This is a genomic window from Nocardia cyriacigeorgica (genome assembly GCF_010868145.1).
In the GTDB taxonomy this organism is placed as follows: domain Bacteria; phylum Actinomycetota; class Actinomycetes; order Mycobacteriales; family Mycobacteriaceae; genus Nocardia; species Nocardia cyriacigeorgica_D.
The window spans coordinates 1-113,800 of the sequence record NZ_JAAGUY010000009.1 but is presented as its reverse complement, the minus strand read 5'-3'; the positions used below and the strand labels follow the sequence as shown (position 1 = coordinate 113,800).

The 113,800-nt window shown below is 66.4% G+C and carries 113 protein-coding genes, 5 tRNA genes and 2 pseudogenes (1 of these 120 cut by a window edge); 46 read left to right on the top strand and 74 right to left on the bottom strand.

Annotated features, from left to right (window positions below):
• A protein-coding gene (locus tag GV792_RS13615; protein ID WP_163824455.1) for a transglycosylase SLT domain-containing protein crosses the window boundary here: on the top strand, positions 1-957 show its 3' portion. The gene continues 15 nt to the left of window position 1, outside the view; the window shows 957 of its 972 coding nt (coding positions 16-972); its start codon lies beyond the left edge, outside the window; it ends in the stop codon at positions 955-957.
• A gap of 15 nt (positions 958-972) precedes the next feature.
• Here the strand turns inward: GV792_RS13615 and GV792_RS13610 are convergent, their stop codons facing one another.
• The 3 genes from GV792_RS13610 to GV792_RS13600 all read right to left on the bottom strand — a co-directional run bounded on the left by GV792_RS13610 (position 973) and on the right by GV792_RS13600 (position 6,874).
• On the bottom strand, positions 973-1,662 hold the full coding sequence (locus GV792_RS13610; protein WP_163824454.1) for a hypothetical protein: 690 nt from the start codon (positions 1,660-1,662) through the stop codon (positions 973-975).
• A gap of 248 nt (positions 1,663-1,910) precedes the next feature.
• Positions 1,911-4,352 (bottom strand): hypothetical protein, encoded by a 2,442-nt coding sequence (locus GV792_RS13605; RefSeq protein WP_163824453.1) that lies wholly within the window; start codon positions 4,350-4,352, stop codon positions 1,911-1,913.
• Entirely contained in the window at positions 4,349-6,874 is a 2,526-nt protein-coding gene (locus GV792_RS13600) for an ATP-binding protein (protein ID WP_175582933.1), read from the bottom strand. The genes GV792_RS13605 and GV792_RS13600 overlap by 4 nt, the downstream gene beginning before the upstream one ends.
• A gap of 186 nt (positions 6,875-7,060) precedes the next feature.
• Here GV792_RS13600 and GV792_RS13595 point away from each other — a divergent pair, with 186 nt between their 5' ends.
• Complete coding sequence (locus GV792_RS13595; RefSeq protein ID WP_163824452.1) at positions 7,061-7,378, top strand: hypothetical protein; 318 nt, start codon at positions 7,061-7,063, stop codon at positions 7,376-7,378.
• A 4-nt stretch (positions 7,379-7,382) separates the two neighbouring features.
• Here the strand turns inward: GV792_RS13595 and GV792_RS13590 are convergent, their stop codons facing one another.
• From GV792_RS13590 to GV792_RS13570, 5 genes are all read right to left on the bottom strand, one after another.
• Complete coding sequence (locus tag GV792_RS13590; RefSeq protein WP_163814790.1) at positions 7,383-7,643, bottom strand: hypothetical protein; 261 nt, start codon at positions 7,641-7,643, stop codon at positions 7,383-7,385.
• A gap of 19 nt (positions 7,644-7,662) precedes the next feature.
• A complete protein-coding gene (locus tag GV792_RS13585; RefSeq protein WP_309138466.1) occupies positions 7,663-8,661 on the bottom strand; it encodes a conjugal transfer protein in 999 nt (332 codons plus the stop codon).
• Positions 8,662-8,727: 66 nt separating this feature from the next.
• Positions 8,728-9,852, bottom strand: coding sequence for a GAF domain-containing protein (locus GV792_RS13580; RefSeq protein ID WP_309139107.1), 1,125 nt, complete (start codon positions 9,850-9,852; stop codon positions 8,728-8,730).
• Positions 9,853-10,191: 339 nt separating this feature from the next.
• On the bottom strand, positions 10,192-11,082 hold the full coding sequence (locus tag GV792_RS13575; protein WP_163824450.1) for an ROK family protein: 891 nt from the start codon (positions 11,080-11,082) through the stop codon (positions 10,192-10,194).
• A 50-nt stretch (positions 11,083-11,132) separates the two neighbouring features.
• On the bottom strand, positions 11,133-11,585 hold the full coding sequence (locus GV792_RS13570) for a hypothetical protein (RefSeq protein ID WP_163824449.1): 453 nt from the start codon (positions 11,583-11,585) through the stop codon (positions 11,133-11,135).
• Positions 11,586-11,859: 274 nt separating this feature from the next.
• On the opposite strand from GV792_RS13570, the gene GV792_RS13565 reads away from it, so the two are divergent.
• Positions 11,860-12,579 carry a MerR family transcriptional regulator gene (locus tag GV792_RS13565; protein WP_163824448.1) on the top strand — a complete coding sequence of 240 codons (720 nt, stop codon included), beginning with the start codon at positions 11,860-11,862 and terminating at the stop codon, positions 12,577-12,579.
• 53 nt (positions 12,580-12,632) lie between these two features.
• On the opposite strand, the gene GV792_RS13560 is transcribed toward GV792_RS13565, so the two are convergent.
• Positions 12,633-12,706, bottom strand: a tRNA-Pro gene (locus GV792_RS13560).
• Positions 12,707-12,739: 33 nt separating this feature from the next.
• Positions 12,740-12,810 (bottom strand) — tRNA-Gly (locus GV792_RS13555).
• Positions 12,811-13,236: 426 nt separating this feature from the next.
• Here GV792_RS13555 and GV792_RS13550 point away from each other — a divergent pair.
• On the top strand, positions 13,237-14,193 hold the full coding sequence (locus tag GV792_RS13550; protein WP_163824447.1) for a GGDEF domain-containing protein: 957 nt from the start codon (positions 13,237-13,239) through the stop codon (positions 14,191-14,193).
• Between the two features lie 87 nt (positions 14,194-14,280).
• Here GV792_RS13550 and GV792_RS13545 read toward each other — a convergent pair whose 3' ends face one another.
• Both GV792_RS13545 and GV792_RS13540 read right to left on the bottom strand, forming a co-directional pair.
• Entirely contained in the window at positions 14,281-15,078 is a 798-nt protein-coding gene (locus GV792_RS13545) for an Fpg/Nei family DNA glycosylase (RefSeq protein ID WP_163824446.1), read from the bottom strand.
• A 17-nt stretch (positions 15,079-15,095) separates the two neighbouring features.
• The gene (locus tag GV792_RS13540) at positions 15,096-15,569 is read right to left on the bottom strand and encodes a ribose-5-phosphate isomerase (RefSeq protein WP_163824445.1); all 474 of its coding nucleotides are present in this window, start codon (positions 15,567-15,569) and stop codon (positions 15,096-15,098) included.
• A 345-nt stretch (positions 15,570-15,914) separates the two neighbouring features.
• Here GV792_RS13540 and GV792_RS13535 point away from each other — a divergent pair, with 345 nt between their 5' ends.
• Entirely contained in the window at positions 15,915-16,886 is a 972-nt protein-coding gene (locus GV792_RS13535; protein WP_375154289.1) for a M48 family metallopeptidase, read from the top strand.
• On the opposite strand, the gene GV792_RS13530 is transcribed toward GV792_RS13535, so the two are convergent.
• A complete protein-coding gene (locus GV792_RS13530) occupies positions 16,887-17,543 on the bottom strand; it encodes a mycothiol-dependent nitroreductase Rv2466c family protein (RefSeq protein WP_163824443.1) in 657 nt (218 codons plus the stop codon).
• A gap of 164 nt (positions 17,544-17,707) precedes the next feature.
• Between GV792_RS13530 and GV792_RS13525 the strand changes: the two genes are divergently transcribed.
• From GV792_RS13525 to GV792_RS13515, 3 genes are all read left to right on the top strand, one after another.
• Positions 17,708-18,928: an NAD(P)/FAD-dependent oxidoreductase gene (locus tag GV792_RS13525; protein ID WP_163824442.1), complete on the top strand. Its 1,221-nt coding sequence runs from the start codon at positions 17,708-17,710 to the stop codon at positions 18,926-18,928.
• A gap of 115 nt (positions 18,929-19,043) precedes the next feature.
• Entirely contained in the window at positions 19,044-19,445 is a 402-nt protein-coding gene (locus GV792_RS13520; protein ID WP_163824441.1) for a YciI family protein, read from the top strand.
• Positions 19,446-19,447: 2 nt separating this feature from the next.
• Positions 19,448-20,662, top strand: a complete 1,215-nt coding sequence (locus GV792_RS13515) for an RNA polymerase sigma factor (protein WP_175584347.1) — start codon at positions 19,448-19,450, stop codon at positions 20,660-20,662.
• 95 nt (positions 20,663-20,757) lie between these two features.
• Here the strand turns inward: GV792_RS13515 and GV792_RS13510 are convergent, their stop codons facing one another.
• On the bottom strand, positions 20,758-21,594 hold the full coding sequence (locus tag GV792_RS13510; RefSeq protein WP_163824439.1) for a phosphoribosylaminoimidazolesuccinocarboxamide synthase: 837 nt from the start codon (positions 21,592-21,594) through the stop codon (positions 20,758-20,760).
• Positions 21,595-21,718: 124 nt separating this feature from the next.
• Between GV792_RS13510 and pepN the strand changes: the two genes are divergently transcribed.
• The 3 genes from pepN (at position 21,719) to GV792_RS13495 (ending at position 25,642) form a co-directional block, all read left to right on the top strand.
• A complete protein-coding gene (gene pepN / locus GV792_RS13505; RefSeq protein WP_163824438.1) occupies positions 21,719-24,301 on the top strand; it encodes an aminopeptidase N in 2,583 nt (860 codons plus the stop codon).
• A 151-nt stretch (positions 24,302-24,452) separates the two neighbouring features.
• On the top strand, positions 24,453-25,058 hold the full coding sequence (locus GV792_RS13500; RefSeq protein ID WP_163824437.1) for a ClpP family protease: 606 nt from the start codon (positions 24,453-24,455) through the stop codon (positions 25,056-25,058).
• Complete coding sequence (locus tag GV792_RS13495; protein ID WP_163824436.1) at positions 25,055-25,642, top strand: ClpP family protease; 588 nt, start codon at positions 25,055-25,057, stop codon at positions 25,640-25,642. The genes GV792_RS13500 and GV792_RS13495 overlap by 4 nt, the downstream gene beginning before the upstream one ends.
• Before the next feature lie 192 nt (positions 25,643-25,834).
• On the opposite strand, the gene GV792_RS13490 is transcribed toward GV792_RS13495, so the two are convergent.
• From GV792_RS13490 to GV792_RS13470, 5 genes are all read right to left on the bottom strand, one after another.
• On the bottom strand, positions 25,835-26,257 hold the full coding sequence (locus tag GV792_RS13490) for a helix-turn-helix domain-containing protein (protein WP_163824435.1): 423 nt from the start codon (positions 26,255-26,257) through the stop codon (positions 25,835-25,837).
• Between the two features lie 166 nt (positions 26,258-26,423).
• Entirely contained in the window at positions 26,424-26,888 is a 465-nt protein-coding gene (locus GV792_RS13485; RefSeq protein ID WP_163824434.1) for a DUF5130 domain-containing protein, read from the bottom strand.
• Positions 26,875-27,150, bottom strand: a complete 276-nt coding sequence (gene ctaJ / locus GV792_RS13480) for an aa3-type cytochrome oxidase subunit CtaJ (RefSeq protein ID WP_048833062.1) — start codon at positions 27,148-27,150, stop codon at positions 26,875-26,877. Before ctaJ ends, GV792_RS13485 begins: the two co-directional genes overlap by 14 nt.
• A gap of 97 nt (positions 27,151-27,247) precedes the next feature.
• The gene (locus tag GV792_RS13475; RefSeq protein WP_309138467.1) at positions 27,248-28,834 is read right to left on the bottom strand and encodes a glycoside hydrolase family 13 protein; all 1,587 of its coding nucleotides are present in this window, start codon (positions 28,832-28,834) and stop codon (positions 27,248-27,250) included.
• Positions 28,835-28,850: 16 nt separating this feature from the next.
• A complete protein-coding gene (locus tag GV792_RS13470) occupies positions 28,851-29,255 on the bottom strand; it encodes a globin (protein WP_163824433.1) in 405 nt (134 codons plus the stop codon).
• A 207-nt stretch (positions 29,256-29,462) separates the two neighbouring features.
• On the opposite strand from GV792_RS13470, the gene GV792_RS13465 reads away from it, so the two are divergent.
• Positions 29,463-30,173: an HNH endonuclease gene (locus GV792_RS13465; protein ID WP_175584333.1), complete on the top strand. Its 711-nt coding sequence runs from the start codon at positions 29,463-29,465 to the stop codon at positions 30,171-30,173.
• 129 nt (positions 30,174-30,302) lie between these two features.
• On the opposite strand, the gene GV792_RS13460 is transcribed toward GV792_RS13465, so the two are convergent.
• Positions 30,303-30,869 carry a helix-turn-helix domain-containing protein gene (locus GV792_RS13460; RefSeq protein ID WP_163824432.1) on the bottom strand — a complete coding sequence of 189 codons (567 nt, stop codon included), beginning with the start codon at positions 30,867-30,869 and terminating at the stop codon, positions 30,303-30,305.
• Positions 30,870-31,019: 150 nt separating this feature from the next.
• On the opposite strand from GV792_RS13460, the gene GV792_RS13455 reads away from it, so the two are divergent.
• Entirely contained in the window at positions 31,020-31,685 is a 666-nt protein-coding gene (locus GV792_RS13455; RefSeq protein WP_163824431.1) for an AzlC family ABC transporter permease, read from the top strand.
• On the top strand, positions 31,682-32,002 hold the full coding sequence (locus GV792_RS13450) for an AzlD domain-containing protein (RefSeq protein WP_440137354.1): 321 nt from the start codon (positions 31,682-31,684) through the stop codon (positions 32,000-32,002). The genes GV792_RS13455 and GV792_RS13450 overlap by 4 nt, the downstream gene beginning before the upstream one ends.
• A gap of 62 nt (positions 32,003-32,064) precedes the next feature.
• Here GV792_RS13450 and GV792_RS13445 read toward each other — a convergent pair whose 3' ends face one another.
• The 7 genes from GV792_RS13445 to GV792_RS13415 form a co-directional block, all read right to left on the bottom strand.
• Complete coding sequence (locus GV792_RS13445; protein ID WP_163824525.1) at positions 32,065-32,730, bottom strand: hypothetical protein; 666 nt, start codon at positions 32,728-32,730, stop codon at positions 32,065-32,067.
• 27 nt (positions 32,731-32,757) lie between these two features.
• The gene (locus GV792_RS13440; RefSeq protein ID WP_375154290.1) at positions 32,758-33,213 is read right to left on the bottom strand and encodes an acyl-CoA thioesterase; all 456 of its coding nucleotides are present in this window, start codon (positions 33,211-33,213) and stop codon (positions 32,758-32,760) included.
• Positions 33,214-33,227: 14 nt separating this feature from the next.
• Positions 33,228-38,162, bottom strand: coding sequence for an NAD-glutamate dehydrogenase (locus GV792_RS13435; protein ID WP_163824430.1), 4,935 nt, complete (start codon positions 38,160-38,162; stop codon positions 33,228-33,230).
• Positions 38,163-38,259: 97 nt separating this feature from the next.
• The gene (gene ettA, locus GV792_RS13430; RefSeq protein ID WP_163824429.1) at positions 38,260-39,936 is read right to left on the bottom strand and encodes an energy-dependent translational throttle protein EttA; all 1,677 of its coding nucleotides are present in this window, start codon (positions 39,934-39,936) and stop codon (positions 38,260-38,262) included.
• 72 nt (positions 39,937-40,008) lie between these two features.
• Complete coding sequence (locus GV792_RS13425) at positions 40,009-40,620, bottom strand: single-stranded DNA-binding protein (protein ID WP_256668030.1); 612 nt, start codon at positions 40,618-40,620, stop codon at positions 40,009-40,011.
• Positions 40,621-40,835: 215 nt separating this feature from the next.
• Positions 40,836-41,804 (bottom strand): serine/threonine dehydratase, encoded by a 969-nt coding sequence (locus tag GV792_RS13420; RefSeq protein WP_163824428.1) that lies wholly within the window; start codon positions 41,802-41,804, stop codon positions 40,836-40,838.
• On the bottom strand, positions 41,801-43,840 hold the full coding sequence (locus GV792_RS13415; RefSeq protein ID WP_163824427.1) for a cytochrome c oxidase assembly protein: 2,040 nt from the start codon (positions 43,838-43,840) through the stop codon (positions 41,801-41,803). Before GV792_RS13415 ends, GV792_RS13420 begins: the two co-directional genes overlap by 4 nt.
• Positions 43,841-43,987: 147 nt before the next feature.
• Between GV792_RS13415 and GV792_RS13410 the strand changes: the two genes are divergently transcribed.
• Positions 43,988-44,064: transfer RNA gene (locus tag GV792_RS13410), tRNA-Arg, on the top strand.
• Positions 44,065-44,557: 493 nt separating this feature from the next.
• On the opposite strand, the gene GV792_RS13405 is transcribed toward GV792_RS13410, so the two are convergent.
• A complete protein-coding gene (locus tag GV792_RS13405; protein ID WP_163824426.1) occupies positions 44,558-45,208 on the bottom strand; it encodes a TetR/AcrR family transcriptional regulator in 651 nt (216 codons plus the stop codon).
• Positions 45,209-45,491: 283 nt separating this feature from the next.
• On the opposite strand from GV792_RS13405, the gene GV792_RS13400 reads away from it, so the two are divergent.
• Positions 45,492-46,115, top strand: coding sequence for a hypothetical protein (locus tag GV792_RS13400; protein WP_163824425.1), 624 nt, complete (start codon positions 45,492-45,494; stop codon positions 46,113-46,115).
• Between the two features lie 145 nt (positions 46,116-46,260).
• On the opposite strand, the gene GV792_RS13395 is transcribed toward GV792_RS13400, so the two are convergent.
• Together GV792_RS13395 and mmsB are read right to left on the bottom strand one after the other, a co-directional pair.
• Positions 46,261-47,745 (bottom strand): CoA-acylating methylmalonate-semialdehyde dehydrogenase, encoded by a 1,485-nt coding sequence (locus tag GV792_RS13395; RefSeq protein WP_163824424.1) that lies wholly within the window; start codon positions 47,743-47,745, stop codon positions 46,261-46,263.
• 28 nt (positions 47,746-47,773) lie between these two features.
• Positions 47,774-48,667 carry a 3-hydroxyisobutyrate dehydrogenase gene (gene mmsB / locus GV792_RS13390; protein ID WP_163824423.1) on the bottom strand — a complete coding sequence of 298 codons (894 nt, stop codon included), beginning with the start codon at positions 48,665-48,667 and terminating at the stop codon, positions 47,774-47,776.
• Between the two features lie 168 nt (positions 48,668-48,835).
• Between mmsB and GV792_RS13385 the strand changes: the two genes are divergently transcribed.
• From GV792_RS13385 to GV792_RS13345, 9 genes are all read left to right on the top strand, one after another.
• A complete protein-coding gene (locus tag GV792_RS13385) occupies positions 48,836-49,747 on the top strand; it encodes a LysR family transcriptional regulator (protein ID WP_163824522.1) in 912 nt (303 codons plus the stop codon).
• A 54-nt stretch (positions 49,748-49,801) separates the two neighbouring features.
• On the top strand, positions 49,802-50,284 hold the full coding sequence (locus GV792_RS13380; protein WP_256668029.1) for a hypothetical protein: 483 nt from the start codon (positions 49,802-49,804) through the stop codon (positions 50,282-50,284).
• A gap of 99 nt (positions 50,285-50,383) precedes the next feature.
• Positions 50,384-51,211, top strand: a complete 828-nt coding sequence (locus tag GV792_RS13375; protein ID WP_163824422.1) for an ABC transporter permease — start codon at positions 50,384-50,386, stop codon at positions 51,209-51,211.
• Entirely contained in the window at positions 51,204-52,025 is an 822-nt protein-coding gene (locus tag GV792_RS13370) for an ABC transporter permease (protein WP_163824421.1), read from the top strand. Before GV792_RS13375 ends, GV792_RS13370 begins: the two co-directional genes overlap by 8 nt.
• A complete protein-coding gene (locus GV792_RS13365) occupies positions 52,026-53,012 on the top strand; it encodes an ABC transporter ATP-binding protein (RefSeq protein WP_163824420.1) in 987 nt (328 codons plus the stop codon).
• A gap of 375 nt (positions 53,013-53,387) precedes the next feature.
• A complete protein-coding gene (locus GV792_RS13360; protein WP_163824419.1) occupies positions 53,388-53,702 on the top strand; it encodes an excalibur calcium-binding domain-containing protein in 315 nt (104 codons plus the stop codon).
• A gap of 45 nt (positions 53,703-53,747) precedes the next feature.
• Complete coding sequence (locus GV792_RS13355; RefSeq protein ID WP_163824418.1) at positions 53,748-54,173, top strand: hypothetical protein; 426 nt, start codon at positions 53,748-53,750, stop codon at positions 54,171-54,173.
• A gap of 264 nt (positions 54,174-54,437) precedes the next feature.
• Positions 54,438-55,550 carry a PLP-dependent cysteine synthase family protein gene (locus tag GV792_RS13350; RefSeq protein WP_256668033.1) on the top strand — a complete coding sequence of 371 codons (1,113 nt, stop codon included), beginning with the start codon at positions 54,438-54,440 and terminating at the stop codon, positions 55,548-55,550.
• A complete protein-coding gene (locus tag GV792_RS13345) occupies positions 55,547-56,788 on the top strand; it encodes an MFS transporter (protein WP_163824417.1) in 1,242 nt (413 codons plus the stop codon). The genes GV792_RS13350 and GV792_RS13345 overlap by 4 nt, the downstream gene beginning before the upstream one ends.
• A 50-nt stretch (positions 56,789-56,838) precedes the next feature.
• Here GV792_RS13345 and GV792_RS13340 read toward each other — a convergent pair whose 3' ends face one another.
• From GV792_RS13340 to GV792_RS13320, 5 genes are all read right to left on the bottom strand, one after another.
• Positions 56,839-57,567, bottom strand: coding sequence for a DUF4389 domain-containing protein (locus GV792_RS13340; RefSeq protein ID WP_163824416.1), 729 nt, complete (start codon positions 57,565-57,567; stop codon positions 56,839-56,841).
• A gap of 173 nt (positions 57,568-57,740) precedes the next feature.
• Positions 57,741-58,061, bottom strand: coding sequence for a hypothetical protein (locus tag GV792_RS13335; protein ID WP_163824415.1), 321 nt, complete (start codon positions 58,059-58,061; stop codon positions 57,741-57,743).
• A gap of 219 nt (positions 58,062-58,280) precedes the next feature.
• Positions 58,281-58,622, bottom strand: a complete 342-nt coding sequence (locus tag GV792_RS13330) for a hypothetical protein (protein WP_163824414.1) — start codon at positions 58,620-58,622, stop codon at positions 58,281-58,283.
• Positions 58,623-59,807, bottom strand: coding sequence for a fatty acid desaturase family protein (locus GV792_RS13325; protein ID WP_163824413.1), 1,185 nt, complete (start codon positions 59,805-59,807; stop codon positions 58,623-58,625).
• Between the two features lie 19 nt (positions 59,808-59,826).
• A complete protein-coding gene (locus GV792_RS13320; RefSeq protein WP_163824412.1) occupies positions 59,827-60,885 on the bottom strand; it encodes a ferredoxin reductase in 1,059 nt (352 codons plus the stop codon).
• Between the two features lie 180 nt (positions 60,886-61,065).
• On the opposite strand from GV792_RS13320, the gene GV792_RS13315 reads away from it, so the two are divergent.
• On the top strand, positions 61,066-61,674 hold the full coding sequence (locus GV792_RS13315) for a TetR family transcriptional regulator (protein WP_256668028.1): 609 nt from the start codon (positions 61,066-61,068) through the stop codon (positions 61,672-61,674).
• Positions 61,675-61,689: 15 nt separating this feature from the next.
• Here GV792_RS13315 and GV792_RS13310 read toward each other — a convergent pair whose 3' ends face one another.
• A complete protein-coding gene (locus tag GV792_RS13310) occupies positions 61,690-63,024 on the bottom strand; it encodes an MFS transporter (protein ID WP_163824410.1) in 1,335 nt (444 codons plus the stop codon).
• 230 nt (positions 63,025-63,254) lie between these two features.
• Here GV792_RS13310 and GV792_RS13305 point away from each other — a divergent pair, with 230 nt between their 5' ends.
• From GV792_RS13305 to cmrA, 3 genes are all read left to right on the top strand, one after another.
• Positions 63,255-63,833, top strand: coding sequence for a PadR family transcriptional regulator (locus GV792_RS13305; RefSeq protein ID WP_163824409.1), 579 nt, complete (start codon positions 63,255-63,257; stop codon positions 63,831-63,833).
• Between the two features lie 21 nt (positions 63,834-63,854).
• Positions 63,855-65,891, top strand: coding sequence for an NADPH-dependent 2,4-dienoyl-CoA reductase (locus tag GV792_RS13300; protein WP_163824408.1), 2,037 nt, complete (start codon positions 63,855-63,857; stop codon positions 65,889-65,891).
• Positions 65,892-66,060: 169 nt separating this feature from the next.
• Positions 66,061-66,864 carry a mycolate reductase gene (cmrA, locus tag GV792_RS13295; protein ID WP_163824407.1) on the top strand — a complete coding sequence of 268 codons (804 nt, stop codon included), beginning with the start codon at positions 66,061-66,063 and terminating at the stop codon, positions 66,862-66,864.
• A gap of 25 nt (positions 66,865-66,889) precedes the next feature.
• Here cmrA and GV792_RS13290 read toward each other — a convergent pair whose 3' ends face one another.
• Positions 66,890-67,864, bottom strand: coding sequence for a peptidase (locus GV792_RS13290; RefSeq protein ID WP_309138468.1), 975 nt, complete (start codon positions 67,862-67,864; stop codon positions 66,890-66,892).
• A gap of 400 nt (positions 67,865-68,264) precedes the next feature.
• On the opposite strand from GV792_RS13290, the pseudogene GV792_RS13285 reads away from it, so the two are divergent.
• A pseudogene (locus tag GV792_RS13285) lies at positions 68,265-68,717 on the top strand (diaminopimelate decarboxylase family protein); the annotation flags it as partial.
• Between the two features lie 88 nt (positions 68,718-68,805).
• On the opposite strand, the gene GV792_RS13280 reads toward GV792_RS13285, so the two are convergent.
• Positions 68,806-70,560 (bottom strand): helicase HerA-like domain-containing protein, encoded by a 1,755-nt coding sequence (locus GV792_RS13280; RefSeq protein WP_163824406.1) that lies wholly within the window; start codon positions 70,558-70,560, stop codon positions 68,806-68,808.
• A 280-nt stretch (positions 70,561-70,840) separates the two neighbouring features.
• Between GV792_RS13280 and orn the strand changes: the two genes are divergently transcribed.
• The 7 genes from orn to GV792_RS13245 all read left to right on the top strand — a co-directional run bounded on the left by orn (position 70,841) and on the right by GV792_RS13245 (position 79,213).
• On the top strand, positions 70,841-71,482 hold the full coding sequence (gene orn / locus GV792_RS13275; RefSeq protein WP_163824405.1) for an oligoribonuclease: 642 nt from the start codon (positions 70,841-70,843) through the stop codon (positions 71,480-71,482).
• Positions 71,483-71,537: 55 nt separating this feature from the next.
• A tRNA-His gene (locus GV792_RS13270) sits at positions 71,538-71,610 on the top strand.
• Between the two features lie 98 nt (positions 71,611-71,708).
• On the top strand, positions 71,709-72,194 hold the full coding sequence (locus GV792_RS13265; RefSeq protein WP_163824404.1) for an Lrp/AsnC family transcriptional regulator: 486 nt from the start codon (positions 71,709-71,711) through the stop codon (positions 72,192-72,194).
• 197 nt (positions 72,195-72,391) lie between these two features.
• A complete protein-coding gene (locus GV792_RS13260) occupies positions 72,392-75,874 on the top strand; it encodes an indolepyruvate ferredoxin oxidoreductase family protein (protein WP_163824403.1) in 3,483 nt (1,160 codons plus the stop codon).
• Between the two features lie 268 nt (positions 75,875-76,142).
• A complete protein-coding gene (locus tag GV792_RS13255) occupies positions 76,143-77,222 on the top strand; it encodes a Glu/Leu/Phe/Val dehydrogenase (RefSeq protein ID WP_163824402.1) in 1,080 nt (359 codons plus the stop codon).
• A 34-nt stretch (positions 77,223-77,256) separates the two neighbouring features.
• Positions 77,257-78,747 carry an amino acid permease gene (locus GV792_RS13250; RefSeq protein WP_163824401.1) on the top strand — a complete coding sequence of 497 codons (1,491 nt, stop codon included), beginning with the start codon at positions 77,257-77,259 and terminating at the stop codon, positions 78,745-78,747.
• 181 nt (positions 78,748-78,928) lie between these two features.
• Positions 78,929-79,213: a hypothetical protein gene (locus tag GV792_RS13245; protein ID WP_163824400.1), complete on the top strand. Its 285-nt coding sequence runs from the start codon at positions 78,929-78,931 to the stop codon at positions 79,211-79,213.
• Between the two features lie 96 nt (positions 79,214-79,309).
• Here the strand turns inward: GV792_RS13245 and GV792_RS13240 are convergent, their stop codons facing one another.
• Complete coding sequence (locus GV792_RS13240) at positions 79,310-80,521, bottom strand: L,D-transpeptidase (RefSeq protein ID WP_163824399.1); 1,212 nt, start codon at positions 80,519-80,521, stop codon at positions 79,310-79,312.
• 309 nt (positions 80,522-80,830) lie between these two features.
• Here GV792_RS13240 and GV792_RS13235 point away from each other — a divergent pair.
• From GV792_RS13235 to GV792_RS13220, 4 genes are all read left to right on the top strand, one after another.
• Positions 80,831-80,903, top strand: a tRNA-Lys gene (locus GV792_RS13235).
• A gap of 316 nt (positions 80,904-81,219) precedes the next feature.
• Positions 81,220-82,200 (top strand): alpha/beta hydrolase family protein, encoded by a 981-nt coding sequence (locus GV792_RS13230; protein ID WP_163824398.1) that lies wholly within the window; start codon positions 81,220-81,222, stop codon positions 82,198-82,200.
• A 442-nt stretch (positions 82,201-82,642) separates the two neighbouring features.
• Positions 82,643-83,254, top strand: coding sequence for a helix-turn-helix domain-containing protein (locus GV792_RS13225; protein ID WP_163824397.1), 612 nt, complete (start codon positions 82,643-82,645; stop codon positions 83,252-83,254).
• Entirely contained in the window at positions 83,245-83,667 is a 423-nt protein-coding gene (locus tag GV792_RS13220; RefSeq protein ID WP_375154288.1) for a DUF6941 family protein, read from the top strand. The genes GV792_RS13225 and GV792_RS13220 overlap by 10 nt, the downstream gene beginning before the upstream one ends.
• A 496-nt stretch (positions 83,668-84,163) precedes the next feature.
• Here the strand turns inward: GV792_RS13220 and GV792_RS13215 are convergent, their stop codons facing one another.
• Positions 84,164-84,499 carry a hypothetical protein gene (locus tag GV792_RS13215; protein ID WP_163824395.1) on the bottom strand — a complete coding sequence of 112 codons (336 nt, stop codon included), beginning with the start codon at positions 84,497-84,499 and terminating at the stop codon, positions 84,164-84,166.
• On the bottom strand, positions 84,496-85,728 hold the full coding sequence (locus GV792_RS13210; protein WP_163824394.1) for a helix-turn-helix domain-containing protein: 1,233 nt from the start codon (positions 85,726-85,728) through the stop codon (positions 84,496-84,498). The genes GV792_RS13215 and GV792_RS13210 overlap by 4 nt, the downstream gene beginning before the upstream one ends.
• A gap of 185 nt (positions 85,729-85,913) precedes the next feature.
• Between GV792_RS13210 and GV792_RS13205 the strand changes: the two genes are divergently transcribed.
• The 4 genes from GV792_RS13205 to GV792_RS13190 all read left to right on the top strand — a co-directional run bounded on the left by GV792_RS13205 (position 85,914) and on the right by GV792_RS13190 (position 88,234).
• On the top strand, positions 85,914-86,183 hold the full coding sequence (locus GV792_RS13205; RefSeq protein ID WP_163824393.1) for a helix-turn-helix domain-containing protein: 270 nt from the start codon (positions 85,914-85,916) through the stop codon (positions 86,181-86,183).
• Positions 86,180-86,497, top strand: coding sequence for a hypothetical protein (locus GV792_RS13200; protein WP_163824392.1), 318 nt, complete (start codon positions 86,180-86,182; stop codon positions 86,495-86,497). The genes GV792_RS13205 and GV792_RS13200 overlap by 4 nt, the downstream gene beginning before the upstream one ends.
• Positions 86,498-86,502: 5 nt before the next feature.
• Positions 86,503-87,375: an SAM-dependent methyltransferase gene (locus GV792_RS13195; RefSeq protein ID WP_163824391.1), complete on the top strand. Its 873-nt coding sequence runs from the start codon at positions 86,503-86,505 to the stop codon at positions 87,373-87,375.
• A 571-nt stretch (positions 87,376-87,946) separates the two neighbouring features.
• Positions 87,947-88,234: a hypothetical protein gene (locus GV792_RS13190; protein WP_163824390.1), complete on the top strand. Its 288-nt coding sequence runs from the start codon at positions 87,947-87,949 to the stop codon at positions 88,232-88,234.
• Between the two features lie 89 nt (positions 88,235-88,323).
• Here the strand turns inward: GV792_RS13190 and GV792_RS13185 are convergent, their stop codons facing one another.
• From GV792_RS13185 to GV792_RS13030, 33 genes and pseudogenes are all read right to left on the bottom strand, one after another.
• Positions 88,324-88,626 carry a hypothetical protein gene (locus GV792_RS13185; RefSeq protein WP_163824389.1) on the bottom strand — a complete coding sequence of 101 codons (303 nt, stop codon included), beginning with the start codon at positions 88,624-88,626 and terminating at the stop codon, positions 88,324-88,326.
• Positions 88,627-88,639: 13 nt separating this feature from the next.
• The gene (locus GV792_RS13180; protein ID WP_163824388.1) at positions 88,640-89,236 is read right to left on the bottom strand and encodes a DUF7257 domain-containing protein; all 597 of its coding nucleotides are present in this window, start codon (positions 89,234-89,236) and stop codon (positions 88,640-88,642) included.
• A gap of 558 nt (positions 89,237-89,794) precedes the next feature.
• Positions 89,795-90,235 carry a hypothetical protein gene (locus tag GV792_RS13175; RefSeq protein ID WP_163824387.1) on the bottom strand — a complete coding sequence of 147 codons (441 nt, stop codon included), beginning with the start codon at positions 90,233-90,235 and terminating at the stop codon, positions 89,795-89,797.
• Between the two features lie 12 nt (positions 90,236-90,247).
• On the bottom strand, positions 90,248-90,655 hold the full coding sequence (locus GV792_RS13170) for a hypothetical protein (RefSeq protein ID WP_163824386.1): 408 nt from the start codon (positions 90,653-90,655) through the stop codon (positions 90,248-90,250).
• A 9-nt stretch (positions 90,656-90,664) separates the two neighbouring features.
• A complete protein-coding gene (locus GV792_RS13165; protein WP_163824385.1) occupies positions 90,665-91,888 on the bottom strand; it encodes a hypothetical protein in 1,224 nt (407 codons plus the stop codon).
• Positions 91,885-92,217 (bottom strand): hypothetical protein, encoded by a 333-nt coding sequence (locus tag GV792_RS13160; protein WP_163824384.1) that lies wholly within the window; start codon positions 92,215-92,217, stop codon positions 91,885-91,887. The genes GV792_RS13165 and GV792_RS13160 overlap by 4 nt, the downstream gene beginning before the upstream one ends.
• Complete coding sequence (locus GV792_RS13155; RefSeq protein WP_163824383.1) at positions 92,217-92,891, bottom strand: hypothetical protein; 675 nt, start codon at positions 92,889-92,891, stop codon at positions 92,217-92,219. The genes GV792_RS13160 and GV792_RS13155 overlap by 1 nt, the downstream gene beginning before the upstream one ends.
• Positions 92,888-93,265 (bottom strand): putative phage holin, encoded by a 378-nt coding sequence (locus GV792_RS13150; RefSeq protein ID WP_163824382.1) that lies wholly within the window; start codon positions 93,263-93,265, stop codon positions 92,888-92,890. The genes GV792_RS13155 and GV792_RS13150 overlap by 4 nt, the downstream gene beginning before the upstream one ends.
• A complete protein-coding gene (locus GV792_RS30445; RefSeq protein ID WP_163837998.1) occupies positions 93,262-93,471 on the bottom strand; it encodes a DUF7620 family protein in 210 nt (69 codons plus the stop codon). The genes GV792_RS13150 and GV792_RS30445 overlap by 4 nt, the downstream gene beginning before the upstream one ends.
• Complete coding sequence (locus GV792_RS13145; protein ID WP_163824381.1) at positions 93,446-93,760, bottom strand: hypothetical protein; 315 nt, start codon at positions 93,758-93,760, stop codon at positions 93,446-93,448. Before GV792_RS13145 ends, GV792_RS30445 begins: the two co-directional genes overlap by 26 nt.
• Positions 93,760-94,035, bottom strand: a complete 276-nt coding sequence (locus GV792_RS13140) for a hypothetical protein (protein ID WP_163824380.1) — start codon at positions 94,033-94,035, stop codon at positions 93,760-93,762. Before GV792_RS13140 ends, GV792_RS13145 begins: the two co-directional genes overlap by 1 nt.
• Positions 94,035-95,270: a peptidoglycan DD-metalloendopeptidase family protein gene (locus GV792_RS13135; protein WP_256670533.1), complete on the bottom strand. Its 1,236-nt coding sequence runs from the start codon at positions 95,268-95,270 to the stop codon at positions 94,035-94,037. The genes GV792_RS13140 and GV792_RS13135 overlap by 1 nt, the downstream gene beginning before the upstream one ends.
• Positions 95,267-95,875 (bottom strand): phage gene 29 protein family protein, encoded by a 609-nt coding sequence (locus tag GV792_RS13130; RefSeq protein WP_163824379.1) that lies wholly within the window; start codon positions 95,873-95,875, stop codon positions 95,267-95,269. The genes GV792_RS13135 and GV792_RS13130 overlap by 4 nt, the downstream gene beginning before the upstream one ends.
• Positions 95,876-95,884: 9 nt before the next feature.
• Positions 95,885-97,591, bottom strand: a pseudogene (locus tag GV792_RS13125) (Gp37-like protein).
• Positions 97,588-98,532, bottom strand: a complete 945-nt coding sequence (locus GV792_RS13120; protein WP_163824378.1) for a phage tail protein — start codon at positions 98,530-98,532, stop codon at positions 97,588-97,590. Before GV792_RS13120 ends, GV792_RS13125 begins: the two are co-directional and overlap by 4 nt.
• Entirely contained in the window at positions 98,529-103,019 is a 4,491-nt protein-coding gene (locus GV792_RS29175; RefSeq protein WP_256670536.1) for a phage tail tape measure protein, read from the bottom strand. The genes GV792_RS13120 and GV792_RS29175 overlap by 4 nt, the downstream gene beginning before the upstream one ends.
• 3 nt (positions 103,020-103,022) lie before the next feature.
• Entirely contained in the window at positions 103,023-103,391 is a 369-nt protein-coding gene (locus GV792_RS13110; protein WP_163824377.1) for a hypothetical protein, read from the bottom strand.
• A gap of 23 nt (positions 103,392-103,414) precedes the next feature.
• The gene (locus GV792_RS13105; protein WP_163824376.1) at positions 103,415-103,840 is read right to left on the bottom strand and encodes a hypothetical protein; all 426 of its coding nucleotides are present in this window, start codon (positions 103,838-103,840) and stop codon (positions 103,415-103,417) included.
• Entirely contained in the window at positions 103,840-104,652 is an 813-nt protein-coding gene (locus tag GV792_RS13100) for a hypothetical protein (RefSeq protein ID WP_175582935.1), read from the bottom strand. The genes GV792_RS13105 and GV792_RS13100 overlap by 1 nt, the downstream gene beginning before the upstream one ends.
• 49 nt (positions 104,653-104,701) lie before the next feature.
• The gene (locus GV792_RS13095; protein WP_163824375.1) at positions 104,702-105,148 is read right to left on the bottom strand and encodes a hypothetical protein; all 447 of its coding nucleotides are present in this window, start codon (positions 105,146-105,148) and stop codon (positions 104,702-104,704) included.
• Entirely contained in the window at positions 105,145-105,450 is a 306-nt protein-coding gene (locus GV792_RS13090; protein WP_309138469.1) for an HK97 gp10 family phage protein, read from the bottom strand. The genes GV792_RS13095 and GV792_RS13090 overlap by 4 nt, the downstream gene beginning before the upstream one ends.
• Entirely contained in the window at positions 105,447-105,614 is a 168-nt protein-coding gene (locus GV792_RS13085; RefSeq protein WP_163824374.1) for a hypothetical protein, read from the bottom strand. Before GV792_RS13085 ends, GV792_RS13090 begins: the two co-directional genes overlap by 4 nt.
• The gene (locus GV792_RS13080) at positions 105,611-106,015 is read right to left on the bottom strand and encodes a hypothetical protein (protein WP_163824373.1); all 405 of its coding nucleotides are present in this window, start codon (positions 106,013-106,015) and stop codon (positions 105,611-105,613) included. The genes GV792_RS13085 and GV792_RS13080 overlap by 4 nt, the downstream gene beginning before the upstream one ends.
• The gene (locus GV792_RS13075) at positions 106,012-106,407 is read right to left on the bottom strand and encodes a hypothetical protein (RefSeq protein WP_163824372.1); all 396 of its coding nucleotides are present in this window, start codon (positions 106,405-106,407) and stop codon (positions 106,012-106,014) included. The genes GV792_RS13080 and GV792_RS13075 overlap by 4 nt, the downstream gene beginning before the upstream one ends.
• Positions 106,394-106,678: a hypothetical protein gene (locus GV792_RS13070; RefSeq protein ID WP_163824371.1), complete on the bottom strand. Its 285-nt coding sequence runs from the start codon at positions 106,676-106,678 to the stop codon at positions 106,394-106,396. The genes GV792_RS13075 and GV792_RS13070 overlap by 14 nt, the downstream gene beginning before the upstream one ends.
• The gene (locus tag GV792_RS13065) at positions 106,678-107,703 is read right to left on the bottom strand and encodes a major capsid protein (RefSeq protein ID WP_163824370.1); all 1,026 of its coding nucleotides are present in this window, start codon (positions 107,701-107,703) and stop codon (positions 106,678-106,680) included. Before GV792_RS13065 ends, GV792_RS13070 begins: the two co-directional genes overlap by 1 nt.
• A gap of 15 nt (positions 107,704-107,718) precedes the next feature.
• Positions 107,719-108,087, bottom strand: coding sequence for a head decoration protein (locus GV792_RS13060; RefSeq protein WP_163824369.1), 369 nt, complete (start codon positions 108,085-108,087; stop codon positions 107,719-107,721).
• A 28-nt stretch (positions 108,088-108,115) separates the two neighbouring features.
• The gene (locus tag GV792_RS13055) at positions 108,116-108,541 is read right to left on the bottom strand and encodes a hypothetical protein (RefSeq protein WP_163824368.1); all 426 of its coding nucleotides are present in this window, start codon (positions 108,539-108,541) and stop codon (positions 108,116-108,118) included.
• Between the two features lie 240 nt (positions 108,542-108,781).
• Positions 108,782-109,747, bottom strand: coding sequence for a VG15 protein (locus GV792_RS13050; RefSeq protein ID WP_163824367.1), 966 nt, complete (start codon positions 109,745-109,747; stop codon positions 108,782-108,784).
• Positions 109,725-111,146 carry a phage portal protein gene (locus tag GV792_RS13045; protein WP_309138470.1) on the bottom strand — a complete coding sequence of 474 codons (1,422 nt, stop codon included), beginning with the start codon at positions 111,144-111,146 and terminating at the stop codon, positions 109,725-109,727. Before GV792_RS13045 ends, GV792_RS13050 begins: the two co-directional genes overlap by 23 nt.
• A gap of 10 nt (positions 111,147-111,156) precedes the next feature.
• Positions 111,157-111,762, bottom strand: a complete 606-nt coding sequence (locus tag GV792_RS13040) for a terminase (protein WP_163824365.1) — start codon at positions 111,760-111,762, stop codon at positions 111,157-111,159.
• Complete coding sequence (locus GV792_RS13035; RefSeq protein WP_175582936.1) at positions 111,740-112,810, bottom strand: terminase; 1,071 nt, start codon at positions 112,808-112,810, stop codon at positions 111,740-111,742. Before GV792_RS13035 ends, GV792_RS13040 begins: the two co-directional genes overlap by 23 nt.
• Complete coding sequence (locus GV792_RS13030) at positions 112,797-113,207, bottom strand: hypothetical protein (protein WP_256670537.1); 411 nt, start codon at positions 113,205-113,207, stop codon at positions 112,797-112,799. Before GV792_RS13030 ends, GV792_RS13035 begins: the two co-directional genes overlap by 14 nt.
• Before the next feature lie 238 nt (positions 113,208-113,445).
• On the opposite strand from GV792_RS13030, the gene GV792_RS13025 reads away from it, so the two are divergent.
• Positions 113,446-113,724: a hypothetical protein gene (locus GV792_RS13025; protein ID WP_163824363.1), complete on the top strand. Its 279-nt coding sequence runs from the start codon at positions 113,446-113,448 to the stop codon at positions 113,722-113,724.
• Positions 113,725-113,800 lie beyond the last annotated feature (76 nt).

Genomic DNA, 113,800 nt, shown 5'->3' with positions numbered 1-113,800 from the left:
ATCGGTGCCACCTTGCCCGCGAGTCTGGCCGCTATGGCCGCGCCGGCGATGGCCGCCCTCGCCGCGATCTCCGGCCGCTACGGGGAGGGCGCTCCGTCCGCGAACACCGGCCAAGCGTACGCACCACCGGTCGTCGGTACCGGCGCGCCGACCGGCCCTTTGCACATGGGCGGCGACATGGGCGCGCAATATGGTATCCACCAAGGCAATACATCCCGCCAGGTCGAAGCACTCGGCAGCCTGAACGTGGAACTCGAGCGGATCCTCAACGACGCTGCCGGGTCGACCACACACGGCCGCGCAGCGATCGGCACTCTCATCGCCGAGGTCAACACGGCGTTGACCGCGCTAGGGCCGGTGGCCGATACCCCGGCGGGACAGCAAATGGTGATCGCCACTCTCGGCTCAGCCCTACAACGAGCCGGCAGCGTTCTCGGGCAGGGTCAGACCAGCGCCGCCATTTCCGCCGATCGAGTGGCGGCGCTCGCGGGCCGCTATCTGAATGAGTCGCGACCGCAGCCACCCGCTCCGCGGCGGCGACGCCGAACACGGCCGGGCCGTGGTGGAGCCGGCACAGGCCCGCCCCGGACACTGCCCCCCGGGCAGCAGAGCCAGTGGATCGAGGAGGCCATGCGGGTACTCGCCGCGGAAGGATACGACACCAGTCAGATCGATCGTTCCGCCATCGCGGCGATCATCCAGCACGAGTCCAGCGGAAATCCGAACGCGATCAATCTGTGGGACAGCAACGCGGCGGCAGGCATACCATCGAAGGGGCTGATGCAGACCATCGACCCCACCTTCAACGCGTATTCGCTGCCGGGGCACCGGGATATCTGGAACCCGGTCGACAACATCATCGCCGGCGTGCGCTATTCGATCGATCGGTACGGTTCGGTCAGCAATGTGCCGGGTATTGCGAGCATGCGCGAAGGCGGTGCGTACATGGGCTATTGAGTCATGGCGCGTCCGTCAGTTCTCCGCACCGGCGAGAACCCGTTTGGCGCGGGCATCGCTATCGGATGGAACATCGAGCACCGCGAACTCACCAGTGGCCGGATCAGCGGCGACAACACGCGTTTGGCCTGCCGCGAACTCACCGGTATCGGGGTCTGTGGCGACGACAACCGTATGCTCCACCGCGATCCCGACCCGCGTGGGTGCATTGTCGCGATAGTCCCAGAAGACCAGATCACCGGGCGACACGGCGTCGAGGCGTACGCGCTGACCACACATCCCCTGTCCGGCGATCGTATTGGGCAGGTAGACAACCGCCTGCCGAGTGGTCTGCGCACATGAACCGGTCGGTTCCGTGTACCCCGACGATGCCTGCGGCACGGCGGGGTCAGTCGAACCGTCGGTCGCCCCGCTGACCGGAACGAGACAACTGCCGGTCGATGCCGCTGCCGATGCTTCGTACATCACGTCCCGAACTATCTCTACCGGCGCCGAACTCGACACATCTGCCCGCCTGCCGACCTGCGCGTAGGCCAATTCGCGAGCGCATTCGACGGCGAAGCCAGTGTTGGGCCTCCGCAAGGCCGGGATCTGTAGCGGCGGGGCCATGGACGAAATCGCAGACATGCAGGCACGGTGGTAGTCCGAGATCTCGGTATTGTCCGGCGCAATGGTGATCGACACCAGCGGATTCGTGGTCGGCACCTCAGAGGGATCCCATTCCTCCTCGGAATCGCACGGTGTTGAACCTGGAGTAGTGGTGGCGGTGCTCGAAGGATCCGGTCCTATCGCACTGTCACATTGGCAGTTGAAGAACTGCTCGCCAGACGAATCACTGACCCCAGTGAATCCCGCGATCATGATGAGAAAGAAACCTATGAGGGCAACCGGCGCGCACGCCGCCCATGCTATGACCTTCATACGGTCACTCGACCACCTTCCTGCTACGGCATCTACCGCGGTGGTGCCAGATCCGCGCCGGTCGCGCCTTCTCCCTGAACTTGGCGTTCAAAGGTTCGAGCGTCACTGATGTGGCCGCGGAGAGCGCGAACGTTGGGGTGCACCGCCCGACTGTTGCCGGTCAAGCCCGTCGTCATTTGGGAAGCGGCTTGTATCTGGTCGAGCGGAGTTGTCAGGAGTGTATCGACCCCCTTGAGAATATCCATCGCGTGACCGTTGGCGATCCAATTCAATGTTCGGTCGGCGCCAATGCTGTCATCTTTGGTGTGCCACGGAATCGGGTTGCCGTCAGCGTCGACTCCGTCAACTTCCCGCTGCAGTCGCTTTACCTGCCAAATCGAAGGATTTCTGATGTAGTCTCTGGCGTCATCCAGCTCATCAGGCGTCAGCGAAACGCCGCCGATTCGCTGGGTGCGAAGGTCCACGGCAGCCATCTCCAAGGCATACAAATTGGCTTGGGTCGGATTGCTCTCGAAAGCCCGATGCAACGCCTCGACAGTGGCCAGCGGCTTGAATTTCGCTGGTTCTTCGGCGGACTTGTCCTGCCCATACTTATGAGCGCCGATGGCATCTTGGATGATCTGCTGATCGGTGAAACCGGCCATGGTCAGGGCACCCAACAGGTCGCTGTCCATGGCACCCTTGCTGGCAGCCCACCGGACGGCGATCGCGGCACCACGAGCGGTGTCGACTCCGCTGGGAATATCTACGCCAAGTGGTGTAGCGAGAGCCTCCGTCGAATTGAATCCCCGGATGCGAGAATTAGCGTGTAATGCGAGCCCTTCCCTCGCCGACTCGGCGAACTGAAGTCTATTCATATAGCTGGCGGGAAATGCCTCCATCATATGTGGCTGAGAATAGCCGTATCCCGTAACCCTTCGCTGAACCTCCGCCAATCTCGCCAGCGGGTTCAGCGGATTGACGCGCCTTGCCAACCAGGCAGTCGCCGGTGAGTTGTTTATCGTAGACAGCACACCCATGCCGGCGAGGATCGCGTGGGCGGGACTCATGGAATTGCTGACCCCTGCCGACCCCATTCCCGAACCGCCGGAGCCAGCACCGCCGCTGATTACCTGCCCTCCTCGCATCACAGTCGAGAAGCGGTTTGCGATCCACTCGTTGCCACGGGTCAGACTGTCATTCAGGCGACGAAGTTGGAGGATACCGACGATCTGAATCGTCGCTCCGATGCACAGAACCGAGATGACCTGGCCGCCGGCCTGCTCGAAAACCTTGCCGAGGACCATCAGGTACACGCTCAAAAAGACCGTATTGATCGCCATCCGAGCACCGGCGATCCCAGCGTCCGCAGCGTTGCGTGCCATTAAAGTTTGCGTCGGGCCGTAAATGAACCCACCCGCCGCCAGGCCGAATATCATCAGGAAGCCGTGATAGATCGCGTCGAGCCCTGCCCAGATGATCCGGACTGCCATTACTACCGCGAAGTACAGCATGATGATCGATGACAGCAGGATGAGAAGTCCGGCCCCGATCTGGCCGAAACTGGGCTCATCCGTCATCGCGTACGCGACGCCACCGTCACCGCAGTCCTTCAACTGGTCACGCAAATCGTCCCCATTGCCGGCGATCCCCGCCGACCATGCACTCCTGCACCCGGGATACTGATCGATCACGTGGCCGAAATTCCAGACCTGCAATGGTTTCCGAGCGAAATTGTCAACCATATCCGTTTGCAAGGTCGCCACCAATTGGTCCGGATTGATCGAACTATTTCCGTGTAAACCTGCTGCGACCGATAGTCCGACGTCTCGGCCCGTCACCAGCACACCGTGCGACGACAGGATTTCGGACAACGGGTTGGCGAGAAAGATGGGCCCCATCATCGCGACCCCGACCATCGTCACCACCTGAGCCGTCGCCTTCGCCGGCTGCTGGCGGACGACGAACACGGCCACGATCACACCGCCGATAGTCACAGCCGTGACCAGCATGATCGGGGTAGCAATCTGGTTGGTGAAACTACGTGCGACGGTGGTCATCACGCCACCGATCACGTCGAGCCAGACGAAGCTGAATACCCACCCGACCACCCAGATGGACCCGCCTACGATGACAATCCATCCGGCAAAGATCACACCGATCACAATGGCGAGCCCCGCATTGACCGGATTGAAGAGGGCTATCCCGACATGGACGATGAAGCCGTAGTCGGCTAGATTCACACCGTCCGAGTCTTGGACCTGCAACGCACTCAGCGCGGTGTTGGTGGACGAACCGGCCGCCAAATTGCCCGTTCCCGCCGTCGCCACAGCACCGACCACACCGGGAAATACGAACAAGACGAACAATGTTGCGAGCAGCCACGCTGTCCAGCGCCTGCGCCGGGTGGCACCGATCCACTGGCGACAGCGCGTGGCGACCACACGGGGGCGCCAACGGTCCGAATCCCAGTTCGTGAGGTCCCACCCGGTCATGGAGTGGCCTGATGTTCCAGCGCAATCATCGGTTTGGACCCTGATGCGACGGGAGTGCTGGTGATCGCCGCTGCCCGATCCGGACGCGCGGGTCCGAGAACCTTGCCTCGCCCGATGCGGTTCAGCGCATCCCGCATGAACATCTCACCGCGCCGTTCCTCTGGCACTTTTCGTCCTGGCCCGACCGGAGGCGAAGTTTCCTCGCGCAGCACCTGCAACATGAACGGCGCCTCTTTCAGATCCACACCCACCCACTCCAGACTGTTGCGCGCAAGGGTCTCGTCGCGCTGCCGGAAGACGAAGCGATTGGGAATGAGATTGTGCGCCGCGCCTTGGAAGTCGGTGGCAGGGTCATGGGAAGCGAGCCCGATAGCAGCCAGATGCTTTCGGCCATCACGGCTGAAGTCCGACGTGACGGCCGCGCCGACCTGGGTCTGGGTGAAATGGTGCGCCTCATCGCCGACGAGTAGCCCGAAACGCCCATTGTCGGAGAGAAAAGCCTCCCGAGCTGCGACGCCGACCAGCTCGTACAGCGCTGTCCCCAGCCGCTTCGTCAACGGCAAGCGATTGTAGAGGTGCGGAGTGGTGAGCTCCTCGGCTGTTGGCAGCGCGAGCTTGTGGCTGCGAACCACAGTCGCCGCCGCATCCAGTCGCAGGGGCGGAAGGTCCGGGTCGAACAGAACCGGCACACGATCCACAATGGTGCCCAGGCGCGCGGCCAGGTCGGCGTATTCGTCACCGAGGCCCGGATCGTCGCGGAGCTGGCGTGCCACCCGGACCAGGTCGAGCAGACTGCGAATTCCGTGCTCGGCAATTCCTTTCGGCGTGAGCAAGCTACTCACCGCGGCGCCCGCACCGCTTGTCGGCGACAGATCGAGCAGCGGCAGAATCGAATCCAAGGCCCGTTCCCCCGCTACGGCGGGCGCGAACAAGCGCAGTGGGTCCAGCGAAACCGTCGGGCTGGTCAGATCGACGATCACCGCATCATCGATGGTCGATGCGAAATGCTCCCATTCCCCGACCTGACTACGGTCCAGCGCCAAGAACTGACCACCCAGGTCATGGACGAGGACCGCCATGAGCTTCAGAAAATACGACTTACCCGAACCCAGTTCGCCGGTGACTGCGAACGATGCCGACAAGTCGTGAAGTGCTGCTTCCATGATGCCGAAGTGGATCGGCTCGAAGTTGCCCGAGAGCAGGTTGACACCGATCACCGGACCGCTGTCGTCGCCGATCTGGTTGGTGGTGAACGGCACGAAACCCGCCCACATATCCGAGGGAACGATATGAGCGAAATCGTCGTACGCACGCCGCGTCGGACTGCCGGGGATCATCATCGACCACAGGTCGACCTGTGCGCCCACAGGTGCGGTCAGATCGACCTGAAACCGCTTGTAGCGGCGTTTGATCTGGTTGACGGTATCGAGCGTGGTATCGCGCGAACCACTGCCGACCGCGATGACCGTGGTGAAGGAAACCTCTGATTCGCCGCCGTTCACCTCGAAATGATTATTGTATTCACTGAGTAGTTGAGCCTTGGCCATCAGCGTGTTCTGCGCGAACGAGACCTCCTGGTCACGCTGATCCATCTGCTCACCCAGCCGCCGCAGACTCAGCTCATTGCTTTTCAGCACCTGATCCGCCGGCCTGGTCGACACCCGGATCCCCCAGTCGACCGTGACGCCGTCGAATCCTTCGAGAAGGTTGAGGAACTCGCTTCCTCCAGGGAATGTCATGCCGCCGTACGGGAACGACAGCGGCGTGAGAATCGTCTGGTAGGAGGGCCAGTTCGGTTCATCGGGTTGTACGACCTTGATCACCGGGCTGAACGAGGGCCGTAGCCGTCGGCCGCTGTCGGCCTGCGCTCCCTCGTCGAGCGCGGCCGAGCGGAACACGGCTGCGGTGGTGTCCTCCAGTGCGCCGATCCTGGTCGGTGCGACCGGCTCGATCAGCGCGCCACGCGCGAGATAGTGCTCCCACAACCACTGGAACAAGGCACCCGGGACCGGGACCGGGTCGAAGTCGCCGCCGATTCGCGAAAGGATGTCGGCGGCCGTCGAATCATAGGAATCCATATCCGCGCGGGAGATTGTGGACGGGTCGACCGTCGCGCCGCTGTTCCACATGCGTGACAACGCCGATATCGGTGTACCAACAGTGCCGACCGGAATCGAGAGCATATGGATCCGCGTTCGCGGGCGGATCGCGCGTATCCGCTCGTACGCGGCGACGGACTCTACGGCGTAGTCATCATGTTCGTCGAGGTCCACACCCTCGACCATCTTGCTCAGCACATCGCGGGTATTCAGCTGGGCCTGGATACCCAGCAGTAGCGAGCCATCTGGCAAATTGTTGACCAGCGCATGGTGTGCGAGCTTCACGTCGTATTTGTCACTGGATTTGCGCAACCCGTACCCGAGCGGGCTGATGAAGTACGTCGCGGTGACCAAACCCAACGTGGTGAATTGCAGGTTCCCGCGAATCGCGGCGGTAGGTTGTAAGTCTTGACCCAGTCCCATCAGGCGACCCCTACTCCGGAACCATTGGCGGGCAACCCCGTTCGACTACCGCCGACCAGTTCCCTCAGCCAACCACCAGCAGGCAACGCAGGCTGTGGCCGCTGACTCGTGGGCCGATCGGGTAAGAACACCACAACGGTCTCGGAGACGAACACCGTATTGCGAGAGGACTCCTCGGTCACCGGCATGCCCGAGGCCGACACTGGCTTCCGGATGAAGATGAGACGGGCGAACCACCACGCGCGCGATGTGATCCGAACGCCGGTATACGGCACCAACCCGAACAGGAACACGGCCAGAATTGCGATTGCCGTACCGGACACGAAAGTGACCGCCGGGTTGACCGGCACGTTCATCGCGCATATGCCTGTGACCGCCATGATCACCACGCCGGCACCGACTTGCGGCAATGTGTACGGCCCGAACGGCAGCTTCTGTCCGTTCTGCGCCTTCCCCACCACCACCGGCACACGCTTGATCGGCGTGAAGACCTTGATGACCTGAGCCATCAGTATGCGCCCACTGGGGCATCCGGGACCACCGTATTCACTTCCCAGCGAGCGTGATTGATCAGAGTCGGCAGCAGCCAGATCAAGACCCCCGCGAGGATGGCAGAACCGGCGACGGTCAGCACCTTGGCGGGAGACAGTTTGGATTTCGCGCCCTCGCTGATGAGCGTTCCGATGCCGATGATGGCGATCAGGATCAGCCCGGCAGCGCGGACGAATTGCAGGATTACCAGCAGGACGCCGGTGAGATTGTTACCCATTGTGCACTCATTTCGCCGATCAGTTGTGCGTCGCTGGCGGGACGGCCGCCGTGCTCGACGGTGCTGACGTGGTTGGGCCGGTTGCCTGGTCCTTTGACCCTTCGGCGATCACGGCGAGAGGTTGGGCGAGCGCCGGAACCTGGTCCATCGTCTGGACCTGCCACTGGCCGCCATTGTTGATCATGGTCAGCGGGTATTCCAGCGCAGCCACCTCCGTCCCTCCAGCGTTCGGGTTCACCGAGACGAGCACTCGAACCGTCGAACCGCTCTTCCCGCAGTTCGTTTCGTCGGCATTGACCGCGGCAACGCCCACTTTCGTGTAGGGCGGCGGTGCCAGCGCTGTGATTCCCGAACCCTGGGCGATGTATCGGGTGATATCGCCCGATCCGGTCAGATACGCGGCAAGGAAGCCGGAAGCCACCGTGGACACCGGCGCGTCGGCCGGGCAGGTGGTGTTGTAGACCGTGGCCAGATCGAGACCGCGGCCGGGCGGGGTCACCTCGGCGGGGAGGCCGAGGGCCCGCATCCTGCCGTCGGTCAGCGAAACCGCCACGCGATAGAACTGTCTGGCGCCGGCGCCATTAGTGGCGCCGGCGATCCGTACCGACACCGTGACCGTCCAGATGTCCAGCCCCCCTTGGACGTCGGTACGCCGGACGAAAACCACTGCCGGGTCCGTCACTTGACGCCCGGCCTTGGGTAGTCGCATCCGCGATGGGTCCGCGACGAATTGGGCCAGCCGTTCCTTCTGGCTGTCGCTCGCGCTCAGGTAGGTGACCACGTAGTCCTGCGCGAAGGTTCCTGCCAGTTGAGCCCGGCCCACGATCGCCACCGTTTCCAGCCCTCGGTTGTCGGGGGCAGGCTTGGTGAACAGGAAACTGAAGATCGCATGCCCGCCGCCGAGCACGGCGAGCACAGCCAGCACGGCGATCACCGCGTTGTCACGACGGCGGCGCGCGGCCATCCGGCGAAGCAGTGCTTCGCCAGAATCCACCGAGCTACCGGCCAGTGTGCGCACATTCGAAATGGTAGAGATCATTGCCGATTCCGACCCCGTTATCGTTCCCAAAATTGGGGAGCACGATCAGTAGGCAGGACTGTGATTCTGCCTACCGGCCAGCCAATGCCGAAGCTGATGGTCATACCCGATGGGAGTACGCACACGATGCAGGGGCAAGCCGTAGCGCGAATCGTCCAGCATCGGCCTCTCGCCGGTCGCGCGCACGAGCTGGCCTATGGCCAGATCACGGTGCCGTGTGCCGGGATACGGGTGCAGCAGTAGCGAAGTCGACCGATAGTCGCCGCCGTAGTCGAGCGTACGCATCGTCAGGCCGGCCGATTCGCCGGCTCGTAGCCGATCGGCGATGAGCGGCAATCGAGCACGATCATCAGGATGGAACACGTCAATGGGCCGGAACAAATAGTCCCACCGGATCCACGGTGCCGGGTCGGTCAGCCAATGCGCGATGCTCGCGTGCGAGATCTGGATAACAGCCAAGTGCGTGCCCGCCCTGCGGTGGGCCTCCCGCAACCCGACGTGCTCGAGGTTGGGCGAGTTGACCGTTGTGGTGCTGGAGGTGATGTCCTCGATCAGCAGCCAAGCACCACGTACCTGAGCGTCAGCCCTGGCACGGATCGTGATGAGCAGTTTCGCCGGGTCGCCGGATCCCCCTCGGACGGCCGCCTCGAGCTGTAGCTTGTCGCCGGGTTGCGGCGCATAGAGCATCGCGAGCACCTCGGCATGTCGGTCGAACCCCGTGAATCGCTGGAAAACCTCGGCGAGTGACACCCGTGGCACGTACTCTTCGGCGACCATGCCAGGCAGCCCCGAGATGCTATTGGGCTGGCAGATCATCTGGGCATCCAGATCCCAGCTCACTCCGACGGCAGCGCGCAGTTCGGGCACCGGTTCGGAACCGGGACCGATCCAGATGCGCAGAGCATGCACCTGGCGCGCAGGGCCGAACACGGGCCTGATGAGGAGTCGGTGCGGCCCGGAAGCGGTCGGGATCGTCAGGTCGACGTCCTCTGCCATCTTTTGGGCCGCGTCGATCGCCTCACCGATCCCGCGTGTCGACAGACTGTCGTACAGCGCGGGCGTTTTCGACAATATGCGCTGCAAGACGCGTCTCCACCCGGCGAACCCCCGCGCCTCATCCCCCACCGATGCCACCGTCTGAACGTCCGGCGCCAATGTTTCGACCGTCACCCACGGGATCACTGCGCTACTTCCCTCATCCGACTCGCCAGTACCACGTGCGCACTTCGGATGGACTTACCGAATGCGCCGTTGTCACACTTCACAATGTACCGTTATATAGCGGGCCGTTCAATAACCTTCGCAGGTCTGTTCACACAGTCTGCCGTACAACTGGTCACGAGTGTTACTAAACGAGTGATTCACATCGATCGACCCGGCAGCGCCGGAGGCTGAAGCCAGCCACGCTGCACCCGACAGCGGGTCGGGTGCAGCGTGGCAACAGCTCACTATGCCTGGCAAATTTCGTGTCACGTGACGGAGGGACCAAGGCGGAGTATGGGGTTAGGATCAACCTTGGTCAGCAAGAGACAGCAAGCCAGCGCCAGAGAGAATGGCATTCTCGCCGAGCTCGGAGGCAACCACGCGCAAACCCGGCAGAAAGCTGAGCCGCGCGTGAGTGGCGACGGCCGCGTTCATAGGCTTCCACAGCGCTGAGCCTGGCGCGGCGAGACTACCGCTCAGAACAACCAGGTCGATATCCAGCAGCGCGGTCACCGAGGAAATCGCTTGGCCGAGGGCAGTTCCTGCTCGGGTCATCGCGGCGACCGCGACCTCATGACCATCACGAGCGCCGGCGAGCAGGTCTTCGACCCCGTTGCCGCTCCACCCATTCGCGCGAGCCCAGCGCATCGCCGATTTCCCACCCGCGACCGCCTCCAGACAGCCCCGGCCACCACAGTCGCAGACGTCATCGAAGCCGGATACGAGAACGTGGCCGATATGCCCGCCGTTCCCGGTGCGCCCCACCACGGTCAACCCACCGACCTGCACACCACCGGTGATCCGTTCCGATACCATGATCGACAACGCATCGGGCACCTCAGTGGTGCTACCGAGATACCGCTCGGCCAACGCAAGGGCCACGCCGTCGAGGGCGATTTCGATCGATGCCCCCGGAAACATCCTCTGTACCGCGTCGACAATGGCGAACCCCGACTGCCAGTCCGAAACATTGCTCGGCGCAACAACACCCGCGGTCATATCGATCGGCCCAGTGGAGGCGATGCCGACGCCCATGACGTCGGCACCGGCCACCACTTCGGCTAGGAGTTCACTGCACCGATCCCATGCAGCACGATCCGGCACCGGGATCTCATGGATCTCCACCAGCCCCTCGTCCGGGTCCACGCGGGTAGCCGCGAACCTGGACGTGCCGATTTCGAGCGCTACATAGGTCATGAACTACGTTCTCCTACAACATGTCCAGCAGGACAACCTCTGCCGGACGATCAGTGTCCACCCGTCCCCGTCGGCCGGAGCGGACGGCCGAGGACGAGGTGGCGGCGCGGTGCGCCGGTACCGGATTCGATCCGGCTCGGACGTGGACCATTACGGATGATCCGCATCGGACGCTTGTTGTCCAGCGCCGCGACACGGTGTTTGTCCAAGTCGTCTACCACATGACCGGATGCGTCGTACGCGGTTCCGGCCCAGATCATCGATCGTGGGTAATCGCCACGGGCGATGAGCATTTCCGCCAGTTGCTTGCACTGCGCCAGCACCGGGCAGCCGCTACACGTTTGGACCGCGGTCCGCCACGCGTCGGGCGTGCCCGCGTCCAGGTCCCAGTTGTCGGGGGTGTCCGCGCATGGTGGCCGCGCGCTGGACCTGGCGGGAATGGTGGTGATCCGCGGTGCCGCGAGATCGTCGCGGTCGAGCAGATTCGTCCGAGCAGTAGTCATGGCAATCTCCGGGAAGCCGAGGACACACCGTAGCGATGTGCGTCCGTGGTCGCGCGAGCGCGCTGGGGGATTCATCGGAGCTGCTCGACAGTCTCCGGAAACCGGCTCGAAAACCGGTCAATCGAACGTTAACCGACCGTTGGTCCAACAGCAAGCGAATCCGCCGCCAAGTAACGGGACGTTGATCGAATCTTTACGTTCCTTGCCTCCATGTAACGGCCCATTTCATCACGGTCCGTTTTTCTACGGGCCTAGTTGTGGTTTCCTAGTAGGCATGGCAGCAGAGGCGGAGTACACGATCGACGAACTGGCGCGGGTAGCCGATACCACCGTGCGCAGCGTGCGCGTGTACCACGAACGGGGGCTCTTGCCGTCACCCGACGTGCGGGGGCGGATCGGGTACTACGGGTCCGACCACTTGAATCGGCTGCAGACGATCAGCCGCCTGCTCGGTCGTGGCATGAAGCTCAACGGCATCAGGGAACTGCTCGATGCCTGGGATCGTGGCGACGGCCTCGCCGACGTGCTCGGCGTCGCCGACCAGCCGCCCGGCGAGTCGCCGGATGCCCAGCGACCTGCGGACGAGCCGCAGGAACGCGAGGCCCCTCCCGAGCTACCGGACTACGTGAAGCAGGCCCTCGCGGCCAGCGACGATCCGCTCGACGCCTACCGGGTGACGAACCCGCGCTGCTGCGACCTCGCCACCAGGCTCAGCGATGCCGGGCTTCCGGTGGACACGACCTTCCAGTTCGTCGAGCGCCTGCGCGCCGATTGCGACCGCATTGCCGACCGGTACGCCGCCGAGGTGTTCTACCTGCTGGCCGGCCAGAACTACGAGCAGTCCGGCCGCACTCCGAAGGATCGCACCAAGCTGGAGACCGATCTGGCCATTGCCCGCCTGATCGCCACCAGGGCCGCTTCGGAGCTCATCGATCAGGCCTTCGCCCGCCATTCGGAACTGCCCGCCGCCCCGATGGCGACCGACGGCATCTAGCCGCGACAGCACAGAGCCCCTGGCCGTTGCATGGGTCAGGGGCTTCTCTGATGTCGGGGTGACAGGATTTGAACCTGCGACCCTCCGCTCCCAAAGCGGATGCGCTACCAAGCTGCGCTACACCCCGTGGCCTCGCCAGGGGCGAGCATTCTGTGTTCTGAGCGGGTGACGGGAATCGAACCCGCACCATCAGCTTGGAAGGCTGAGGTTCTACCATTGAACTACACCCGCAGGCATACGACACCGATGGGATCGCCACGATGTCGTGTGCATCAGCGACTGTACCGAACTCGTGTCCGATAACGCCAATCAGCCCCTCGCCGTGGCGTCGCCGGGCACATGTGCGGCAATCAGCCGACCAGTCAGCGATTTCTGAGCTAACTCGAATCGGCGTGTAACGCTTACGCCCTCGTAGCGATCACATACCCGATCGCCATGGGCCGTCGACGAGAACTTGTTACAAAACATGATTCTTCGTTGCCGATCGGCTTGCTAGGATCCTTTATGCCGGAACGGGGGTATCTGGAAAGGGGGCGGTGAGCGTGCACCCGACGAGGTGGACCATCCGCGTAGCAGTGAGAACGACCGTGGTGACACCGGTGTCGGGCTCGGAACGGGGAGCCCGCGCGGAGTCGTCACCTGTGTCCGGTGAGCACCATGCCGGCTGAGAACCGACCGCCGGTCGCCGAGACCGCACGGACATGGGCGCGCACCGTCTGCGCCCAGTCCGGCGTCGACGCGGCCCCACAACAGCTGGAACCTGTTCTGACCGAGATCATCGAGCGACTGCTCGAACTGGCCGGATCGGAACCGTTTCCCGTGCTGGAAGCCCGAATGCTCGGCGCGCGACTGGCCGAAGCGCCACTGGAACGAATTCGCATGCTGGCGCAGGCCACCCGCACCCTGCTCGGTTTCCGCGCGGGCCCGCCCGGATCGCTCACCGCGACCCGGTGGCCGTTCGTCGCCAGCCAGGCCATCGACAGCTACGCCCAGGCGCTGCAGGAGCGCGCGCTCGCCCAGCAGGAGCAGCACATCTCGGCCGCGGTATCGGTGCGGGTGCGGGAGATCGCGGCGCTCCAGCATCGACTCCGTCATGAGGCCACCCATGACGCGCTGACCGACCTCGCCAACCGGACCCTGCTCCAGGATCGGGTCCGATTGATGGCCGCCGACCCGAATCGCGGTGTCGGACTGCTGCTGATCGACCTGGACCGGTTCAAGCAGATCAACGACGGCTACGGTCATGCTGTCGGCGACGAGGTGCTGGTGGACCTGGCCAACCGGCTGCGTGAGGTCTGCCCGCCCGATACCGTCATCTGCCGCTACGGCGGTGACGAATTCGTGCTGGCCACCAACCCGCCCCGCAATACTCTCGGCGATCTCGCGCATCGCATCGTGGCCGCTCTGCGTGATCCGGTGTGGTCGTCGGCGGGTCCGGTGCCGGTATCGGCGAGCGTCGGCACCGCGTACTCGCCCCCGGGTAGTCCCTGCGATTTCACCGATCTGCTGCGTCGTGCGGACCGGGCGATGTACTCGGCGAAGACCGCGGGCGGGCGCCGATTCGCTCTTGCCGACACCGATGAGGAAGAGATCGGGGCGGCCGTCGCCGGGTGAAGAGCCGACACGACACCCGCGAATCATCCGACACGCGGATCGAATTGCCCGGGCCGCCCCGGGCTCGGCGAGTAGGCTACGCGGCGCTCACCTCGGCTGACATGTGGGGCACCAGAAGAGATTTCGCCCCTCCAGCACCGAATGAGCAACCGGTGTAGCGCAGATTCGGCACGGTGCGCCCGCCCGGCGATAGACGTAGGTGCGCGGGCGATCCGGTGCATACGACGGTTCGCCGTGATCGTGCTCGGGACGCACGACGTGCATCTTGCCGCGGCGCACCCCCACCCTCATCAGCTGAACCAGGTCGGCCCACAGTGCCTCCCATTCGCCGGGGGCCAGCGCGGTCCCCTGACGCTGCGGCGAGATGCCGTGCCGGTAGAGCACCTCGGCCCGATACACGTTGCCGACACCTGCGATGACCTGCTGATCCATGAGCAGCGATCCGATCGGCCTGCGGGACCGATGAATCCGCCGCCAGGCACGCTCAGGGTCGGCGCCGCGCCGCAATGGGTCCGGGCCGAGCCGGTCGATCAGCGCGCCAACCTCGGGCGCGGTCAGCACCTCACAGGCGGTCGGCCCGCGGAGATCGGTGCCGAATCCGGCCCCGGCCAACCGCATCCGGACCTGACCGACCGGCTCTCCCATCGGGATCGCCGATTCAGTGAAGGTCCCGTACAACCCGAGGTGCACATGCACGACGAGGCCGGATTCATAGTGATGCAGTAGATGTTTGCCCCACGCCTCCGACCGGACCAGGACCTGGCGGTCCACCCGCGCCGCGCCCACGGCGAACTTGCCCTGCGGGCTCGACACCCGCACCACACCGCCTGCCAGCTGCTGCTGGTGCAGCTTCGCCAGGCGGTGCAGCGTATGCCCCTCCGGCACTGTCGAATACGGCCCGTCTACTGGTTGGGCAGTGCGGGGGCGACGCCGGTCTTCTCGTACTCGGCGAGGATATCGATGCGACGCTGGTGGCGCGCCTCGTCCGACCACGGGGTGGCGATGAACGCATCGACGATGGCCAGCGCCTCCTCGGTGGAGTGCATCCGGCCACCGATGCCGATGAGCTGGGCATTGTTGTGCTCACGGGCGAGCTTGGCGGTCTCCACACTCCAGGCCAGCGCACAGCGCGCGCCGGGAACCTTGTTGGCGGCGATCTGTTCGCCGTTGCCGCTGCCGCCGAAGACCAGCCCGAGGCTGCCCGGATCGGCAACAGTGCGGCGTGCCGCCTCGATGCAGAAGGCGGGGTAGTCGTCGAGCGCGTCGTATTCGAGAGCGCCACAATCGACGACCTCGTGACCCGCCTGCTCGAGATGGGCCTTGACGTGATTCTTCAGTTCGAAACCGGCATGGTCGGCACCAAGGTATACGCGCATGGTGGAATCCTATCCGCGGCGCGGAGCACCTCCATTGAGGGTGGTGGTGGGGCGCGCATGACCGCGCACAGTTGCCCGGCGACCACTGTGTCGGTGGCCACAGCGGGGCTTCGACGGCGTCGACGACCGGCTCCGGCAGACGTGGACTGAATAGAGTTGGCGACCATGCAACCGATCGATCCTCAGCCGCCGCAGCGTCCGCAGGCCGATCAGTCCGGGGGGCAGCCAGAGTGGTTGCGCAAGCACGAGCCACAGGGTTCGTCGTCCGGGCCCGAATCGAGTGACGTACCGCAGCCACCGCAACCTGCTCCGCCCACTGCGTACCCGTCGGGTCCGTATCCGGGTATGCCCTATTCGGGCCACCCCTCCCCCAGCTTTCCGGCCTACGGATCCGCGCCGGCGCCGCCCGCGGTACCGCCGGTGCGTCAGCCGCGCGGGCTCGGCCCGTTCGGGATGCCCGCACGGCACCTGTGGGAGATCCCGCTGCTGACCGTGGTGGTGGCGTTGACCGGGCTGGCCTATATGTTCGCCGCGCTGCTGCTGGTGTTCGGCAACGTCAACGAATACATCCTCGCGCTGGTGTTCGCGCCGATCCTGATCTGGTTCGGCCGCGGTGTTAATTATGCGACCCAGCGGGTCAACGGCGTGAAGATGTCGCCGAGCCAGTTTCCGGAGGGGTACCGGCTGGTGCAGGAAGCGGCGGCGCGCTTCGGCATGGCCAAGGTGCCCGACGCCTATGTGGTGCTCGGCAATGGCCAGATCAACGCCTTCGCCTCCGGTCACGGGTTTCGGCGCTTCGTGGTGGTCTACAGCGACCTGTTCGAAATCGGCGGCGCCGCCCGCGAACCCGACGCGCTCGCGTTCATCATCGGCCATGAGGTCGGGCATATCGCGGCGGGGCACACCTCGTACTGGCGTCAGCTCGGCATGTTCCTGGTGCCGTTCCTGCCGATCATCGGTAGTTCGCTGATCCGCTCACAGGAGTACACCGCCGACAACCACGGCTACTGCAACCGCCATGTCGGCGCACCCGCTGCCATGGGCACCTTGGCCGCGGGCAAGTACATGAACACCATGGTCGGGTTCGACGAGATGGCCGATCGGGCGGCGCAGGAGAAGGGTTTCTTCGTCTGGATCGTCAACGCCCTGTCCTCGCATCCGGTGCTGACCTGGCGCATGTGGGCACTGCGCGATCGCAGCAGGCACGGGCGCCTGTTCTGGCGCCCGAGCCCGCCTGTGCAATTCCCACCGCCCGGTCAGCACCCGTACGGCCCGTACGGCGAGATTCCGAGCTTGCCGCCGAAGCCGGTGGCCTGATCAGTCGAAGGCCGGATCCTCCGTGCGAGTCCGCTTGAGTTCGAAGAAGTGGGGGTAGGAGGCGAGTGCGACCACGCCGTCCCAGACCTTGCCCGCGTCCTCGCCACGCGGGATGCGCGACAGCACCGGGCCGAAGAACGCCACACCGTTGACGTGGATGGTCGGGGTGCCGACGTCCTTGCCGACCTTGTCCATGCCTGCGTGATGGCTTTCGCGTAGCTCCGCGTCGTATTCGGTGCTCTGCGCTGCCTCGGCCAGTTCGGCAGGCAGGCCGACCTCGGCGAGCGCGTCGGCGATCACGGCCGACAGGGTCTCCGCGGTGGTGTCACGCTCGTATTCGGCCCTGCGGTCGTGGATCCGGGTGCCCATGGCGGTGTAGAGCGGGGCGAGCACTTTGTCGCCGTGCTCGCGCGCCGCGGCGATGGCCACCCGCACCGGACCCCAGCCGCTGGCCATCAGCTCCTGGTACTCCGGCGGCAGGTCACGACCTTCGTTCAGCACGGCCAGGCTCATGACGTGGAAGCGGACATCGATATCGCGTACCTTCTCGACCTCGAGGATCCACCGCGAGGTGATCCAGCACCAGGGGCACAGTGGGTCGAACCAGAAGTCGGCGACGTCTTTCTGCTCGGTGTCTCCGGTGCCGGTGTTGCTCACGTCGATTCCTCTCGATCGCGGACTCGGGTGCAGCGGCGCTGCCGCTGTCGTACCGAGCAACCAACGACGGTCCCGATTCGTTCCCGGATTCGCCGAATCGGCGTCGCGCTCCGACCTAAGCTGAGGTCCGAGGAGCTCGATTCGCCTGGCGATAGGAGTCCACAATGACCTCTGCGCAACACTTCGTCGTCGTCGGTGGCGGTCTCGCCGGCGCCAAGATCGCGCAAGCGTTGCGCGACAACGACTTCGACGGCACCGTCACGGTTCTCTGCGATGAAGAACATCTGCCCTACGAGCGGCCACCGCTATCGAAGGAGCATCTGGCCGGAAAGAAGGCCTTCGACGATTTCACCGTCGAGGACAAGCCCTGGTACCGCGACCATCACGTGGATCTGCGACTCGGTACCGCTGTCACCGGGATCGATCCGGCCGCCAAGACGGTGACGCTGCCCGACGGTTCCACCCTGGCCTACGACAAGCTGGCCCTGGCCACCGGCGCCACGCCGCGCCGACTGCCAATCCCGGGGGCGGACGCGCCGAACGTGTACACGTTGCGCACCATCGACGACTCCGACACGCTCATCGAACTGTTCCGAAGTGCGAAGCGGCTGGCCATCATCGGTGCGGGCTGGATCGGGCTCGAGGTCGCTGCCGCCGCACGGGATGCGGGTGTCGAGGTGACGATCGTCGAGACCGCCGACGCGCCGCTACTCAATGCGCTCGGACCCGAGATGGGTGCGGTCTTCGCCGATCTCCACCGCGCCCACGGCGTGGACCTGCGCTTCGGTGCGCAGGTCGCCGAGATCCCCACTCACGACGAGATCGCGCTCGGCGTGCGGCTCGGCGACAGCACCATCATCGAGGCCGACGCCGTTCTGGTCGCGGTCGGGGCCCGGCCGAATATCGCACTCGCGGCCGATGCCGGGCTCGCTGTCGACGGCGGAGTGCTGGTGGACGCGAACCTGGCCACCAGTGATCCCGACATCGTCGCGGTGGGCGATATCGCCGAACAGGACCATCCCATCCTCGGTCGCCGAATCCGGGTGGAGCATTGGGCGAACGCGCTGAACCAGCCGGCGGTTGCCGCGGCGACCATGCTCGGCAAGAACGCGGTGTACGACCGGCTGCCGTACTTTTTCACAGACCAGTACGACCTCGGGATGGAGTACACCGGTTACGTCGCGCCTGGCGCCTACGAGCGGGTCGTTGTGCGTGGTGACCTGGCGGCACGCGAGTTCGTCGCGTTCTGGCTCGACGGCACGAACCGGGTACTCGCCGGGATGAACGTCAACGTCTGGGATGTCACCGACCGGATCAAGCAGCTGATCCTCGCGGGCGAACCGGTCGATCCGGACCGGCTGGCCGACACCTCCGTCCCCTTCTGACCTCAACTGTGACGCGTGCAACAAGATCGATGGCCGAACTGTGTCGTAACCGCCGACCCGGCTCCGACCGGTTCACGAGAGCGTCACCGGACGCACCGAGAACGAGGAGCCGGAAATGAAATACATGCTGGTCAAGACCTACGGCCGCACCGCCAACTGCGATACCCCGATGAACGAGTGGGCACCGGAAGACATCCAGGCGCATATCGAATTCCAGCGCACGCTCGGCGCGAAGCTGGCCGCAGCGGGCGAGCTGGTCGACGCACAGGGCCTGGCCGGTCCGGAGGAAGCGCGGATCGTGAGTTCCGACGGCCGCACCGCACCGGTGGTCACCGACGGGCCGTTCCCGGAGACGAAGGAGTTCCTGGCCGGGTATTGGATCGTCGATGTGGACAGCCCCGAACGCGCGCTGGAGATCGCGGCCGAAGCGTCGGCCGCCCCAGGTCCGGGCGGTGTGCCGATCGGTGAGTACATCGAGGTGCGCGCGGTGATGAGTACACCCCCGGCCGACCGGTGACCCTGGCCGACCGCGAGATCGAGGACCTGCTGCGTGAGCTCGCGCCACAGGTCCTCGCCGTATTGGTGCGCAGGTTCGGCGATTTCACCACCGCCGAGGACGCCTTGCAGGAGGCGCTGCTCGCTGCCGCCACCCAATGGCCTGCCGAGGGATGGCCGGAGAATCCGCGAGGCTGGCTGATTCAGGTCGCGCAGCGGCGGATGGCCGATATCGTGCGCGCCGAGGTCGCCCGGCGCACCAGGGAGACCGTCGTCGCGCTGCGCGAACCCGAGCCCGGCGATGCCGTCACCGGCCACGACGACTCGCTGATGCTGTTGTTCCTGTGCTGCCATCCGACCCTGCCGCCTGCGAGTGCCATCGCACTCACCTTGCGCGCGGTCGGAGGCTTGACCACCGCTGACATCGCGCGGGCGTTCCTGCTGCCGGAGGCCACGATGGCCCAGCGCATCACCCGCGCGAAGAAACGGCTGGCGGGTCTCGACCGGCCGTTCGCCACTCCCCGTGACGACGAATGGCGCGAACGCCTCGATGCCGTGCTGCACGTGCTGTACCTGATCTTCACCGAGGGCCACACCGCGTCGTCCGGACCGATACTGCGACGTGCGGACCTTTCCGCGGAGGCCATCCGGCTGACCCGCGAGGTGCACCGCATCCTGCCCGACGATCCCGAGGTCGGCGGCCTGCTGGCGCTCATGCTGCTCACCGATGCGCGCAGGGACAGTCGCACCGGACCGCACGGCGAACTGATCCCGCTGGCCGAACAGGACCGCACCCGCTGGGATCGCACCGCGATCACCGAAGGCGTCCGGCTGACGACCGCGACCATGGAGCACGGGCTGGCCGGCCCATACCAGATCCAGGCCGCGATCGCGGTGCTGCACGCCGAGTCGGCGTCGGCTGAGGACACCGACTGGGAGCGTGTCCTGTCGCTGTATGTGCTGCTGGAGCGCATCGCGCCCAATCCGATGGTGACGTTGAACCGCGCGGTCGCCACCGCGATGGTTCAGGGACCGGCCGCCGGGCTGGCACTGACCGACACCGTCGCCGATGCGCTCGCCGGCAGTCATCGGCTCGACGCGGTCCGCGGCCACCTGCACGAGATGGCCGGCGATACGGAGGCCGCTGTCTCCGCCTACACGGCCGCGGCCGGCCGCACCACGAACGGGGCCGAACGCGACTACCTGATGATTCGCGGCGCGCAGCTACGCCACCGCTGAGTGGCTCGCGACCAGGTAGCGCGCTCGACCTCGGTACGGTGCTCGCCGACGACTCGGCCGGGGGGCCGGGCAGTGTTCCGGGCAACCGGTCCGGCTCAGCCCGCCGAGCCGGACCAGTGCTGACCGGTGATGAGTTCGTACGCCTCCATGTACTTCTGACGGGTAACCGTGACGATGTCGGCGGGGATCTCCGGACCGGGCGGTTCCTTGTCCCAGCCGGTCGAGGTGGACCAGTCGCGGACGAACTGCTTGTCGAACGAGCGCTGCGGACGGCCGGGCTCCCATTCGTCGGCAGGCCAGAACCGTGACGAGTCGGAGGTCAGCACCTCGTCACCGAGGGTGAGGGTGTCGCCGTCCCAGCCGAACTCGAGCTTGGTGTCGGCCACGATCACGCCACGTTCGGCGGCATGGGCGGCCCCGCGGGAGTAGATGGCGAGGGTGAGCTCGCGCAGCCGCTCGGCGACTTCGCGGCCCTCCTGGGCAACCACATCGGCGAAGGTGATCGCCTCGTCGTGGCCCTCGGCGGCCTTGGTGGACGGGGTGAAGATCGGTTCGGGCAGCCGGTCGCCGTCGCGCAGCCCCGGCGGCAGGGTGATACCGGAGACGGTCCCGCTCTGCTGGTATTCCTTCAGGCCGGATCCGGTGAGGTAGCCACGTGCGACGCATTCGACCTGCACCATGCGCAGCGGCTTCACCCGGATCGCGCGCGCGCCGAACTCGGCGGGCACGTCGGTGGTGGACAGCACATGGTTGGGCACATCTGCGAAGAACTGGAACCACCAGTTCGACAGCTGGGTCAGCAGTGAGCCCTTGTCCTGGACCGGAGTCGGAAGCACCACGTCATAGACCGACACTCGATCTGAGGCCACGAGCAGCAGGGTGTCGCCGTCCTCGTACAGGTCGCGCACTTTGCCGGCGTGCACATGCTTCACGTCGCAGCTCCGATCGTGGTCGATGATGTGTCGATGCGGAAATACTTCCGCGCGGGCAACCTTACCGACGTGGCATTGTGGGGAACGCCGTGCCGTACCAGTTCTTCGACCATGAAGGAGTCCGATGTCTGCACCGAACCTCACCCGTGAACAGGCGATCGAGCGCGCCGCGACCGTCTCGGTCGACAACTACCGCATCGAACTCGATCTGACCGACGGGTCGGGCAACCCGGGCGAGCAGACCTTCTTCTCCCGTAGCACGGTCGGCTTCACCGCGACGCCGGGCGCCGCGACGTTCATCGATATCGTCGCCCGCGGCGTCCGGTCGGCGGTGCTGAACGGGACCGCGCTCGATGTCTCGGGCTACGACGAGTCCACCGGCATCGCGCTGACCGACCTCGCGGCCAGCAACGAACTCGTGGTCGAAGCCGACTGCGAGTACTCGCACACCGGCGAAGGCCTGCACCGGTTCGTCGACCCGGCCGACGACGCGGTGTACCTGTACTCCCAGTTCGAAACGGCCGATGCCAAACGCATGTTCGCCTGCTTCGACCAACCCGACCTGAAGGCGACCTTCACCGTCAGCGTGACCGCGCCGACCGGCTGGAAGGTGATCTCCAACGGCGCGCCGGTCGATGCCATCATCGCCGCCGACCCGGCCAACCACCTCTTCAGCACCACTCCGAAGATGAGTACCTACCTGGTCGCGCTCATCGCAGGCCCGTACGCACAGTGGACCGACGTCTACACCGACGATCACGGCAGCATTCCGCTCGGCATCTACTGCCGCGCCTCGCTGGCCGAGCATATGGATGCCGACCGGCTGTTCACCGAGACCAAACAGGGTTTCGGCTTCTACCACAGCAACTTCGGTGTGCCGTACGCGTTCGGCAAGTACGACCAGTTGTTCGTCCCCGAGTTCAATGCGGGCGCGATGGAGAACGCGGGCGCGGTGACGTTCCTGGAGGACTATGTCTTCCGGTCCAAGGTCACCCGCGCCTCCTATGAGCGCCGTGCCGAGACCGTGCTGCACGAGATGGCACATATGTGGTTCGGCGACCTGGTGACCATGAGGTGGTGGGACGACCTCTGGCTCAACGAATCGTTCGCCACCTTCGCGTCGGTGCTGTGCCAGGCCGAGGCCACCGAATACACCAGTGCCTGGACCACTTTCGCGAATGTGGAGAAGTCCTGGGCCTACCGCCAGGATCAGCTGCCCTCCACCCATCCCATTGCCGCCGACATCCCTGATCTGGCCGCGGTGGAGGTCAACTTCGACGGCATCACTTATGCCAAGGGCGCCAGCGTCCTCAAGCAGCTCGTCGCCTACGTCGGGCTGGAGCCGTTCCTTGCCGGGCTGCGCGACTACTTCGCCGACCACGCCTACGGCAATGCCACCTTCGATGATCTGCTGGCTGCGCTGGAGAAGTCGTCGGGTCGCGACCTGTCGACCTGGGGCGCGCAGTGGCTCAAAACCACCGGTTTGAACATCCTGCGTCCGGAGTTCGAGGTCGACGCCGACGGTAAGTTCAGCTCCTTCACCGTGGTGCAGGAGGGCGCCGCCCCCGGCGCCGGTGAACAGCGCGTGCACCGGCTCGCGATCGGAATCTACGACGATGCCGACGGCAAGCTCGTCCGCACCCACCGCGTCGAACTGGACCTCGAGGCTGCCGAACGCACCGATGTTCCGGAGCTGGTCGGTGTCCCCCGCGGCAAGTTCGTCCTTGTCAACGATGACGACCTGACGTACTGCTCGATCCGCCTCGACGCCGATTCGCTCGACGTGCTGATCAACCGCATCGCCGATATCGCCGAACCGTTGCCGCGCACGCTGGCCTGGTCGGCGGCCTGGGAGATGACCCGCCAGGCCGAGCTGCGGGCCCGTGATTTCGTGGCACTGGTCCAGCGTGGTGTCGGCGCGGAATCCGAGATCGGCGTGGTGCAGCGACTGCTCATGCAGGCCACTATCACTCTCGGCAGCTACGCCGATCCGGCGTGGTCCGCCGCGACCGGTTGGCCCGAATTCGCCAACCGGCTGCTGGAACTGGCCCGCGAGGCCGAGCCGGGTTCGGATCATCAGCTGGCCTTCGTCAACGCGCTGACCGGCGCGAAGCTGTCGGCCTGGCACACCGAGGTGTTGCGCGAGCTGCTCGACGGAGACCCGGCGGCCGTCGGTCTGTCCGGCCTGGTGGTCGACACCGACCTGCGCTGGCGGATCGTGACGGCGCTGGCGGCCGCGGGTGAGATCGACGCCGACGGCGTGGATACCCCGTCCATCGACGCGGAACTGGCCAACGACCAGACCGCGGCGGGTAAGCGCCAGGCGGCCGCGGCGGCGACTGCCCGGCCTATTGCCGAGGTGAAGGAGCAGGCGTGGGCGACGGTGATGGGCGATGATTCGGTGCCCAATATCACCGCGCGCTCGATCGTCAACGGGTTCGCGCCCGCAGGTCAGGGTGAGCTGCTGACGTCGTTCGTCGAGCGCTATTTCGCCGAGATCCCCGATGTCTGGGAGCGTCGTTCCAGCGAGGTCGCGCAGACCGTCGTCGTCGGGCTCTACCCGTCGTGGGAGATCAGCGAGGCCGCGGTGGCCAGCGCTGACAAGTTCCTGGCCGACGAGCGCCCGCCCGCCCTTGCCCGGCTGGTGAGTGAGGGCAAGGCGGGCATCGAGCGCTCGCTGCGCGCCCGTGCCTTCGACGCGAAGTAAGCCCCAGGCGAGGGCGCGATAGACCGGCGAGCAGGCCCGGATCCCGTTGGATCCGGGCCTGTTTCGCGTCAACGGGCCTCGCTGCTGTGAGCAGATCTGCCCAGGGCAGCGTGGCGAGATTTCTTGCACCGGTGCGGGGCACGGTGGAGGCATGGCACACGACGACACAGCCCCGCTGTTCAGCTGGCGGGCACGCGAACAACTCTTCGGCAGGCGCATCGTCGTCCTCGACGGTGGGCTCGACGACGACAACGGCACACTGCTGATGACCCAGATGCTCACCCTCGCCGCGGAAGACCCGGACGCCGGGATCTCACTGTGGATCCACTCCCCTGGCGGATCGGTCCCCTCGATGCTCGCCATCCGCGATGTGATGCGGCTGGTCCCCTGCGAGATCTCCACGCTCGCGCTCGGGCTGGCGTGCAGCGCCGGGCAGTTCCTGCTCTCGGCAGGCGATCCGGGGCGGCGTTTCGCGCTACCGCACGCCCGGATCCTGATGCATCAGGGTTCGGCGGGTATCGGCGGCAGCGCCGTGGAGGTCGAGGTGCAGGCCGATGATCTGCGCTACACCGTGGAAACGGTCCTCGGGCTCATCGCCGCCGATACCGGGCAGCCCTATGAGCGGATCTACGAGGATTCCCTGCACGACCGCTGGTTCACCGCCACCCAAGCCAAGGAGTACGGCTTCATCGACCATATCGTCGAATCGTTCGGCCAGGTCGTGCCGCAACGTCAGAAGATCGGAATCTCGGCATGACTTCCTACACCATTCCCAATGTCATCGCCCGGCAGCCGGGCGGCGAGCGGATCATGGACGTCTACTCGCACCTGCTGGCCGAGCGGATCGTCTATCTGGGCACACCGATCGATTCAGGTGTGGCCAATGCGCTCATCGCACAGCTGTTGCATCTGGAGTCGGAGAACCCGGAGCAGGAGATCAATCTCTACATCAACTGCGAGGGCGGCGAACTGCCCGCGATGCTCGCGGTGTACGACACCATGCGGTTCATCAAGGCGCCGGTCGTGACCACCTGTGTGGGTCAGGCGATCGCCGTCGGCGCGGTGCTGCTGGCGGCAGGTGCGCCCGGCAGGCGCTCCATGCTTCCGCACGCCCGGGTGGTGTTGCATCAGCCCGCCGGCCGCGGTCAGGGTGCGATTCCCGATCTGATTCTGCAGGCCGACGAGCTGGTGCGGATGCGGGCCGCGATCGAGTCCATCCTGTCCCACCACACCGGCAGACCCACCGAGACCCTGCGGCGCGATACCGACCGCGATCGGGTGTTCACCGCGGAAGCGGCGGTCGATTACGGCCTGGTTGATCAGGTGCTGCGCGCGCGATGATGTGGTGTGGCAGGGGGTGGCGTGCCCCGGCGGGCGGACAAGGCGCCACCACCAGCGATTGACAGTGGCAATCTCGGCGGCAGAGCACACGAAGTTCCGGCAGGCGGCGGCGAGCCCTAGCGCACGCGGATCCACCGGTCGCCGTGTCCGGCGGTCCAGCCGACAGACGCACGCTGCCCGTCGCGGGTGCGATCAGGCGGCCAGCATGAGTGTTCGCGGAGTTCGCGGGGCCTGGTGCGGAACTGCCGACCCGTTCGACGGGCGAACCACGAGCCGGTCGGCCGGACGGAGGCGATGGACGTGGCGGCGGCGCAAGGATTCGGCGACATCGCCGGTCAGCTCGCCGAGGGATGTGCCGAGCGCACCGGCAAGGGCGGCGATCATCTCGCTGGATGGTTCCTTACGCCCGCGCTCGATCTCGGACAGGTATTGGGGCGAGACACCGGCGCGGCCCGCTGTTTCGGCCAGCGTTTCCTGCTGTTCCTTGCGCAAGGCACGCAGCCGGGTGCCGAGCACCTCCCGCCACAGCGGCTCGCCGTCGGATCGGGGGGCCGGCCCCGCCGGGCGCTCCTCGCGTCCTCCGGGAATGGAGTGCAGCCTCGGATGCTCGCTCATAGCCGGAGCGTACCGCCGCACTCACACCTGGCAGGCGAATTCCGCTCTGGGCGGACAAGTTCCGACCGGACGGCCGCTGCGGAGACACCACACCCCTCTGTCGCACGGGGTGACGCGCGATCCTCGCGCATCACCCCGGCACACAGAGGGGTGTCGGTAGTTCGATTCAGCGGCCGATGGCGGCGGCCATCACCCGCACGGCCGAGACCAGACCGTCGATGAGCTGTCCCTGACGCATCGAGCTCAACGCGGCGGTGACGCCGAGCTGGCAGACGCGGTCATTGGCGCGGTCGGCGACGTCCTTGCCCGAACGCACCTCGACGGCGCGCTCGTTGGGCGAGACGGCGATGAGCACCGACCGGGTGGCCTCGGGGGTCACCGCGAAGATCGCGTCGACACCGGCGGACGGGTCCGCGCCGAGATCGCCGATGTAGACGTTGAACCGTACCTTGGTGGCGCGGGTCGCATCGGTGAGCACGTTGTCCATGAGCAGCCGCTCGTCATTGCTGAACGGGGCTTCTTTGAAGACGTCGCCCGCCTCGTGCACGCCGGATACGCGTCCACTGGTCATCAGGGCATATCCGTGCGGTAGATCGGACTCGACCACCGCGGGCCAACTAGAACCTGCCACTTGCCCTGCCTCCGATCAGCTCCGCGTCCGCGGTTTCGATAGCCGCATGGTGACCATGCGATTCAGCAATGTGGTGCCCGTACACGGTCACCTCGTCGGTCGCACTCCACAGCACCGGCTCGGAGGTCCACTTCTTGCTCAGGTCGTAGTGGACCGGCTTTTCGCCGGGCAGCGGCTTACCGAGAAACGACAATCCAGCGATCACGCCGTAGATCACCAGCGGGATGCCGACGAAGATCAGCACTGTCTCGAGAATGCTCACGACTCAAAGGTAGACGATGGCGTGTAGTAGACGCGCTACCGGTCGCCTACCAGCGCTGTTTCGCCGGTCGGCACGGTGTGTCCACCTGGGACCGACCTCACACCAGCCAGGCCGCCGCGTTCGCCGGGAGCAGGCCTTCAGTCAGCGGCGCACTGGTGAGCAGCAGCTCGCCCGGGAGCAGCGCGACCGGCCCGTCCGACGTGTTGAGCACGCAGATCAGCCCGCCAGGACGGCCGAAGACCAGGCACCCCGGCGGGCCCTTGTGCCAATCCAGCCCGGGGCCGGTGAACTCCGGGCGCTTGCGGCGCAGTTCGATCGCACGGCGGTACAGGGCGAGGGTGGAATCGAGCTGTTCGAGCTGGGCGGCAACCGTCAGCTCGGACCACTCGTCCGGGATCGGCAGCCATGATCGCGCCCCGGTGGTGAATCCGAACGGGGGCAGCGCACCGCCCCAGGGAATCGGCACCCGGCAACCGTCGCGGCCGCGTTCGGTGTGGCCGGTGCGTTCCCATACCGGGTCCTGGAGGACGTCCTCGGGTAGGTCGTCGACATTCGGGAGACCGAGTTCGGCGCCGTTGTAGATGAACACCGCGCCCGGCAACGCCAGCTCGGCCAGGATCATCGCCCTCGCGCGCGCCACGCCGAGCGCACCGCCGCCGTACCGGGTGACCTCGCGTTCGATGTCGTGGTTGGACAGCGTCCAGGTGGGCGTCGCGCCGACCGGGGCGACCGCGCACAGCGAGTTATCGATGGCTTCGTGCACCGCTGCGGCGTGGAACGGGGTTTCGGCCAGGCGGAAGTTGAACGCCAGATGCAATTCGTCGGGGCGAACGTATTCCCCGAAGCGGATGTTGTCGTCGACCCAAACCTCGCCGATCGACACCGCATGCGGGTAGTCGTCGAGCACCCGGCGTATCCGCCGGTGGATCTCGTGCACGCCGGGGTTGTTGAAGCGCGGGTCGGAGTCATCGTGGATGAGCATCCTGGTGTCGACCCGTGCCATATCGGGCAGTCCGTCCGGTTTGGCCATGCCGTGGGCGACATCGATGCGGAAGCCGTCGACGCCGCGATCGAGCCAGAACCGCAGCGTGTGCTCGAAGTCGGCGACGACCTCCTGGTTGTCCCAGTTCAGGTCGGGTTGTTCGGCCGCGAACAGGTGCAGATACCACTGACCGGGGCGGCCGTCGGGCTCGATGACCCTGGTCCACGCCGGGCCGCCGAAGATGCTCGGCCAGTTGTTCGGCGGCAGTGCACCGTCGGGTCCGCGGCCGTCGCGGAAGTGGTAGCGCGCCCGCTCGGGACTGCCGGGGCCTGCCGCGAGTGCCTCCCGGAACCATGGATGCGCGTCGCTGGTGTGATTGGGGACCAGGTCCATAGTGACCTTGATGTCACAGACGTGCGCCGCCGCGATCAGTGCCTCGAAGGCCGCCATCCCGCCGAACAGCGGGTCGATATCGCGCGGATCGGAGACGTCGTAGCCGCCGTCGGTCATCGGCGAGCGCATCACCGGGCAGATCCACAGCGCGTCCACACCGAGCCGCTCCAGATAACCCAGCTTCGCGCGCACACCGCCGAGGTCACCGGTGCCGTCGCCATCGGAATCGGCGAAGGAGCGTGGATAGACCTGGTAGAAGACAGCAGCCTCCCACCACGGGCCGGAGCTGCCGTTCAGCGGCGCCGCCACGCTCACCTCGCCGCGCTCACCAGGCCGCGTTCATCAACGAGTTCGCGGCCATCTCCAGGTACTCGAGCAAGGCTTTGCGATGTTCGTCGTCGAGCACCTCCGGCTCGATCTCGGCCACCCCGATCCGCATGCAGCGCAGCCAGGCATCCCGCTCGACCGGACCGATCTTGAACGGCATATGCCGCATGCGCAGTCGAGGATGCCCGCGCTCGTCGCTGTAGGTGCGCGGCCCGCCCCAATACTGCTCGAGGAACATCCGTAGGCGACGCTCGGCGGGGCCTAGATCCTCTTCCGGATACAGCGGGCGCAACACCTCGTCGGCGGCCACCTCGCGGTAGAACGCCGCGATGATCCGGCGAAAGGTGTCCTCGCCGCCGACCGCCTGATAGAACGACGTCGCTGTCTGCTCGCCCGAAGTCATAGACCCTCTCGATTCGCTGGATGCGCCGGGTTCCATTGTGCCCGCGCACCGGCCTGCTCGCGTACATCGCGGCCTGATGGCTCTTCAGCCACAGTTAACCCGACATTGTGTTAAATCACCGTGCACCGGCCCGCATTCCGTGGTCAACTTGGTGGCAGTCTCGGCCGAGATACCACATGATCTTGAAATGATGAAATTGGGGTCGACATGAAGCAGCGGCACGGCGCCCGATCACAGGAGGCGAGGGCGCACCGACAACTCCAGCCCGCCGACGTCCACAACCGTGGGTCGGGGGCTACTCCGCTGCACTTGTTGACCGACCATCATCCGGGCGCACACCGCGTCGGCGACACCCATCGCCAGGACACCGCCCCCACCCCACTTCCGCTCCCAACCAATAACTGGCTCAAACGCCGCGTTCTGCTGCTCAACGCCACCTACGAGCCGCTGACCGCGCTATCCGCGCGTCGCGCCGTGGTGCTGCTCATCTGCGACAAGGCCGACACCGTCCACCATGACCCCGAAGGACCGGTCCTGCATTCGGCCGGATCCGCGGTCACCATCCCCTCGGTGATCCGCCTGCGCACCTACGTCCGCGTCCCCTACCGGGCCAGAGTCCCGATGACTCGCGCGGCGCTCATGCAGCGCGACCGCTACCGCTGCGGCTATTGCGGGGGTAAAGCCGAAACCATCGACCATGTCATCCCCCGCAGCCGCGGCGGTGAACACAGCTGGGAGAACTGCGTGGCCAGCTGCGCACCCTGTAATCACCGCAAGGCCGACAAACTACTCAGCGAGCTGGGCTGGACGCTGCGGGCACCGCTGGTATCGCCGAAGGGACCGCACTGGCGGCTGCTGTCGACCGTGACGGAGCTCGACCCGGTGTGGTTGCAGTATCTGGGCGAGGGAGCTGCGTGAGTCCTCGCCCTCGGGCCGACTTCACGCTGCCAGCAGCGCATATCGGCGGCAGTGGACTGACGGCAGAGTGCCAGACCGCGTCCTGGGCCGAGATTCGCGATGCGGGGTACGCAGCTTCGGCGGCCGGCGTCAGTGATGTTCAACGACCAGGGTCGCCCAGGTACCCGGTTCCAGCGCCTCGAACAGATGCGGAAGATCACCCGGATAGCTGAGGTAATCGCCGGGTTCCAGTTCCTCCGGCGCATCGGTCGGCCCGGCGCGGGCGCGTCCGGCACCGAGCAGGATGTGCTCGACCGATCCGCGCATATGCGGCTCGGATCGGCGCGGCTCGCCGGGTTCGGCGGTGATCCGATACAGGTCACGCCGGGCATCGGCCGGCCCGGCGGCGAGCAGGGTGGCGCGATACTCCGACTGCTCCGCGGCGACCACCGGACCCTCCCCCGCCCGGATCACTCGCACACTCGGCCGTGGCGGGTCCAGTAGTCGCGAGAACGGCATGTCCAAGGCGACGCACAGCGCCCACAGCGTTTCCAGGCTGGGGTTTCCGGAGCCCGATTCCAGTTGCGACAGTGTCGATTTGGCGATACCGGCACGGGCCGCGACTTCGGTGAGCGACAGTCCAGCTCGGCGGCGCTCCCGGCGTAGCGATTCGGCAATCACCGCTTTCGGCGCCACTGCCGGCTCCTCTGCTGCCATCACGTGCTCCCTGTCGCTGTTGCTCGCCCAGAACTACCTGCCGACGCCGGCAAGCCCGACCCGACAGTCCAGCCGCCGGGCTCGTGCCCATCGCGCGCCTGTCGGTTATCGCGTTGACGGAGCCCGTCCGTTATGTTCACTATAAACAACATGCGTTCGATATGGCGAACATTGGATCGGGACACATTGTCCAGCATCGCGGCGACCTGCGTGGCCGTCGCGATGATCGGCGTCTCCTACGGCGCGGCGGTGGTTGGCTCCGGGTTTCCGATGTGGATGCCGGTGCTACTCGCGTCGACGGTCTTGGCCGGCGGCTCCGAGTTCCTGTTCTTCGGCATCCTCACTGCAGGGGCCGGGCCCCTCGCGGCGGCGTCGGCCGGTCTGCTCGTCAACGCCAGGCATCTGCCGTACGGGTTATCGATGCCGAATGTGTTCGGCAGCGGGATCCGACGGCTGCTCGGCGTGCACCTGATGGTCGACGAGAGCGTGGCATTCGCGCTGGCACCGGGCGTTATCGAACGGCGCCGCGCAGCCTACTGGCTGTGCGGTCTCGGTATCGCGGTCCTATGGCCGCTGGGTGCGCTCGCCGGAGCTGCCATCGGCAGCGTCGTGCCCGATACCTCGGCATTCGGTTTGGATGCGGTCTTTCCCGCGGTACTGCTAGCGCTGATCCTGCCCGCACTGCGTGATCGCGCCACGCTGCGGGCGGCGGGCGCAGGCGCCGGATTGGCTGTGCTCACAACGCCGTTCGTCCCGGCGGGACTGCCGGTCCTGATCGCCCTGGCCGGATTGATCTTCGCGTTGGGAGCGCGATGATGGATTCACCGCTGCTGATCCCGGCGATGCTCACCATGGCGGCAGGCACCTATCTGTTCCGGTTGGCCGGACCGGCGCTACGCGATCGGGTCCGGTTTCCACCGCGTGCTGCCCGGCTGCTCGAGATCGCCGCCGTCATCCTGCTGGCCGCGCTGGTGGCCACCACGGCACTGCCGTTCGGTGACGAGTTCGGGTGGGCGTTGCCTGCCGGCGTGCTGATCGGGGGTGTCCTCGCCTGGCGGCGCTGCCCGCTATTGATAGTCATCGCCGCCGCCGCGGCGACCACTGCCGCATTGCGGGCAGTCGGCATAGCCTGAGGCAGCCGTGCGGGGCGCGCGGCCGGCGACGTCGCGAACCGGTCCGCCGCCCCGCGCCTCGCTCAGCGCGGGGTGAGGGGCAGCCCACCGCCGAGACGGCGGGCGACCGAACCGTAGCGGGCGTCGATCCGCAGCCAGGTATTGCTGGCGCGGACTCGAACGATCTCGGCGGGCGGGATGCGGCGCGAGTCGGCACGCTCGCCCGAGTGTGGGATGAAATCCATTGCGGTCAGGGCAAACACGACGCGCATCGGCACCTGTACCTGCGCCACGTCGCCGGAGACGGTGAGCACCGTCTGGTCCAACAGCGAGGCGGGCGGGCCGTGTCCGGAACCGTGTTCCTTGGCCAGATCCGCGCCCTGCTCGGCAAGTTCGACCAGGGTTCGGGCGGGCACATCGTCGATATGGGTGAAGCCGGTATCCGGCGGCAGCGCACCGCGCCAGGCCGAATCCATGGAGTAGCCGAGATCGATCGGGCTGCCGGACGCGAGGCCTGCCAGCACCGTGTCGGCGCCGACGGTGACGTCGTCGACACCGAGTTCGGCGACCACCGTCCGCGCGGCAAGCGTCTCGAACCCCGTCGCCACCCAGGCCGACACCCACCGCTCACCGCGGCGGCGCAACCGCACCACCACCGCGGGATCCAACCGGATGGCCCGGCCGAGGAAGGTCGCGAGGTTCTCGCGCTCGGCCGGGTCGCCGACGTACAGCACCCGTTGTTCGGACATCACAGACCGACGATCACCGCGCGCGAATCACTCACCCATCCACTGCGACAGATAGTCGCGCTCGTCTGCGGTCAGCCTGCGCAGCCGCTGGGTGTCCATATCGAAGGCGGCCAACTGGGTCGACGCGATCACCGCGGGCGGTGAATCCGGCGCAGCGCCCGCGGCCCGCACCTCGTAGGCGACCGTGAAGTCGACCGCACGCAACTGCTCGATCCACATCGCGATATCGAGCGGGGTGTCATCGTGCCGGAGCTGGCCGCGGTAGCGGACATGCAGATCGGCCAGCACGCAGCCCTGCCGCAGGGCAGCGGTGGGACGGTCGTCCTCGAACAGCCACGGGATACGCGCCTCTTCGAGCAGTGTCACCATCCGCGCGTGGTTGACGTGCTGGAATGCATCCATATCCGACCATCGGATGTCGACCTTGGCGTGGAACCGCTTGGGCAACGCGACCGTGTCGTTCGCTTTCAGGCTGCCGTTCAGCGATCCGACACTTGTCACCGTGATACCTCCGACTGGGTGCCCGCCCCACTCACCATGCTGCGCACCTGCCGCGCGGCGACCGACAACGTGGCCAGATCGTGGGTTCCGGACTCGAACAACTCCGACAGCGCGGCTCGGGCACGCCCGAGCCGGGACTGATTCTTCGACTCCCAGTATGCAATCTTCTCGTCCGCGGTCTCTTCCGGGTCGCCACCGGAGAGCACATCGAGGGTGAGCGAACGCAGTGAGCTGTACATATCGTCGCGAAGCGCGAGCCTGGCCAACGCGTGCCAGCGGTCGCCGCGTTCGAGGTGGCTGACCGCCTCGAGCAGCCAATCGATCTTCAGATGCTCGTTGAGCGCGTAGTACAGCGCACCCACCTCATCGCCGGTGCGGTCGGTGATATCGGCGATATCGATGACGTCGAGCAGCGGGAACAGATTCAGCAGCCCGAAGACCTCGGTCGACAGGTCGGTGGGCGCTCCGCGGGCGATGAGCTCGGCGCTCTGATCGGTCAGCGTCGCGACATGGTGACCGCGCAGCCAGGCGGGTACCTTCGGCGCAAGTTCACGCACGCCGCGGCTGTACCGGTTGACCTCGGCGCCGACCGCGATCGGCTGCGGGCGGTTGGTCAGCAACCAGCGCGACGCCCGGTCCAGGGTGCGCTTCGTTTCCAGCTCCAGCTCGTCGCGCAATGCCACCGAGATATCGGCGGCGCGGATCCTGGCCCAGATATCGTGCAGTCCGAAGATCTCGGTGACGGCCGTGAACGCGCGTACCGAATCGCTGGCGGTGGCGCCGACCTCCTCGTTCAGCCGATGCGCGTAGGTGATCCCGCCATAGTCGACCACTTCGTTCACGATCATGGTGGTGAGGATTTCCCGGCGCAGCCGATGTTTCTTGATGGCGGTACCGAAGCGACCCCGCAGTGGCGTCGGGAAGTAGTCGGGCAGCCGAGTGGCGAAGTACACCATGTCCGGCAGGTCGGAGTCGAGCAGATCACCCTTGAGCGCGAGCTTCACATGGGCCATCAGGTTCGCCAGCTCCGGCGAGGCCAGCCCGGCGCCTTCCTCATGCCTGCGCTTCATCTCCGGATCCGACGGCAAGGCCTCGAGTTCCCGGTCGAGGCCCCGACTCTCCTCGAGCCCCTCGATCACCCGGCGGTGCACATTCAGCATGCGCGGCGCGTCCGACCGTGAGATGCCCATCAGGAAGTTCTGGGAAACGTTGTCGCGCAACACCATGTACGCGACCTCGTCGGTCATCGAGGCGAGCAGCGGGTTGCGTTCGGATTCGGGCAACAGGCCGCCGCTCACCACACCGTCGAGTAGGACCTTGATATTGACCTCGTGGTCGGAGCAGTCCACGCCCGCGGAGTTGTCGAGGGCATCGGTGTTCATCTTGCCGCCGTTGCGGCAGAACTCGATTCGACCGAGTGCGGTGGCGCCGAGATTGCCGCCCTCGCCGATGACGTTGACGCGCAGCTGGTTTCCGTTGACGCGCACCAGATCATTGGATTTGTCGCCGACGTCGGCATTGGATTCGGTACTGGCTTTGATGTAGGTGCCGATGCCGCCGTTCCAGAGCAGTTGCGCCGGGGCGAGCAGGATGGCGCGGACCAGCTCCGGCGGAGACAGAGCGGTCACGTCGTCGGCGAGGCCGAGCGCCAGGCGCGCCTGTGCGCTGATCGGCACCGACTTCACCGTCCGGTCCCAGACGCCGCCGCCCTCGCTGATCTTCGAGGTGTCGTAATCAGCCCAGGACGAGCGCGGCAGGTCGAACATCCGCCTCCGCTCAACGTACGAAGACGCCGCATCCGGACTCGGATCCAAGAAGATATGCCGGTGGTCGAACGCCGCCACCAGACGAATGTGCTCGGACAACAACATGCCGTTACCGAACACATCACCACTCATATCACCCACACCGACAACCGTGAAATCCTCGGCCTGGGTGTCGATCCCCATCTCCTGGAAGTGCCGCTTCACACTCTCCCAAGCACCCCTTGCCGTAATCCCCATCGCCTTGTGGTCATAGCCCGCCGAACCACCCGAAGCGAACGCATCACCGAGCCAGAAGCCATAGCTCTTGGCCACCTCGTTGGCCACATCGGAGAAGGTCGCGGTGCCCTTGTCGGCTGCCACCACCAGATAGGTGTCATCGGGGTCGCGGCGCACTACCCGCGCCGGTGGCAGCACCGCACCGGTCGTCAGGTCGACGTTGTCGGTGACGTCCAGCAGGCCGGAGATGAAAGTCCGGTAGCACGCGACGCCTTCGGCTCCCAGCGCCTGACGATCCACTCCGGGATCGGCCGTGGCCGCCGGAGGCTGCTTCACGACAAAGCCACCCTTGGCGCCCACCGGAACGATCACCGCGTTCTTGACCGCCTGCGCCTTCACCAGACCGAGAATCTCGGTCCGGAAATCCTCCAACCGATCCGACCAGCGCAAACCACCACGCGCCACCGCACCGAACCGCAGATGCACACCCTCCACCCGCGGCGAATACACGAAGATCTCGAATTGTGGCCGTGGCTTGGGCAATTCGGCGATCTCGCGCGGCTCGACCTTCATCGAGATGTAGTCACGCGCGAGCCCGTCGGTGTCGGTGACGTAGTAGTTCGTGCGCAGCGTTGCCGCGATCAGACCGAGGATCGCACGCAGGATGCGGTCTGCGTCCAGGCTCACCACTTGATCGATCCGGCCGCGTACCTCCGCTTCGAGCTCGGCGGCCCGTTCGGCGGAGTGAGCGTCGGGATCGAACCTGGCCGCGAACAGCTCGGCGAACAGTCGCGCTGCCTCCGGATAGCTGAGCAGTACGCGGGCGATATTGGCCTGGCTGTACGGGAACCCGGCCTGCTGCAGGTAGCGCGCATAGGTACGCAGGATGGCCACCTCGCGCCACGGCATCCGAGCGCGCAACACCAGTTCGTTCAGCCCGTCGGCTTCGGCACGGCCATACCAGACGGCGGCGAAGGCCTCGACGAACCGCGCACGGAGCCCACGCGTCCTGGCATCGACCACATCCGATCGGGCCGCCGATTCCAGGAGTTCGGCGTCGAGGTCCCCGTCCAGCGCGCTACGCAGCAGCTCGGGGCGGGCCAACAGTCCGAAGTCATAAATCCAGCGTTCGGCTGCCGCTTCGCCCTTCGCCGTCTCGAGCTGGATCTGGTATGGGCGTTCGTCGACCACCTCGACACCGAGGCTCTGCAGGACCGGCAGCACCTGGCTCAGCGACACCCCGGTGCCGCCGATGTAGAGGCTGAACCGCCACGATCCCGGCGCCGCGCCGGGCTGGCGGTAGAGGTACTGATCGATATCGCCTTCGGTCAGCTGCTCCAGCCGCGCGATGTCGGCCAGCGCCCTTGCGGGCTCGAAATCCTGCTTGTAGCCCTCGGGGAATGCTTCGGTGTAGCGGTCGACCACACCGGGGTCGAGCACCGTCGAGGTGCTGACCGCGTCGTCGAGGTGGTCGTCCCAGGTGTGGCTGGCCGCGTCGAGCAGGCGCTGGATGCGCAGCCTATTGTCCTCGGAGGTGTCGGCCACCATCGGCATCTGCGCCCGGGTGCCCGCTTCGGATCCCGGCATGCGCACCGTGAAATACACACTGGCGAGCTCACTTTCGCTTACCCGCGCCGAATAGTCGATGGACACACCACCCAGCTCCCGGACCAGGATCTCCTGCATTTCCAGGCGCACCGCAGTGGTGTAGCGGTCACGGGGCAGATACACCATGCACGCGACGAACCGGCCGAAGCCGTCCGCGCGCATGAACAACCGCACCTGCCTGCGCAGACTGACGTTCAGCACCGCGGTGGCGGTCCGGCGCAGGGTCTCGGTATCGGAGGAGAACAGCTCGGTGCGCGGGAACGACTGGATGACCTCGAGCATCCCCTGTCCGGAGAACGAATCCAGGTCGAATCCGCTGTCCTCGATCACCGACCGCACCCGGCGCGAGATCACTGGGATGTCGAGCACGTTTTCATGCACGGCGGTGACGGTGAAAACACCGATGAACAAATGCTGGCCGACCACCGCGCCGGTGGCATCGAGGTCGGCAACGCCGATGAAATACGGATACACCGAGCGATGCACAGTAGCCGGTACGAGGCCCTGGGTGAGCATCAGCAGCGACTGTTCACCGCTGGTCACAGGGACATCGAAATCCGTGCCGACCCCCGGGCGCAACACCCCGAGGCAGGAGTCCGACACGACCTCGGACGCGACCGCAGCATCGGAGACCGTGCGGTAGCGGGCGTAGCCGAGCACGGTGAAGTGTCCACTTGCCAACCAGCGCAACAGATTCGCGCAATCGGTCAGATCGACCGAGGAGAAGGGTGCGGTCCCGGAGGCACCCGCGCGGTCGAGTTCGTCGGCCAGCGTGCTCTGCGCCGCCCGGATGGCGGCCGTATCGCCGATGACCTGCCGCACATCCGCCACCACGTCCGGCATCGACGACTCGACCCGGTCGAGCACCGCACGACTCGTCGAGGGATGCAATTGCAGATGCATCCAGCTTTCCCGCAATCCACCGCCGCCGTTGGCGTCGACCTCATGGGGTTTGGCGTCGATCAGCCTGCCGTCGGCGGCGCGCTCGATCTCGAAGATCGGATGGATCACCTCGCTGACGCTGACCCCCATCCGGCTCAGCGACGAGGTGATCGACTCGACCAGCAGGGGCATATCGTCGGTGACCACCTGGACCGCAGCACCGAGGCCGGACCCGTCGTCGGGGTGATACACCCGGACGAGGGCCCGGCCCGGAATGCGAGTCATCGCCAGCTCCAGATGCCTGCGGAAGATCTGGGTGATTCCGGTGATCGCGCAGTCCACATCGCCCGCGTCGACGTGGCGGAAGTATGCCTCTTCCAGGGCGGCGAGGTCGCCGCGCAATGGTTGCGGCAGCCCCGCGACCCACGCCGCACTGGACAATTCGGACGAGACCGTCATTTTTTTCGCCAACTCCCTCGGATTCGGTTCCGCAACAAAGTGACGCCGGTCTCGACACTAGTCCCGCACCCGAGGCGTGTGGGCAAAAGCTTTGCGGTTACCCGCGAGTCAGCTTCCGGTGGGTGACGCGATGCGGCCGGGCGGCCTCGGGCCCGAGCCGCTCGATCTTGTTCGCCTCGTACGCTTCGAAGTTGCCCTCGAACCAGAACCACTTCGCGTCGTTGTCGGCATCGCCTTCCCACGCCAGGATGTGGGTGCAGGTGCGGTCGAGGAACCAGCGGTCGTGGGAGATGACCACGGCGCAACCGGGGAACTGCTCGAGCGCGTTCTCCAGCGAGCTCAGCGTCTCGACATCCAGGTCGTTGGTCGGCTCGTCGAGCAGGATCAGGTTGCCGCCTTGCTTGAGCGTCAGCGCCAGGTTGAGCCGGTTGCGTTCACCACCGGAGAGCACCCCGGCCGGCTTCTGCTGGTCCGGGCCCTTGAAGCCGAAAGCACTCACGTAGGCGCGCGAGGGCATCTCCTGGTTGCCGACCTCGATGAAGTCCAGCCCGTCGGAGACGACCTGCCAGACGTTCTTCTTCGGGTCGATGCCCGCGCGGTTCTGGTCGACGTAGCTCAGTTTGACCGTCTCGCCGACCTTCACCTCACCGCTGTCGGGCTGCTCCAGGCCGACGATGGTCTTGAACAGCGTGGTCTTACCGACACCGTTGGGGCCGATGACGCCGACAATGCCGTTACGCGGCAACGTGAACGACAGATCCTTGATCAGCTGGCGATCGCCGAAACCCTTGTCCAGGTGCTCCACCTCGACCACCACGTTGCCCAGACGCGGGCCGGCCGGAATCTGGATCTCCTCGAAGTCCAACTTCCTGTGCTTCTCGGCCTCGGCCGCCATTTCCTCGTAGCGGCCAAGACGCGCCTTGTTCTTGGCCTGGCGCGCCTTGGCGCCGGAACGCACCCACGCGAGCTCGTCCTTGAGTCGCTTCTGCAGCTTCTGGTCCTTCTTACCCTGCACCTCCAGGCGCTGAGCCTTCTTCTCCAGGTAGGTGGAGTAGTTGCCCTCATACGGGTAGGCCCGGCCGCGGTCCAGCTCGAGGATCCATTGCGCGACATTGTCGAGGAAGTACCGGTCGTGTGTGACGGCGAGCACGGCACCCGCGTAGGAGGCCAGGTGCTGCTCGAGCCAGAGCACGCTCTCCGCGTCGAGGTGGTTGGTCGGCTCGTCCAGCAGCAGCAGGTCGGGCTTGCTCAGCAGCAGCTTGCACAGCGCGACGCGGCGGCGCTCACCACCGGAGAGGTTGGTGACCGGCTCCTCCGGCGGTGGGCAGCGCAACGCGTCCATGGCCTGCTCGAGCTGAGAGTCGATATCCCAGGCGTCGGCGTGGTCGAGGTACTCCTGGAGCTTGCCCATCTCTTCCATGAGCTCGTCCGAGTAGTCGGTGGCCATGAGTTCGGCGATCTCGTTGAAGCGGTCGAGCTTGACCTTGACCTCGCCGAGGCCCTCCTCGACGTTGCCGCGCACCGTCTTCTCCTCGTTGAGCGGCGGCTCCTGCTGCAGGATGCCGACGGTCGCGCCAGGGGCGAGGAACGCGTCACCGTTGTTCGGCTGATCCAGGCCGGCCATGATCTTCAGCACGCTGGATTTACCGGCGCCGTTCGGCCCGACGACACCGATCTTGGCGCCGGGAAGGAAGTTCAAGGTGACATCGTCGAGCACGACCTTGTCGCCGTGCGCCTTACGAACCTTCTTCATCTGGTAAATGAACTCAGCCATGGGGAAAGCCTATCGGTGCGAGGAATGACGGATCGAAGCAGAGCCAGCGCCTGCGTTCAGCGCGCAGCCGCGTCAGGCGTCGACGGGTTCGTGGTCGGGAGTCCGGGGCGGTGCTTGCGCGGAGATATCCGCGTCCACCTGCTGCCCGTCACCCCCGTGCTCTCGACCATCAGCGCCTGAGTGACCAGCAGTATTCCCCATCCCGGCCGCCGCGGTGTTCGCGGCCTGGCGCCAGCGGTGCACCTGTGCGGTGCACCTGGACAGATCGGGGCCGACCGCGCTTGCGCGCATCTCCAGATCACGCCGCTCGGCGCCGTCACGAGTGCGGTACTCATTGGTCCGCAGCTGGCCGTGCGCGATGATCGGATCGCCCCGGCCGATGGAGGCGTCCACGCCTGCGACCAGCTTGCGCCAGCAGCTGACGGTCAGGAACAACGTCCCGCCATCGATCCACTCGCCGGTGCTGTGGTCGAGCCTGCGCGCGTTGCTCACCATCCGGAAGGTCAGCACTTTCTCACCGCCGGACACTTCCCGGACGATCGGCTGCGTGAGCACGGTCCCCACGATGGTCGTAATCGCCTCGTACATTTTCTCCACCCCTTCGTCGACACCGATCCGGCCGGACAGCCTGTCCGGGCCCGCGCCCTCACGAACGTCGCGGAACCCGATGGCCGGGGCCCGCATTCACCTCCAGCCGAGAAGGCCACCGCGAGCGACGCCTCCAGAATGCGCTGGAACCGGCGAAGGCAGTGGTCGGAAAACCGCGTTTGTGGACAACTCACGGGGCTGTGAACAACCGATGTTCCGCACGTCGGCAGCCCGGCACGCAGACCGCCGGACACCGTTGGACAGGGCCGCAGAGCGAGCTCGCCGTCCGCGCGAGGATCGCGGCGCCGTGACTAGAACGTGGTGAGGTCGGTGTTCGCGCCGCAGAGCACGACGACCGGCCGCTCCCCCTCCGCGGGAACGTACGCCCCGCTGCGCACCGCCGCCAGCGCTGTGGCACCGGCCAGTTCGACCACCATGCGGAACTCTCGCCACAGGTACTCCCGTGCGTCGACGATGGCGTCATCGGTGACCAGGACCGATCCCACGTCGTAGCGGCGGGCGATATCGAAGGCGATATCGCCGATCCGGGAAGCACCGAGTGCGTCCGCGGCGATGCTCGACACGCCGACCTCGACCGGGCGTCGGGCGGCCACCGCCGCGTGCAGCGTCGGCACGCCTTCCGGCTCGACCCCGATCACCCGCTGTCTGCGCCCGAGCGCGGCCGCGATACCCGCCACCAGGCCGCCACCACCGACCGCGACCAGCACCGGTGGCCTGCCGCGCACTTGTTCTTCGATCTCGAGCCCGACCACACCGGCGCCGGAGACGACGGCGGGCAGATCGTAGGCATGCAGTTGCAGTGCGCGGTGTTCGACGGCGAGCTCGCTCGCGTATCCATACGCCTCGGCGTAGGTGGTGCCGTGCCATAGCACCTCGGCGCCGTAGGACCACATGGCCGCGACCTTCGTATGCGGCGCCGATTCGGGAACCACAACCGTGCATGTCTTGCCGAGCGCGGAGGCGGCGAGGGCGGCCGCGATACCGGCATTGCCGCCGGAGGCGATGACGACATGGTCGGTATCGTCGCCCGATTCCAGCAGCGCGTTGAAGCTGCCGCGCGCCTTGAATGTGCCGCCGTGCTGCAGATGCTCCAGTTTGAGGGTGACCGGCACCGAACCAGCCGGGCCTGTCACCGTGGTGTGGAACACCGGCGTCCGGCGTATCCGCCCCGCAAGACGTCTACGCGCGGCGCGAACGTCGGAGCGGTACACCCGGCTGAACGGGCGTTGACGCGGTGAGGAGGTCTTCTGATCGGTCATTTGCGCACCGCCCGGCCGCGTTGGGCCAGCTCGGCGAACATGGCGTTGTGCGCGGCGAGATCGGCGTCGTGATCACGTTCGGCGGCCCGGTCGGTGCGCTGGGCCAGTCGTTGATCACTGCGCGACCACTGGATGAGCAGGGCGAGCATCACCACCACCAACGGCACCTCACCGCTTGCCCAGGCCAGGCTGCCGCCGGTGCGCTGGTCACCGAGCAGATCGGTGTTCCAGTCCAGCCCGAGGCTGCGGTAGAACCAACCGCCGAGCACGGTGGTCGTACTCATCAGAGCGACGCCGAAGAACGCGTGGAACGGCAACGAACCGAACACCATGCCCAGTTTGGTCAGCGGCTGCACCTGCCGCGGTTTCGGATCGATACCGATCACGACCCAATAGAACAGGTAGCCGCTCAACAGGAAGTGCAGATTCATCAGCAGGTGGGCGGCATGCGAATCGACGAAGGTGTCGAAGATGCCGCCCAGGTAGAGCGCGTAGAACCCGCCGACGAAGATGACCGAGGCCACCACCGGCTGGGTCAATGCCCGCGACACCGGGTTGTGTACTGCCGCCAGGATCCATTCGCGCGGTCCGGGCACACCGCCGCGTCCCGCCGGCGGGAGGGCACGCAGGGCGAGGGTCACCGCTCCGCCGAGTGCGAGCAGGATCGGCACCAGCATGGACAGCGCCATATGCGCGCCCATATGCACGCTGAACATCGCGGGCCCGTACCGGCCGACTCCCGAGGACGTCGTGAACAGCAGGATCACGCAACCCGAGAGCCAGGCGATGGTGCGACCGATCGGCCAGGCGTCGCCACGAGCGCGCAGCCGGCGCACCCCGAGCAGATACAGCGCCGCGAGCACGATCGACAAGGTGCCGAAGATCAGATCGAATCGCCAGTCGAACAGCAGCCGGAACACGGTCGGGGGTCCGGCCAGCTCGTAGCCGAGTTCCACCTCCACCGGAGTCGGCACAGTGCGCGGAGGCGGTGGCGGCGTCCGGCCGAGCCCGGCGGCCAGCCCGAAGGTCGCGGCGAAGATCAGCACTTCCACGGCGGCGAAGCGAATGAGTGCGTGCCGGTTCTTCGGATCGGCGGCCAGCGCGGGCAGCGCGGCACGTCGCTGCAGATAGCCGAACACGCCGAGGACGACCAGGGCGGCGGCCTTTGCCAGTACCAGACGGCCATAGGTGCTGGTGAACAGCTCGTCCAGCGGCACCCGCACCCAGGAATTGATCACACCGCTTGCCGCGATGACGAGAAACGCCACCGTCGCGACCGCGGAGAACCGGCGGGCTGCGATATCGGTGTGGTTTCCGTCGCGCAATGCGTACGCCAACACCGCGAACAGCCCGCCGACCCAGATCGCCGCCGACACCAGGTGCAGGATCAAGCTGTTGGTAGCGATGTCGTGCGAACCACCGGAGGAGGAATGGCCGGTGAAGGCGAGCGGCATCATGGTCGCGATCGCGGCACCGAACAGCACCGGAGTCCATCCCCATCGCAGCGCGAGGCGACAGCCGACCGCCACGACCAGCGCGAAGATCACCGTCGTGCGCCACGCTCCGGCGAGCTCGACCTGATCGATCGCACCCCACAGTTCCATCGGCGCCAGCACCTCGCGCACCGGCCGTCCCGTGGTGTCGGACACCGTGAGCGGCACCAGGAGGGCAGCAGTGCAGGCCCAGGCCAGGGCCATATTCGAGGCCCGGCGCACCGCGCGGTAACCGCCGACGTCGAGCAGCCCACTCGATTGCGGTGGAATGAGGAACGCGGCGAACAGCAGTGAGCCGACAGTCAGCGCGGCGAACAGATCTGACAACGCGCGCACCGCGGGCATACCGTAGGTGGTCAACGGTCCTGGATCGGGGATGCCGAGCAGAGTCAGTGCTTCGGCGGCCGAGAGACCGACCACGAGTGCGGCGACCACCGCGGTGATCGCGCCGGCCATTACGGTCAGCGCCGCGAAGGTTGTCGCCGAGCCCGGCCGAGAGACCTCGGCGTCGGTTTCGGTGGACTGGCCTTGCGGTGACGACATACGACTGAGGGTAGTCGGCAGCGCCGACCGGGCGCCCTCCACCCAGCGCCGCACCCGACCCTCCGAACTCGCCGACGGCAAAGCTGGACGGTCGCTATACTTTCCCGCTGGACACCACAGCCGAAGTCGGCAATGGTGGAACCCACTGCCTCCGTAGCTCAGTTGGATAGAGCAAGGGCCTTCTAATCCCTAGGTCGCAGGTTCGATTCCTGCCGGGGGCACCAGTCCGCGGTGACCGACGTAATGCCGGTCACCGCGGTAGTACCCACCCAATTCTCAGACCAAACACCTTGGTGCTGCTCCAATGGCAGGCCGGTTCGGTTGATGCTCCGATGGCCGAACGGTCCGACGTGTCCGACGTCACGAGTCGATCCGGAGATACCGGTCACACGAACCGCCGGTCGATGGGCCCGAGGCGTGGCCGCGGCACGGATCGGTACGCAAGCGCGATCAGCCCTGTCCGCCGGATGATTCCGGCGAACACGGCTGGTCGGCCGACGATCACGTACGGCCCGCTTCGAGACACCTCGAATGTTCCTTTCTTCAGAAACAATGCGGTCTGCTGATGCGGACCACCAGAGACCATCGCGGCATCGCTCATGGCCGCAGGCCGAATTTCTCGGGGCTGCGGCCCGAGTCATCCGAACGACAACTGGTTCGCATGGCCGGATGGAGTTCAGGGACACAGGGTGTGTCGAGGTAGACAGCGACGTGCCGCTACTCGCGGCCGGGCTCGATTCCTTGCTGCGGCGGCCTCGACCAGGACGCAAGGGACCCCAGTGTCGAGGTGAGCGCGTCGGCGGCCATCGCGGCGACGAGACGGGCGATTTCCGGTGCACGAGCGGGGTCTTCGTCGAGCACGATCAGCCATGCGTACAACGGGCCGAGCAGCAATGCCTGGACGAGCGCCACATCCGGGCGCCGAGCGAGTTCGCCGCGGGCGACCGCGCGGTCGAGCAGGGTCGCGATGATGGCGCGTTCCACGGTCAGGAAGGTCGCCTCGAAACGCGCACGCAGTTCGGGATCGGCGCGGATATCGGCCAGCAGGCCGGTCAGGGTGCCTGCGCCAGAGCCCGCCACTTGCGCTGCGATCCGCTCGGTCAGCGCGCACAGATCGCCCTGGAGTGTCCCGGTATCGGCGGGAGATTCTTCGCGCAGGTCGTGTAGCAGGACCGCGAAGGTCATCTCCTGCTTGGTGGCGTAGCGGCGATAGATCGCAGCCGTACTGACCCCGGCGCGAGCCGCGACCGCGTCGACGGTCAAGCCTGCGTATCCGCCCTCATCGATCAGGGCACCCACCGCTGCCGCTATCGATGTGTCCACCCGCTGCTCGCGAGGGCGTCCGCTCGCTCGTTTCGCCGTCGCCATGAGAGCAGCATACGAAAACCTTAGTTTCGATATCAAGAGTTCCGCATCTAGAGCTCCCTTCATGCGCGGCTGACCGGCACAGGTTTCCCACAGCCTCACCGAGCACACAGGGACTCGTCATCGCTCTGCATGCGCTCAACGAGTGGGCCCCGGTTTCTCAGGCGCAGAATGAGCCAACCGTGTGTTCCCGGGAGTAAATTAGTCAGGCTCTTGACCAATATTTCTCTTGCTTCTACCCTGAACCCAGCAGATTAGTCAAGCGCCTGACCAACTGGAGGATTCGGTGGAGTTCATGGATCGGGCCCGCGGCTGGGGCGGCGTCATCTGGGTCGCGATCGGGTTGGGCCCCTGGGTCGTATGGCTCGCCCGCGGGAACCCCGCCGGATGGGTCATTGCCCTCATCACGGTGGCGTCCATATTGTCCGCGGCTGCCTATGTCGCTCGAAATGCGCGGTTGACGTGGTGGAGCGGACGGATCCTCGCCATCCTGCTCGGGCTCGAATTGACCGCCGCGGTCGCCGACCGATTCGGCCTGTTCGGCCCTCCAGGTACTCCGGGTGTGTCGTGGGGGTCGTGGTCTGAGTTCGTGACAAATACACAAGAGCTGCTGCCGTGGTTGCCGCTGGCGACGATCCCGGCGGTCATCGCGACTGCGCTCGAAGCAGTACTGGGTGCCGCGCTCATCGCCGGACCGCGGTGGCGGTGGTGCGGCAAGGCAGTTGCGGCGTTATTCGTCGTGTACGCGCTCACGATGCTGACCAGCGGTGCGGCCGTTGACATCCTGCGCTACTCGATGGCCGTCCATATCGGTGCAGCACTGCTCGTGTCATCCCGGGCGGCGTGGGACCCATCGCTCGGAACTCGCGCCCCCGGTCGCGAGATCCGGGAGCGAACAGAAGCGCGATGACGACAACTGGCACAGCGAGTTCAGCGCGGAGCGAAGAGGCCGGCGAGTTCGCCCGCCACCGTGGCCGGAGAGACCGGCACAAAGAAGCACGGACCCAAGAGTTCGGCCCGCCGGACGGTTCCGACGGGCCGAAGCGGACGACAGGTCAGGAGTTCGTGGGGAAGCCCAAGTTGATCTGGCTTTCCGAGGGCCCCGGCCACCGGGTGGTGACAACCTTGCTGCGGGTGTAGAAGTGGATGCTCTCCGGCCCGTAGATATGAGTGTCGCCGAACAGCGACTTCTTCCAGCCACCGAAGGAGTAGGCCCCGATCGGCACCGGGATCGGGACATTGACGCCGACCATGCCGACCTCGACGTCGTATTCGAACTGCCGCGCGGATTTGCCGTCGCGGGTGAAGATGGCGACGCCGTTGCCGTAGGCGTTGTCGTTGACCAGTTCGACGGCTTCCTGGTAGCTGCCGACCCGAACCACCGCGAGGACAGGACCGAAGATCTCGTCGTCGTAGACCTTCATTCCGGGACGGACGTCGTCGATGAGGCTGACGCCGATGAAGAAGCCATCGGAGTCGAACAGCTGCTGTCGCCCGTCGATCACAACCGTCGCACCCTCCGCCGCCGCGCCCGCCACGTACGAGGCGACCCGGTCCCTGGCCTCACGGGTGATCAGCGGACCCATCTCCGACTCCGGATCCGACCCGGGTCCGATGCGCAGTGTGCGCACCCGATCGGCGATCTTGCCGATCAGCGGATCCGCGACCTCACCGACGGCGACGAGCACCGAGACCGCCATGCACCGCTCCCCCGCGGAGCCGTAGGCGGCGGATACGGCCGCGTCGGCGGCGGCGTCGAGATCGGCGTCCGGCATGACCACCATGTGGTTCTTGGCCCCACCGAGAGCCTGCACGCGCTTGCCGTGATCGGAGGCCCGGCGGTAGATGGCCTCGGCGATGGGTGTGGATCCGACGAAACTCACTGCGGCGATATCGTTGTCGTCGGTGAGCGCGTCGACGGCCTCTTTGTCACCGTGGACGACATTGAGCACGCCGTCGGGCAGCCCCGCCTCGCTGAACAGCTCCGCGATGAACACCGCCGCCGACGGGTCCTTCTCGCTCGGCTTGAGGATGACGGTATTACCGCAGGCGATGGCCGAGGACACCATCCACAGCGGCACCATCGCCGGGAAGTTGAACGGCGTGATGCAGGCGACGACACCGACGGGCTGTTTGACCTGATGCACGTCGACACCGCCGGCAACCTGCTCGGAGTAGTCGCCTTTGAGCAGATGGGTCAGCCCGGCAACGAATTCGACGTTCTCCACGCCGCGAGCGATTTCGCCAACGGCGTCGGCGACAGTCTTGCCGTGCTCAGCGGAGATGATCCCGGCCAGTTCCTCGCGACGCTCCGCGATCAGCTGGCGGAGCCGGAAGAAGACATCCGAGCGGCGGACGAGACCGGTCGCGCGCCATCCCGGCAGCGCGTTCTTGGCGACCTGCACGGCGTCGGCGACCTCGGACGCGGAGGCGAACACCACTTCGGCGGTCTGCGTACCGGTCGCGGGATCGAAGACAGGTCCGGCACGAAGGCCGGTGTCGATGCGTTTGCCGTTGATGTAGTGCGGGATTCGGTTCATGGTCTGCGTCTTTCGGCTCGGTGACGGGTCAGGAGATGGTGTCGTCGATGTGCTTGATGATCAGCGCGCAATCGCGGTCACCCAGACCGCTGTCGACGAGATCCTGGAGCTGGCCGGCCACGATGCTCGCCGTCGGCAGCGGTGTGCCGGTGGATTCGCCCGCCCGCAAGGCCAGCCCGATGTCCTTGTTGGCGAGGCTCGCGGCGAAAGTCGGGTCGAAACCGTTGTTGGCAGCGGATGTTTCGACAATTCCGGGCACCGGATACCAGGTTCGCAGGGCCCATGAGTCGGCCGAGGACACCGAGGCCACGTTCCAGAAGACCTGCGGGTCGAGGCCGAGCCGCTGAGCCAGTACCGCACCTTCGGCGCAGCCGGCCAGATTGATCAGCAGCATCATGTTGTTGCAGATCTTGGCGGCCTGGCCCGAAGTCGCTGCGCCGGTTCGAATGATGTTGCGGCTCATCGGTTCGACCAGTTCGGCGGCGGCGTCGACGGCGTCGGGCTCGCCGCCGAGCATGAAGGTCAGCGTCGCGGCGGCGGCACCGCTGATCCCACCCGAGACCGGGGCATCGACGAAGCGGAACCCCCGCTCCCGCGCAATCTCGTGCAGTGCGGCCGCGGTGTCGATATCGATGGTGGAGCTGTCCACCAGCAGCGCGGACGAATCCGCCTGGGCGAGAACACCGTCCGACCCCTCATACACCGCACGGACGTTCTCCCCCTTCGGCAGCATGGTGAACACCGCGTCCACGCCCTGTACCGCCTCTGCGACCGAGACACAGGGCTTCACACCATTTCCGGCCGCCGCGGCGAGGGCGTCGACATTCAGGTCGAAGCCGTGGACGGTATGCCCCTTGGCCACCAGATTCGCCGTCATGGGGTTGCCCATATGGCCGAGGCCGATCCACGCGATTGTTGCCATCGCCGAGCTCCATCCTGATGTCGATTGACAAGAAAGAAGTGATGCAGGCCACGTTATGGGACGTCGCATATAAAGATCAATGCAGTTTGCGGCCCACTTTTGCAGCAATGTGCTGCAAATATGCAGCCTCCGTGGTGTGATCGTCAGGTGACCGCGGAGCGACGAAATATGGCCGGTGGGCAGCCCAACCCCGATGATCTGCTGGTCATGCTCGCCGTCGCGCGGCTGGGAAAGTTCTCCGCGGCCGCCGACGCACTCGGCGTCAACTCCACGACGGCCTCGCGCCGCATCACCGCCTTGGAGAAAGCGATGGGCGGGCGGGTGCTCGTGCGCGGGTCCGGCGGGTGGGAACTCACCGAATTGGGCCGTGGCGCATTGGTTGTGGCCGAAGAGATCGAGCGGTCCTTGCAGCAACTGGCAACCCCCGCCCAGGTCCAGCGCGACGGGGTGAGCGGCCTGGTGCGGATCGCGTCCTCGGACGGATTCGCGGTCCGCTTCGCCGTACCCGCACTGGCCCGGTTGCAGGAAAACCATCCCCGGCTGTCGGTCGAGCTGATCAGCGCCACCCGTCGAGTACGTCAGAACCGCTCCGGTGTCGATTTGGAGATCGTCGCAGGCCGACCGGACGTACACCGCGCAATCGCACGGTTCCTCACCGACTACTACTTGGGCCTGTATGCCAGCGACACCTACCTCGCCCGCCACGGCAGCCCGGCCACACTGGCAGACCTTGCCGACCATCGCCTGATCTACTACATCGAATCCGCCCTACAGGTAGACGAATTGGATCTGGCTGCCAAACTGCTGCCGCAGCCCGCCACCAGTCTGCGTTCGACCAGCGTTTTCGCCCACGTCGAGGCGACAGTGGCGGCGGCAGGGATCGGCATCTTGCCGGTATACCTGGCCGACGAACGCCCCGAACTGCGACGACTGCTGCGCGAGGAGTTCAACCCGGAGATCTCCTACTGGTCGGTGGCGCGGGAGGAGTCGCTGCGCAGCAACGCGGTACGCGCGGTGCTCACCGCCCTACGCGCCGAAGTCGAGTCACGGTCGGCGGAACTGCGCGGGCGCCCCGGCTGACAGCACCGACGACGAGCACGACACACTGAACAGAAGGACCAGGGAGGACGCCTCATGCACAGCTCCATGCCGCATATCCGCACCGCACTGCTCGGCCTGGCGCCGATCGCGCTCGCCGCAGGGGTGCTCGTCGCGGGCCCGGCCACCGCGCAGGGCACCGGCCTGGACGACTACACGCCGATCGATGCCAGCCGCTATCTGGTGTCCGACCCGGCCCTGAAGGGGAGTGCCTTCTTCACCACACCCGACGGACGCCACTGCGCCATCTACTGGAACAACGGCCCCGCAGGCTGCGATGCGGTGCCGATCGACGCACCGGCGGGCAGCGATCAGATCCGCACCGGACAATTCGAGTCCGCGCATTTCGTGAATGCCGACGAGCCGACTTTCACCCATCCCGAAGCGGCGGTGCTACCGGAGGGCCACAAGATCACTCTCGGCGGAACCAGCTGCGGCGTCGGCTATCAGGGCACGGTCAGCTGCGCGGCCGGTCCACACGGCTTCACCCTCGCGGCGACCTACAGCGCCCTGCACTGACCGCGCTCGCGGATCCACCTCAGCGATAAACACTTTCACCGACCACGCCCGGCGGGTAGAGTCGTACCCTTGTGCCTCGGCATCGGGAGGGGGTCGGTTGTGCTCACCGCCGCGCGGGATCTGCGCAGGTCGTCTGCGGTGTACTGGCACCTGGGAGTGGCCGGGTTCCGTCGGCAGTGGCAGTACAAACTGGCCATGTTCGCGGGGCTGTTCACCAACTGTGTCTTCGGGTTCGTTCGTGCGGCGGTCATGGTGGCCGCGGTGGGGGCGGCCGGCAGTTTCGCCGGCTACGACGCCGACAGCATCGGTGCCTACGTGTGGATATCCCAGGGCTTGCTCGGCGCGGTCCAATTCATGGGGCCGCACACGGAATTGCGCGAACGCGTGCGCAACGGTGACATCGCGATCGACTTCCTGCGCCCGGTCGATGTGCAGCTCGGCTACCTGGCCGCCGATCTCGGCCGCGCGGCATGCACGCTGCTGCCACGCGGGCTGCCGAGCATTCTGGTCGGAGCACTCACTTTCGGGTTGGCTATGCCCGATACACCCGGCCCGTACCTGCTGGGTTTGATCAGCGTAGTGCTGGCGGTGGCGGTGTCGTTCCTCTGCTTGTTCGCGGTGACCACTGTCGGCTTCTGGGTTGTGGAGACGCGTGGGATCGAGATCCTGCACCGGACCTGCGGCGTATTTCTCGCCGGTCTCGCCGTGCCGGTCCACGTGTTCCCCGACTGGCTGCGCACCGTCGCGAACGCAACGCCCTTCCCCTCGATTCTGCAGGCTCCGGTCGACGTGCTGTCGGGCCGGGTGCTCGGCGTGGATGCGCTGCAGGTCGTCGGGGTTCAGTTGTTCTGGGTGGTCGTGATCGGCACGCTCGGCCACGTGCTGGTGCGCGCTGGGCGCCGCAAGCTCGAGGTGCAGGGTGGTTGAGCGGAGCGCGGCGGGCACCTGGTTCACCCCGTATCGCGCAGTTCTGCGTTCCCGGCTCGACGCACAGCGCAGCTACCGGCTCTCCTTCGCCAGCGACCTGTTCGGCGCATTCCTATTGGGGCTGGCCGAATTCGGCGAGGTATGGGTGATCTTCGGCAGCGGACGAGTGATCGGCGGGCTCGATCTGGACGGCGCACTGCTGCTGTTCGGGTTGAGCAACACCGGTTTCGCGCTGGCCCAGGTGCTGTTCGGTCATCTCGACCAGCTGCCGACGCTGATCCGGCTCGGCACCCTCGACACCTACCATCTACGTCCCCAACCGTTGCTGCTGCAACTGATCACCGGCGATATCGCGCTGCGCCGTTTCGCCCGCGCGATTGTCTCCATAACCGTGCTGATCATCGGCCTGTTCCGCAACGACATCGACTGGTCACTCGGCTCGGTTGCCCTCCTGACGATGGCCATGGTCAGCGCGATCGCCCTGTTCGGTGGACTGTTCGTCTGCGCGGCGGGCTGCCAGTTCTACTTGATCGACGGATCCGAACTCACCAACAGCTTCACCTACGGCGGTATGTTCGCTGCCACCCAGCCCGCGTCGGTGTTCCCGGCCCCGCTGCGGCTGCTGTTCGGTTTCGCCATTCCGGTCGCGTTCACCGCCTATCTGCCGACCATCGCGCTGCTCGGCCTGCCCGGTCCCGCATTGCTGCCCGCGTGGCTGGCCTGGCTGACACCGATCGCCGCACTGTGGGTATGGCTGGTCGCGCTCGGCATGTGGCGGATCGGAACCAGGCACTACCAGGGAGGCGGCGGCTAGATGACCGATGCGATGGCAGATCCGATCATCGAGATCGAGGAGCTGACCCGGCAATTCGTGCTGCGCCGTAAGGACGGCAACCGCTGGCGCAGGCGCCGCGAGGTGCTGACCGCCGTCGACCGGATGACCTTCCGGGTCGAGCGAGGCTCCGCGGTCGGCTATATCGGCGCCAACGGTGCGGGCAAATCCACCACCATCAAGATGCTGACCGGCATCCTGGTGCCGACCTCGGGGACCGTGCGCACCTGCGGGCTCGAACCGGTGCGCCAGCGCAGGCAACTCGCGAGCCGGATCGGCGTCGTGTTCGGTCAGCGATCACAATTGTGGTGGGATCTGCCACTGCGCGAATCGTTTTCGATTCTTTCCGCAATCCACCGGCTCGATCAGGAAATCGCCCGCAAGCGCACCCATGAGCTGATCGAACAGTTGGAGATGGGCGACACCCTCGACACCCCGGTGCGGCAGCTCTCGCTGGGCCAGCGCATGCGGGCCGAGGTCGCGGCCGCGCTGCTGCATTCCCCCGAACTCGTCATCCTGGACGAGCCGACCATCGGGCTCGATGTCCTATCCAAACAGCGACTGCGCGAGTTCCTGCGCGACGAGCGCACCCAGCGCGGCACTACCTTGCTGTTGACCACCCACGATATGGGCGATATCGAGCGGCTCTGCGATCGTGTGCTGGTCGTCGACCACGGCAGCCTGGTCTACGACGGCTCGCTGGCCGGGCTTGGCACCACGGTGGGCGCGCGCCGGGTCCTGGTGGTGGACCTCGCCGAGCCGACACCGGAGATGACCGATCTACCGGGCGCGACCCTGGTATCCAGTGAGGGTGGCGGCGTGCGTCAGCGACTGGCCTTCGACGCCGAGGCCACCACGGCCGCCTACCTGCTCGCCGCGGTATCGGAGCGGGCCGAGGTGCGTGATCTGTCCATCGAGGAACCCGAGATCGAAGACATAGTCCGCCGGATCTATCAGTCCGCTCGCTGACGTGATGTTCACCGCTCACCGCATCCGCGTGTCGCCGTAACGGCGACTATCCCGGTGCGGATGAACGAGTGACAACCCCGCGCGCTCGCGCGACACACGACGGCCGGAGTGCAAACCACTCCGGCGAGCGGCTCACCACCCCTGCGCCGGCCGATCAGCGCCGCACATCGCCTGGTGGCCGGTCCGCACACGAAGGTGAACCGATGACGGCGATAGCACTGCTCGCGGCGATGATGATCGCGCTGCTGATCGGAATGACAGTCGGAATACATACTGCCCGTGACGAACTGGCGGCCTACTCGTTGCGCAAGTTCGCGCGCTCGGCGATACTGGCTGACGTTCATATGATCCGAAAGCCTTTGGGGGGACCCGATCATGGTCAAGTCTCGGCCTGTGCTCATGATGCTCGGCGCGTTGCTCGCCGCCGTTCTGGTGCTGTCGATGAGCGGTTGCGGCTCGGGTAAGAAGCGCCGCTCGTCGAGCTCCTCACACGGGGCGGCCGCCACCAGCGCGCAACCATTCCAGAACTGCACGCAGGTGTGGGATGCAGGCAAGGCGCCGCTGCGCCGCGGCGCTTCCGGATACACCACCCAGCTCGATCAGCTGGACGGCAAAGCCGACGGCCTCGCCTGCGCCGATCGGCCCGCGAGCTCGACGACGACGAAACGAGTGGCACCCGGAGCCCGATAGCACGCCCACCGTCCCACCACCGGGAGGGTTGTACCATCGGCAGACGTGACCATCGGCGCGATACGTACCCCGGGTATCCGGGTCGTTGTCGCGTTCCTGTTCGCGGTGTGGTCGATCGCGATGTCGCTACCGGAATGCCATGTCTTCCCCGCGCACGCGTCGGCGGTTGTGCATCCGCATCTCGAATCGACCGATCCGGGCATTGCGAGCCCCGAGGCGGTCCGTGCGCTGGCGATTCCGCATCCGCATGCCGGTGAGCCGGATCGGCATCTGCCCACCGAGGCGGTCCTCGCGACATTGCCACGCAGCGGTGTCAGCCTGGTCGATTTGCTTGTCCTCGCCGCGCTGCTGATCTTTGCCCTCTCGCTCACGGCCATGCTCGCGCATGGGGTGCGGGCACCGCCGTCCAGCGGTCCGCCTGCCCTCAGCGGCCGCGATCTGCTCACTCGATTCTGTATCGCCCGGATCTGATCGGCCAGCGTCAGGCCGATGCTGCCGGGCCGGCCGGTGTTCGTGCTTTTACGCACTCACACCTCCTCGCTGCGATCAGCGACCGCACAGAATCGACTGTTCACCATGACCTCTGCACTGCACAGTGCTGCCCTGCCTGCTGCCATGTCTCTGCATGCCTCGGCCACTCGGCCCGGAACCGACACGCACCGGCACGCAGCTGACGCCCACGTCAGCCCGGCGGCACTGCTGACCACTGCCAACCGCTGCCCACGCCCGGCCACCATGGTCGGTAATACGCCCGTCCTGTGGGTGACCGAACCATTGGCACCCTCCGGTCGCGGGTTCTGGGCCAAACTCGAGGGCGCCAATCCCGGCGGTATGAAGGACCGCACCGCCCTGCACATGGTCGAGCGCGCCACCGCACGCGGTGAGCTCGCGCCCGGCGATCCGATCATCGAATCCACCAGCGGCACCCTCGGGCTCGGGCTTGCGCTGGCCGGGATGGTGCACGGCCACCCGGTCACCCTTGTCACCGATCCCGGGCTGGAACCGCTCATGCGGCATATGCTCACCGCCTACGGCGCGCGAGTCGAGATGGTGGAACAGCCACATCCGGTGGGTGGCTGGCAGCAGGCCCGCCGCGATCGCGTCGCCGAGCTGTTGGCCGAGGATCCCCGGGCCTGGTGCCCGGACCAGTACCGCAATCCCGACAACCGCGACGCCTACGAGTCACTGGCGCTGGAGCTGGTGGCACAGCTGGGCCGGATCGACGTACTGGTCTGCTCGGTGGGCACCGGCGGCCATTCATCCGGAGTCGCACGGGTGCTGCGCCGATACTTTCCGCATCTGAAGCTCGTTGGCGTCGATACCGTGGCCTCCACCATCTTCGGACAGCCTGCGGGGCCGCGACTGATGCGCGGGCTCGGGTCCAGCATCCATCCCGATAACGTCGACTATCCGGCGTTCGACGAAATCCATTGGGTCGCACCGTCAGAGGCGGTGTGGGCGTGCCGGGCACTGACGGCGACCCACTATGCCAGCGGTGGATGGAGCGTCGGTGCGGTGGCGTTGGTCGCCGGGTGGCTGGCACGTACCAGCGAGCCGGACGTGCGGATCGCGGCGGTATTCCCGGACGGTCCGCTGCGTTATTTCGACACCGTCTACAACGACGACTATTGCCACACGCACGGCCTGCTCGGTATTCCGGTGCCGGACGAACCCGCGACGATCACGCACCCCGGCGAAGCAGTGGTCACCAGCTGGACCCGCTGCACCACCGTGCTCGATCCGCGTGGGCGCCGTACCGAACCGGCTACGACATCGCATCGGCCGATGGCCGATGACATCGACCGGCGCCACGACCATGCCTCGACCGCACAGGAGACCATCCGGTGACCGAGTTCGTCACGACGTATCGCAGTTTCAGCACACCGAGCCGGATGCTGATGATCAATCAGTTCGCCATCAACACCGGCTTTTTCATGCTGATGCCCTACCTGGCCGGTTACATGGCCGGGCCACTTGGGCTGGCGGCGTGGGCGATCGGACTGGTGCTCGGCATCCGCAACTTCAGCCAGCAGGGTATGTTCCTGGTCGGCGGCACACTGGCCGATCGACTCGGCTACAAACCGCTGATCGTGGCCGGATGTTTGTTGCGCACGGCTGGTTTCGCTCTGCTGGCCTTCGCGGATTCGCTACCGGCGCTGCTGATCGCCTCGGCTGCTACCGGTTTCGCCGGTGCGCTGTTCAATCCGGCGGTGCGCGCCTATCTCGCAGTGGATTCCGCCGACCGCCGGGTCGAGGCCTTCGCGATGTTCAATATCTTCTACCAGGCCGGCATCCTGTTCGGTCCGGTGGTCGGGCTGGCGTTGATGACCCTCGACTTCCGTGCCACCGCCGCTGGGTCGGCGATTGTGTTCGCCCTGTTGACCATCGCCCAACTGCGGGCGCTGCCGCAGCATGAGGCCGAACAGAAGTCGGCGTCGGTGCTCGACGATTGGCGCGTGGTCGTGGCCAATCGCCCGTTCCTGCTCTTCGCCGCGGCGATGATCGGCTGTTACGTGCTCTCGTTCCAGGTGTATCTGGCCTTGCCGATGCAGGCGACTCGGGTGGTCGGCGCCGAGGCCGCCACCACCCTGATGACGGCAGTGTTCGTGGTGTCCGGGATCATCGCCATCGCAGGCCAGCTACGGATCACCCGTTGGTTCGCCGCACGCTGGGGGCGGCCGCAGAGCCTTGTCATCGGCATGGCGATCCTGGCCGCCGCGTTCGTGCCGCTGCTACTGGTACCGGGAACCGCGCTTGGCACACCGGTGGCGATCGGCGTCATGCTGCTGACGGCGGCGGTGCTCGGTGTCGGCGCGGCGGCGGTGTTTCCGTTCGAGATGGATACCGTGGTCGCCCTGTGTGGTGATCGGCTGGTGGCCACCCATTATGGGCTGTACAACACCATCGTCGGCATCGGCATCCTGCTCGGCAATCTGGGTACCGGCACCATCCTGGACGCCGCACGCGCGGCCGGTCTCAGTTCCCTGGCCTGGGCCGGGTTGATCGTGATCGGAGCGATCTCGGCGGGCGGGCTTGCGCTGCTCACCCGCGCCGGCCGGTTGGCGGCGCCGGTTCCGGTGGGCTGACAGACCGCGGGTGGTGGCCGCCAGCGGCCACCACCCGCAACCACGATGGGCTATTTGTCCAGGCCGACGGGCCGGTCCGGCATATCGCCCTCGCGGGCGCCCTGATCGAGCCGGAAGGGCGGGTACTCGTCACGCATCAGCGAGGAGTACGCCTGTACACGCAACGCCCACCGGTTGATCCCGAGGACGAAGTCGTACAGGCCACCGGGGTAGCGCGCCGTGAACAGCAGCGCGATGACCGCGATCAAGACCAGCAGACCGAGCAGCGGGGGCGCATAGACGCCCGACCAGTCCTCATCATCCCAGCCGGTGGCGGCCCAGGTGCCGCTCACCATGGCACCCACCAGCAGATAGTGCGGGATCGCCAGCAGCCACCACTTCACCAGCACCAAGCCGCGATGCAGGCGGTCGGGATAGTCGACGACGACGTCGGCCGGGTAGTCCGGCCTCGAATCGAGGGAGAACGGCGGGTATTTGTCGGTACCGAGCACACCCCACGCGTAGAACGTGACCCGCCACGACCAGCGCATCACGCCGACATTGAAATCGAAAAGGCCGCGCGGATACCGCCCGGTGAACAAAATCGCGAAGAAAGCGATGATCGTGACGACCGCGTACGCGATGTGCAAGAAGAGCAACACGATGTAGTGCGGAATGGCGAGAATCCACTTCACCAGCCACATCCAGCGCGACAGCGCGGGGTCCAGGTCGCCGCGGACGTGGACGGGATAGCCGGATGTCGCGGGGATGCCGATATTCTCGGGATTGCCGGGTTGCATGTTCGACACTCCTTCACCAACGCTCGGGGAGCAGAGCGGCATGATCGCCGTATGTGGTGATTGTGTCGCACAACGCGTTCGGCATCGGCAACGATGCGGTACCGACACGCCGACAACTCATTCGCCGGTGAACAGATGCGGTCCTGCGCCCCATCCCGACCGGAAATCTGCTGTCAGTGGGGCGCTTCTCCGTGCGCGGAGTACAGGCTGATATCGCCGTCCTCGCCGAGAAACGCGTTCACCAGCATGATGCGACCTTCGCGCAGTACATCGGGTTCGGGTGCGCTGGTGGTGATGGTGATCTGCGGAATCGACGCCCAATTCACGACATAGCGTTGCGGTGGGCCCGCGTCGTCGGACAGCCGGGCCAGCCGGAATACCGATACGGTCTGGCGGAGCATGAGATCGCGGATGACCTCGGCGATTCGCTCGGGGTCTTCCAGCGCGAACATGAAGCCGAATGTCAACTCGGGCGAGGACACATAGGCGGGCACAGACTCCGAGGCTAGCCCATCGACTGCCGGTGTGCAGGCACTACGCGCGGGCAGTTGCCGACGGTGCGCTGACGGTTCCAGGCGGCAGCGGCCGCGTGGAACCGCAGCCACCAGGAAGACGGATCGCGCCGGTACCGAGGGGGTATCCGTCCCAGTCGGAGCCCCTCGGCCCGGCGCATCCATCCGCGGGGTTCGCCGCGATGGTGGTCGGTGCCCCGGCTAGCGCGGGCTGTCGGTCTCCGGATCGACGACCTCGGCCTCGACATAGCTCGCCGGGGTGGCATCAGGTCCGTAGCGCGGATCGTCATCGAGGTCGGTGACCCGGGGCTCGGCGGCGAACTCCGGATCGTCGGCGGAAACCTCGACCGCGTCGGCGGCGTCACGTTTGGCCGCTGCGGCCGCTTCGTTCATTTCGATCGCGTCGGTGATCCACTCACCGATCTCCCGGGTGACGTCGGCGACGGTGCCGGTGATGATGGTGGCGATATTGCCGACATGCCTGGCACCGGAAGACGTCAATTCCTGGATCAAATCTTTGTTGGCTTCGAATTTCCCGATCATTTACACGCCCACTTCGGTAGCCTTCCGCTGTCGAATCACGATAACACCGGGTGCCGGCTTCTTCCGCAGTGCAGCGGGCAGCAGGGCGGCGAAACGAGATTCGAGCAGACGCGGCGGCAGAGCCAGTTGGAAAATCTTCACCCACACCGAACCGATCTGCTTGCTGAACGGGCCGGTGTTGTACGGAAGACCGTATTTCTTGCAGAGCTCTTCGACCTCGGGAGCCATCTCCGGGTAACGATTGGCGGGCAGGTCCGGGAACAGATGGTGCTCGATCTGATGCGACAGGTTGCCCGACATGATGTGGAACAGTGTGCCGCCGGAGATATTGGCCGAGCCGAGCATCTGCCGGACGTACCACTCGCCGCGGGTCTCGACCTCGGTCTCCTCCTCGGTGAACGTCTGTACGCCCGACGGGAAGTGTCCGCAGAAGATGATCGAGTACGCCCACAGGTTGCGGACGATGTTCGCGGTGAAGTTACCGGCCAGGGTGCTGACGAACAGTGGCCCGGTCAGCGCCGGGAAGATGATGTAGTCCTTGAGCACCTGACGCCCGGATTTACGCAGCTGGCCCTTGATCAGCGGCTTCAGATCTGACCACTTGCGCTTGCCCTGAATGATGTTGTCGGCCTCCAGGTCGTGCAGCATCACGCCCCATTCGAAGAACACCATCAGCAGGAACGCGTACACCGGGTTGCCCAGGTAGTACGGATTCCACTTCTGGCCCTCGTCGATGCGCAGGATGCCGTACCCGATATCGCGGTCGCGACCGTGGATATTGGTATAGGTGTGGTGCATGTAGTTGTGCGAATGCTTCCACTGGTCCGCCGGGCAGACGGTATCCCATTCGAACACACGGGAATTGAGGCCCTGTTCACGCATCCAGTCGTACTGGCCGTGCATGACGTTGTGGCCGATCTCCATATTGTCCAGGATCTTGGACACACCGAGCGCGGCGACGCCGGCCAGCCAGAACGGCGGCAGGAACCCCAGGTACATCAGGCCGCGGCCGGCGATCTCGAAACCGCGCTGCGCCTTGATGATCGAATAGATGTACTCGCGGTCGCGCTCGCCGAGGTCGGCGACGATGCGGTCGCGCAGCTCGTCGAGCGCACGGCCGATCTCCTCGACCTGGTCCGGTGTGAGGACGAGCGGGCCGTCCTTCGTCTCGGTCAGAATGGTCATCGTTGCTCCCCTTCAGTTGTCAGATGTCGATGTCGACGTCGCCGACGGCGGCGCTGACACAGAGTTGGATGGGCTGATCGGGATCGGCGTCGGTCTCACCGGTACGCAGGTTGCGGGTGCAGCCGGTCCGCCGGACGGCGGTGCAGGAGAAGCAGATTCCCATCCGGCAGCCGAACTCCGGGGTCAGCCCGGCAGCCTCGGCCTGTTCGAGCAGGCTCTCGCCGGTGTTGTCGGCGTCGACACCACTGGCGGAGAAGGTCACGGTGCCGTGGACGTCGGCGGCGTCGACCGGTGCCACCGAGAGCGTGAACTCCTCGGTGTGCAGGCGATGGCCGAGCTGCTCGGCGTCGAAAACGGTCCGCACCGAATCCATCAGCGGACCCGGCCCGCACAGGTAGGTGTGCGCGTCGGCGAACCACGGTGCGATGCGCTCGAGTTCGTCGTAGCCGAACTTGCTGCCGTCCAGCTCCGGATACCGCATCTCCACTGCGACGTTGGGATGGGCGGCGGCGAGGGCGGCCAGTTCGGCGCGATGCGGAACGTATTCCGGTGTGCGCGCGTAGTGCAGGAACACCACCGGACCGGAATACCCCTCTTCGGTGAGGGTGCGCAGCATCGACAGCACCGGCGTGATGCCACTGCCGCCGCTGATCAGCAGCACACGGTCCGGACGCGACTGCGGCAGGTGGAACACACCCGACGCCGGCGTCAGATCGACAACGAGGCCGGGTTCGGCCGTGTGGTGCAGGTACTGCGACACCAGCCCTTGCGGATGCACCCGGATGGTGAGGTCGATGCGGCGGTCGCGCTCATGCTGCGAGTTCACCGGTGAATAGCAGCGGGTGTGGCGCACGCCGTCGATGACGACGCCGATCTGCACGAACTGGCCGGCCAGGAAGCCGGCCCACTGCCGCGTCGGCCGCAGCGACAGCGACACCGTCCCCGGCACCGACCGATCCACCCGCACGACCTCCGCGCGCATCTCCCTGGCGGTGAGCATCGGGCGCACCAACTCCAGATAGCGGTCGAGCGGATGCGGTGTGGTCAGGGTCTGCACCAGATTGATGAGATCCACCATGCGGTTCTCCGTGCCTGTCGTTGGTCATACTCGGCGGACGAGCCCGAGACAAATTTCAGTGTACGTCTGTACACTCAACAGTGTGACCGATGACCGGGGATGGATGTCAACCAGGAGCTCATGTGACGCGAACTACATCTACGGAATAGGCGCATGGTGAACGGATGTATGCTCACCGTGATGAGCGAGCAGGCGGAAACCCGAGTCGAGCGCAAAGAGCGCACCCGGCGGGCACTGCTGGACGGAACCCTCGCCCTCGCCGCCGAACGCGGGTTCGCCGCGCTCAGCCTGCGCGAGATCGCCCGCTCCGCAAGCATCGTGCCCACGGCCTTCTACCGGCATTTCGCCTCGCTGGACGATCTTGGCGCCACCCTGGTCGACGAAGGTGTCAAGGCGCTGCGCCTGGCGCTGCGGCAACTGCGTCGCCGGCCGGACGCACATATATCGGAGACCGTGCGTTTCGTCTTCGATCAGGTGAGCGACAAACGAGAATTGTTCGGCTTCCTGACGCGTGAGCGGCGCGGTGGATCGGCCGCGCTACGCCAGGCGATCGCCCTGGAGATGCAGCTGATCGTGCGCGAACTGGTGGTCGACTTCTCGCGCATCAGCGCGTTGGACTCCTGGTCACCCGAGGATCTCGAGCTTGCCGCGGATCTGATCGTCTCCACCGTCGCCGACGGTATCGCCGATTACGTCGCCGCCGCACCACGCGACCAGCAGCCGACCGTCGACCGCACGGTGTATCAGGTGCGGCTCATCGCACTGGGCATGGGCGCCTGGAAGCCGTAGGCAACCCCGCGCAGATCAGGAGCCGGTGTGGTCTTTCACCGGATCCGGCGAGGGAACCGCGAGTAGTGCGAGCAGGCCGAGGGCAAGCACCACCAGCAGCCCGACGATGCCCGCCCGGTCGGTCGCGAACGCCCAGGCGAAGAATCCGAACAGCAGCGGCGCGAGGAACGACACCGCCCGGCCGGTGGTCGTGTACAGGCCGAAGAGCTGGCCCTCACGGCCGGCGGGTGCGAGGCGAGCAAGGAACGAGCGGGCCGAGGCCTGCGCGGGGCCGACGAAAACGGTCAGCAGCAGGCCGAAGATCCAGAACATGAGTGGACCGGAGACCGCGAGTAGCGCGCATCCGCAGATCAACATCGCCACCAGCGACACCACGATCACCCGCTTCGGGCCGACCCGGTCGTCGAAACGGCCCGCGACGATCGCGCCGAGCGCCGCGACCACATTGGCGGCGATGCCGAACAGCAGCACATCATCGTCGGCGAAGCCGTACACCCCGACCGCCAGTACCGCGCCGAAGGTGAACACCCCGGCGAGCCCGTCCCGGAATATCGCACTGGCCAGCAGGAAGCCGACGGTTCGCCGATCCTCGACCCACAGTTCGCGCAGATCCCGCCACAGCACCCGATAGGAGCCGAGCAGCCCGGCGGTCGCCGCGCCAGGATCGGCACCGGTGCGCACCACCTCCGGCACCGCGAACAGCACCGGCAGCGCGAACGCCGCGAACCACACCGCGGCCAGCACCGCCACCAGCCGAATATTGAGCCCGTCGTCGGTGGGGATGCCGAAGAGCCCACGCTGATCGCCGTCACCGGCGATGAAGCCGAGATAGCAGATGAGCAGCAGCAGGATGCCACCGAAATAGCCCATCGCCCAGCCGAATCCGGAGACGCGACCGACGGTGGCCGGTGTCGACACCTGTCGCAGCATGGCATTGTAGGGCACATTGGCCAATTCGAAGCAGGCCGAACCGAAGCCGAGCAGGACCAGCCCAAGCCACAGATCGTGGTAGTCGTCGTGGACGAAGAACATCGCGACCATCGCGACAACGGTCAACGCGGTGAGCACGCCGAGCGAGCGTTTGCGGCTGGCGGTGGCGTCGAAGCGCTGCCCGCTGATCGGCGCGGTCAATGCGACCACAAGGCCTGCGATGCCGAGCGCCCAGCCCAACCACGCGCTCGCCGAGATACCGCCGGGCAGATCGTCGCCGACGCTGTCGGTCAGATACACCGAGAACACAAAGGTCAAGATGACGGCGTTGAACGCCGCCGAGCCCCAGTCCCACAGCCCCCACGCCACCACCTGACCGCGCCCGATACCGGTCTCACCGCGCGCGTCGACCTCGCTCATACGCGAACCCTAATCGACGGTGCGGCCCGCGGGCGGTCTTCGGTTCGCGCCCTGCCGGAGGGGTTGTCCGGCGTCTTGCCGACAGGCCGTTTCGCGGCCGGCCGCAGCGATTGCGACGTTCACGATCACCGTCGGTCGTACCCTGGTGGCCCGTCCCACCCCGCTACGGCAACCACCGCGGTTATGCACCCAGTTGCATAGTACTTCGGGTATCGAATAACCTGAATGGCATGGCTCTCGAGCATGCCCTGCTGGTCTCGCTGACCGAACGCGCCGGATCCGGCTATGAACTGGCCGCGCGATTCGACAAATCGATCGGCTACTTCTGGAGCGCCACCCACCAGCAGATCTACCGAGTGCTTCGCCGCATGGAGGAATCCGGCTGGCTGCACAGCGAATCTGTCGCCCAGGCGGGTAGACCGGACAAGAAGGTCTACTCGGTGAGCGAAGCCGGTCGCGCGGAATTGGCGCGCTGGATCGGCGCGCCCACCGACATCGAACGCCAGCGCAACGAACTGTTCGTCAAGGTGCGGGCCGCCTCCTATGGCGATCTCGACACATTGCGCGCAGAGGTCGCCCGCCATCGCGCCGAACACACTCACCAGCTCGAGCTGTACCGGCTCATCGAGAAACGAGACTTCCCGGCGCCGGATCAGCTCACCGGCACCGGGCTGCACCAGTACCTGGTACTCCGCGCGGGCATCCGCTTGGAGTCCGGGTCCATCGAATGGTGCGACGAGGTTCTGCAGGCCCTGCAACCGCGACCGAACACCCCGCCACCGCACCCGACAGCCCCGGGCGCGGACTGACGCCAGAAAGCGAGCCCGATCGTGAGATCGACCAGCTACCCCCATCTGTTCGAACCCCTCGACCTCGGCCACACCACGCTGCGCAATCGCGTGATCATGGGGTCGATGCACACCGGTCTGGAGGATCGGGCCTGGGACACCAACCGCCTCGCCGCCTACTTCGCCGAACGCGCGCGCGGCGGTGTCGGGCTCATCATCACCGGCGGCTACGCACCCAACCGGACCGGCTGGCTGCTGCCGTTCGGCGCCAAGCTCACCAATAAGACCGAGGCCTATCGGCATCGGGCGATCACCCGCGCGGTGCATGCCGAAGGCGGCAAGATCGCACTCCAGATCCTGCATGCGGGCCGGTATTCGTACATGCCCGGCAGTGTGTCGGCGTCCTCGATCAAGGCGCCGATCAACCCGTTCCGGCCGCGCAAGCTCTCGGCCAAGGGCGTCGAGCAGACCATCGACGATTACGCGCGTTGCGCCAGGCTGGCCAAGTTCGCCGGCTACGACGGAGTCGAGATCATGGGTGGTGAAGGTTATTTCATCAATCAGTTCCTCGCCCCGCGTACCAACAAGCGCACCGACAAGTGGGGTGGATCGGCGCAGAACCGGCGCAGGCTCGCAGTCGAGATCGTGCGCCGCACCCGCGCCGCGGTGGGACCCGACTTCATCATCGTGTTCCGGCTGTCCATGGCCGAGCTGGTGGAGAAGGGCCAGACCTTCGACGAGATCATCGCGCTGGCACAGGAACTCGAGGCCGCGGGCGCCAACATCCTCAACACCGATATCGGCTGGCACGAGGCTCGGGTGCCGACGATCGTGACGTCGGTGCCGCGTGCGGCGTTCGTCGAGTTCACCGCGAAGATCACCTCTCAGGTGAACATCCCGGTGTGCGCGTCGAACCGGATCAATATGCCCGAGATCGCGGAGGAGATCCTCACCCGCGGTGATGCCGAGCTGGTCTCGCTGGCACGCCCGTTCCTGTCGGACCCGGAATGGGTGAACAAAGCCGCGCAGAACCGGGTCGACGAGATCAATACCTGCATCGCCTGCAATCAGGCCTGCCTCGATCACGCATTCCAGCACAAGACCGTCTCCTGTCTGCTCAACCCGCGAGCCGGGCACGAGACCGAGCTGAAGCTGCTGCCAACGCGGCGCGCCAAACGCATCGCGGTGGTCGGCGCCGGACCCGCCGGGCTGTCGGCCGCGGTGAATCTCGCCGAGCGCGGGCATCGAGTGGACCTCTTCGAGGCCGACGACAAGATCGGCGGCCAGTTCGACATCGCGCGTCGTATCCCCGGTAAGGAGGAGTTCGACGAGTCCATCCGGTACTTCACCCGCAAACTCGAACTCACCGGCGTCACCGTTCATCTCGGCAAGCGCGCCACCGCGGCCGAACTCATCGAGGGCCGCTACGACGAGGTAGTGCTGGCCACCGGTGTGCGCCCGCGCATTCCGAACATCCCCGGCATCGACCACCCGATGGTGCTGACCTACGCCGAACTGGTGCGCGAAGAGAAGCCGGTCGGCAAGCGCGTCGCGGTGATCGGTGCCGGCGGCATCGGTTACGACGTCAGCGAATTCCTCACCGTCGAGGGTCATCCCACGCTGAAGCTTGACGAGTGGAAGCAGGAGTGGGGCGTCGATTCCGCCGATGAGCAGGTCCGCGGCCAGCTCGCGACGCCCGTCCCCTCCCCCGCCGCCCGCGATGTGGTACTGCTGCAACGCAAGTCCGGCACGTTCGGTACGAGCCTGGGCAAGACCTCGGGCTGGGTGCATCGCGCCGCGTTGAAGGCCAAGGGCGTCGAGCAGATCGGCGGCGTCAACTACGAACGCATCGACGACAACGGACTGCACATCAGCTTCGGGGACAAGCGCGAGCGTCGGCAGCTGATCCCGGTGGACAACGTCGTCATCTGCGCCGGGCAGGAATCGGTCCGCGACCTGGAAGACGACCTGCGTGCCGCAGGGGTGAACCCGCACCTCATCGGTGGCGCCGAACTCGCCGCCGAACTGGATGCCAAGCGCGCGATCAACCAGGGCACCCGCTTGGCCGCGCGACTGTGAGCTGAGCAGCCACCGGCCCGACCAGCGTGGGCCCGGGCTCCGAGCGATGGCAACCCGTCGCCGGAGCCCAGGCCGGCGATTCGTCTGCACCAAGCGGTTCGCGTCGCCGTGCCGCGGTCGGTCGTCGGCCAGCGACACGTGGCGGACGGGTGTCGCTTACGCTCATGGCGTGAGCTTGCCTGCCCCCACCGCCGACAATCGTGCCGTCGTCACCGGAGCGTCGTCCGGCATCGGAACCGCGCTGGCCGCCGAGCTGGCCATGCGCGGATATTCGCTGATCCTGGTGGCCCGCCGCGGGGACATCCTCGAGGAGCTGGCACAGCGTTTGACCCTCGCCCACGGCATCACCGCCGAGGTGCGCGCGGTGGACCTCGCCGACCGGGAGCAGCGGGCGCCGCTGGTGGAGGAGCTGTCGGCACGCAATATCGCCATCCTGTGCAACAACGCGGGCATCGCGACGTTCGGTGCGGTCGCCGATCTCGACCCCGCCTATGAGCGCGATCAGCTCGAACTCAACGCCGTCGCCGTGCACGACCTCACCCTTGCGGTCTTGCCCGGCATGATCGAGCGCGGCGCGGGCGGCATCCTGATCAGCGGCTCGGCGGCGGGAAATATGCCGATCCCGAACAACGCCACCTATGCCGCGAGCAAGGCCTTCGCCAACACCTTCTCCGAATCGCTGCGTGGTGAGCTCAAGGGCACCGGCGTGAACGTCACCCTCCTGGCACCAGGTCCCGTCCGCACCGAGACCCCGGACCCGTCGGAGGCGTCGATCGTCGACCGCATGGTCCCCGACTTCATGTGGGTCTCCTCGGAATCCACCGCCAAGGGTTCCATCGACGCCCTGGCTCGCAACAAGATGCGAATCGTGCCCGGGTTGATTTCGAAGGGTATGAGTGTGGCCGGGCAGTACGGACCACGCGCGATGACCGCTCCCGTCGCCGGGGCGTTCTACAAGAAGCTCGGGGGCTGACCGCCGCGACAACCGTGACGGCGACTCACTGTGGAAAGAGGGTCAGGACCCTGCTCATGACCTCTCTGGCGACGCCGTCGTTCGCTGCGGAAACCTCGACGATCGGTACGCGAGTGCCGAACATGGTGCTGTCCGGCGGCAGTTCGGGGCCGACCACGGCGGTGAAGATCGGAATGCTGCTGTCGTACAGCGATACCGAGCGGTGCACGGTGCGGTTGTCGAACTTCTCCTCGATGCTGTTGGCCGCGACATGGGTGGGGACGCGATAGTCGTAGCCGACCGTGACGGTCTCGTCGCGGTACCGGAACAGGCATTGGGTGAGCCGGCGCTGGTCGGTGTCTGCGGTGCCGGCCAAGATCGCGCGGACAGCGCACGGGTCGGCGCCGAGCAGCACCGTCGAGACCGTGTCCGGCGAGGTGCCCTGGGGCGGCGACTGTCGCCACCGGTCGATCATCCCGGGCAACAGCCCGTCCGCGACCGCGCACGGGTCCTGCCCCGGAGTCGATAGGCCCAGGTAGAAGGCGGCGCCCGAGGGGAAGCGGGCAGTGGCACCACAGGCGCGCGGCGGGCCATCGTCGCGGTCGGGAATCAGGCGGATGCTGACGTCGCCGAGCTGTTTGCTGATGCCCCGGCCCGGGGTCAGTTCAGGGAGCAGGGTCGCGTGCCAGGTGAGTGTGCTGTCCTCGCGCGCATCGATGCCGATGATCGACCTGCACGAGTCGAGCCCGACCGTCACGCTCTCGACGTTTCCGAGGTCGTCGAGGGTATCGCGCGGAATCAGCGAGCATACGTCGATCTGACGCGTCGCCTGCGCGACAGTGGCGTGCTGCTGCGGAGTGACGGCTGGTGCGGACCAGAACTCGGGTGGCGGCGCTGGGATGACCGGTGCAGGCATCGCCGGTCGCGACGGCGCATCTGCCAGGTTCTTCGTCTCGTCACCGCAACTCGCGACAGCGAGCAACACGAATGCGGCGAGCGTCAGCGCGCGATACACCCTCACCCGGTCCTCCGGTCAGACGTCAGCCGATTCGGTGCCCGACCACCGAGTTTGCCGCACGGGCAATCGTCCCGCAAATACTTCGAGTCGCGACAGGGGCCGGACCGTCACACTGTGGCGGCCCGTGGGAACCCGCGCGGCGGCATAAAGAGCCCCGGCCGCCCACCGGCCGAACGCTCCCCGAGGAGCACCCCGTCAACAGCGGATCAGGATCCCGTTCGTCCATGTCAAGGAGCCGTCAGGGGTGCACGCATCGCACCACCCGAGGCGTAGATCTGGTGGTGGCCCCGCAGACCGAGAAAGCGGGGACGGATCGGGAGAGACCCGTGACGCTGCTGGAGATACTTCCGTCTTTGCGGACGGTGATGCGGTCGCGTGTGGATCCGGCGGTGTGGCCGCAGGCCCGGTCATCGCCATGGAGCCGGGCCGGGCGATCGTGGCGCGGGCCGGGGTGACGCTGTACCGAGTGCTGTCGGTGAAACATATCGAGGGTGGCCGAACCTTCGTCACCGTCGACGGCGGCATGAACGACAATCCTCGCGTCGCGCTGTACGGCGCACGGTACGAGGTGGTGGTGGTCGGCCGCCACCCCCACGGCCCACAGATCACCGCCACCGTCGCCGGACGATACTGCGAGGCAGGCGATATCGTCGCCGCCGACGTCCGCCTGCCGGCCGATCTGCGCCCTGGCGAGGTGCTGGCGGTACCGTGCACCGGCGCCTACCACCACAGCCTTGCCTCGTGTTACAACAGCGTCGGCCGCCCGCCCATCATCGCCGTTCGCGACGGCCGAGCCCGTGAACTCGTGCGCCGCGAGACCCCGGCCGACCTCCTCGCCCGCGAAGTCGGTCGATAGCCAACGCCGAGATGCCGTGAACACCGCACATCGGTTTCGGCGAGATTGCCGGGTGCACGGGTATGTGAGGCCGCCACACGTTATGTGATCAACGGCGGCGACGGGTGCCGAAGAGGCTTCGGGTGATCTCCCGTCCCGCCACCGTTGCCGCGGAACGCAGGAAGGTCTTCACCGCCGGGTTCTTCATGATGCGTTCGGCGGCCGAATCCTGCTCCTCGGCCGGTGAGCGGCCCGGGGCGGGCGCGGGTTCCACCTCCGGTTCGGCCGCCGCGACACCGGCCGCGAGCATCTCGTAGGCCGACTCACGATCCACCGTCTGCCCGTACTTTCCGTGCAGCGCACTGGCCAGCGCACTCGATTTGATGGCGTCGGCGCCGATGGTGTCCATGAGCGAGCGAGGCGGCTGAATCCTCGTCCACGCCACCGGCGTCGGCGCACCACGCTCCGACAGCACGGTCACGATCGCCTCACCGGTGCCGAGCGAGGTGAGCGCCTGCTCGAGGTCGTAGGTATCGGTTTTCGGGTAGGTGCGCACCGTCTTCGACAGCGCCTTCTGATCGTCGGGGGTGAAGGCGCGCAGCGCATGCTGCACCCGCGCACCCAGCTGGGACAGCACCGGATTCGGGATATCGGTGGGCAGCTGGGTGCAGAAGAACACGCCGACACCCTTGGACCGGATCAGCTTCACCGTCTGTTCCACCTGGTCCAGGAACGCCTTCGACGCATCGGCGAACAGCAGATGCGCCTCGTCGAAGATGAAGACCAGCTCGGGTTTGTCCACATCACCGACCTCGGGCTGGGTCTGGAACAGATCGGCGAGCACCCACATCAGGAAGGTCGAGAACATCGCGGGCCGTGCCGCCTGCGCGCCGAGCTCGAACAGGGTGATCACACCCTGCCCGCCTTCGGTGCGCAACAGATCGGCCGGGTCGAGTTCGGGTTCACCGAAGAAGGTGTCGCCGCCGTCGGACTCCAGATTCACCAGCGCACGCAGGATCACCCCTGCCGTCGCCGACGAGACACCACCGATGCCTTGCAGATCCGCCTTGCCCTCGGGACTGGTGAGATGCTGGATCACCGCGCGCAGATCCTTCAGGTCGAGCAGACCGAGGCCCCGCTGATCGGCCCAATGAAAGATCAGACCGAGCGTCGACTCCTGGGTTTCGTTGAGGCCGAGGACCTTGCTGAGCAGTATCGGGCCGAACGACGTGATGGTGGCGCGGATCGGAACGCCGATGCCGTCGGTGCCGAGCGAGACGAACTGGGTCGGGAATCCGGCGGGCGCCCAGTCGGTGGCGCCGGTCTCGACGGCGCGCTCGGCCAGTTTCTCGTTCCGCTCCCCTGGCTGCGACAACCCGGACAGATCGCCCTTCACATCGGCCATGACCACCGGAACGCCCGCGCGCGAGAGCTGTTCGGCCATGCCCTGCAAGGTCTTGGTCTTACCGGTACCGGTGGCACCGGCGACCAAACCGTGCCGATTCATCATCCGCAGCGGAATCCGCACCCCGGCAGCCGGATCGACCGCACCGTCGACGATCACGGTGCCGAGCTCCAACGCCGCGCCCTTGACCGCGTATCCGGCCGCGATCTCCTTCGCCTTCGACGAGCCGCCATCGGCCGCCGCACCCCGTTCGGCCGAGGCGGCACCGCCCCTGGCCGCCCCGCCGGAGGTTGCCGCCGCGCCTTCGGCTCCACTGGAAGAGGCCGGGGCCGCGTGCGTATCCGCCGCTGCGGCCTCGGCTTCGGCTGCCTCCGCCGCCGCGGCTGCCTCCGCAGCGATCCGCGCGGCCTCCTCCGCTGCCTTGCGAGCAGCCGCGGCCTTCTCCTGTGGGGTGGTCATCGCAGGTCCTCCTGTGTCGAGCGGAACACCCGCCACCCGGACGGCCGTGACTGTGCGCGACCACGACTCCGCCGAGCTCCGAATGGGCGGGTACTTCGCATGCGGCTTTCCCGCAGCATCGAACGCCTAACCGGACTACCGAGGAGCACATCGACGCGGGCGAACGCCGGAACCTCTCGCGCCGATGCACCTGGCGAACAGCGTATCGCCGGATCGGGCGCGGACAGGCGAAGTGAGGTAATCGGACACGCCCGGTTCCGCGCTGACTAGGGTATGGCGAGTGTCCGACAAATTAGTGGTGTGGATGGATTGCGAGATGACCGGGCTGCGCCTGGACAGCGACAAGCTGATCGAGGTGGCCGCACTCGTGACCGACAGCGACCTCAATATTCTCGGCGACGGAGTAGACATCGTCATCCACGCCGATGACGAGGCCCTCGCCGCAATGCCGCCCGTGGTCGCCGACATGCACGCCCGCTCGGGCCTCACCGACGAGGTGCGCCGCTCCACGGTCACCATGGAAGAGGCCGAGCAACAGGTGCTCGACTACATCCGTCAGTTCGCGCCCACCCCGGGCACGGTGCCACTGGCGGGCAATTCGATCGCCACCGACCGCGGTTTCATCGCCCGCGATATGCCCGCGCTCGACAGCCACCTGCACTACCGGATGATCGACGTCAGCTCGATCAAGGAACTGTGCCGCCGCTGGTACCCGCGGATCTACTTCGGGCAGCCGGAGAAGGGTCTGACCCATCGCGCACTGGCCGATATCAAGGAGTCGATCCGCGAGCTGGAGTACTACCGGCGCACCGCGTTCGTGGCCGCACCGGGTCCGTCCACCGCCGAGATCGCCACCGTCGCGGCCGAGGTGTCCGGCGAGGCGGAAAAACCCCAGGTCAGCGACGCGCCGGTAACCGATTAGCTCCGAGAGGGGTTGACGCGCTACTATCGACCGCGCCGGTGTCACACCGGCGATGGTGAGTGTAGTTCAGTTGGTAGAGCACCAGGTTGTGATCCTGGCTGTCGCGGGTTCGAGTCCCGTCACTCACCCAAAGTGAAGGTCAGGCCCGGGAACATTTTCCCGGGCCTGACCTTTTTCTCGCGATTTCCGGCCCGAGCGCACCGACCACACCGTGCGAGAATGCGGCATGGCCCTCAAGATCGACGCACTCGATTCCGCGCTGCTCGCAGAGCTGGCCGCCGACCCGCGCGCGCCGATTCTCGAACTCGCCCAGCGCCTCGGCATCGCCCGCAATACCGTCCAAGCCAGGATGAAGCGACTCGAAACCTCCGGCGCCGTCCGCGGATACCCACCCGACGTCGATCTACAGGCCATTGGATTCGCCGTCCACGCGTTCCTCGGCATCGAACTGGACCAGAACATGATGGACGCCATCGTCGAGGCCCTGCGCGCCTTCCCGCACGTCCTCGAGGTCCACGCCACCACCGGACGCGCGGATCTCCTCGTACGCATCGCCGCGCAATCCCAGCAGGACTCGCTCGAAATCATCCAGCGCGTGCACGCCATCCCCGGTGTGAAACACACGGAGACGATGCTCGCACTGGCCACGCCCATCGAGTATCGCTGCCTGCCGATCGTCGACCATCTGACGAAGACCCCACCGACACCCTGATGTGACTCAGGTCTCCTCACGCTCGAGCAGACTGACGCACTTGCCGAAGTGCTCCAGATCACTTTTGAGCAGATTGATCAACCTTCTGCACGACTGTTGACACAGATCACCCTTCCACGGCACATTTCGCTGCACCGAACGCAAGTCCCTTCGTTTGCAGCTCACAAACTGGGTTGTGGAAAGAGTGGTGAGTGTCCATGACGACCGTTGCCTGTGCGACCTGCCTGCCACAGGCCGAGCCGACCGCGCCGTACGACCTCGCCGACCGCTACCGCTCCGGGGCGGGCCCCGTCCTGCTCACCGGCGTCCAGGCCATCGCACGGCTGCTGGTCGAACAGCACGTGCGCGATATTCGGGCAGGCCGCCGCGTCGCGACCTTCGTCTCCGGCTATCAGGGCAGCCCACTCGGCGGGGTGGACAAGATGCTGTTCGGGATGCCGGACGTACTCGCCGAGCACGACATCACCTTCGTCCCCGGCCTCAACGAAGAGCTCGCCGCGACCTCCGTCTGGGGTAGCCAGGCCGACCTTCCCGCGGGCCGCGCGACGCATGACGGCGTCGTCGGCGTCTGGTACGGCAAGGGCCCCGGCGTGGACCGTGCGACCGACGCCATCCGGCACGCCAATATGTACGGCGTCAATCCGCGCGGCGGTGTGCTGCTGCTGGTCGGTGACGACCCGGCCTCGAAATCCTCGACGGTGCCCGCGGTGAGCGAGCGTTCCTTGGCCGCGATGGGCGTTCCGGTGCTGTTCCCCCGCAACGCCGAAGAGATCATCACCATGGGTATGCAGGGTGTGGCGCTGTCGCGGGCCTCGGGCTGCGTGGTGGCGATGAAGATCGTGGCCGATGTCGCCGACGGCGCCTGGACCGTCGATGCCTCGGTCGCCGACCGCCCGCTCATCGTCCCCGACGTGCAGTGGGAAGGAAAGCCTTTCGTCTACCGGCAGCGCCCGATGGCGGCACCGACCGACAGTGTGCTCGCCGAGGCAGACCTGTACGGGCCCCGATGGGCGATGGTCCGCGCGTACGGCGCGGCCAACGACCTCGACGTGATCGAGGTCGATCCGGCCGAGGCCAGGATCGGCATCGCGGCCACCGGCACCACCTTCGACGCGGTCCGTCAGGCCCTGCTCGATCTCGGCGTCGATGAGGCGGCCATGCACGGCGCAGGCATTCGGCTGCTGCGAATCGGGATGCCCTACCCCGTCGGCCCGACGACGGTGACGAAGTTCGCCAGCGGACTCGAACAGCTGATCGTGGTGGAGGACAAGACCGCCTTCATCGAAACGCAGATCCGCGAGATCCTCTACGGCACCGCCGATGCCCCGCGCATCCTCGGCAAGCACGACGAGCGCGGCGGGCGACTCATGCCGGTCGACGGCGAACTGACCGCGGGCCGGCTGCTCGGGCCCCTGCGCCGGGTGCTGCGTGATCGGGTCGAGCTGAAAAGGGCGGCACCGCCGCCGTTGCCGCTGGAGGTGCTCTCGGCCAAGCGGACGCCGTACTTCTGTAGCGGATGCCCGCACAACCGCTCCACCGCGCTGCCCGAGGGATCGATCGGTGGTGGCGGTATCGGCTGCCACACCCTCGTCACCATGTCCGGCCGCAGTGACAGCGCGGTCACCGGTCTGACCCAGATGGGCGGTGAGGGCAGCCAGTGGATCGGCCAGGCGCCGTTCACCGATGTGCCGCACCTGTTCCAGAACATCGGCGACGGCACCTTCTTCCACTCCGGGCAGTTGGCGGTGCAGGCGTGCGTCGCGGCGGGGGTGAACATTACTTACAAGCTGCTCTACAACGAGGTCGTCGCGATGACCGGCGCCCAGGACGTCGAAGGCGCCCTCACCGTCGCAGAACTGACCCACAAGCTCACCGTCGAGGGCGTGAAGCAGATCATCATCTGCGCCGACGAGCCGAAGCGACACAGCAAGAAGGCCCTGGCCAAGGGCACTCTGCTGTGGGACCGCGACCGGCTCGACGAGGCGCAGAAGCTGCTGCGCGAGGTCAAGGGCGTCACAGTGCTGATCTACGATCAGCACTGCGCGGCCGATGCACGCAGGCAACGCAAACGTGGCGCGCTCCCGGTACGCAACACCCGAGTAGTGATCAATGAGGCGGTATGCGAGGGCTGCGGCGATTGCGGCACCAAATCCAACTGCCTGTCGGTACAGCCGGTCGAGACCGAGTTCGGCCGCAAAACCCGTATCGATCAGACTTCGTGCAATACCGATTACAGCTGCTTGGACGGTGACTGCCCGTCATTCGTGACCGTCGAGCTCACCCCGCAGAAGAAGGCAGGCCGGACCAAGACGAAGGCTCGCACCATGACACCGCCTGCGGTGGCCGAACCGGGTCTCGGCACACCGGAGGGCACACAGAACGTGCTCATCGCCGGGATCGGTGGCACGGGCATCGTCACGGTGAACCAGGTGCTCGCCACCGCCGCACTGCGCGCGGGCTATGAGGTGGAAAGCCTCGACCAGATCGGCATGAGCCAGAAGGCGGGCCCGGTCGTCTCGCATCTGCGGTTCAGCGCGACCGAACTCGAACCGTCCAATCGGCTCACCCCGGGCAGCGCCGACTGCATCATGGCCATCGATCTGCTCACCGCCACCGATCCCCGCTACCTCCAGTACGGCGATGCGGCGAGCACGGTGGCTGTCGCGTCGACGAGCCAGACCCCGACCGGTGACATGGTCTACGACAAGTCGGTGACCTACCCCGAAACCAGCGTGCTGCTGGAACGGATTACCGCAGTGTCGAATTCGATCAGTCACTTCGACGCGCTCGCCGCGGCGCAGACCCTGTTCGGTAGCACCGCGGCAGCCAACTTCCTGATCGTCGGCGCCGCTGTCCAGGCCGGCGGGCTGCGACTGCCCGCCGCGGCGATCGAGGAAGCCATCGGAATCAACGGTGTCGCGGTGGACAGCAATATCGCGGCCTTCCGATGGGGACGCGCCGCCATCGCCGATCCGGCGGCGTTCGCCGCGGCTGTCGATGAGGGGCGGCCGCGGCGTACTTCCCCGGTGGCGCCCGCAGATCTGCTGGCGCACACCAGCTTCGACGGTGAAGTGCGGCGCCTGGTGGAACGGCGGGCGGCCGAGCTGGTCGGCTACCAGAACGCCAAGGTGGCACGTCGCTATGTCGAGACCGTCGAACGCGCCTGGTCGGCGGAGCGCACCATCACCGACCGCACCGATTTCAGCGAGGCCGTGGCACGCGGGCTGTACAAGTTCACCGCCTACAAGGACGAATACGAAGTGGCACGGCTGCTGGTCGATCCGGAGTTCCTCGCCGAAGTGCAGGCCCAGGTGCCGGGTGGCGAGAAGCTCACCTACAAGCTGCATCCGCCGGTCCTGCGTGCGATGGGCCGACGCAAGAAGATCGGCCTCGGACCGAAATCACATGTGGCGCTGAAGGTTCTCGCCAAGGGTAAGGCGCTGCGCGGCACCAAACTCGACCCGTTCGGCTATGCCCACGTCCGCAAGGTCGAGCGTGAACTGCTCACCCACTACACCGAGATGGTGCGCAGTCTCGCCGGCGGTCTGACCACCGAGACCTACGACATCGCGACGAAGGCCGCCGAACTGCCCGATGTGGTACGCGGTTACGAGGACGTCAAGCTGGGCAATGTCGAGCTGTACTGGGCCGGCCTGCGCGAACTCGGCATCGAGCACTGAATCGGCGCGACCGAGACTTGGCACCCCGGCACCCAATGCGCGGCACCCATTCGCCCAACGACCATGTGCCGCCGGGTGAAACCGCATCCGACTACCGATCCGCCACGGGCGCACCTCCGCCGCTGCCGGGAGCGGGTAGCGAGTCACATGCTCCCGCAGCGCCGGAAGAACGACAACAGAAATCCGCCGCAGACCGCGGCGACCACCCAGCCGTAGCAGCTCAGCCCACCAGGCCCAGCTTGTCCGGCACCAGAGAAAGGAATCGACAGTGACAGTTCTGCACACCGATGCAGGAGTCTTCGGCCGCTCACAGGAGCTCAGCGCACGCCGCCATGAACAGGTCGTGTTCTGCGAGGACGACGCAACTGGCCTGAAGGCGATCATCGCGATCCATTCGACCGCGTTGGGCCCCGCACTCGGCGGCACCCGCTTCTACCCCTACGCCGACGAGTCCGCGGCGTTGCAGGACGTGCTGCGGCTGTCGTGGGGAATGACCTACAAGGCCGCTGCCGCGGGGGTCGATCTGGGCGGCGGCAAGGCCGTCATCATCGGTGATCCGGCGATCGACAAGAGCGAGGCGCTGCTCGCGGCGTACGCGCGGTTCGTCGAGACGCTCGGCGGGCGCTACATCACGGCGGGCGATGTCGGCACGAATACCGACGATCTCGACGTCATCGGCAGGCACACCCGTCACGTCACCGGACGCAGCACCGCGGCGGGCGGCTCGGGTGACAGCGCTCGGCTGACCGCGCTCGGCGTCTTTCACTCGATGCGCGCGGGCGCCGAATCCGTCTGGGGTGCACCGACGCTGGCCAACCGCACGGTGGGCGTCGAAGGCGTCGGCAAGGTCGGGCGTGAACTCATCGCGCTGTTGCTCGCCGACGGCGCCGAGGTGTGCGTGGCGGACGTCAACGCTTCCGCGATGCAGCGGGTCGCACAGGAGCATCCATCCGTGCGGCTGCTGAGCACGGTGGCCACCGCACCGGTCGACGTCTACGCACCGTGCGCCCTCGGCGCCACCCTCACCGCCGGCAGCGCCGAGGCCATCGAGGCGAAGCTCGTCTGCGGAGCAGCCAACAATCAGCTCGCCGATCCGGGCGTGGAACATGCGCTCAACGACCGCGGCATCACCTGGGTGCCCGACTTCGTCGCCAACGCGGGCGGCCTCATCCAGGTCGCGGGCGAGCTCAGGGCCGCCGCGCCGGCCGAGATCGAGTTCGAGGTGGCCGACATCTTCGACCGGTGTCGCGACATCATCGCCGCGGCGCGGGCCGAGGGGATCGGGACCGGCGCGGCCGCGAACCGATTCGCCGAACGACGCCTCGACGCCATCCCGCGGTCGCTCTGACGGCGCCGGCGGAGTTTCAGAGAGGAGACCTGCAATGGCGATCGCGCGCGGAATGTTCCGCACCAAATCGGTGGAACAGTCGATCCGGGATACTGATGAACCGGATTCGAAACTACGCAAGGACCTGACGGCGAAGGACCTCACCATCTTCGGTGTGGCCGTGGTCATCGGCGCTGGCATCTTCACCCTGACCGCGCGTACGGCGGGAACGGTGGCCGGGCCGTCGGTGTCGCTGGCGTTCGTCTTCGCGGCGATCGCGTGCGGGCTGACTGCACTCTGCTACGCCGAATTCGCCTCGACGGTTCCGGTGGCAGGCAGTGCGTACACCTATGCCTACGCGACTTTCGGCGAGGTCATCGCGTGGATCATCGGCTGGGATCTGATCCTGGAATTCGCCCTGGCGGTCTCGGTGGTGGCGAAAGGGTGGTCGCAATACCTCGGTGAGGTCCTCGGCGCCAACGCACCGGTCATCGAGATCGGATCGCTGCACTTCGACTGGGGTGCGGTACTGATCATCGCGATCGTCGGTGTGCTGCTGGCCACCGGGACGAAACTGTCCTCACGAGTGTCGGCCATCGCGGTAGCCATCAAGCTCGGTGTGATCGCCCTTGTGCTGGTGGTGGGCGCGACCTATTTCAAGCCCTCGAACCTGACGCCCTATATTCCGCCCTCGGAACCCTCGGAGAAGGCCGAAGGGGTGCGGCAGTCGCTGTTCGCCTTCCTCACCGGTTCCGGCGGAACCAGTTACGGCTGGTATGGGCTGCTGGCGGCGGCGAGCCTGGTGTTCTTCGCGTTCATCGGCTTCGATGTCGTCGCCACGACCGCCGAGGAAACCCGCGATCCGCAGCGCAATGTCCCGCGCGGCATCTTCGGCTCGCTGGCCATCGTGACCGTGCTCTACGTCGCGGTGTCGCTCGTCCTCACCGGCATGGTGTCCTACACTCAGCTCGCAGACGGGAACGCGACCCTCGCAACGGCTTTCGCTCTCAACGGCGCGACCTGGGTAAAGAACATCATCGCGATCGGCGCGCTCGCGGGCCTGTCGACGGTGGTCATGGTGATGTACCTGGGCCAGACCCGCGTGCTGTTCGCCATGTCGCGCGACGGCCTGCTCCCTCGCAGCCTCGCCCAGACCGGCCCCAAGGGCACGCCCGTGCGGCTGACCGTGATCGTCGGTGTGGTCTGCGCGCTGCTGGCCGGGTTCGTCGACTTCGGCACCCTCGAGGAAATGGTCAATATCGGCACCCTCGTCGCGTTCGTGCTGGTGTCGGTCGGCGTGCTGATCCTGCGGCGCACCCGCCCGGACCTCCCGCGCGGATTCCGGGTGCCGTTCGTCCCGGTGCTCCCGATCCTGGCCGCCCTCGCCTGCCTGTGGCTGATGCTCAATCTCTCTATCGAGACCTGGCTGCGCTTCGTGATCTGGATGGCGCTGGGGACCGTCGTCTACTTCGCCTACAGTCGCTCGCATTCGATGCTGCGGCGCCAGGATGAACCCGAGGAAAAGGACCTCTCACCGGCACGTTAGCGGTGATCGCGGCCCCCGGCTCACGCTCGAGCCGGGGGCCGACGCATGCGCACAGCCTGGGCAAAACTTGTGAAACGATCGTGATCCGAATGTGTGGTGCATCGCAGTGCCGGTCCGTAGACTGCGCTGAGGGGGACGCCACCGTGGCGCACCCGTTCGACGAGAAAGACAACATCTCCTGATGCGTTCCGCGGTAATCGCAGCCTTCATCGGCGCCACCCTCGTCACCGGATCCGCCGGAACGGCCGCGGCGGGGGTCGGGCTGCCGGATATGCCCGACTCCGGCTCGGCCAGCAGCGGCTCGGCAGGCGGACTGGCCACCACCGGTTCCTCGGGCACCGGCTCGGCGGGCCTGCCCAACCTGGACCGGCTGTTGCTCGGCGGCGGGAAGCTGCTGTGTGCCGCCACCGGCAGTGCGGCGGCCATGGCGGGCAATGCCCACCTCGGCTGCGACATGCTTCCCTGACCGACAGTCGTATCCACTCGGAAACCACGCGAGCGGGCACCGGATCACCGGCGCCCGCTCGTGGCATCTCTCGGGCCGGATCGGCCTGCCGACGTATCAGCCCACGTCGGCGTTGCCCGCCTTCCACTCCGACCAAGGAATGTTCCAGTCACCGAGACCGTCCACACCGGACAGCGTCCCGCCGACGGTGTTCTGAACGATGGTGATGTCACCACGTTTGGCGTTCTCGAACACCCAGGCCGCATCGGCCGGACTCAGGTTCAGACAGCCGTGACTGGTATTCGAATAGCCCTGCTGCCCCACCGACCACGGCGCCGAATGGAAGAAGATACCGCTGTAGGAGATCCGGGTCGCGAAGTCGACCGGTGTGCGATAACCATCGGGCGAATTGACCGACACACCATAGGTCGAGGAATCCATGATGATCTCGCGATGCCTGTCGGCCACGATGTAGATGCCGTTGTCGGTGGGTGTGCTGTCCTTACCCATCGAGGTCGGCATGGTGCGGATCACCTGACCGTTCTTCTGCACGGTCACCTGCTTGGTGTTGTCGTCGGCGGTGAAGACCACCGCATCGCCGACGGTGAAGAACGAGTGGATGTCGTCCTGGCCGTAGAGCCCGTCACCCAGATCCTTGCCATAGACGTTCACGTCGATGGTGACCTTGGTGCCCGGAGCCCAGAAATGCTCGGGCCGCCACCGGACTTCGCGATTGTTCACCCAGTAGAACGCGCCCTCGACGGCCGGTTCGGTGGTGATCTTGATGGCCTCCTGGGCCGCCTTGCGATCGGGGATGTTCTCATCGAACTGGATCGCGACCGGCTGCCCGATACCGACGACCTCGCCCTCACCGGGGATGAGATAGGGCTTGGTCTTGCTGTCGGGAGAGGTGGTGGTGAAGCTCATGGTGCTGGTGGTCGCACCGCCGAGCCCGACGGCTTCCGCCACCAACTTGTAGGTGCGCCCGTAACCCAGCGGCTCCGAGGTCGCCCAGGACCGGCCGTCCGCCGCGAGCGCGCCGGCCACCGGCTGATCCTCCGGCGTGAGCAACGACACGTCGGTGAACTTGCCGTCCTCGACCTCGAATGTCATCGGCGCGGCCGGCGACACACCGACGTCGCCGTCCTTCACCGGCGCCAGTAGCTTCGGCTTGATCAGTTCGGTAATGGGGTTGCGGTCGATGGCCACCGACTCGTTCGTCGCCTCCGACGACGAGCACGAAGGCAATGCCAACGCCACGACCGCGAGCAGGACCAGCGGCCCTGCCAGCTTCCATGTCGACCGCTGTCGACCTCGACCAATGCGCATCTCAACCCCGTTTCAAGTCCCGGTGCAACAGCCCGCACCGACGGCTTCGGATCCCACCGACTACCCACCGAGCTCAACCCACCGCACCGGGCGGGACCGGTCGAGACCACGTCCCGCCATTCTGCCAGCCCGACAGACCGTTCCCAACGTGATGACCGGCTCGTCCCGGCGAGTCTCAGGGATAGATCCCTCCCGGACCACAACCCGTTACGGGTGGGGCGACATACGCCACACCCTCGGTCGAGGTATCGATTTCACTTTCTGCGCCCGGTCCTGTTAATGTCTGTCCCGCACCGAAACACGGAGCACGCGCCATTAGCTCAATTGGCAGAGCAGCTGACTCTTAATCAGCGGGTTCGGGGTTCGAGTCCCTGATGGCGCACCTAAGAATTACCTTCTGACCAGCTCATTCCCTCCGGGATAGGAATCCCGAGGATGAGCACTGTAGCTCAATCTGTAGCTTACGCGCACACCCCCACTGCGGACGCCGACCCGGCTGACACCCACCCGGTGTGTGATCCTGGCCACAACCATGACCGGCCGCGCCGCCTCAACTGTGGCGACGAGTCCGGGCCTTGGCGGCCGACCGGCGACCACTGCCCGCACGATATCCAGACGTTCTGGTGCATCCCGTGCGCCGAGGCGGCAGCCCAGTGATAACCCGCCTTATCAGTGCCGCGCTTGCCACGCTTGCGCTCATGTCCACCGGCCTCGGATGGCTCGCCAGCCCCGCCCGCGCCGCCACGATGCCACTGCCAGCGCCGACCGGCCCGCACCATATCGGCCGCACCGACACCGTGCTGTCGAACGCAGGCCGCTCCATCCCTGTGTCGATCTGGTATCCCACTCGCTCGAGCGGCACCACTCCGTACATCCCAGCGAGCACGGCCGTGGTGCGCGCGCAGCTCGCCGCCGAGGCCGCTCTGTGGTTGCGCACACCGGGCGCCGCCCCGGCGATGGCGACCGCAACACTGCCCGTCGCCGAGGGCGCCCCGGTCGCCGGTGACCATCTGCCCGTGGTGATCTGGTCGCCGGGAATGGGGGCGCCACGTTGGCTCGCCTCCGGGCTGCTGATGGATCTCGCTTCACGCGGATACGTCGTCGCCGTCGACCACACCGGCGAATCACCCGCGGTCGAGATCCGCGGACGCGTCCGCACCGGCACCCCGCCAAACTCCGGCGACGCCAGCTACATGCGCGCCCAGCTGCGCACCCGAGTCGCCGACGCAACCACCGTGCTCGATCAGCTCGCCGAGCTCCCTCTCGTCGGCGACCAGGTCGACCTTGAGCGCGTGGCGATGGCCGGACACTCCTACGGCGGGCAGACCGCGGTCGGCACGGCCGCCGCTGATGCACGGATCCGTTCGGTGATCGTGCTCGACGGGTCGGCGGCGTGGGACGGCATCGGCCCGGCACCCGACATCGATCAACCCGTGCTGTTGCTCGCCAACGGGATGATGGTGCACGCGTCATGGTTGGGCACCGACGCGGTAATCGGGACGCTCGAGGGCGGCGGGCACTACACGCCTACCGATCTGCCGTGGTTCGGCGGCGGTCCGGAGTTCTGTGGCGCCATCGACCCAGGCGCCGGATCGCGGGTTACGCGTGAGGTGGTCGCGGCCTGGCTCATCGGTGCCCCAATGCCATCCGATCCAGTGTTGCGGTGGAGGACACGATAACTGGCTATCTGCGATCCCATCCGGCGCTATGGTCGATGGGTGGATTCAGCAGGGCAACAGGCGCGCGTATGACCCGCGGAGACGAATCGACGAAAGCTTGCGACGGCGGCTGCACGTGGGTCGAGTTGGACACATTCCGCGCGGAGTTCGATGACCTTGAACACAGCGACGTTGTTGCGTTCGAATTCCTGATCCAGACCATGGAGGAAGCCGAACGGGATGGGATTGGCACAGAATCGTTTCGGGCACCAGTCGGGCTCGCGCGCAATCTTGCGGCAAGACTCACCAGGCCATGGCTGGGCGAACTGAAGGCAGGCGGCAAGGAGGGGCGGCGCGGAAAGTACCGCCAGTACCGCCTGTACTTCGGGGAAGCGCCCCACAATGAGCAGTCCCTTGTAGCGTGCCTCCTCGGGTCGAAGGCATCCGATGACCCTCCCAACAAATGGCGGCCAATGCAGGACAAGCACATACGCGTGGCTATGGACCGGCTACTTTCTTGGTGTCGGCGGAACAGCGTTACATGCCGTATGCTGGGGAAACATTGAATCTGTTGCGAGAATTGCAACACCGATGGGAGCATCTGGCCATGGGGATACGGCAGCGACGCACGACGAGGACGCCTAGCCAGGTCCTCGCAGGAGAACTTGCAAAGGAAGAGATCGAGCTCAAGCGCTCGCTCGTTGAAGCCCGCGAAAAGGCTGGACTGAGTCAGTCCCAGTTGGCTGACATGATCGGCGTCCACAGGAGCGTGATCTCACGGTTCGAACGGATCGATTCCAACCCTCGGCTGTCGATGCTCCGCTACTACGCACACGCCTTGGGAGTGCTGATCAGACATCGCGTCGAGCCCTTCACGCAGGCAAGCTTGGAGGCACGGCGTGTCGACGTCAGCTTCGCTGAGCCGCGTGTGGCCTACTGGGCCATGACACACACATCTCTGGTGACGCACACCAGCGCAACGCCGACGAACGCTGCGGCACTATGTGACGCACTCACCTCCAGGACCACGATCGCGACGACAATGGTCAACTCTGCGGGTGCGAAATGCGGGTAACCGCACTACTGGCCGACTCTGCACAGGTCGACCCTGCAGGGAAGGTCCACGCCCTTGGCCTGGGATGGACCAGCGTCCCAACTCCGACGGTCCCCATGGCTGTGATCGTCATCGCCGATCTAACCAATGACGAAGTCCTCGCGACGACACGTCGGACAATACATGTCGACCTGTGCGATCCCACCAGCGAAGTTGTCAAAATACCCAGCAGCGACGGAGGCGGCCGGACCGTTCAGGTGGAAGTGGAAATGGGCATCGACCCGAGCTCCGTCGACCGCCCAGGGATCCAGCGGATGTGCGCGGTGGTGAATCTGGGGCCGGGAATACCGCTCCCGCCTGGCGAATATCGATGGGTTGTGACGATCGACGGAAGCGACACCCAGGCCGAAGCAACATTCTTCGCTATCGACTAGTAGAGCCCGCTTGCAGCGACCAGATCCCGGTAGTATTCGAATGTGAGTTCGAAAGGCTGGCGGCCGGTCTGGCAGATCAGCAACGGCCGAACCAACATCAACCCGGACGCCCTCTACCAGGACGCACGCACCGAGCGGTGGGAAGTCCCCTCGCCCGTCGCCTGCCCAAACGGCCACCAACTCGGTGCCGGTCGCGTACTCGTCGGAGCATGCGCCTGCCGTTGCGGTGGGCATCGCACCTGGTTATGCCGCACGTGTGAGGCCATGGTGATCTGGCCGCCTGAGACCGACGAGTGTGAGCGCGGCGTGTTCGACCGCCGCGCCGAGCGCGCGCAACGGGATGGAACCAGCCTCGGACCTGTCGCGTCACAGTGAGCATGGAACCGATCCGACTCGAACCCATCCCCCGGTACGAACCACCCCTCACAAAGCCCGGCCCGCCGACCGAACAGGCCCTCGCCGTATGGGCCGCCTGGATCAGCGAACTACCCGCAGATCAGTCGCCGGATGCCGACCCGAGCACATGACTACGCAGCAGCTTCGTTCCGGAACGGGCCGTCTCGATCACGTGCACGGCCTCACGCCCGGTCAATCCGAGACGTTTTGCCAGCGCGATCGGTACCGCGTCGGCATCGCCGACAAGGTCGACAAGCAGGCGGTTACGGGCCTGCCGTGCCGCGTGTAGGTCGCTCTGCGCTCGGCGGTATGCCTCCGTGGGGTCGGAGCGTCGGCCACCACCGATGTAGGTGGGTTTCGACCCGTCGAACGCTGCCCGCGCCTTCGCGAGCCGCTTCATGATCAGCGGCTCGCGGGGGTCGACCGGGAAAGTCACACCGCGAGGATATCGCGGTCGGTCAGCTGGACGTCCAGGTCCCGCACCGACCGCGACCCCGTCCATGGCGACAGGTCCCTGCGCCCGTCCCGGATCGCCCCCACCAACCGCGGCGAACGGTTCTGCGCCGTCAGCTCCACCGCCTCGCCGACTGCGGCGGCAGCCTCATCTATCTCGCCGAGCTGAATAAGGCCGCGCTCCAGCTCCAGCAACGAGATGGCGCGGTCGCGCGTGTAACTAGGGTCCATCATTGTGAGCGCGCGCCGCGACGCCGCAACCGCCTCCGCTGCCTCCCCGACCAGAGTCAGGCACCCACCTTTGTAGGACTCCAGCATCCCGGACCCCACGAAGTAGGCGCGTGACGTCGATGGGTGGTTGGGCTCGACACCGTCGATTTCCACTTCAGCAGCGGCCAACGCGTCAAGGCAGGCACGCTTCTGCCCGGCCATCGCAGCGGCTTCCGCCATCCGCATCGCCACATACGCCCGCAACGGCCGGTCCTGGCTGTCTCTGGCCCACGCTTGCGCGGCGACCGCATAGTCCATCGCGACGCGAGGGCGTTCCTGCCAGATCGCCAACTGCGCCAGGTGGGTCAGCATGTAGGCGCCCAGGTCGGAGTCCTCCGCATCGTGGGCCATATCACGAGCCTGCATGTACAGCCGCGCCGCCGCGTCGTATTCGCCGGCGTCCCATGCCAGGCAACCCGCGAACCCCATCCACTCGGCGTGCAGGGCCAGCACAGCGGGCCGGATCGCTGGGGTGCAGTCGCGCAGCATTGCTTCCGTCACCGACGTCTGCGCCACCACCATGCCTTGGGCAGCAGGCGAGCCGAGCATGTCGTCCAGTTGCATCGCCGAGTGCAGCGTGGACCGGATCACCTGCACCGCAGCGGCATCGGGGCGGCCCGGCCCGCCTGGGAACAGCTCGCCTGGTTGGAGGCCGAGAGCGACGAGACCGGCGGCTACCGGTGCGGCTTTCAGCAGTTGTCGCCTATCCACGTCGCTGCCTCCACGCAGCTCGTGGAACCGGGCAACCACCTCGGGTGGCGCCTGCGCCAGCGTGGTGTCCAGGTCGGCGGCAGCTTTCCGGCCGATCTTGTCCCCGGCCTCCCACCGCTTCACCGTGCGGACCACGACGCCGATCCGATCCGCCAGATCCTGCTGGCTCCACCGGTATGCGTCGCGGAGTGCGACGCAGTCCTGCTTCGTCCATGCCGCCACCGTAGCCATCTGCGCCCCTGCTCGGTCAGTGGAACGTCCCCCCAATGTCCCCTTCGTGTCACCTGATGTCACCGGCGGCGCGGGAAAGGTTCCAGATAGGCCCCGACGCCGGGTGACCAGGCCATACACCCTCATCATGGCACACAACCCCCGGCGTCGGGCGCTCTCAAACCGACACTGACAGAGGGGATTCGATGGCGCTCTCCGAGCCCGACGCGAAGATCTTGGCTGCGCTCGCCCGACTGGATGACGGGCGAGCGTTGAGCGTGGCGGAGCTGGTCACAGCGACCGGCCTGGCTGAGTCCACCGTCCGCACGGGCCTGACACGACACCACTACTGCGGCGCGGTCCGCCAGAACCAGCGCCCACACAACACCTGCCCGAAGGAATGGCGGGCCACCGTGGTCGGCCGGGCGATCATGCGAAATCCCATGTACCGCGACCTGATGGGGGTGCGCGCATGACTAGGCCAGTAGCGGTCGGGTTCCTGCGCACCGACCTATCCGGACCCCGGCAGGCATGGGACGAAACGACCATGCGGTCCATGGCCAAACGCCACGGCTACGACCTGGCCAAAACGCTTGCCCTCCCGGAGGCAGCCGACACCATCACCCCGCTGAGCACCGCGATCCAACGCACCAAAGCGGTCGCGTTGTTCGTGCCGTCCCTCGAGCATCTCGGCGGGACGATCCCGCGCCCGCTCACTCGGGTGGAAGTCATCGACGTCGACACCGGCCGCACCCACGCCCCGTACCCGACATTCAGCCCTGCCGAGTAGGAGACATGACCCAACCCGCACCCCAGACCGGTGTACGTGTCCCGGTCGGCGTGGACACCACCCGCGCCAGCATCGCCCGCGTCTACGACGTCAGCCTGGGCGGCAAAGACAACTACGACGTCGACCGCGCCGCCTTCGAGCAAATCCTGAAGGCCGCACCCCGCCAGCGGGACGTGTCGAAGATGAACCGCAGGTGGTTGCACCGTGTCACCCGTTACCTCGCCGGCACGGTGGGTATCGACCAGTTCCTTGATATCGGTGCCGGTTTGCCGACCGTGGGAAACACCCACGAGATCGCGCAGAGCCAGAATCCGGACGCCACGGTCGTCTATGTGGACAACGACCCGGTGTGCAACGCGCACGGGCGGGTGCTGCTCGAGACGAACGATTACGTGCGGTTCGTTGCTGGCGACCTCACCCAGCCAGCGAAGCTGCTGGCCGATCCAGATATCGCGGCGCGCATTGATTTCGACCGACCGGTGGCGCTGATCCTGTGCGGCATCCTGCACCACGTAGACGACGAACTCCTGCCCGCCGCGATCGTGCGCCGCTACATCGACGCCCTCGCGCCCGGCTCATACGTCGCCATCACCCACTTCTGGAACCCGGCGGACGGCTCCGAACTCGCCGACCTCGCCGAACACGTGCAATACCAGTTCACCGAGATGGGTTTGGGGTCGGGCTGGTACCGCACGCGAGAGGAGATCGCGGCCTACTTCGGTGATCTCGAGATGGTCGAGCCGGGCCTGGTCGAACTGGAGCAGTGGTGGCCGACGGGTCCGCCGGTACGTGAGCCGTACCCCGAGGAGCGCCTGATGCTCGGCGGGCTGGTCCGCAAGCCGATGCCGACAGCTGCACCGAGTAGCGAGGGGAGGTGAGCGATGTGGTGGACGTAGTCGAGCCGGGCCCTGATGGGGCGGCATCCGATGAACCACAGATCCAGCGCGACCAGCCATAGACCAGCGGGCGCACCCTCCGGGGTGCGCCATCTCGTTCCGGAGAGGAACAACCTATGCTCCGCCGCTCTATTACTGCCGCCGTCACTGCGTTCGCTGCGCTCGCTCTCGGCGCGCCGTCCACCGCGCAACCCATCGAGCCCGTCAACGCCGTGAAGTCCTGCAACTTGGGATTCATGCCGATGAAACCCACCGTCACCGGGCCATCTATCCTCGGCAACGCGTGGGCGCAATGCGACGTCCCACCGGAGTCGCACACCCTGTCCCTCGCTCTGGATCGGCGGGAAGGCGGGACATGGCGGTCGTACCGGATGGAGCCGTTCTCGCAGATCCCGAACCCCCGGCTTGTGTATGAAATCAAGACCGGTTGCCAGCCCGGAATGTGGCGTGTCTCAGCGACTGTCACCGGTAGCCTGGGCGGGGTACCGTTCGAGTTCTCCGACTCCTCGATGGAGCGGTTCGTGACCGACGCCGACTGTGCAAGGGGACGCTGATGGCTTGGACGACCGGGCGCTACGCCGACAACCCCAGTGGGGGCGCTCATCGCTGGTTCTGGTTCCGCCACCAGACTCGCCTGCTCATCGCCGGGCTGCGCAATGATCCCCGCGATACCGGTGGTGGGTGGACGCTGCGTCGCGAGTGGGGCGCCTGGGCTATCCGCCCGGTATCGGGGTGGCGGCGGTTCGGGTGGGTAACTCCACCGACCGCTGTGACCAGGCGGCCACAGGATCGCAACGCGGCGGCCGATTGGATGCTGGACGTGATCACCGCGCAATCCTGACTGCAGGCTGAAACGACGACAGCGCCCCCGCCGATCCTTGATAGGACCAGCGGGGGCGCTGATGTTCCCGCACTACGGCAGGGATCAGGTCAGATGCTGTGGTCAGTCCATGAATAACTGACGACTTCCTCCGGGCCGATGTGGCCGGCGCTCACGAGCTGACCGGTGATGCTCTCGGCGAGCCGGTTACGCAGTGACGACCCGGTGGAGTCCATTGCGGCCAGCTGGGTTTCGCCTGCCCAACTGATTGCGTTCCCATCGATGTCGCGGATCGGTTCGCCGGCATCGGTAAAGGCGAACCCGAACGCCCACGCCCACGGCTCGACAGGCCCGCTCATGCCCGGCCCTGCGTATCCCTGCACACAGATCGGTCCGACGATCACAGTCGCCATGATGTCCCCTCGTTCATCCGCGCGTGCTCCAGTTGTCGATCGCCCATCCCCAACTCGATTGGGCGAGCTGGTTTTTCTGTTCGACGCACACAACGCCCGAGTATCGAGTGCCGGAGCCGATCGCGATCACGCCGCCGGTGTCGGTCCACTGCACGACCTGCACGCCTGCCCGGTAACCGGTGTAGACGTTGCCGACACACCTGAGCTTGAACACTGTCCCCGCCGCAATCGCGGGTAGCCCAGTTGCCGACGCCTGATCGACGGTGTTACTTCCGACACGGGTCATGATGTGCACCGAGTTGTTCGTGACGATCAGGTCGACGCGGTCGCCGGTGCTGTTGGCTCGGACGAACCCCCCGCCACCGATGCCAAGCGCCGCAGTTCCCGTCGGGTTCGCGACGGCGAACTCGACCTCTTGGGTATCGCCACGCAGGGGCGAGACGTAGCGCGCGGTGTAGACACGCCCCTGACTCGTTGGAGCTGTCGTGCCGCCCTGCGCCTTGTTTCCGTTGATCACCGGCTGCGACCAGGTTCCCATCACGGCCCAGTTCGCGCCGAGCCCGCCGTTTGCGCGGTCGAAATTGTCGCCGTACTCGACCGCGAGCAGCACCTCACCCATAGGCGCGGAGCCAGCAGAGCGCGCCGGACCGAGTGACAACGTGGCGCCAGCGCTCACGGCCGGGACGGGAGCCGCGCCCGCCGACCTGGCAGAGTCGAGCGAAACCGTTGCCGCGGCCGATACCTCGACCGGAGGCGCGGTGGTCGAGGCGCCGGCGGCCCCGAGACCGACGACAGTCTCGCCGACCGAGATCACGAGTGCAATCGACTCGCTCGCCGCAGGAAGGAGCGCGACGCCGGCGCCGGCACCGGCTACCAGCACCGGCGCTTCGGATTCGGCGGCTGCCGGAGGGATATCGAGGCGCGCCCCGTATCGCACATCGGGTGCCGGTGCGCTACCGGCGGCCCCGGCTGCGGACAGTGCGACCCGCGCACCACGGCCGACGGTCGCTGCCGGCGAACTACCGACCGCGCGCGCTGCCCGTAGATTAACTACGGTTGCACCGGTGTCGTCATAGACGAGCTCGTCGCCGAGGTATCCGCGCAGCACTCGGTCGTCCTCGACGTACATCGCGGCGAGCTCAGCGCCGCACGTGTAGGCCGACATGTATCAGGCCGGGTTCGCCGTCACCCGCACCAGACCGAGCGCATTGATATTCAGCTCGAACGGCGCGTTGTCGGATGCCTTGTCCTCTTCGAAATCCCAGAACGCGACGAGCGGATTAGTCGCCGCCGCGCCCGACTGAGTATCGACGAGCACGGCGAACCGCGAAGTAATCGTCGACGGATCCCAGACCGGGTTCGCGGCGTCGAGCCACGTCGTATCGGTTGCCGAGTCGTAGGCCAGCGAGACGCCCGTGAGGATCTTCCCGCCCGCGGTGTATCCGCCGCCGGTGGCCAGCTCGTTGGTGAGACTGGACTGGTAGCGGTGAGTATCGAGATTCGGCACGTAGCCCGACGACAGCAGCAGCACACGGAGCTGATCGGTGGCGAGGTTGACCTGGCCGGACAGCGCGCTCAGGTGGAATTGGGGGTAGACGCGAGAAATCATTAGTTACTCCGATCAGTCGGCTATGACGAGGTACAGGGTGTCGGGGTCATGCGAGTTCGCCGCGAACCACGATTGGGTGACTCGTTGGGCGCGCGCGATCCCGCCGCCGTTCTTTACTGCGGCTGCTTCCTCTGCAGGCGGGACGGGGAGACCGGCCTCGATGAGGGGCCACAACCGGATCGGGGTCGGTGAGTCCGGGATGGTGATGCTGTACCCACGGGCGCCGATGCGGACTGTCGCCGGGCCAGGGTCGAGGTCCGGGGTGGTGAGCACGCCGTTGACGGCCGTGACGACCGTCGGATGGGTGGTGATGAGGCCGGTGCCGTCGTCGCTTTCCCGGATTACCGGCGACACGAACATGAACGAGGTGCCGTTGTCGGCGCCGGCGATGTTGCTGATCGGCTCGCTGATCACTGTCACGGTGGCCTCCTAGAACGGGCTCAGGATTTTGACGTCGTTCCACGCGGCCGAGTCAGCGAATCCGCTTCGCTCTACCCGGAGTCCTGCGTAGGAGTTGGCGCCGGGCACGAGCCCGTTCATGTGCGCCATCAGCACGATCTCGCCGTTGACGGTGACCCAGGCGCCTTCGCCGTTGGTCGCGAGCGAAACCTTCGATCCGGCGGCGACGTTCATACCGACCGAGGTGTAGTCGGCGAACGTGGGGTTCTGGAGGCTGCCGGTGAAGCGGGCGAGATAGATGCCGCCCGAGTAGAAGTTCGCGGAGATGCCCTCCGTGCCGCCCGCGTTGGTTCGCAGCACCAGCGAGGAGTCTCGGTCGGCGTGCGGCGCGCCGATCGTCGCTTCGATCTTCTGCGCCCCGTGGGTGATTCCGGTGTCGCGGATCAGGCCGACACTGTTGTCGTTACCGGAGATGTGCGCCCAGTACCCGGAGACGAGCGCAGCGTCGGCGCCGTGCTGGGTCCACCCGTTGCCGACTGGGCCATCCGGGCGGTTGAAGTCGTCGGCGAATACGGTGTTGTTCCATCGGACGCCGTATCCGAGATCGGTGGGACGGTCGAAGAGCCGGACCAGGCGGATATGTGCGTTCGCGAGGGTTCCGTTGAAGATGTTCAGTCCGCGCCGGCCGGGACCGCTTCGATGCGATGCCTGGGGCTGCGCCTGGAGCGTGAACACGTCGTTGACGTAGACACGGACGAGCATGTCGTTGTCGATGTAGATGCGGACCTTGATGTCGTTGGCGATGAACGGTGGCACAGAGGCGGTGACCAGCCTGCGCCCTTCGGTGACGTACGAGTCGAATTCGAGGATTCCGATGTCGTCGCCGCCGACTTCGTTGATTCGGTGGCGAAGTCGGATACACAGGATTTGCGCGTAGTTGACGCCGATCTTTGCCCAGTTCTCGACCACGAATATGTTGAAGTATTGCGCGGCCGCTCCGTCGATAGGGAGCCTGAGATCAAATTCAGCCCCGAAGTTCTTTGTGAACGGCTGAAATTCATACGACTCGCCGCCACCTGCAACGGAGTTGTAGTTCGAGGGAAGGATCAATTCCTGGTTCGAGTTGATGTACCCGAGCGGCCCATCTCCCCAGTGTTTCCAGGGCTGCTGGACCGGGTTCTCTGGTGGTCGGCTGAAGTCGTCGTACCAACCGGCCCACGCCCAGGGCAGGTGCCTGCGCAGCAGGAAACTCATTCCGGCTCCATCGGTCCCGAGATCGTTCCTCCCGAGACGATCAGGTGCTTCCGCAGGCTGAGCAGGACACCCAGGTTGCCTCGCAACCCGACCGGATCGTCGGCGGCGACCAGTGCGCGGAAGTCGTCGGGACTGGTCCTGAGCCTGGCGATGGCAGCATCGATGACCGGCACGGCAGCCTGGGCGGGAGTGAGGTCGAACAGCATTGCCGCTTCATCCCAGGAGGAGACGTCAAACAGGGCCGCCCATAATTCCTCCCGATTCGGGAGAATGAGAAAATCCCGAACCATCGTGCCGGAGTCGGAAATGCATTCGAATACCTTCGTCATCAGGGTCCTTCGGGTATGAAGACTCCGGCTACGCAGATTTGCAACACCGTCGGCGGAGTCGACCCGACGATTGCTGTCACGTTGGGGAAGAAGCGTTCGAGGTCGAACACCGGAACCGACAGGCCGGAGAAACTGCGGCGGTTCGTGTTCGGTCCGAGGGTGCCCTCGTGCGAGACCGTGTAGGTCACGCCGTCGGCGTTCCATTTCCGGGTCTGGATTGTCATTCCGTTGGGCTGCGTGAGCAGCGCGAAATGAATATCGGTCAGGATGGCGTCGAGCCCGTCGCGGACGTTGAGCATTGGGCCGACCAGCAGCTCGTTGACCCCGAGCAGCACTTCCGCCGACGCGCACACGAATTCCAGTGACCATTCCTGGCTGTTCTCGTACGCTGCGTCGGCCACGTTCTCGGCGTTAGCAGCGGCATTGGCTGCGGCCTGCGCCGTCGTGACCGCTACGTCGGCCGCGCCTTGCGCGGATACCGCGATGGTGTAGGCGTTCTCGGTCGGCTGACGCAGCTGCGTGCCCACCGCGCCCTGCACCTCGCCGAACTTCACCTTCGCCCCGCCGGTGGAGATCGCGCGGATCGTCGCCTCGTCGAGCGTCGAACCGAATTGCTTGCCGTCGCCGACGACGAACGCATCGGCGGGCGGAGTCGGCAGATGAGGCGTAGTCACCGCTCGTCCTCTCCGCGATCGCGCTGCACCCACGACAGCCGCAGCACCAGATGCAGCACGGCCAACGCGACGCCGAGCAGCAACAGAGGACGGATGAATTCGCGGCCGGGGTATCCCGCGTCGGTGAGCGCGTTGACGGTGCCGTGCGCGCCGATCGCGGCCAGGCACAGCATCAGCCGCATGATGATCCGGCCGGCCGAGGTGGCGCGCCAGTTCGACCGCCACGCGTAGAGGCCGACGAAGATCCCGGACTCGATGCTGATGGCGGCGAGGATGACGACCCCGACGAGGCGGTGGTCGGGAACCAGCAGCACAGAAGGCACCGCGATGACCGCCGCGGTGATCATGAGGCGCCGGATCCACACGGGGTTCACGGTGCTGCCCTCCTCCGTAGCCACGCCAGTTCGATGCTCTCCCCGAAGTGGTTACGTTCGATGGCGGTGTTCAGCTGTCCCGAGAGTCGCTGCACGGCGGGCCACTGGGCTTCGACGCGGCGCCGCTCGGCCTTGGCGCGTTCGGCGGACGCGCGCGCCTCGCGCGTCGCGTCCGACTCCCTACTCTTGGACCGTCGACGCCACATCGCCGCTCCCCGACTGGGCTGCGTGCCCGTTGATCGATTGCAGCAGCGCCACCGACAGCCGCCCGGATGCAGTGAGTTCGGCGTTCTGGGCGACCAGGGACGAGATGGTGGCGCGCTGCTCGGTGGACTCGGTTTCCATGTAGGCGATCCGCGCGGCCGGGTCGGCGAGTAGCCGATCCACCGTGGCGCGCGGAACGAGTCGGCCCGTGGCGACGAGGAACGTCAGGAACGCGAACATGCCTGCCGCGCCGATGATGTCCCACGGGACCGCTTCCAGAGCGATGTCCACTACGGCATGCCCCTTTCCTTCGGCTCGGCGGCCAGCCACGGCAGCCAGACCGCGAGTGCGCCGTTCACCGCTGGCAGGGACATGAGCCTGGTGATTGCCGCGGCGACGCCGAGCGCGACGCCGACTCCTGCCGCGCTTTCCGGCAGCCCCGAGGCGGCCACGATCATCGGTAGTGCGGCGGCGATACCGATGACGAGTTGGAAAACGGTGCGGATGGTGGTGCGCCAGGGGTATCGCACCTGGGTGGCGTCCTCCGGCAGGCTGTGGCGGCTCATCACTGCTCCTTGATCGCCGTAGCGATCAGCGCGTTGAGCTCGTCGAGGGTGCGCTGCAACGCGTCCAGCTTGGCCGGTATGTCGATGCTGGCCTCGTGCACGCGGCCGTCGATGTTGAGGGCGATGCCGGCGAGGGTGTCGACGGGCTTGTCGTCCTTGCGGTGCGCGGACCGCGAGGGGTACCGCTGGGTCAGCTCCCGATGAACCTCGGCGAGCTGCTTGGCCTGTTCGGGGGTCATATCGATCTCCTCGTCGGTTCGTTGTGCCATGTCCAGCAGGACGTCCCAGGGGAACCCCGGGCCGGGGTCGGTGTGGTCGGTGGCGTGCCAGGCGTCGACGGTGTCGTTGTGGCCGCCGACGCCGCGCTGTCCGGCGCGCATCTGGGCACCGGACAGTTTCACGAGGGGGATGCCGTAGCGGTCGCTCCAGTCGCGGATGACGCGGGCACCGGCCGCGAGCTGCGCGGGTCGGGACAGCCAATCGGCGCGAGACTGGCGCGCGTAGCCGGTGAAGCACAAGTGCAGGCCGCGCTCGTTGGCGGGCGAGCCCGCGGCCCACGGCACGTAGTTGTCGTCGTTGCTGCGTCCGATCCGGCCGTTGCCGTCGACGACGATGGTGTAGGAGGCCTGCGCACTCGGCCGGGCCAGATATCCGAGCAGCCCGTCCGCTGTTCCGGTGGCCGGACCTTCGTTGGTGTGGACGACGATCAGCGAGCACGACCGCGGATCTCGCGGGCCGGAGTCGTTGGGCGAAAGGATCGTGACGTCTGCCTGTAGCTGGGCCATCGGCTTGCCTCCTGGCGTCGGGGTTTCGGGGTCGAGTGCACCGGCCAGCCACACCAGCGGGTCGAGGCGATCCGGGCCGGGCGGCACCCACACCGAGCGATGCACCTCAAGGTGCAGGTGCGGTGCGACACCGCCGTTCGTTCTGCTATCCGGGTTGATTCGCGCGATCCGCTGCCCGGCCGCCACGTTCTGACCGACCGGCACCTCGGGGATGATGTGGCCGTAGACAGTGGTGCCGCTGCCCGCCTCGGTCGGGTGGTCGACAACAACCCACTGCCCGAACCCGGACGCGGGACCGGCCATGACGACGCGGCCAGCTTGCGCGGCGTAGACCGGCATTCCGCCCGAACCGCCATCGCGCCCGAAGTCGACGCCCCAGTGCATGCCGCCCCACCTCGGACCGAATCCGCTGGTGACCATTCGTCCCGCGCCGAGGGGCCAGAACCTCATGACTGGCTCCGGTCGTCGCTCCAGCGCTTGAGGATTCCCTTGCGGGCTTGCCCCTTTCGCTCCGCGTACAGGACACGACGGCGCTCGACCTCGTCCTCGATCGATTCGCTGAGACCTCGCAGATAGGCATTGGTTTCGGTGACCGAGTGCGCGCCGGGGTCGAACCGCGGTGGGTCGTCGATCGCGTCGACGACCTTCGCGACCGGCTGCGGCGGTTCGGGCTCATTGATCCGGTAGCCCATGTACCGCAGCCGCTCGATCTGCGCCTGGCGCTCCCGTTTGGTCATCGTCACGGGGTCCTGGATCACCACCTGCTCCGGGTCCTCCTCATCGATGGGTACCCAGGTGCCCATCCCGTTGAGCGGGTGCTGCTCCCCGCGATACGGCGCCCGCAGCTTCTTCGCCGCCAGCGCCGGATCGATGGGCGGGCAACCGGCCTCGGTCAGGTGTTTGGAGATGGCGCGGGCGATTGCCTCCGGCCACACGATCCGCTGCCGGCTGTTCGAGTCCCCGCCCCATCCGATCGGAATGTATTGCAGGACTGGCAGGAACCGTTCCTCCGGGTTGTCGGGGTCGATATCTTCCAGCCGCCAGATCTTCCCCACTCGTTCCTCCTATGCGACGCCGAGATCGCGTGCGATCGACGTGATTTCCTGCAGCATTTCCAGCGCCTGCATCACCGGGTCCTCCGGTTCTCGGTGGCCGACGGTGATCGTCCAGCTCGGCGTGGTTTTGCGGTCCCAGGCCAGCACCAGTTCGGTGATGCGGTCGACGTACACCCGGCCGGGCTTGCCCCAGTCCTTCACGGTGGTGCCGATGCGGGTGCCGAGCCATGCGTTGCCGAAACCGCGCTGCCCGATGCGCAGGTTCTCCACCCCATCGGCGACGGTGACGGAGTGGGTGGTTTGCTCCCTTGTTCGCCACATCCCGGTACGGAGGGCGATCAGCGCGGACAATGTGTAGGCGCGGTCGCTTCCCTCACACCACGTTTCGAAGTAGTGCTGCCAGCCGAGCTTCTGGGCGCGCCCGATGTCCTGCCACTTCATGAACGCCAAGAACACGTCCGTGTACAGCGGCTTCAGCAGGGCGTCGGCCATGCCGCCGACGGGCGGGACGAACAAGGCCGCGGCGATGAGGTCGCCGACCATGTTGATCGTCGCGGAGATCAATTCGTTGACTTGCTGTGGTTGTCGGTGCCCCTCCGGTTATCCCAGAGGGGCACCGACAACCCCCGGCATCGAGTGCCCTCCGGTGGCGAATTCGGTGTCGGTGGCCGGTTTCCAGTGGAACGAGTTGGATTGGATGCCGGTGCGGTCGCCGTCGCGGAGGATGATGCCGGGTGCGCGTGGGATGGTGCCCTTCCAGCCGGGGATCTCGTACTCCGGTGGGAAGGTGGGGTCGTCGATGACGTCGATGCCCTCGGTCATTCCGTCGGAGCCGATCGAGGTGACCGCGCGCACGAGTCCGGTGAACAGGTTCCCGCCGAAGCTGGTTTCGGTGTCCCACCCGGAGTTGTCGACGAGGTCCCACACGATCGTTCCCGGCCGGAGGTTCGCGCCCGGCCATGGTTCGGGGTCGCCTTCGAGGTAGCGGCGCGGCTCCCACGTCAGCTGGGCGTCGGCGACGATCCGTTTGCTCACGTCGTGCATGTACTTCCAGCGGGAGTGCACGATCGCGAACTGCGAGTTGTCGTTCTCGATGGCGATCGGCGCGACCACGTGCGCCCAGTTCGACTGATCCAGATCGAACCAGCCGTCCGGGTTCATCGGGTCGTCGGGCAGCGTCCACAGCCCGTCCAGCCCTTGCAGCCGCAAGAGGTTGACGAACAGGGTGGTTTTCAGCGCCCATTTCGCGGGCCCGAACAGGATCCACAGGCGAGGGAACTGGATCTCCGGCGGCAGGAACGGATTCGAGTACGCCAAGATGTGCTTGAGGTGCTCGTAGTCGGATTTGAAGGTGGCCTTGACGACACGCTGGCCGTCCTCGCCCTTGTACTGCTCGAGGTCGTCGAGCATCCCCGACCAGCGGGCGCCGTCCTTGTCGACGGTGATGATGACGTTGTCGGTGGTCCGGTCGTCGTGGTTGGTCATCCACCGCGCGAGGTAGTACTTCGCGGGCAGTTCGATGACGCCGAGACCGGTTTCGTTTTCCGGCAGTGTGAATTTCGCGCTGATCTCGTTGTGGACTTCGCCGATGAGCACGCCGTTGGCGTCCCAGATCCGGGTCAGCGGCGGCTTGATGCGGCGCTCGTGGTCTCGCTTCAGGCGTTCGGCGATCTCGCCGAATACCTTGTCGAAGTCGATCGTTTCGACAGTTGTCATTCCAACCCCCAGGGCCGAGGCCACGGACGTGGGCAGATGACTCGGATTCCGGTGCCCGCGGGCGCTCCCGTCACAGTGACGGGAACCTGGGTGGGTGGAGTGCCGCCGGGGATCGGGTAGACGAGGCGCTGGCCGCCCATCCGCTGCGGGAACTCCGTGTCCAGGGACGAGTTGAACTGGCCGTTGAACGCCATCTTGTCGGTGTCGATGAGCAGGTGCTCACCGGCGAGCAGCGGCGCCAGCTCCACACGGCGGAGGGCGTCTTCCTCGGCGCGCTCGTACTCGTCGTTGCCCCACGAGTAGTCCGGCAGGGTGACGACCATGCCGGCGGCGCTGGCCTGGATCTCCCACTTCACGTAGATCTCGTAGTCGGCGGGCAGCGGGTTCGACACCGTCACATACCCGGTCTCGGGCGGCGTGACCGGCGCGGTGGTGTCGGTCTGCGTGATGAACGTCGAGATGTCCGGGGCGCCCATCCACCGCGGATGCGCACCCACGATCGGGGCGAGCAGCAGCCCGTACTGCTCGCTGTTGGGGTCGTTGCGGGCCTTGATCTTCACCTTGCCGCCCAACCGGATCGGCAGATGTCGACGCGATTCCGTGGTGGTCACCCAGAGTCGGGAGTCGCGCAGGAAACTCAGGCCCTTGCGGAAGGATGAGTCGGTGTGTTTCCACGGCCGACCTCGTGACCCTTTAACGTGGAGAGCGAGGATGAAGTCGTACTTGTCCTCGCGGATCCCGCCGAAGGTTGCGCCGACCTGGAACGCGGTGGAGTTGTAGATCGCTTCGACCGGCGCTTCGTACATGCCGTCGAAGTCGAAGCCGTCGTCCTCGTCGGCCAGACACACGTCGTCGTCCCACTGGCCTTCACCGGCGAGGGTCCACCACTGGCCGTCGGCGTTCTCCAGCTCGATAAGCGTGTTCTCGGGTGGCTCGATCATCGGCGCACCAACGCCCTCGACCGGTCCCGCTGGTCGAGCTGCACCATCTTCCACTCGCGCTGGAACTCCGATGCCGACATTCCGGTGTTCAGGTTGTCGATCCGGATGCTGGCGTCGACGTTCGGCTGCGGTGCTGGGCGTGCCGCGGCGGCGGCCCGCATCTGGGCGCCGGTCAACACCCACTCGGTTTCGCCGGAGGTGTTGATTGCGGCGGTGTTGTTCGGAAGGGGTCCACCGGAGTCGCGGATCACCGCGGGGATTACGAGAGTTTTCATCAGCTCCTGCATCCAGTTCGCTGTGCCTGGCACCACCGGGCCCTGTTTCGCCAGGTCTTCCTTGCTGGCTGCCGCTGGTGACGGGGCGTCCTCGCGGCGCTTCTTCTCCAGCTCTGCGGCGATCCCGATTCCGGCGCCGATCACGCCCTTCACATCCCCGCCCAGCCCGGCGACGGTGAGCACGTCGGAAAGCTGTCCGGTGACAAACGATTTCGCCGCCTCACCGAACAGGTCGACGACGCTGCCGCTCCCAGTGCCGAAGGCGCCCGCAGCCGATTCCCGCTGCTTCTTCTGCTCGGCAGCGATCGCGTTCATCACCCCGTACACATCGCGGTCCGCCGCAGCCCGCTCGGCGTCGGTGGCCATCGGGTCGGCGTAGACCTCGTCCCGCTCGAACTTCGCTTCGTCGAGGGAGTCCTGTAGGTCGGCAAGCCGGATCTCGTCATCGGTCATCGACCCGGTCAGCGGCGGCGCTTCCGGCACGGGACCGCCAGTGGAGGTGGCTTCGGTCTTGTCCTTCTCCATCTCCTGCACCCGCAGCTCGGCCTGCCGTGCCCTGATCTCGGCCTGCCGCTTGTCCTCGGCAGTCTTGTCCGGATCGGCGAGCGCTTCGTCGCGAGCGATAGCCGCCTGGCGCGCCGACAGCCGCGCGGATTCCAGCTCAAGGTCGTCGCCCTCATCCCAGGTGTCCTGCTGGGTTCGACTGCGGCGAGACCGTCGGCCTCCCCCGGACTCCGGCGGATTGAACGCCGAGGCCGGCAGATAGAACTTCAGCGGCAGCTCACCGCTCGCTGCGGACTGGGCACCGGACCCCACCTGGACACCGTTAGCGCCGGACTCCAGTGGAGTCCCAGCGAGCAAGCCCGCCATGTGGGAGTACTGGCCTCCCCCACCGCGGTAAACCCCGATCGAGAGCCCGCGCCCGGTCGGGTCCAGCCCCGGCAGGAACCCGAGCGCCCCGAAATCACTCTCGGTGGTAAACCAGCGAACGTACGGGTCCAGTCCCTTCAGCAAGGCGTAGGCCGCAGAGATGAACGCGGAGCAGTCCCATGAGGGATTGCCGACGCCGCCGTACTGGTAGTCCTTTCCGGACTGGCCGCGTAGGAAGTCCAGGGCACGCGTGGTAGCGATGCCGCCGTCGGCCATCTTCGTCAAGCCGAATCCGAACATGCCGGCGACCTGGCCAAGGATGTCGACTGATCGCGCTCGTTTCGACGTCGCCAGCGGGATGAACGCCTCACCACCGGTTTCCGGCTCAGCCCACTGGTACAGCCGCGACTGCGGCGACTTGATCGTCGCCTGGCTCGGCAGGGCACCGTCGATGCCGCCGTCGGCGCGCGGCTGCTGCACGACCGGCCCGACGAACCCTTCGGGTAGCCCCTGCCGTTGCAGCGCCGCGCCGCGGTCTTCGTATTCGACAACGACCTTCTGGGTCTTGCTCGGCAGGTTCGTGTTGATCAGCTTCTGCAGTTCAGCCAGGACCGCGGCGAGATCTGGGGCCGACACCTTCACGATGCCGGGCTTGCCGTTGACTTCGTCGATCGCGGCGCCAGCCTGGTCGAGCTTCGCCTTCGCTTCCTCGGTCAAGGCTTCGACGGGGATCTCCACCCCGTTGGCGTTGACCCGCAGCAGCCCTTCGATCACGGTGAGTTGCTGTTCGACACTGTCGGCGCCACGGAGCTGGGCGAGGATCTCGATGTCGCGCGGCAGGTAGCCCAGTTGGGTGGCCATCTGCGCGACCTGGTCCACGTTCAACCCGGTCGCCGCCGCGAGCGCAGCGAAAGCAGCCTGGTTCTGCGCGAGCACCGGGCCCATGTCCACCCCGGCCTCGGCGGCGGTGATGGTGGCGTCGCGGATCTTCATCAGCTCGTCGTAGAGGCGGCCACCGTTCTCGGTGGTGGTGTTGACCTGACCACCAACACCGATCAGGGCGTCGCCCCAGCCCTTGGCCGCGTCCCAAACGTCGGAGGTGGCCGCGGCGGTGTCGCGGACCTGGGCGTTGTACTGCGCCAGCGCATCCTGGGCTGCGATCGGCTTGCCCGACAGCACATCCAGGGCGGTCTTCATCGCGTCGATGCGGTCGGCCGCCGACGCCGACTGATCGGACAGCGTTTGCACCGCCTGCGACAAGGTCGCAAAACCCGGTGTCGTGTTCTGTGCCACGTCCCGCGACTTGGCGATCTCGTCGCGCAGCGCGGTCAGTTCGGACACGGCGAACCGGCCATCCTGGCCCATCCCGTTCAGCTTCGCTGTCAGGTCGTTGAACTTGGATGTGTCGGAGAGGGTTTCGGCGAGCTGCTGGTCCGACATCTTCAGGTCGTCGATGAGCTTCTTCGCGCCCGCCCACCGGTCGGCGTACCACTCCTTGTCCTTGGCGTTGGACGCCCACGGCAGCTGGAAGCCCTTCTCGAAGAAGCCGGGCCGGAAGTTCGCGGCCTCCTCCATGGACTGCTTCATGATCCCGATCTGGCGTGTCACGTTCTGGATCGCCTGATCGTTGATGGCGCCCTTGTTGAGGGCGAAGATCTCCGACAGCTCGCTGCGGACCTGCCCGATCTCGCGCAGAGCGTTGCGGACCGCTTTCGCGTGCTCCTCGCTCTTCTTCATCTCCGACCACAGCTGGAACAGCGCGGCGCCGGCGGCGACGATCGCGACCACCCACGGGCCGCCGAGCATGCTCACCAATCCGCCTGCGGCTGCCCGCGCACCGGTCGTGGCGGCGGCGATCGTTCCCTGCGCGCGCGCGAAGGTGTTCGCACCGGCTGCCGCGTTGAGGAACGAGGTCTGCATCCGCTGCACGACAGGCGCGGAGGCACCGAGTTGGTTGATCGCGGACCCGAACCGGCCCAGCGTGGCGGCACCGGTGCCCGCGACCTGGACAACGCGGCCGCTGGCGGTCGCGACGGCCAGCGTCGACGCTCCGACCCGCTGCATCGCTGCCGCGCCGTTCGTCAGCCACGATCCCAGCGCCGTGGTCTTGAACACGACGAAGGCGGCGGCCGCAGCCAGCACCGGCGCCGGAAGGTCGGCGATCGTGCCGACCACCGGGGCGATCGCCCGCCCGACATCGACCGCGGCGTCCGCGGCGCCGTGCAGGCCCGCAACAATCGTCGGTGTGGCCGAGGTGATCCGTTCGGCCGCGCCCCGCGCGTACTGCTCGAGCGGACCCTTGACGAGGTCGTATACCTCCAGGGCAAGGTTCTCGGCCGCGTTGGTGACCGTCTGCATCGCTCCCGGCAGGCCCTGCATCTTGGCAGCGGCGACGTCGGCGGCGGCGCCTTGGCGGCTCATCGCGCGGTGCATGTTGTCGAACCCGACGACGCCCTTGTCTGCGGCGATCGCGGCCAAGCGCATGGCGTCGGAGCCGAACAGGGTGGCGGTCGCGGCCTGATACATCTCCGGGGTCATTCGCCCGGCCGCGGTGTCCAGCTGTTCGATCAGCGATCGCAGACCGATGAAGTTGCCGCGCGAGTCGTAGACGGTGAGCCCGAGCTCGCGGATCGCCTCCCGTGCGGGCTTGCCCTGGTCGGTGAGGGCGAGCAGCGCCGACTTGAGCAGGGTGCCGGCGTCGGAGCCGCGGATACCGGAGTTGGCGAGCATGCCGATCGCCGCCGCAGTGTCTTCGACGGTAAGGCCGAACTGGTGGGCCACTGCGCCGCCGGACTGGAGTGCGTAGGCGACTTCGGTGATCTCTGCGGCCGAGGCGTTCGAGGTGTTCGCGAGCACGTCGGCAACGCGTCCGGCTTCGCTCGCTTGCAGTCCAAAAGCCTGGAGTGCGGAGGATTGGATCCGAGCAGCTTCGGCGGCATCCACCTGCGCGGCGGCCGCCAGCTGCAGCGAGCCCTTCGCCGCATCCATCGACTGCCGGACCGAGAACCCGCCCTTGGCGAGTTCGTTCATCGCCGCTGCGGCATCGTTGGCCGAGGTGCCGGGGAGGGTGATGTCGTTGCCGAGCTGCTTGGCTCGTTCGGAGACCGCCTCCATCTCGGTAGCGGTCGCCGAGGCCACCGCCTTCATAGTGTTGAGGTTGGTGGTGAACTCGTTGCCGATCTCGATGACCTTGGCGAACGCGGCCGCCCCGCCGAGGGCCAGGCCCATGCTGGCGCCAATCGCGCCTGCCACGCCCACCGCGGGGGCGAGGCCTCGCCGCAGCTGCGGAATGAACTCCCGCATGTCGGGTGCGACGAGAATGTCGATGCGGCCGCCGGCCATGGATCACCTCCCCGCTTCTGCGCGTGCCCTGTTCAGTTGGGCGAGCTTGGATTCCGGCTTCTTCTCCGGGAGTTGGTAGGGCTTCTGCGCTTCCCGGTAGCGCTCGATCAGTTCGGCGCTGATCTCCGGTGCTCGCTGCGCGACCGGCGCGAGGATCGGCATCGGCGGCGGCTTGATGCCGTGCTTCAACCGCTCTGCGCGTTCCCGTTTGATGTCCGGGTCCTCCGGGTCGGTGATCCCCGAGACGTAGCCGAAGTTGTTCAGGAAATCGGTGCGGTCGACGAGCATGGCCAGGTTCTCGGAATCTCTGGCGGCTTGTGCGTCCCGGGCGTCGGCGTCCTCGATGAGGGCGGCGACGTCCGGGTACGGCATCGTCTTCAGCGCAACGCGGAGATCTAGTCCGTGGTAGTGGCGGACTCGGGCGAGGGTTGCGCCCCAGCCGGGTTCGGCGCGAAGCCCGGCAAGGGCGCGAGCAGGTTTCCCTCATACAGCTCGCTCACGTTGATGATCCGGTTCAGCGCCTTCGACGCGTATTCCGGTGTGAGCGAGCCGATGAACTCCCACAGCTGCGCGCCGTTCGTGGTGATCAGCTCCAAGACTTCCCCGAACTTCGTCTCGCTGACGAGGCGGTGGAATCGCACGACCTCGTCGCCGGAGAATCCGCGGCGCACGTCGGCCTCGATCTCGCCGAGGCGGATCGGGACCGGCGGCTTCTCCTCGGTGTTGAACTCGGCGAGGATGTCGATCGGCTCGGGCTGTGGACGGCGGGCAGCCGCGGGCGTAGTGCGCCGCGCGGCTGCCGTCCTCTTCGTTGCCGCCATCAGCTGATCTGCACCGTTCCGGCCGGGGTCAGGCCGGATCCGTCACCGGTCAACGTGCCGGGCACGTTGATGGTGTAGTTGTACGGCCCACCTGCCGGACCGGTCACGGTCGCGTTGCCGGTGCCGATGGACGACAACGCCACCAGCGCCGACTGCACGGCGGTGTCGGCAGCGTTGAAGGTGATGCCCGTCGTGGTCTGGCCGCCGAAGCTGAGGGTCCAGGTGCCAGCGGTGGTGCCCGCTGGCAGGGTGATCGTGCCCGACACCTGCAGCGGGTTGAAGCTCGTCAGCGGGACGAACGGCTCCAGCGCGAGCAACTCGAACTCGAACCCGTCCAGCTCCTCCTGACCGAAGGTCCGCGGCGGCGGGGTGGTCAGGGTCACCGACGGCGACCAGAACACCTGGTTCGCGGACTCGTCGCGGAGGGCGAGCAGCAGCGCGAAGTCTTCGTCGTCGCCCGGGTTCCACCGGTACACACCCGCGCTCACCTGCGAGATCGTGCCGCCCTGCAGTGTGGTCAGTGCGGTGGCGACCGAGAAGTCGACCGCCCGCAGCTTCACCCGCTCCTCGGACGGCGACTTGATCACCTTGTAAGGGGCGAGGCGCCGGTTCCAGACCCGCTTCGGGGTGACGTCCCGGGTCGGGGTCAGTTCGAAGCCTGCCTCGATGCCGCCATAGGCATCCCACTTCAGTGAGCCGGTGACGGGATCGGCGGCGAACGGATCGGTTGGGATGCCGGTGCCGGCCGGTGCACGGTAGGCGTCACCGTCCAGCCAGACGTAGGCCTTTTCGGGTGCGGCGTGAGTACTCACGATTCCTCCAAACGGGGGTTTACGCCCACGAGGGGCGGTTAGAAGTGGGTCAGGTGCGCGGGGCGCGCATCTTCAACTCGACGCGGACCGTCGCCCGGAACAGCAGCTGATCGGCGCCACGTGTCTTGTCCACGCTCGTGATCGGCCCGTCGGTCCATCCCGCCGTCCAAGCGGACCCGCGGAACTCCTGCGATCTCGCGCGGCCGAGCAACTGCCCTGCCAACGCTGAGATATTCCAGGTCAGCTCCTCCGGGTCGACCGAGCCGCCGAGGCGCTCGATCCGGGGAGCCCACGCATCGACTTGCACCAGCGGTCGCCGCAGGAGCGGGTCGACACCGACGTTGCCCGGTGCCCGTAGGGTCACGAACGGGCCGGTGATCGGGTCGGGAAGGTCCCTGGTCGTGATCGCCTCGACCGGGACCAAGTCGGTGAATCGCGGTTGCGCGATGAGAAACGCGCGGACAGCGCCCGGCGCGAACGGAATCGGTGCTGTCATTGCGGCGCGTATCCGCGGTATCGGCCGCGACGGCGTGCCGCGTCGGTGAGGACGGCATGCGCCGGGGTGTCGACGGTGCCGTATTCCTTGTAGAACGCCTCCGGGTCATCGTCGACGACTCGCACAGTGGTGCCGGAGAATTCGACGCCGATCCCATCGCGGTATTCGCCGGTGAGGACGGGGGCGGCTGCGCGTGCTTCGTCGGCGATCTCGCGAGCGATGGCGCGTCGTCGTGGGGTCGTCGCGACCCGCGTGGCTTGAGTTGCCAGGCTCTCGAAGATCGTCAGCACCGCGGCGTTCACTTGCGCTTGGCCTCGACTTCGACGGCCGGTGTTGCGGCGTCGGGCTTGACCACCGCAGGCTTATCGACCTCGGCGGGCTTGCTCTCCAGGTGCCGCTTGTAGGCCTTGGACTTGTCGTCACCCCAATGGGTCACGCCCGATTCGTCTTTCCAGGACACGATCATGGTGTTACCTCCTGCATGTCGGATGCGTGCCGCACCACGGCGGCGATATAGGCGGGGCGGCGGGAACCGATCGCGGGCCGCCGAACCCGGGGAGTGCCCTGCACAGTGACGGTGTCGCCAACACCCACCAGATCCGAGACGTCGGAAGGGCCGTCGAAGCGCCAGACATCGCGTCTGGACGTTCCGCCGGGCACGCCGGGCATCAGCAGCAGCGTCAGCCGGGAGAACACGCGGCCCGGCTCGATCTCGGAGATGACGTTCTCGTCGATCAGCGACTTCTGCTGCAGCAGCCCCCACCACGGGACTTCCTGCACCGGTCCCGGCATCCGGTTACCGGTGGAGGGATCAATAACGGGCAGGCCCGGGCGCAGCAGCGTCCACCGCTCGGGCAGTCGCTTCATATCAGTCCGGTCCGGATAGTGAAAGCGTCCCCGGTGGATTCGGTGTCGATGAGGTCGGCGACATCGTCGTCGGTCACATACACCAGCCGCCCCGAGCTGCCCCCGGACTCGTATTCGGTGGACCACTCGGGGTATTCGACGCGTCGCACGCCGACACCCCGCTCCAGGGCGGCCAAAGCTCGCAGCACGATCTCCGCACCGACGCCCTTGACCAGCACGGGGTCGAGGGCGCCGGTGGCGATGCGTTCGTCGAGCTTGGACACCCTGGAGCGCAGCTTCGCCGAGGCGATGGCGATGAACTGATTCACCTGAGTGAGCTCCGGCTCCTCGTACACCTCGCCCGAGATCGCCTGGACGTCGGTGACGGTGAACAGCGGGTCAGGCGTTGTCATCGCCCTTGATGGCCGCCAAGATGTCGGCCTTCTTCGTCGCCTCGCCGAGGTCGATCCCGTGCAGGTCGGCGTACGCCCGAAGGTCCGCGACCGTCCAGGCGTCCGACGGCTCGTCGTCCGGAACGTCGGTCGGTTCGGGCGCGGCCCACGCGGCCGGGTTGGTGATGAGCTTCGCCAGCTCGGCGGGCACGTCATCGTCGGGCCCGAAGACGTGCGAGACGCCGTCGGGGTCGTGGACGTGGACGTACCCGGCGAGCTTCCGGATAGCCATCACAGCACCTTCGCGACCATCGTGGCGTTGGCGTTCAGCAGCATCGGCAGACCGATACCGCTGGCCTTGGTCCACCGCGCGACCGGGTCGTTGTCGATGTAGGAACCGACCACGATGCCCGGCGCCTGGTTGGCGTCGATCCCGTACTCAGGTTCGATCGCCTCCGCAGTGGTGCCCCACAAGGTTTCACCGATCTTGGCGGCACCGATGTAGAGGATGCGGTCATCGGGGATCAAGCGGGTCGCGTTGCCCGCGTGGTCCTCGACCCGGGCGTCGAAGATCTCCAGCGGCGGATGCCCGAACGACGTGAACAAGGCGTTGACCGCTTCCTTGGTCACGATGCCTGTGGACGAACCCACCGGAAGCGCGTGCGCGCGGACCTTGTCGTTGCGCATCAGCGCCGACATCACCCGCTGAGAGGTGATCGCCCGCACCGGGTTGCCCGACTGGGTGGCCCGGAAGGTCGAGAACCAGGACTCCTGATCGATGATCGGGTCCGCAGCACCGGCGCCGGTGACGTTCCACAGCACCGACGCGGTCACCGAGTGGCCCGCCAGTCGTTGGAAGTCCGCCGACAGGTCCAGGCCGTTCTCGGCGAGGGTGACCTTGCCGTTCACCAGGGCGTCGGCCTTGGCCATGATGATGCGAGTGCGCAGCGCCTGCGCCAGATCGACACCGTCGTTGAAGATCAGGTCCCGAATTGCCTGGTCGGCCTTGCGCAGCCGCAGCCGGTCGTACTCACCGAGCCGCCGCTTCTCGCTGAGCGGGGGCAGTTCACCGGAGATCCGGGTCACGCCCTTGCGGCCGGTGATCGGAGCCTCGGTGTCCCACGACCGGTACCGTGCAGCGCGGCGGAGACCGTGCTGGGTGATGTTGGCGCGGAACTCGACGTCGTCGATCATCGTGTCCGGCAGCAGGTCATCCACCAGCTGCAGGTCGTTGATCGGCTGATCGGCCAGGGCTTCGCGGACGTAGCCGGTCAGCTCGGCGGGGGTGACGTAATCGGAGTTGATGACGAGTGCCATGGGTTACGCCTCCTCTCAGAAGTAGCTGACGGCCTTGGCCGTGGCCTGGCCTGCAGCGTCGGGCGGATTGGGGACCTTCGCGGTGATCACCGCGCCGTGCCACAGCAGGGCGCCGGCGACCTTCGTCGCACCCGCCGGGATGCGCACCGCAGTGAGCAGATGCCCGGCAATGCCTTCGGTGTCGGCGTTGGAGCGCTTGCCGTACAGCCCGCTGGCGAGCTTGCGCAGAGTCCAGCCGGACCGCAGGTAGCCGTCGGCGTAGTCGCCTGCGGCGAAGGTGGACATGTCGAGACTGATCGTGCGCGCACGATCGGTTCCCTCGGCCGAGGCCAACCAGTCCTGGTTGTCCTGGCCGAAGTTTTCGGTCTTGAGATTCAGATCCATTGCTCCCCTCCTTTACTGGGGGTGAAGGTCATTTGCGGTTCTTGCGCGCCTGGTAGGCGGCGCGCCCGGAATCCATGGACCCGCCCGCGTCGGCCTGGCCTCCGCCTTGGCGGGGGTCAGGCTTGGGGGTGGACGGGGCCGCGGGTGCGGCGGGAGTGGCAGCGCCGAGCAGCTGCTTGAGATCCGCTGCGTCGGCGATCAGCTCGTCGAGGGTGGTGCCCTTGAGCCGACCTGCCAGAGACAACGGGAGACCGGACGTGTCGGCAGCCTCGTAGCGGAGCGCCTTCGCGGCGTCCTTCTCGAGTTGCTGGATCCGTTCCTCGGTGCGCTGAGATTCGGTCTTCTGGGCGTCCTCGAATTGCTGGACTTTGGCTTCGGCTTCACGCCGCGCCTTTTCGGCGGCCTTGCGAGCGGCACGCTCGGTTTCGAGTGCCTTCTTTCCGCCGTCACCCAACTCATCCGAACCGCCCGGATCCGGTTCACCCGGTGCTGGCGGTGGAGGAGGCGTGCCTGTTTGGGCTTCGTTCGGAGGGTCGCCCTCCGTGGATGCGCCGCGGATCGGCCAGATCGGAGATCCGTTGCGGCGTAAGCCGAGTGCGCGTCCGAATACCGGGTGCACAGGCAACAAGGTGTTCACTGTGATTTCCTCCATCGCGGGGGATAGACCCGATCCGGCCTCGCGCCGGCGGGAAGTTCAGAGGATGAAGCTGTTCAGCCTCAGCAGCCGAAGGATGTGGTCACGGTCTTCGCCGATCTCGTAGATCGCTTCGGGCATCAACCGCGGGGTCGTGCGCGGGTCCCGGCCGCGTTCCCGGATGCGACGCCCAGCGATACCGCGGCGCGTGACACCTTCGGTGGTGGTCAGCAGTTGGCGGCCGTACACGTTGCGGCGTTGCGCGACACCGCCCGCGACTTCCATTCCGCGGCGGGCATTCACTACCTGCCCGATGTCCGCACCGGAGCGGATCGCCTGAGCTCCAGCCACCGTGAACGCTCGGTTCTGCTGCTCCTCGGTCAGGCTGTTGAAGTAGCGGCGCGGTTCGGTGGTCAGGTCATCGGCGCTGTCTTCGCGTGCCGGGATATGGCGGCAGTCGCAGTTCGGATGGCGGGCGAACCCAGCCTTTCGGTAGAAACGCCCCGCCAGCAAGACGCACCGGGAACATGCCGGTTGGCTGACCATCCGCACGTATCCGATACCGCGGCGGGCAGTGATCCCCAACCCGACCGCGGCGCGGGCGGCATCGGCGATCTGCGTGTGGCACAGCATCAACGCCTGCGCCCCCGCCGACGCCCACGCTTCCGCCGGGGCGGCACCCTGGGCTACCTGTTGCTTGGCGGTGAGGACTGTCCCGTACATCAGGCCGTCGAGGGCGCGCCCATCGGATGCCACACCGATCAGTGGGTCGGTGCTGATCTGCACATCCGCGTCGACAGACGTGCCGAGCTCTTCCAGCACCGCGGCGACGTACTCGTCGGCGCCGGTGACCGCGCGAGTCTGCGCGAGCTCGAGAACTCCGATGATCAGCTCGATGTTGCGGTTGAACCAGATATCGAAGTCGTTTGGCGCGCCCCGGCCCCACAGGCGCCGCAGTTCCGCCAGGGTGAGCACGTTGATGCGTTGCTGCTCGGCGTAATGCTCAGCCGACGTTTGTGGCAGCATCACCATTCAGGTTCTGCTCGGGCTGGTTCTGCGGGTTGTTCAGATTGCTGGCGAGACGGTCCAGGACCGGGTCCCGTGCCTCTCCGGCGAAGTAGCCCCGCTCCCGGGACTTTCGCGGCTCGGTCCAGCCCATCTCGTCCCACGAGCCCTCACGCGACAGCACTGGAGTACCGCCGTTGAGCTTCTGGATCGCGTCGGCTTCCTCGGCGCGAGTCGGGGTCGCCGGGTTGCGCCACTCCACCGCGAACGGCTTGCCCGCTTCCGGCCATTTCCCGGTTCGGAAACGCTCGTACAGGGCCAGAGTCCAGCCGAGCCCGACGCCGAGGTGCGCGTTCTTCTCCTCCGCGTTGGAGATGATGCGGGACTCATCAGCCCGGATCGCGCCCTCCGCTGCGGGATTGGCGGTGTTGGCACCGAAGTACCGGAACGGCAGACCAGTGACGCTCGAGGCGAGTTCGGCATACATCTTCACCGTGTTGTGGAAGTTCGTCAGGTCCGCGCCGGCCAACTGCCCGACCGAAACGTCCTTCGCGGACTTCTGTGTCGCCCATAGGGCGTCGAAGTAGGACTGCCACACCGGCTGTGGGTTGCCGTCCTTGTCGACGAAATCACCCTTGGAGACGCCCAGCACATACCGTTTCGGGACGGCCACCGTCTCCACGCCGTACTGCAGATCGGTCAGGGTTCGCGCGCAGGCGTCGGTGATCGGGATTATGTCGGCCATCTCCGTCGTGCCGAACCATTTCCCCAGCCGCTGCCTGTTCAGAAACAGGATCACCGGGACTCGGCCGAGCTTGTGCTCGTCGATGCCATCGTCGTCACCGACAGTGTCGATGTCCCAGCCGTTGCTGGACTGCACCAGTTGGATCGTCTTATCCGGCAGGAACAAGGTCGCCACCTGGGTGCCGTCCTGTTCCTGGTAGCGGCGCAGGGCGGCATCCATGCGGCGGCGACGCTGATTCACCAGACATGACATTTGCCGGGGCGACTCCACGGTGATCAGCGGACGCTCTTTGTCGTCTTCGTTCGCGCCCACGGTCATGAAGCAGCGGCCGAAGATCATGTTCTCCTGCGCCAGAATCGGCACCTCGGCCTCGAGGTTGTTCGCGTGAAACGCCTCTTGAAGTGCAGGATCAGCGTTCGCTGCGCCTGGCCGGTAGATGCTCTTCACCTTCTGCCGGCGCGCCACCTCACCCAGGTACATTCGCGGCCAGTTCGCGACCAGCTCGAAGATCCGAAGCTCCTCCGGGACAGCGAGGCCGATGTGCTTGAGCCTCTGCTTTCCTTCGAAGTAGGCGTCGAGCCGCTTATCGTCCTGCGAGCGGTTCGCGTGCCGCCCGTTGAGCTTGTTGACCATGTCCCGCTCGTCGTCGGTGAGCTTCGTGCGGAGTTCGACCACGCTCACCTCCTCAGCTGAAACAGAACATGCGCCCGTCGACGTCTTCCCAGCCCGCTTCGCGCGCGTCTGCCGCGGCTTCGTGGACGATGATGGAGGCGATCGAAACGTCGATCTTCTGATGGTCGGATGGTTTACCCAGCACGTACTTGTCGCCGGGCTTGGGAACCTTGCGGCAGTTCGCCATGTGGATCTCGGCGATAGGGCATCCGTCGTGGGTGATGCGCCCTGTCTTCAGGTCGATCTCGAATCGGCGGATCGCCGCGTACATCTGGTTGATGCGGTTGGTCGCCCATTCGAAGACGTGCTCCTCGCCGTATCGCAATGCCCAGTCCCCGCCCTCGGAACGCCAGTCGTGCGGGTCGAAGTACATGCGCGCGACGTCGAAGGTGGAGAACACCTCATCCACCGCGGCGTGCACCTCACCGCGCGGGATTTGGCCGCCCCACTCGGCGGGGTTCCAGATCGTCGGCCGTCGGTCCGGCCCGTACCGGGGTGTGAACTGCAGCCCGTCGCGGGTCTCGGCGCGCAGCGCGGTCCAGTCGTTGTTCTCCGAGCCGTCGAACCCGACACAGATCGGCGTCCCCGACGGCGGGCTAGGAAGCCAGAGCTTCTGCATACCGGCTCTCCCACAACCCGTCCGGTAGCCAGGTCCCAGCTCGAGCCACCAACCGGTTGCCGAAGAATCGTTCGGCCTGCGCCGGATCCAGCTCGTTCAGCTCGACCGCTTCGGCCTCGATCGAGTCGAGGTTCACCCATGGCGACCCGTCGTAGACGTAGCGCAGGATCTTGCGGCGATCGCGCTTGTTGCCCCACGACAGTCCCGCCGGCGGGATCCGGAAGAACTTGAAGATGTCCTCGGCCTGCGACTGATACGTGCGCTGCGCGGTCGAATTCTCCGACGGATCCCACGCATTCGTGGTCTCCATCGTCCGCCCACCCATACCGGCCGCACCGCGGCGCTGAGTCTCGGCGATGCCGACCATCTTGTTCGCTTGCGTGTACAGGCCGGACTCGTCCTGCAACACCCATGACACCGGGTTACCGACCCGGCCGCGAGCGGAGGACGTCACCGCATCGATGCGGTCGAAGTCCTCCCCACCGACTGATCCGAGGATGCGGATGAAGCCCTCACGGACCGCCATCATCTCCGACAGCGGCCCGAGCTTGATCATCGCGGTGAGCGGCCGGTAGACGTTGCCGACCTGCTCCTCATTGTTCGCGGTCAGCTGGATCACCGGCGAGGGATGACGCATCGCCATCGGTTCACCCTGCAGGTACTCGTACTCCCAGCCGCAGCCGCAACCCCAGTCCGAGCACGCCCAGCCGTCGCCCTTGCCCGCCCAGCCGAGAAACTGCGACGGACCTACCGCTTCCAAGCAAGTGGCCGACGCCGACCAGGGCCCTTTGCCGGTTTTCTGTGGCGCGACGATCTGAGCGCGCCGGTAGGTGAATGCCTGGTTGAACAGCGGTTGGTCGTCGCTCTCCCACTGCGCGTCCGGCCGCACTCGGTAGTAGTTCGCGCCGCACCAGAATTGCCAGTCCGACCACTCGAACTCCGCGCCACGCCGGAACCCGTCCGGAATGCAGCAGTGCCGCTTGACCCACGCCTCGCCGATATCGCCGAGAGTCGGGAAGTCGACAACGAATCCGTCAGTCGACGCCACCGGCCACCGGCCTCAACCGCCGCGCCGGCGGCTGCGGGCTCGGCGACCGAGGCTTCTTCTCCGCCCGAGCGGCCGCCACCTCATCCGCGGCGATCGCCCAGCCGTTCTCCCGCATGCCCGCCGGGGTCAATCCGATCTGGTCAGCGAACCGATGCAGCGAACCCCGATCAGACGCCATCGCCTCGTCCGATTCACAGATCACCGACGTCCGAACCCAGTGCGCGATGGCCTGCCATCGCCACGGCTCCTTCGCCCACGCCACAGCCTGCGGCGTTTTCCACGCCCACTCCCACAGCGTGGACTCTCGGGCGCGGACAAGGTCGGTGGTCTCCTCATCGAAGACCTGATACCGGGCGCCCTTTTCTCCGTGCTCCCACCGCATCACACGCCGCGGCATCAGCGGAAACTCCGGCACCTCACCGGCATAGCCCTCGGCCGGTAACGAAACCCATGTCAGACCACGACGATCCGAACGACCAGACGTCGGATCCACCGGCGGCCCGGAACGATTCCGTGCACCACCACGCGGCATCACAAATCACCTCCTGGCAGCATCGCGCCGCCCTGGACGAAACCCCGACCGGCATCGCGCCAGCCAGGGACAATCACCCCATCCGCGACGGAATGAGGAAGCTATGACCCGCACTCAACTCCTGGCCTGCCGCGCCGGCACCATCCTCGGCGCGGTCGCGCTACTCCTCGGCCTCGCCCTCGCGGTCATCGACATGAACAACCTGCCCCAGGTCTGCGCCCCGCACACCGGATACTTCGGCCGACCCGAAGGGATCCGCTGCCGCGACGGCGACCCCAACTACCGCGGCTTCTACCTTGCCGGGCTGGGCCTGACCATCGTCGTCTGCACGTTCATCATGTGGGCCGCGCTCACACCCCGGCGGCGCGCACAGGACGTCTGAACCCTCCGCGCGGATTTGCGCCCTCCGTCGAGGAGGAGCAGGGATGGGGGCGAGGGGCCCTCCCCCTGGGGTCAGT

What these genes read in the sequence shown, in the direction of transcription:
- GV792_RS13435 (WP_163824430.1), bottom strand. Translation starts at nt 38,162, where the DNA reads ATGACGGTCTCGTCCGAATTGTCCAGTGCGGCGTGGGTCGCGGGGCTG.
- GV792_RS13105 (WP_163824376.1), bottom strand. Translation starts at nt 103,840, where the DNA reads ATGGCGGCAACGAAGAGGACGGCAGCCGCGCGGCGCACTACGCCCGCG.
- GV792_RS13085 (WP_163824374.1), bottom strand. Translation starts at nt 105,614, where the DNA reads ATGATCGTGTCCTGGAAAGACGAATCGGGCGTGACCCATTGGGGTGAC.
- GV792_RS13135 (WP_256670533.1), bottom strand. Translation starts at nt 95,270, where the DNA reads ATGAGGTTCTGGCCCCTCGGCGCGGGACGAATGGTCACCAGCGGATTC.
- GV792_RS13500 (WP_163824437.1), top strand. Translation starts at nt 24,453, where the DNA reads ATGGCACACGACGACACAGCCCCGCTGTTCAGCTGGCGGGCACGCGAA.
- GV792_RS13230 (WP_163824398.1), top strand. Translation starts at nt 81,220, where the DNA reads ATGTCCACCGGCCTCGGATGGCTCGCCAGCCCCGCCCGCGCCGCCACG.
- GV792_RS13025 (WP_163824363.1), top strand. Translation starts at nt 113,446, where the DNA reads ATGACCCGCACTCAACTCCTGGCCTGCCGCGCCGGCACCATCCTCGGC.
- GV792_RS13380 (WP_256668029.1), top strand. Translation starts at nt 49,802, where the DNA reads ATGCACAGCTCCATGCCGCATATCCGCACCGCACTGCTCGGCCTGGCG.
- GV792_RS13365 (WP_163824420.1), top strand. Translation starts at nt 52,026, where the DNA reads ATGACCGATGCGATGGCAGATCCGATCATCGAGATCGAGGAGCTGACC.
- GV792_RS13080 (WP_163824373.1), bottom strand. Translation starts at nt 106,015, where the DNA reads ATGAAGCGACTGCCCGAGCGGTGGACGCTGCTGCGCCCGGGCCTGCCC.
- GV792_RS13590 (WP_163814790.1), bottom strand. Translation starts at nt 7,643, where the DNA reads ATGGGTAACAATCTCACCGGCGTCCTGCTGGTAATCCTGCAATTCGTC.
- GV792_RS13605 (WP_163824453.1), bottom strand. Translation starts at nt 4,352, where the DNA reads ATGACCGGGTGGGACCTCACGAACTGGGATTCGGACCGTTGGCGCCCC.
- mmsB (WP_163824423.1), bottom strand. Translation starts at nt 48,667, where the DNA reads ATGGCAACAATCGCGTGGATCGGCCTCGGCCATATGGGCAACCCCATG.
- GV792_RS13280 (WP_163824406.1), bottom strand. Translation starts at nt 70,560, where the DNA reads ATGACCACCCCACAGGAGAAGGCCGCGGCTGCTCGCAAGGCAGCGGAG.
- GV792_RS13340 (WP_163824416.1), bottom strand. Translation starts at nt 57,567, where the DNA reads ATGCAACCCGGCAATCCCGAGAATATCGGCATCCCCGCGACATCCGGC.
- GV792_RS13385 (WP_163824522.1), top strand. Translation starts at nt 48,836, where the DNA reads ATGGCCGGTGGGCAGCCCAACCCCGATGATCTGCTGGTCATGCTCGCC.
- GV792_RS13205 (WP_163824393.1), top strand. Translation starts at nt 85,914, where the DNA reads ATGGCGCTCTCCGAGCCCGACGCGAAGATCTTGGCTGCGCTCGCCCGA.
- GV792_RS13140 (WP_163824380.1), bottom strand. Translation starts at nt 94,035, where the DNA reads ATGAGCCGCCACAGCCTGCCGGAGGACGCCACCCAGGTGCGATACCCC.
- GV792_RS13565 (WP_163824448.1), top strand. Translation starts at nt 11,860, where the DNA reads ATGGCAGCAGAGGCGGAGTACACGATCGACGAACTGGCGCGGGTAGCC.
- GV792_RS13200 (WP_163824392.1), top strand. Translation starts at nt 86,180, where the DNA reads ATGACTAGGCCAGTAGCGGTCGGGTTCCTGCGCACCGACCTATCCGGA.
- GV792_RS30445 (WP_163837998.1), bottom strand. Translation starts at nt 93,471, where the DNA reads ATGTGGCGTCGACGGTCCAAGAGTAGGGAGTCGGACGCGACGCGCGAG.
- GV792_RS13120 (WP_163824378.1), bottom strand. Translation starts at nt 98,532, where the DNA reads ATGATCGAGCCACCCGAGAACACGCTTATCGAGCTGGAGAACGCCGAC.
- GV792_RS13305 (WP_163824409.1), top strand. Translation starts at nt 63,255, where the DNA reads ATGGCTCTCGAGCATGCCCTGCTGGTCTCGCTGACCGAACGCGCCGGA.
- GV792_RS13350 (WP_256668033.1), top strand. Translation starts at nt 54,438, where the DNA reads ATGGTCGGTAATACGCCCGTCCTGTGGGTGACCGAACCATTGGCACCC.
- GV792_RS13535 (WP_375154289.1), top strand. Translation starts at nt 15,915, where the DNA reads ATGCCCTATTCGGGCCACCCCTCCCCCAGCTTTCCGGCCTACGGATCC.
- GV792_RS13210 (WP_163824394.1), bottom strand. Translation starts at nt 85,728, where the DNA reads ATGGCTACGGTGGCGGCATGGACGAAGCAGGACTGCGTCGCACTCCGC.
- GV792_RS13040 (WP_163824365.1), bottom strand. Translation starts at nt 111,762, where the DNA reads ATGCAGAAGCTCTGGCTTCCTAGCCCGCCGTCGGGGACGCCGATCTGT.
- GV792_RS13455 (WP_163824431.1), top strand. Translation starts at nt 31,020, where the DNA reads ATGCGTTCGATATGGCGAACATTGGATCGGGACACATTGTCCAGCATC.
- GV792_RS13495 (WP_163824436.1), top strand. Translation starts at nt 25,055, where the DNA reads ATGACTTCCTACACCATTCCCAATGTCATCGCCCGGCAGCCGGGCGGC.
- GV792_RS13190 (WP_163824390.1), top strand. Translation starts at nt 87,947, where the DNA reads ATGGCTTGGACGACCGGGCGCTACGCCGACAACCCCAGTGGGGGCGCT.
- GV792_RS13250 (WP_163824401.1), top strand. Translation starts at nt 77,257, where the DNA reads ATGGCGATCGCGCGCGGAATGTTCCGCACCAAATCGGTGGAACAGTCG.
- GV792_RS13240 (WP_163824399.1), bottom strand. Translation starts at nt 80,521, where the DNA reads ATGCGCATTGGTCGAGGTCGACAGCGGTCGACATGGAAGCTGGCAGGG.
- GV792_RS13465 (WP_175584333.1), top strand. Translation starts at nt 29,463, where the DNA reads ATGAAGCAGCGGCACGGCGCCCGATCACAGGAGGCGAGGGCGCACCGA.
- GV792_RS13575 (WP_163824450.1), bottom strand. Translation starts at nt 11,082, where the DNA reads ATGACCTATGTAGCGCTCGAAATCGGCACGTCCAGGTTCGCGGCTACC.
- GV792_RS13030 (WP_256670537.1), bottom strand. Translation starts at nt 113,207, where the DNA reads ATGCCGCGGCGTGTGATGCGGTGGGAGCACGGAGAAAAGGGCGCCCGG.
- GV792_RS13445 (WP_163824525.1), bottom strand. Translation starts at nt 32,730, where the DNA reads ATGTCCGAACAACGGGTGCTGTACGTCGGCGACCCGGCCGAGCGCGAG.
- GV792_RS13060 (WP_163824369.1), bottom strand. Translation starts at nt 108,087, where the DNA reads ATGGATCTGAATCTCAAGACCGAAAACTTCGGCCAGGACAACCAGGAC.
- GV792_RS13310 (WP_163824410.1), bottom strand. Translation starts at nt 63,024, where the DNA reads ATGAGCGAGGTCGACGCGCGCGGTGAGACCGGTATCGGGCGCGGTCAG.
- GV792_RS13395 (WP_163824424.1), bottom strand. Translation starts at nt 47,745, where the DNA reads ATGAACCGAATCCCGCACTACATCAACGGCAAACGCATCGACACCGGC.
- GV792_RS13245 (WP_163824400.1), top strand. Translation starts at nt 78,929, where the DNA reads ATGCGTTCCGCGGTAATCGCAGCCTTCATCGGCGCCACCCTCGTCACC.
- GV792_RS13415 (WP_163824427.1), bottom strand. Translation starts at nt 43,840, where the DNA reads ATGTCGTCACCGCAAGGCCAGTCCACCGAAACCGACGCCGAGGTCTCT.
- GV792_RS13330 (WP_163824414.1), bottom strand. Translation starts at nt 58,622, where the DNA reads ATGATCGGGAAATTCGAAGCCAACAAAGATTTGATCCAGGAATTGACG.
- GV792_RS13600 (WP_175582933.1), bottom strand. Translation starts at nt 6,874, where the DNA reads ATGGGACTGGGTCAAGACTTACAACCTACCGCCGCGATTCGCGGGAAC.
- GV792_RS13325 (WP_163824413.1), bottom strand. Translation starts at nt 59,807, where the DNA reads ATGACCATTCTGACCGAGACGAAGGACGGCCCGCTCGTCCTCACACCG.
- GV792_RS13160 (WP_163824384.1), bottom strand. Translation starts at nt 92,217, where the DNA reads ATGACGAAGGTATTCGAATGCATTTCCGACTCCGGCACGATGGTTCGG.
- GV792_RS13050 (WP_163824367.1), bottom strand. Translation starts at nt 109,747, where the DNA reads ATGCTGCCACAAACGTCGGCTGAGCATTACGCCGAGCAGCAACGCATC.
- GV792_RS13320 (WP_163824412.1), bottom strand. Translation starts at nt 60,885, where the DNA reads ATGGTGGATCTCATCAATCTGGTGCAGACCCTGACCACACCGCATCCG.
- GV792_RS13260 (WP_163824403.1), top strand. Translation starts at nt 72,392, where the DNA reads ATGACGACCGTTGCCTGTGCGACCTGCCTGCCACAGGCCGAGCCGACC.
- GV792_RS13075 (WP_163824372.1), bottom strand. Translation starts at nt 106,407, where the DNA reads ATGACAACGCCTGACCCGCTGTTCACCGTCACCGACGTCCAGGCGATC.
- GV792_RS13460 (WP_163824432.1), bottom strand. Translation starts at nt 30,869, where the DNA reads ATGGCAGCAGAGGAGCCGGCAGTGGCGCCGAAAGCGGTGATTGCCGAA.
- GV792_RS13070 (WP_163824371.1), bottom strand. Translation starts at nt 106,678, where the DNA reads ATGGCTATCCGGAAGCTCGCCGGGTACGTCCACGTCCACGACCCCGAC.
- GV792_RS13360 (WP_163824419.1), top strand. Translation starts at nt 53,388, where the DNA reads ATGGTCAAGTCTCGGCCTGTGCTCATGATGCTCGGCGCGTTGCTCGCC.
- GV792_RS13195 (WP_163824391.1), top strand. Translation starts at nt 86,503, where the DNA reads ATGACCCAACCCGCACCCCAGACCGGTGTACGTGTCCCGGTCGGCGTG.
- GV792_RS13490 (WP_163824435.1), bottom strand. Translation starts at nt 26,257, where the DNA reads ATGAGCGAGCATCCGAGGCTGCACTCCATTCCCGGAGGACGCGAGGAG.
- GV792_RS13405 (WP_163824426.1), bottom strand. Translation starts at nt 45,208, where the DNA reads ATGGCGACGGCGAAACGAGCGAGCGGACGCCCTCGCGAGCAGCGGGTG.
- GV792_RS13095 (WP_163824375.1), bottom strand. Translation starts at nt 105,148, where the DNA reads ATGACAGCACCGATTCCGTTCGCGCCGGGCGCTGTCCGCGCGTTTCTC.
- ettA (WP_163824429.1), bottom strand. Translation starts at nt 39,936, where the DNA reads ATGGCTGAGTTCATTTACCAGATGAAGAAGGTTCGTAAGGCGCACGGC.
- GV792_RS13420 (WP_163824428.1), bottom strand. Translation starts at nt 41,804, where the DNA reads ATGACCGATCAGAAGACCTCCTCACCGCGTCAACGCCCGTTCAGCCGG.
- GV792_RS13550 (WP_163824447.1), top strand. Translation starts at nt 13,237, where the DNA reads ATGCCGGCTGAGAACCGACCGCCGGTCGCCGAGACCGCACGGACATGG.
- GV792_RS13570 (WP_163824449.1), bottom strand. Translation starts at nt 11,585, where the DNA reads ATGACTACTGCTCGGACGAATCTGCTCGACCGCGACGATCTCGCGGCA.
- GV792_RS13265 (WP_163824404.1), top strand. Translation starts at nt 71,709, where the DNA reads ATGGCCCTCAAGATCGACGCACTCGATTCCGCGCTGCTCGCAGAGCTG.
- GV792_RS13225 (WP_163824397.1), top strand. Translation starts at nt 82,643, where the DNA reads ATGGCGGCCAATGCAGGACAAGCACATACGCGTGGCTATGGACCGGCT.
- GV792_RS29175 (WP_256670536.1), bottom strand. Translation starts at nt 103,019, where the DNA reads ATGGCCGGCGGCCGCATCGACATTCTCGTCGCACCCGACATGCGGGAG.
- GV792_RS13470 (WP_163824433.1), bottom strand. Translation starts at nt 29,255, where the DNA reads ATGACTTCGGGCGAGCAGACAGCGACGTCGTTCTATCAGGCGGTCGGC.
- GV792_RS13110 (WP_163824377.1), bottom strand. Translation starts at nt 103,391, where the DNA reads ATGCCGTACCCGGACGTCGCCGCCCTCATCGAGGACGCCGACGCCCGG.
- GV792_RS13540 (WP_163824445.1), bottom strand. Translation starts at nt 15,569, where the DNA reads ATGCGCGTATACCTTGGTGCCGACCATGCCGGTTTCGAACTGAAGAAT.
- GV792_RS13595 (WP_163824452.1), top strand. Translation starts at nt 7,061, where the DNA reads ATGCCCGAGGCCGACACTGGCTTCCGGATGAAGATGAGACGGGCGAAC.
- GV792_RS13165 (WP_163824385.1), bottom strand. Translation starts at nt 91,888, where the DNA reads ATGAGTTTCCTGCTGCGCAGGCACCTGCCCTGGGCGTGGGCCGGTTGG.
- GV792_RS13065 (WP_163824370.1), bottom strand. Translation starts at nt 107,703, where the DNA reads ATGGCACTCGTCATCAACTCCGATTACGTCACCCCCGCCGAGCTGACC.
- GV792_RS13520 (WP_163824441.1), top strand. Translation starts at nt 19,044, where the DNA reads ATGAAATACATGCTGGTCAAGACCTACGGCCGCACCGCCAACTGCGAT.
- GV792_RS13525 (WP_163824442.1), top strand. Translation starts at nt 17,708, where the DNA reads ATGACCTCTGCGCAACACTTCGTCGTCGTCGGTGGCGGTCTCGCCGGC.
- GV792_RS13450 (WP_440137354.1), top strand. Translation starts at nt 31,682, where the DNA reads ATGATGGATTCACCGCTGCTGATCCCGGCGATGCTCACCATGGCGGCA.
- GV792_RS13175 (WP_163824387.1), bottom strand. Translation starts at nt 90,235, where the DNA reads ATGATTTCTCGCGTCTACCCCCAATTCCACCTGAGCGCGCTGTCCGGC.
- GV792_RS13315 (WP_256668028.1), top strand. Translation starts at nt 61,066, where the DNA reads ATGAGCGAGCAGGCGGAAACCCGAGTCGAGCGCAAAGAGCGCACCCGG.
- pepN (WP_163824438.1), top strand. Translation starts at nt 21,719, where the DNA reads ATGTCTGCACCGAACCTCACCCGTGAACAGGCGATCGAGCGCGCCGCG.
- GV792_RS13425 (WP_256668030.1), bottom strand. Translation starts at nt 40,620, where the DNA reads ATGCGGGCCCCGGCCATCGGGTTCCGCGACGTTCGTGAGGGCGCGGGC.
- GV792_RS13185 (WP_163824389.1), bottom strand. Translation starts at nt 88,626, where the DNA reads ATGGCGACTGTGATCGTCGGACCGATCTGTGTGCAGGGATACGCAGGG.
- GV792_RS13220 (WP_375154288.1), top strand. Translation starts at nt 83,245, where the DNA reads ATGCGGGTAACCGCACTACTGGCCGACTCTGCACAGGTCGACCCTGCA.